General features: G+C 53.8%; 106 protein-coding genes, 1 tRNA gene, 1 other RNA gene, 1 pseudogene and 1 other annotated feature (1 of these 110 cut by a window edge). Of the genes and pseudogenes, 49 read left to right on the forward strand and 60 right to left on the reverse strand.

Translation table 11 applies throughout. From position 1 onward, the window contains the following. Positions 1-59 precede the first annotated feature (59 nt). Entirely contained in the window at positions 60-995 is a 936-nt protein-coding gene (locus tag AC2FCQ_RS08895) for a LysR family transcriptional regulator (RefSeq protein WP_490308064.1), read from the forward strand. On the opposite strand, the gene AC2FCQ_RS08900 is transcribed toward AC2FCQ_RS08895, so the two are convergent. After that, positions 980-2,524: a glycosyltransferase family 39 protein gene (locus AC2FCQ_RS08900; RefSeq protein WP_490308065.1), complete on the reverse strand. Its 1,545-nt coding sequence runs from the start codon at positions 2,522-2,524 to the stop codon at positions 980-982. The genes AC2FCQ_RS08895 and AC2FCQ_RS08900 overlap by 16 nt on opposite strands. Before the next feature lie 289 nt (positions 2,525-2,813). Here AC2FCQ_RS08900 and AC2FCQ_RS08905 point away from each other — a divergent pair, with 289 nt between their 5' ends. Beyond that, a complete protein-coding gene (locus AC2FCQ_RS08905; protein ID WP_490308066.1) occupies positions 2,814-3,503 on the forward strand; it encodes a VIT1/CCC1 transporter family protein in 690 nt (229 codons plus the stop codon). 215 nt (positions 3,504-3,718) lie between these two features. On the opposite strand, the gene AC2FCQ_RS08910 is transcribed toward AC2FCQ_RS08905, so the two are convergent. Beyond that, the gene (locus AC2FCQ_RS08910) at positions 3,719-4,072 is read right to left on the reverse strand and encodes a hypothetical protein (RefSeq protein WP_400768370.1); all 354 of its coding nucleotides are present in this window, start codon (positions 4,070-4,072) and stop codon (positions 3,719-3,721) included. Positions 4,073-4,308: 236 nt separating this feature from the next. Between AC2FCQ_RS08910 and AC2FCQ_RS08915 the strand changes: the two are divergent. Then, positions 4,309-4,473, forward strand: a pseudogene (locus AC2FCQ_RS08915) (P-loop NTPase family protein); the annotation flags it as partial. Positions 4,474-4,510: 37 nt separating this feature from the next. Here AC2FCQ_RS08915 and AC2FCQ_RS08920 read toward each other — a convergent pair. The 3 genes from AC2FCQ_RS08920 to AC2FCQ_RS08930 form a co-directional block, all read right to left on the reverse strand. After that, positions 4,511-4,587: transfer RNA gene (locus AC2FCQ_RS08920), tRNA-Arg, on the reverse strand. A gap of 146 nt (positions 4,588-4,733) precedes the next feature. Next, on the reverse strand, positions 4,734-5,000 hold the full coding sequence (locus tag AC2FCQ_RS08925; RefSeq protein ID WP_245209922.1) for a hypothetical protein: 267 nt from the start codon (positions 4,998-5,000) through the stop codon (positions 4,734-4,736). Positions 5,001-5,023: 23 nt separating this feature from the next. Continuing rightward, positions 5,024-5,233 (reverse strand): hypothetical protein, encoded by a 210-nt coding sequence (locus AC2FCQ_RS08930; protein ID WP_209636423.1) that lies wholly within the window; start codon positions 5,231-5,233, stop codon positions 5,024-5,026. A 209-nt stretch (positions 5,234-5,442) separates the two neighbouring features. On the opposite strand from AC2FCQ_RS08930, the gene folD reads away from it, so the two are divergent. After that, positions 5,443-6,309, forward strand: coding sequence for a bifunctional methylenetetrahydrofolate dehydrogenase/methenyltetrahydrofolate cyclohydrolase FolD (gene folD / locus AC2FCQ_RS08935; protein WP_209636425.1), 867 nt, complete (start codon positions 5,443-5,445; stop codon positions 6,307-6,309). Between the two features lie 10 nt (positions 6,310-6,319). Beyond that, a complete protein-coding gene (gene ybcJ, locus AC2FCQ_RS08940; RefSeq protein WP_037417915.1) occupies positions 6,320-6,532 on the forward strand; it encodes a ribosome-associated protein YbcJ in 213 nt (70 codons plus the stop codon). 68 nt (positions 6,533-6,600) lie between these two features. Here ybcJ and cysS read toward each other — a convergent pair whose 3' ends face one another. Further along, positions 6,601-7,986, reverse strand: coding sequence for a cysteine--tRNA ligase (gene cysS / locus AC2FCQ_RS08945; RefSeq protein ID WP_209636428.1), 1,386 nt, complete (start codon positions 7,984-7,986; stop codon positions 6,601-6,603). 300 nt (positions 7,987-8,286) lie between these two features. Here cysS and ppiB point away from each other — a divergent pair, with 300 nt between their 5' ends. The 4 genes from ppiB to purK all read left to right on the forward strand — a co-directional run bounded on the left by ppiB (position 8,287) and on the right by purK (position 11,268). Then, positions 8,287-8,781, forward strand: a complete 495-nt coding sequence (gene ppiB, locus AC2FCQ_RS08950) for a peptidylprolyl isomerase B (protein ID WP_209636430.1) — start codon at positions 8,287-8,289, stop codon at positions 8,779-8,781. Positions 8,782-8,791: 10 nt separating this feature from the next. After that, the gene (locus AC2FCQ_RS08955; protein ID WP_490308067.1) at positions 8,792-9,514 is read left to right on the forward strand and encodes a UDP-2,3-diacylglucosamine diphosphatase; all 723 of its coding nucleotides are present in this window, start codon (positions 8,792-8,794) and stop codon (positions 9,512-9,514) included. A 165-nt stretch (positions 9,515-9,679) separates the two neighbouring features. Then, positions 9,680-10,204, forward strand: a complete 525-nt coding sequence (gene purE, locus AC2FCQ_RS08960; protein ID WP_490308068.1) for a 5-(carboxyamino)imidazole ribonucleotide mutase — start codon at positions 9,680-9,682, stop codon at positions 10,202-10,204. Continuing rightward, complete coding sequence (gene purK, locus AC2FCQ_RS08965; protein WP_490308069.1) at positions 10,201-11,268, forward strand: 5-(carboxyamino)imidazole ribonucleotide synthase; 1,068 nt, start codon at positions 10,201-10,203, stop codon at positions 11,266-11,268. Before purE ends, purK begins: the two co-directional genes overlap by 4 nt. 187 nt (positions 11,269-11,455) lie before the next feature. Here purK and galE read toward each other — a convergent pair whose 3' ends face one another. The 4 genes from galE to ybbA all read right to left on the reverse strand — a co-directional run bounded on the left by galE (position 11,456) and on the right by ybbA (position 17,479). After that, positions 11,456-12,478 carry a UDP-glucose 4-epimerase GalE gene (gene galE / locus AC2FCQ_RS08970; protein WP_490308070.1) on the reverse strand — a complete coding sequence of 341 codons (1,023 nt, stop codon included), beginning with the start codon at positions 12,476-12,478 and terminating at the stop codon, positions 11,456-11,458. A 61-nt stretch (positions 12,479-12,539) separates the two neighbouring features. Continuing rightward, the gene (locus AC2FCQ_RS08975; protein WP_490308071.1) at positions 12,540-13,946 is read right to left on the reverse strand and encodes a sugar porter family MFS transporter; all 1,407 of its coding nucleotides are present in this window, start codon (positions 13,944-13,946) and stop codon (positions 12,540-12,542) included. Between the two features lie 417 nt (positions 13,947-14,363). Then, on the reverse strand, positions 14,364-16,796 hold the full coding sequence (gene ybbP / locus AC2FCQ_RS08980; protein ID WP_400768390.1) for a putative ABC transporter permease subunit YbbP: 2,433 nt from the start codon (positions 16,794-16,796) through the stop codon (positions 14,364-14,366). Next, positions 16,793-17,479 carry a putative ABC transporter ATP-binding protein YbbA gene (gene ybbA / locus AC2FCQ_RS08985; protein WP_265554526.1) on the reverse strand — a complete coding sequence of 229 codons (687 nt, stop codon included), beginning with the start codon at positions 17,477-17,479 and terminating at the stop codon, positions 16,793-16,795. Before ybbA ends, ybbP begins: the two co-directional genes overlap by 4 nt. On the opposite strand from ybbA, the gene tesA reads away from it, so the two are divergent. The 3 genes from tesA to AC2FCQ_RS09000 all read left to right on the forward strand — a co-directional run bounded on the left by tesA (position 17,450) and on the right by AC2FCQ_RS09000 (position 19,824). Then, complete coding sequence (gene tesA, locus AC2FCQ_RS08990; RefSeq protein WP_265554879.1) at positions 17,450-18,088, forward strand: multifunctional acyl-CoA thioesterase I/protease I/lysophospholipase L1; 639 nt, start codon at positions 17,450-17,452, stop codon at positions 18,086-18,088. The genes ybbA and tesA overlap by 30 nt on opposite strands. 25 nt (positions 18,089-18,113) lie before the next feature. Beyond that, positions 18,114-18,890: an SDR family oxidoreductase gene (locus AC2FCQ_RS08995; RefSeq protein ID WP_209636446.1), complete on the forward strand. Its 777-nt coding sequence runs from the start codon at positions 18,114-18,116 to the stop codon at positions 18,888-18,890. 79 nt (positions 18,891-18,969) lie between these two features. Beyond that, positions 18,970-19,824: a co-chaperone YbbN gene (locus AC2FCQ_RS09000; RefSeq protein ID WP_490308072.1), complete on the forward strand. Its 855-nt coding sequence runs from the start codon at positions 18,970-18,972 to the stop codon at positions 19,822-19,824. A 271-nt stretch (positions 19,825-20,095) separates the two neighbouring features. Here the strand turns inward: AC2FCQ_RS09000 and cfa are convergent, their stop codons facing one another. After that, the gene (cfa, locus tag AC2FCQ_RS09005) at positions 20,096-21,247 is read right to left on the reverse strand and encodes a cyclopropane fatty acyl phospholipid synthase (RefSeq protein WP_400768401.1); all 1,152 of its coding nucleotides are present in this window, start codon (positions 21,245-21,247) and stop codon (positions 20,096-20,098) included. Positions 21,248-21,487: 240 nt separating this feature from the next. Here cfa and AC2FCQ_RS09010 point away from each other — a divergent pair, with 240 nt between their 5' ends. Both AC2FCQ_RS09010 and AC2FCQ_RS09015 read left to right on the forward strand, forming a co-directional pair. Beyond that, positions 21,488-22,393 carry an SPFH domain-containing protein gene (locus AC2FCQ_RS09010; RefSeq protein ID WP_037417867.1) on the forward strand — a complete coding sequence of 302 codons (906 nt, stop codon included), beginning with the start codon at positions 21,488-21,490 and terminating at the stop codon, positions 22,391-22,393. Between the two features lie 2 nt (positions 22,394-22,395). Then, positions 22,396-22,866, forward strand: a complete 471-nt coding sequence (locus AC2FCQ_RS09015) for an NfeD family protein (protein WP_490308073.1) — start codon at positions 22,396-22,398, stop codon at positions 22,864-22,866. A 32-nt stretch (positions 22,867-22,898) separates the two neighbouring features. On the opposite strand, the gene AC2FCQ_RS09020 is transcribed toward AC2FCQ_RS09015, so the two are convergent. Both AC2FCQ_RS09020 and cueR read right to left on the reverse strand, forming a co-directional pair. Continuing rightward, positions 22,899-24,659 carry a hypothetical protein gene (locus AC2FCQ_RS09020; RefSeq protein WP_490308074.1) on the reverse strand — a complete coding sequence of 587 codons (1,761 nt, stop codon included), beginning with the start codon at positions 24,657-24,659 and terminating at the stop codon, positions 22,899-22,901. Positions 24,660-24,799: 140 nt separating this feature from the next. Continuing rightward, positions 24,800-25,207 (reverse strand): Cu(I)-responsive transcriptional regulator, encoded by a 408-nt coding sequence (gene cueR, locus AC2FCQ_RS09025; protein WP_490308075.1) that lies wholly within the window; start codon positions 25,205-25,207, stop codon positions 24,800-24,802. A gap of 108 nt (positions 25,208-25,315) precedes the next feature. Between cueR and copA the strand changes: the two genes are divergently transcribed. The 3 genes from copA to ybaK all read left to right on the forward strand — a co-directional run bounded on the left by copA (position 25,316) and on the right by ybaK (position 29,694). Then, positions 25,316-28,036 carry a copper-exporting P-type ATPase CopA gene (gene copA, locus AC2FCQ_RS09030; RefSeq protein WP_490308076.1) on the forward strand — a complete coding sequence of 907 codons (2,721 nt, stop codon included), beginning with the start codon at positions 25,316-25,318 and terminating at the stop codon, positions 28,034-28,036. A 149-nt stretch (positions 28,037-28,185) separates the two neighbouring features. Further along, complete coding sequence (locus AC2FCQ_RS09035) at positions 28,186-28,989, forward strand: TraB/GumN family protein (protein WP_265554539.1); 804 nt, start codon at positions 28,186-28,188, stop codon at positions 28,987-28,989. Positions 28,990-29,214: 225 nt separating this feature from the next. Continuing rightward, the gene (gene ybaK, locus AC2FCQ_RS09040) at positions 29,215-29,694 is read left to right on the forward strand and encodes a Cys-tRNA(Pro)/Cys-tRNA(Cys) deacylase YbaK (protein WP_209636462.1); all 480 of its coding nucleotides are present in this window, start codon (positions 29,215-29,217) and stop codon (positions 29,692-29,694) included. Between the two features lie 121 nt (positions 29,695-29,815). On the opposite strand, the gene ushA is transcribed toward ybaK, so the two are convergent. Next, positions 29,816-31,471 carry a bifunctional UDP-sugar hydrolase/5'-nucleotidase UshA gene (gene ushA, locus AC2FCQ_RS09045; protein WP_265554543.1) on the reverse strand — a complete coding sequence of 552 codons (1,656 nt, stop codon included), beginning with the start codon at positions 31,469-31,471 and terminating at the stop codon, positions 29,816-29,818. Between the two features lie 180 nt (positions 31,472-31,651). Between ushA and AC2FCQ_RS09050 the strand changes: the two genes are divergently transcribed. Together AC2FCQ_RS09050 and ybaL are read left to right on the forward strand one after the other, a co-directional pair. Then, the gene (locus AC2FCQ_RS09050) at positions 31,652-32,872 is read left to right on the forward strand and encodes an MFS transporter (RefSeq protein ID WP_209636466.1); all 1,221 of its coding nucleotides are present in this window, start codon (positions 31,652-31,654) and stop codon (positions 32,870-32,872) included. Between the two features lie 245 nt (positions 32,873-33,117). Further along, positions 33,118-34,809, forward strand: a complete 1,692-nt coding sequence (ybaL, locus tag AC2FCQ_RS09055; protein WP_209636468.1) for a YbaL family putative K(+) efflux transporter — start codon at positions 33,118-33,120, stop codon at positions 34,807-34,809. A 52-nt stretch (positions 34,810-34,861) separates the two neighbouring features. Here ybaL and AC2FCQ_RS09060 read toward each other — a convergent pair whose 3' ends face one another. The 12 genes from AC2FCQ_RS09060 to AC2FCQ_RS09115 form a co-directional block, all read right to left on the reverse strand. Beyond that, the gene (locus AC2FCQ_RS09060) at positions 34,862-36,166 is read right to left on the reverse strand and encodes an inosine/guanosine kinase (RefSeq protein WP_209636470.1); all 1,305 of its coding nucleotides are present in this window, start codon (positions 36,164-36,166) and stop codon (positions 34,862-34,864) included. 91 nt (positions 36,167-36,257) lie between these two features. Further along, complete coding sequence (hemH, locus tag AC2FCQ_RS09065; protein ID WP_209636472.1) at positions 36,258-37,220, reverse strand: ferrochelatase; 963 nt, start codon at positions 37,218-37,220, stop codon at positions 36,258-36,260. Between the two features lie 146 nt (positions 37,221-37,366). Beyond that, positions 37,367-38,515, reverse strand: a complete 1,149-nt coding sequence (locus AC2FCQ_RS09070) for a glycerate kinase (protein WP_490308077.1) — start codon at positions 38,513-38,515, stop codon at positions 37,367-37,369. A 9-nt stretch (positions 38,516-38,524) separates the two neighbouring features. Next, on the reverse strand, positions 38,525-39,790 hold the full coding sequence (locus tag AC2FCQ_RS09075) for a GntP family permease (RefSeq protein ID WP_209636477.1): 1,266 nt from the start codon (positions 39,788-39,790) through the stop codon (positions 38,525-38,527). A gap of 118 nt (positions 39,791-39,908) precedes the next feature. Further along, a complete protein-coding gene (locus AC2FCQ_RS09080; protein WP_209636479.1) occupies positions 39,909-41,042 on the reverse strand; it encodes a sugar diacid recognition domain-containing protein in 1,134 nt (377 codons plus the stop codon). Between the two features lie 163 nt (positions 41,043-41,205). Further along, complete coding sequence (gene adk / locus AC2FCQ_RS09085; RefSeq protein WP_209636911.1) at positions 41,206-41,850, reverse strand: adenylate kinase; 645 nt, start codon at positions 41,848-41,850, stop codon at positions 41,206-41,208. Between the two features lie 327 nt (positions 41,851-42,177). Next, on the reverse strand, positions 42,178-44,043 hold the full coding sequence (gene htpG / locus AC2FCQ_RS09090) for a molecular chaperone HtpG (protein ID WP_400768424.1): 1,866 nt from the start codon (positions 44,041-44,043) through the stop codon (positions 42,178-42,180). A 212-nt stretch (positions 44,044-44,255) separates the two neighbouring features. Next, entirely contained in the window at positions 44,256-44,861 is a 606-nt protein-coding gene (gene recR / locus AC2FCQ_RS09095) for a recombination mediator RecR (RefSeq protein ID WP_209636481.1), read from the reverse strand. Further along, a complete protein-coding gene (locus AC2FCQ_RS09100; RefSeq protein ID WP_012005575.1) occupies positions 44,861-45,190 on the reverse strand; it encodes a YbaB/EbfC family nucleoid-associated protein in 330 nt (109 codons plus the stop codon). Before AC2FCQ_RS09100 ends, recR begins: the two co-directional genes overlap by 1 nt. 41 nt (positions 45,191-45,231) lie before the next feature. Further along, entirely contained in the window at positions 45,232-47,184 is a 1,953-nt protein-coding gene (gene dnaX / locus AC2FCQ_RS09105) for a DNA polymerase III subunit gamma/tau (RefSeq protein ID WP_490308078.1), read from the reverse strand. Next, positions 45,835-45,899: a sequence feature (DnaX frameshifting element), on the reverse strand. Its footprint overlaps the gene before it by 65 nt. Positions 47,185-47,390: 206 nt before the next feature. After that, on the reverse strand, positions 47,391-47,942 hold the full coding sequence (apt, locus tag AC2FCQ_RS09110) for an adenine phosphoribosyltransferase (RefSeq protein ID WP_037425226.1): 552 nt from the start codon (positions 47,940-47,942) through the stop codon (positions 47,391-47,393). A gap of 192 nt (positions 47,943-48,134) precedes the next feature. After that, positions 48,135-48,515 (reverse strand): DUF454 family protein, encoded by a 381-nt coding sequence (locus AC2FCQ_RS09115; protein ID WP_490308079.1) that lies wholly within the window; start codon positions 48,513-48,515, stop codon positions 48,135-48,137. Positions 48,516-48,666: 151 nt separating this feature from the next. Between AC2FCQ_RS09115 and priC the strand changes: the two genes are divergently transcribed. Together priC and rsmS are read left to right on the forward strand one after the other, a co-directional pair. After that, positions 48,667-49,203, forward strand: coding sequence for a primosomal replication protein PriC (priC, locus tag AC2FCQ_RS09120; protein ID WP_209636488.1), 537 nt, complete (start codon positions 48,667-48,669; stop codon positions 49,201-49,203). A 105-nt stretch (positions 49,204-49,308) separates the two neighbouring features. Further along, the gene (gene rsmS / locus AC2FCQ_RS09125; protein WP_020825528.1) at positions 49,309-49,488 is read left to right on the forward strand and encodes a pleiotropic regulatory protein RsmS; all 180 of its coding nucleotides are present in this window, start codon (positions 49,309-49,311) and stop codon (positions 49,486-49,488) included. Positions 49,489-49,528: 40 nt separating this feature from the next. On the opposite strand, the gene mscK is transcribed toward rsmS, so the two are convergent. From mscK to acrR, 3 genes are all read right to left on the reverse strand, one after another. Further along, on the reverse strand, positions 49,529-52,921 hold the full coding sequence (gene mscK / locus AC2FCQ_RS09130; RefSeq protein WP_490308080.1) for a mechanosensitive channel MscK: 3,393 nt from the start codon (positions 52,919-52,921) through the stop codon (positions 49,529-49,531). Between the two features lie 100 nt (positions 52,922-53,021). Next, positions 53,022-53,375 (reverse strand): DsrE/DsrF/TusD sulfur relay family protein, encoded by a 354-nt coding sequence (locus tag AC2FCQ_RS09135; protein WP_209636492.1) that lies wholly within the window; start codon positions 53,373-53,375, stop codon positions 53,022-53,024. Positions 53,376-53,386: 11 nt separating this feature from the next. Next, positions 53,387-54,070, reverse strand: coding sequence for a multidrug efflux transporter transcriptional repressor AcrR (gene acrR / locus AC2FCQ_RS09140; RefSeq protein WP_209636494.1), 684 nt, complete (start codon positions 54,068-54,070; stop codon positions 53,387-53,389). A 142-nt stretch (positions 54,071-54,212) separates the two neighbouring features. Between acrR and sdeX the strand changes: the two genes are divergently transcribed. The 4 genes from sdeX (at position 54,213) to ykgO (ending at position 59,158) form a co-directional block, all read left to right on the forward strand. Beyond that, complete coding sequence (gene sdeX, locus AC2FCQ_RS09145) at positions 54,213-55,400, forward strand: multidrug efflux RND transporter periplasmic adaptor subunit SdeX (protein ID WP_209636496.1); 1,188 nt, start codon at positions 54,213-54,215, stop codon at positions 55,398-55,400. Positions 55,401-55,417: 17 nt separating this feature from the next. Next, a complete protein-coding gene (gene sdeY / locus AC2FCQ_RS09150) occupies positions 55,418-58,564 on the forward strand; it encodes a multidrug efflux RND transporter permease subunit SdeY (protein WP_209636498.1) in 3,147 nt (1,048 codons plus the stop codon). A gap of 180 nt (positions 58,565-58,744) precedes the next feature. Further along, a complete protein-coding gene (locus AC2FCQ_RS09155) occupies positions 58,745-59,002 on the forward strand; it encodes a type B 50S ribosomal protein L31 (RefSeq protein WP_037425248.1) in 258 nt (85 codons plus the stop codon). Positions 59,003-59,014: 12 nt separating this feature from the next. After that, positions 59,015-59,158, forward strand: coding sequence for a type B 50S ribosomal protein L36 (ykgO, locus tag AC2FCQ_RS09160; RefSeq protein ID WP_037425251.1), 144 nt, complete (start codon positions 59,015-59,017; stop codon positions 59,156-59,158). Positions 59,159-59,267: 109 nt separating this feature from the next. Here ykgO and AC2FCQ_RS09165 read toward each other — a convergent pair whose 3' ends face one another. From AC2FCQ_RS09165 to AC2FCQ_RS09180, 4 genes are read right to left on the reverse strand one after another with little or no spacing between them, the layout of a single operon-like run. Continuing rightward, positions 59,268-60,146, reverse strand: coding sequence for a metal ABC transporter solute-binding protein, Zn/Mn family (locus tag AC2FCQ_RS09165; protein WP_490308081.1), 879 nt, complete (start codon positions 60,144-60,146; stop codon positions 59,268-59,270). Between the two features lie 25 nt (positions 60,147-60,171). After that, positions 60,172-61,029 (reverse strand): metal ABC transporter permease, encoded by an 858-nt coding sequence (locus tag AC2FCQ_RS09170; RefSeq protein WP_265554563.1) that lies wholly within the window; start codon positions 61,027-61,029, stop codon positions 60,172-60,174. Then, the gene (locus AC2FCQ_RS09175) at positions 61,026-61,739 is read right to left on the reverse strand and encodes a metal ABC transporter ATP-binding protein (protein ID WP_209636504.1); all 714 of its coding nucleotides are present in this window, start codon (positions 61,737-61,739) and stop codon (positions 61,026-61,028) included. The genes AC2FCQ_RS09170 and AC2FCQ_RS09175 overlap by 4 nt, the downstream gene beginning before the upstream one ends. Further along, positions 61,736-61,921 (reverse strand): hypothetical protein, encoded by a 186-nt coding sequence (locus AC2FCQ_RS09180; protein ID WP_490308082.1) that lies wholly within the window; start codon positions 61,919-61,921, stop codon positions 61,736-61,738. Before AC2FCQ_RS09180 ends, AC2FCQ_RS09175 begins: the two co-directional genes overlap by 4 nt. A 291-nt stretch (positions 61,922-62,212) precedes the next feature. Between AC2FCQ_RS09180 and AC2FCQ_RS09185 the strand changes: the two genes are divergently transcribed. The 3 genes from AC2FCQ_RS09185 to hha all read left to right on the forward strand — a co-directional run bounded on the left by AC2FCQ_RS09185 (position 62,213) and on the right by hha (position 63,329). Further along, positions 62,213-62,539, forward strand: a complete 327-nt coding sequence (locus AC2FCQ_RS09185) for a hypothetical protein (RefSeq protein WP_265554883.1) — start codon at positions 62,213-62,215, stop codon at positions 62,537-62,539. Positions 62,540-62,701: 162 nt separating this feature from the next. Next, positions 62,702-63,070 carry an Hha toxicity modulator TomB gene (gene tomB, locus AC2FCQ_RS09190; protein WP_004940312.1) on the forward strand — a complete coding sequence of 123 codons (369 nt, stop codon included), beginning with the start codon at positions 62,702-62,704 and terminating at the stop codon, positions 63,068-63,070. A gap of 55 nt (positions 63,071-63,125) precedes the next feature. Then, positions 63,126-63,329, forward strand: a complete 204-nt coding sequence (gene hha, locus AC2FCQ_RS09195) for a hemolysin expression-modulating protein Hha (RefSeq protein WP_044548719.1) — start codon at positions 63,126-63,128, stop codon at positions 63,327-63,329. 79 nt (positions 63,330-63,408) lie between these two features. On the opposite strand, the gene AC2FCQ_RS09200 is transcribed toward hha, so the two are convergent. After that, positions 63,409-64,338 (reverse strand): LysR family transcriptional regulator, encoded by a 930-nt coding sequence (locus AC2FCQ_RS09200; protein WP_209636506.1) that lies wholly within the window; start codon positions 64,336-64,338, stop codon positions 63,409-63,411. Positions 64,339-64,476: 138 nt separating this feature from the next. Here AC2FCQ_RS09200 and AC2FCQ_RS09205 point away from each other — a divergent pair, with 138 nt between their 5' ends. Both AC2FCQ_RS09205 and AC2FCQ_RS09210 read left to right on the forward strand, forming a co-directional pair. Further along, positions 64,477-66,264, forward strand: a complete 1,788-nt coding sequence (locus tag AC2FCQ_RS09205; protein WP_490308083.1) for an adenine deaminase — start codon at positions 64,477-64,479, stop codon at positions 66,262-66,264. Positions 66,265-66,361: 97 nt separating this feature from the next. Further along, entirely contained in the window at positions 66,362-67,705 is a 1,344-nt protein-coding gene (locus AC2FCQ_RS09210) for an NCS2 family permease (protein WP_209636510.1), read from the forward strand. Between the two features lie 123 nt (positions 67,706-67,828). Here the strand turns inward: AC2FCQ_RS09210 and ffs are convergent. Further along, positions 67,829-67,925, reverse strand: an RNA gene (gene ffs, locus AC2FCQ_RS09215) — signal recognition particle sRNA small type. 155 nt (positions 67,926-68,080) lie between these two features. On the opposite strand from ffs, the gene AC2FCQ_RS09220 reads away from it, so the two are divergent. Further along, positions 68,081-68,395, forward strand: coding sequence for an MGMT family protein (locus AC2FCQ_RS09220; protein WP_245209923.1), 315 nt, complete (start codon positions 68,081-68,083; stop codon positions 68,393-68,395). Positions 68,396-68,460: 65 nt separating this feature from the next. On the opposite strand, the gene AC2FCQ_RS09225 is transcribed toward AC2FCQ_RS09220, so the two are convergent. Then, a complete protein-coding gene (locus tag AC2FCQ_RS09225) occupies positions 68,461-68,952 on the reverse strand; it encodes a YbaY family lipoprotein (RefSeq protein ID WP_209636512.1) in 492 nt (163 codons plus the stop codon). Between the two features lie 229 nt (positions 68,953-69,181). Here AC2FCQ_RS09225 and tesB point away from each other — a divergent pair, with 229 nt between their 5' ends. Then, a complete protein-coding gene (gene tesB, locus AC2FCQ_RS09230; protein ID WP_209636514.1) occupies positions 69,182-70,045 on the forward strand; it encodes an acyl-CoA thioesterase II in 864 nt (287 codons plus the stop codon). Positions 70,046-70,138: 93 nt separating this feature from the next. Here the strand turns inward: tesB and amtB are convergent, their stop codons facing one another. The 5 genes from amtB to AC2FCQ_RS09255 form a co-directional block, all read right to left on the reverse strand. Further along, positions 70,139-71,425, reverse strand: coding sequence for an ammonium transporter AmtB (amtB, locus tag AC2FCQ_RS09235; protein WP_209636515.1), 1,287 nt, complete (start codon positions 71,423-71,425; stop codon positions 70,139-70,141). Between the two features lie 36 nt (positions 71,426-71,461). After that, positions 71,462-71,800, reverse strand: a complete 339-nt coding sequence (glnK, locus tag AC2FCQ_RS09240; RefSeq protein WP_012005549.1) for a P-II family nitrogen regulator — start codon at positions 71,798-71,800, stop codon at positions 71,462-71,464. 297 nt (positions 71,801-72,097) lie between these two features. Then, positions 72,098-73,876: a SmdB family multidrug efflux ABC transporter permease/ATP-binding protein gene (locus tag AC2FCQ_RS09245; protein ID WP_209636516.1), complete on the reverse strand. Its 1,779-nt coding sequence runs from the start codon at positions 73,874-73,876 to the stop codon at positions 72,098-72,100. Continuing rightward, positions 73,869-75,644 (reverse strand): SmdA family multidrug ABC transporter permease/ATP-binding protein, encoded by a 1,776-nt coding sequence (locus tag AC2FCQ_RS09250; protein WP_209636518.1) that lies wholly within the window; start codon positions 75,642-75,644, stop codon positions 73,869-73,871. Before AC2FCQ_RS09250 ends, AC2FCQ_RS09245 begins: the two co-directional genes overlap by 8 nt. Before the next feature lie 97 nt (positions 75,645-75,741). After that, positions 75,742-76,203, reverse strand: coding sequence for an Lrp/AsnC family transcriptional regulator (locus tag AC2FCQ_RS09255; RefSeq protein WP_061806800.1), 462 nt, complete (start codon positions 76,201-76,203; stop codon positions 75,742-75,744). Between the two features lie 123 nt (positions 76,204-76,326). On the opposite strand from AC2FCQ_RS09255, the gene AC2FCQ_RS09260 reads away from it, so the two are divergent. Then, positions 76,327-77,367 carry a PLP-dependent cysteine synthase family protein gene (locus AC2FCQ_RS09260; protein WP_209636920.1) on the forward strand — a complete coding sequence of 347 codons (1,041 nt, stop codon included), beginning with the start codon at positions 76,327-76,329 and terminating at the stop codon, positions 77,365-77,367. A gap of 112 nt (positions 77,368-77,479) precedes the next feature. On the opposite strand, the gene cof is transcribed toward AC2FCQ_RS09260, so the two are convergent. Continuing rightward, positions 77,480-78,304, reverse strand: coding sequence for an HMP-PP phosphatase (cof, locus tag AC2FCQ_RS09265; protein WP_490308084.1), 825 nt, complete (start codon positions 78,302-78,304; stop codon positions 77,480-77,482). A gap of 104 nt (positions 78,305-78,408) precedes the next feature. Between cof and AC2FCQ_RS09270 the strand changes: the two genes are divergently transcribed. Together AC2FCQ_RS09270 and queC are read left to right on the forward strand one after the other, a co-directional pair. Further along, positions 78,409-80,136 (forward strand): SgrR family transcriptional regulator, encoded by a 1,728-nt coding sequence (locus AC2FCQ_RS09270; protein WP_490308085.1) that lies wholly within the window; start codon positions 78,409-78,411, stop codon positions 80,134-80,136. A 116-nt stretch (positions 80,137-80,252) separates the two neighbouring features. After that, the gene (gene queC / locus AC2FCQ_RS09275) at positions 80,253-80,951 is read left to right on the forward strand and encodes a 7-cyano-7-deazaguanine synthase QueC (protein WP_265554573.1); all 699 of its coding nucleotides are present in this window, start codon (positions 80,253-80,255) and stop codon (positions 80,949-80,951) included. A gap of 114 nt (positions 80,952-81,065) precedes the next feature. On the opposite strand, the gene AC2FCQ_RS09280 is transcribed toward queC, so the two are convergent. The 9 genes from AC2FCQ_RS09280 to bolA form a co-directional block, all read right to left on the reverse strand. Then, entirely contained in the window at positions 81,066-81,482 is a 417-nt protein-coding gene (locus AC2FCQ_RS09280; RefSeq protein WP_265554575.1) for an acyl-CoA thioesterase, read from the reverse strand. A 156-nt stretch (positions 81,483-81,638) separates the two neighbouring features. Beyond that, a complete protein-coding gene (locus AC2FCQ_RS09285; protein ID WP_209636529.1) occupies positions 81,639-82,028 on the reverse strand; it encodes a ComEA family DNA-binding protein in 390 nt (129 codons plus the stop codon). A gap of 139 nt (positions 82,029-82,167) precedes the next feature. Next, positions 82,168-84,054: a peptidylprolyl isomerase gene (ppiD, locus tag AC2FCQ_RS09290; protein WP_490308086.1), complete on the reverse strand. Its 1,887-nt coding sequence runs from the start codon at positions 84,052-84,054 to the stop codon at positions 82,168-82,170. Between the two features lie 182 nt (positions 84,055-84,236). Next, positions 84,237-84,509: a nucleoid-associated protein HU-beta gene (hupB, locus tag AC2FCQ_RS09295; protein ID WP_006319790.1), complete on the reverse strand. Its 273-nt coding sequence runs from the start codon at positions 84,507-84,509 to the stop codon at positions 84,237-84,239. 216 nt (positions 84,510-84,725) lie between these two features. Beyond that, a complete protein-coding gene (gene lon / locus AC2FCQ_RS09300) occupies positions 84,726-87,080 on the reverse strand; it encodes an endopeptidase La (RefSeq protein WP_490308087.1) in 2,355 nt (784 codons plus the stop codon). A 194-nt stretch (positions 87,081-87,274) separates the two neighbouring features. Beyond that, the gene (clpX, locus tag AC2FCQ_RS09305; RefSeq protein ID WP_182821771.1) at positions 87,275-88,546 is read right to left on the reverse strand and encodes an ATP-dependent protease ATP-binding subunit ClpX; all 1,272 of its coding nucleotides are present in this window, start codon (positions 88,544-88,546) and stop codon (positions 87,275-87,277) included. Positions 88,547-88,708: 162 nt separating this feature from the next. Further along, positions 88,709-89,332 carry an ATP-dependent Clp endopeptidase proteolytic subunit ClpP gene (clpP, locus tag AC2FCQ_RS09310; RefSeq protein WP_020825491.1) on the reverse strand — a complete coding sequence of 208 codons (624 nt, stop codon included), beginning with the start codon at positions 89,330-89,332 and terminating at the stop codon, positions 88,709-88,711. A 562-nt stretch (positions 89,333-89,894) separates the two neighbouring features. Continuing rightward, positions 89,895-91,199 (reverse strand): trigger factor, encoded by a 1,305-nt coding sequence (gene tig / locus AC2FCQ_RS09315; protein ID WP_044548696.1) that lies wholly within the window; start codon positions 91,197-91,199, stop codon positions 89,895-89,897. Positions 91,200-91,565: 366 nt separating this feature from the next. Then, the gene (gene bolA, locus AC2FCQ_RS09320; RefSeq protein ID WP_004940361.1) at positions 91,566-91,880 is read right to left on the reverse strand and encodes a transcriptional regulator BolA; all 315 of its coding nucleotides are present in this window, start codon (positions 91,878-91,880) and stop codon (positions 91,566-91,568) included. A 365-nt stretch (positions 91,881-92,245) separates the two neighbouring features. Between bolA and AC2FCQ_RS09325 the strand changes: the two genes are divergently transcribed. The 8 genes from AC2FCQ_RS09325 to AC2FCQ_RS09360 all read left to right on the forward strand — a co-directional run bounded on the left by AC2FCQ_RS09325 (position 92,246) and on the right by AC2FCQ_RS09360 (position 101,272). Beyond that, positions 92,246-92,824 (forward strand): lipoprotein, encoded by a 579-nt coding sequence (locus AC2FCQ_RS09325; RefSeq protein WP_209636535.1) that lies wholly within the window; start codon positions 92,246-92,248, stop codon positions 92,822-92,824. A 53-nt stretch (positions 92,825-92,877) separates the two neighbouring features. Next, positions 92,878-94,356, forward strand: a complete 1,479-nt coding sequence (gene ampG, locus AC2FCQ_RS09330) for a muropeptide MFS transporter AmpG (protein ID WP_400768503.1) — start codon at positions 92,878-92,880, stop codon at positions 94,354-94,356. Between the two features lie 439 nt (positions 94,357-94,795). Beyond that, positions 94,796-95,743, forward strand: a complete 948-nt coding sequence (cyoA, locus tag AC2FCQ_RS09335; protein WP_209636540.1) for a cytochrome o ubiquinol oxidase subunit II — start codon at positions 94,796-94,798, stop codon at positions 95,741-95,743. Positions 95,744-95,748: 5 nt separating this feature from the next. Then, positions 95,749-97,740, forward strand: a complete 1,992-nt coding sequence (gene cyoB / locus AC2FCQ_RS09340; protein WP_209636542.1) for a cytochrome o ubiquinol oxidase subunit I — start codon at positions 95,749-95,751, stop codon at positions 97,738-97,740. After that, positions 97,730-98,347 (forward strand): cytochrome o ubiquinol oxidase subunit III, encoded by a 618-nt coding sequence (locus AC2FCQ_RS09345; RefSeq protein WP_209636543.1) that lies wholly within the window; start codon positions 97,730-97,732, stop codon positions 98,345-98,347. Before cyoB ends, AC2FCQ_RS09345 begins: the two co-directional genes overlap by 11 nt. After that, entirely contained in the window at positions 98,344-98,682 is a 339-nt protein-coding gene (locus AC2FCQ_RS09350) for a cytochrome o ubiquinol oxidase subunit IV (protein WP_012005527.1), read from the forward strand. The genes AC2FCQ_RS09345 and AC2FCQ_RS09350 overlap by 4 nt, the downstream gene beginning before the upstream one ends. A 17-nt stretch (positions 98,683-98,699) precedes the next feature. Then, on the forward strand, positions 98,700-99,590 hold the full coding sequence (cyoE, locus tag AC2FCQ_RS09355; protein ID WP_012005526.1) for a heme o synthase: 891 nt from the start codon (positions 98,700-98,702) through the stop codon (positions 99,588-99,590). A gap of 317 nt (positions 99,591-99,907) precedes the next feature. Next, positions 99,908-101,272 carry an MFS transporter gene (locus AC2FCQ_RS09360; protein ID WP_490308088.1) on the forward strand — a complete coding sequence of 455 codons (1,365 nt, stop codon included), beginning with the start codon at positions 99,908-99,910 and terminating at the stop codon, positions 101,270-101,272. Between the two features lie 51 nt (positions 101,273-101,323). Here the strand turns inward: AC2FCQ_RS09360 and AC2FCQ_RS09365 are convergent, their stop codons facing one another. Continuing rightward, positions 101,324-101,815 (reverse strand): YajQ family cyclic di-GMP-binding protein, encoded by a 492-nt coding sequence (locus tag AC2FCQ_RS09365; protein ID WP_209636547.1) that lies wholly within the window; start codon positions 101,813-101,815, stop codon positions 101,324-101,326. 182 nt (positions 101,816-101,997) lie between these two features. Here AC2FCQ_RS09365 and panE point away from each other — a divergent pair, with 182 nt between their 5' ends. Both panE and yajL read left to right on the forward strand, forming a co-directional pair. Beyond that, complete coding sequence (gene panE, locus AC2FCQ_RS09370) at positions 101,998-102,909, forward strand: 2-dehydropantoate 2-reductase (RefSeq protein ID WP_209636549.1); 912 nt, start codon at positions 101,998-102,000, stop codon at positions 102,907-102,909. Further along, the gene (yajL, locus tag AC2FCQ_RS09375) at positions 102,872-103,462 is read left to right on the forward strand and encodes a protein deglycase YajL (RefSeq protein ID WP_265554600.1); all 591 of its coding nucleotides are present in this window, start codon (positions 102,872-102,874) and stop codon (positions 103,460-103,462) included. The genes panE and yajL overlap by 38 nt, the downstream gene beginning before the upstream one ends. Before the next feature lie 155 nt (positions 103,463-103,617). On the opposite strand, the gene thiI is transcribed toward yajL, so the two are convergent. Beyond that, entirely contained in the window at positions 103,618-105,066 is a 1,449-nt protein-coding gene (gene thiI / locus AC2FCQ_RS09380) for a tRNA uracil 4-sulfurtransferase ThiI (protein ID WP_209636554.1), read from the reverse strand. Positions 105,067-105,298: 232 nt separating this feature from the next. Between thiI and xseB the strand changes: the two genes are divergently transcribed. The 3 genes from xseB to dxs all read left to right on the forward strand — a co-directional run bounded on the left by xseB (position 105,299) and on the right by dxs (position 108,512). Next, a complete protein-coding gene (gene xseB, locus AC2FCQ_RS09385; RefSeq protein WP_209636557.1) occupies positions 105,299-105,562 on the forward strand; it encodes an exodeoxyribonuclease VII small subunit in 264 nt (87 codons plus the stop codon). A gap of 5 nt (positions 105,563-105,567) precedes the next feature. Further along, entirely contained in the window at positions 105,568-106,488 is a 921-nt protein-coding gene (ispA, locus tag AC2FCQ_RS09390) for a (2E,6E)-farnesyl diphosphate synthase (protein ID WP_490308089.1), read from the forward strand. Between the two features lie 158 nt (positions 106,489-106,646). Further along, entirely contained in the window at positions 106,647-108,512 is a 1,866-nt protein-coding gene (gene dxs / locus AC2FCQ_RS09395; RefSeq protein WP_265554605.1) for a 1-deoxy-D-xylulose-5-phosphate synthase, read from the forward strand. A 194-nt stretch (positions 108,513-108,706) separates the two neighbouring features. On the opposite strand, the gene pgpA is transcribed toward dxs, so the two are convergent. From pgpA to nrdR, 6 genes are all read right to left on the reverse strand, one after another. Beyond that, a complete protein-coding gene (pgpA, locus tag AC2FCQ_RS09400) occupies positions 108,707-109,237 on the reverse strand; it encodes a phosphatidylglycerophosphatase A (RefSeq protein ID WP_209636560.1) in 531 nt (176 codons plus the stop codon). Further along, entirely contained in the window at positions 109,203-110,186 is a 984-nt protein-coding gene (thiL, locus tag AC2FCQ_RS09405; protein WP_209636562.1) for a thiamine-phosphate kinase, read from the reverse strand. Before thiL ends, pgpA begins: the two co-directional genes overlap by 35 nt. Positions 110,187-110,362: 176 nt before the next feature. Further along, the gene (nusB, locus tag AC2FCQ_RS09410) at positions 110,363-110,779 is read right to left on the reverse strand and encodes a transcription antitermination factor NusB (protein ID WP_061806788.1); all 417 of its coding nucleotides are present in this window, start codon (positions 110,777-110,779) and stop codon (positions 110,363-110,365) included. A gap of 20 nt (positions 110,780-110,799) precedes the next feature. After that, complete coding sequence (gene ribH, locus AC2FCQ_RS09415) at positions 110,800-111,270, reverse strand: 6,7-dimethyl-8-ribityllumazine synthase (protein ID WP_037424293.1); 471 nt, start codon at positions 111,268-111,270, stop codon at positions 110,800-110,802. 243 nt (positions 111,271-111,513) lie between these two features. Beyond that, a complete protein-coding gene (ribD, locus tag AC2FCQ_RS09420) occupies positions 111,514-112,623 on the reverse strand; it encodes a bifunctional diaminohydroxyphosphoribosylaminopyrimidine deaminase/5-amino-6-(5-phosphoribosylamino)uracil reductase RibD (protein WP_209636564.1) in 1,110 nt (369 codons plus the stop codon). A gap of 10 nt (positions 112,624-112,633) precedes the next feature. Further along, complete coding sequence (gene nrdR, locus AC2FCQ_RS09425; protein WP_037424287.1) at positions 112,634-113,083, reverse strand: transcriptional regulator NrdR; 450 nt, start codon at positions 113,081-113,083, stop codon at positions 112,634-112,636. A 186-nt stretch (positions 113,084-113,269) separates the two neighbouring features. Between nrdR and AC2FCQ_RS09430 the strand changes: the two genes are divergently transcribed. Continuing rightward, a complete protein-coding gene (locus AC2FCQ_RS09430) occupies positions 113,270-113,824 on the forward strand; it encodes a SadB/YajI family lipoprotein (protein WP_490308090.1) in 555 nt (184 codons plus the stop codon). A 39-nt stretch (positions 113,825-113,863) separates the two neighbouring features. Here the strand turns inward: AC2FCQ_RS09430 and ttrA are convergent, their stop codons facing one another. After that, positions 113,864-115,053, reverse strand: the final stretch of a protein-coding gene (gene ttrA, locus AC2FCQ_RS09435; protein WP_490308092.1) for a tetrathionate reductase subunit TtrA. 1,894 nt of this gene lie beyond the right edge of the window; only the last 1,190 of its 3,084 coding nucleotides appear in the window; the start codon falls outside the window, past its right edge; the stop codon is at positions 113,864-113,866.

The following is a 115,053-nucleotide window of genomic DNA, read 5'->3' on the forward strand; positions in this document are numbered from 1 at the left end:
AACGCTGACGGAGATTATGGTAGCGGCAGTTAACATCATTCAAATTGATTGGAATGATTATGAACATCAGAGAAAATGATTTTAGTCGTATCGACCTGAACCTACTGACGGTACTGATGGTACTGTTTCGTGAACGCAGCGTGTCGCGGGCAGCAGAAAAGCTGTATCTGGGGCAACCGGCCGTCAGCGGTGCACTGGCACGTCTGCGTGACATGTTCAATGACCCACTGTTTATCCGTACCGCTCAGGGTATGGAACCCACCCCAAGGGCGCAAACGCTGGTGCTGGCATTGACACCCCTGCTGGAAGAGATGCAGCAGGTGCTATTCCAGCCACCCAATTTCGTTGCCGCCACGGCGCAATACAGCTTCCGGATAGGCATGGCCGATTGGGTCGAAATGTGGCTGATGCCCGCGCTAATGGCTGACCTGAAACAGCAGGCACCCGGTATCACTCTAAACGTGGTGGCCACCGATCCATTCCAGGACAGTGATGCACTGGAACAGGATCGTATTGACCTGGCCATTTCCGTCGCACCATCCGGGCCTAAATGGCTGCGGCGAGAAGTGTTGACCAAGATGCGCTTCTGCACTCTGTGGCATCCGGGACAGCTAAACCTGCCTACCCCGCTGCCGCTGGCGAATTACATTGCTAACGACCACTTGTTGGTTTCCTACCGTGGCGCAAACACCAGCGCTATCGATGAACAACTGACCCTTCATGGGCTGCAGCGTATGGTGCGTTACACCAGCCCGCACTTCGCCACACTGCCGCTGATCCTGCAGCGCAGCCCGGCACTGGCCACCGTACCTGAAGGGCTGGGCAAAATCTGGAGTCAGGATTACGGCCTGAAGCACAGCGAGCTACCGCTAGATCTCTCACCTTTCGAAGTGGCCATGCTGTGGCATCACAAGCGCAGTCAGGACCCCGCGTTACTGTGGCTGATGGAGCGGATACGTGCGCTGGTGGCATCCACTTATTATCTGGCGGAGTGAACCACAAACAGCCGTGACTCGAATCCGCCGCTTTTAAAGGTGCTTGTATTGACCCACCCCGGCTGCGTGCGACCAAAATCCTGATTGAAATCACCGCCGCTGACCAACCAAACCCGACGATGGGTCGCAGACAAGGACTTCAGATTATCGACGTAAGTTTGCGCCGCCCGATCGTGGAAAAAGGTACCGAACCCGTAGGCATTGGGTTTACCGGAAAGCCCATTGGGCTTGGCCGGCGTATACAACAATGCACGATAATCTTTTTTGTTGTAATACACGTAGCTCAGGTAATTAAACATATTACTGACAACAACGGCATCCCCAGGCTGGTAGCCGTTGTTGATATAGTGCACCATCCCCTTAAACTGATCTTTGTCTGACGAATAATCATTCTGTAGCCCACTACCGAACAACAAACCGACCAGCAACAGTAATGAGATCCTATAGGCTTTATTTTCGCTTTCCGTAATTAAAATGGCCAGGATGATCGGAATACCTAATGAGGCGAAAAACAAATAACGGTCGACGAACAAGGGTGTACGCAATGAAATGATAAACAGCAGGGTCACCGGAAGAAATACGCTGCACAGCAACAGCAAAGGATATTTCCTGTCGCTTTGCCGCCCCCGCAGCCACAAATACGACAACCCGGCGAAGCACAGCGGCAATAGCCAAAAAATTATCCCAGGATAGCCTCGGCCATCATTACCGGCGAAAAAGCGCCAATACATAGCGGGTAAGTCGCTCCACTCAACCTGAGGTATCCACCCCACATCCCCGCCAACTCTCAGTTCTGCAATATGAGTCAACAAATCGAACAGCACTAACAGCCATGGGATATAGGCCAACCCTATCGCCAGGTTGGCCAACCACCAGGCCGGTTGTTTGAGATAATTCACTGGCTCATCACGCTGGAACGATAAAGCCAGCAATACTATCCAATGACTGAATAAAGCAAAAATGGTGAAGTAATGGGTATAAAAACTCAGCGTCATCAGCAACGCATAGGCGAACAAATAGCGCCGGTTGTCCGGTTTTTTCAGCCACATCATCAACGCCATGGTGGCTGCAATCGTCAACATGCCCATCAGCGCATACATTCGCGCTTCCTGGCTGTAGCGCACTGCCATCGGCATGATCGCGACTAACCAACCCGCCAGTAGCGCTGCCCGTTTGCCGGCAATCCAGCGGGTCAGTTTGATTGTCAATGCGACCGTAATGACGCCAAATACCAAACTGAGCGAACGGACCGCCAGGATACTGTCACCGAACAGGGACATCCAACCATGCAGTAACAGATAATAAAGCGGGGGATGAACGTCAAAAGAAGCGTGGTACAACAATGCCCCCACGTCATAACGACTGGTCAGAACGCTGGATGCCTCGTCACACCAAAAATATTTGTCGGTTAAAGAAATAAACCGAATAACCGCCGCGAATATCACGATCAGATACGCATAATGCCTATAGCCGATGCCCTTCACCCTGTTGTTCATCAAGGAAGTATTTGATATTTGTTGCAGTGACATAGCCACATTCCACCGAGTTGTTCCACACAATGTGGAGACGCGGTGTCATCATTGCCGAGAAGAGGTAAATGGCGACTCAATCATCGCGAAAAAGTCCGTGAATCTTTTCCGGAAAAATTACATTCTGGGTACTCCGCCCGTGAACCACGGGTTCCCCCTTCAGATACCTGATCCCAGACAGAGAATACTCACGCATTGTCCTGCCGGCAGCCGCCCGAAAAGCCACGCTAAACTAAAGAGGCCGAACACAACCCGCTGACAGGCAGCGCCGTAAAAAGGGAACGCCATCATGCACAGAGAACGACACAGCATAGAGAAGATAGGTTGGCTCAGAGCCGCAGTCCTTGGCGCTAATGATGGGATCGTCTCTACTGCGAGCTTGCTGCTCGGGGTAGCATCGGCCAACGTCACCCACCAAAGTATTCTGCTAACCGGCATTGCCGGTTTGGTTGCCGGGGCGATGTCGATGGCAACCGGTGAATATGTCTCCGTATCCTCTCAGTCAGACACCGAGAAAGCCGCCCTGGCGGAAGAACAGGCCGAGTTGGATGCCGATTTTCAGGGTGAATTTCGCGAGTTAACCTCAATTTATGTCCATCGTGGTCTGGACGTTACGCTGGCAAAACAAGTGGCTGAAAAACTGATGAGCCATGACGCTTTAGCCGCACATGCGCGTGAGGAGTTAGGCATATCGGAAATCACCACCGCCCGCCCCTTGCAGGCGGCTTTGGCCTCTGCAGCGAGTTTCTCGGCTGGGGCAATCTTACCCTTATTGGTCGCCGTGATTGTCACAGGCCCGTGGGCGATCCCAGCAATTGCCCTTTCAGCATTGCTATCTCTGGCCATTCTGGGTGGCGTTGCCGCTAAAGCAGGCGGTGCTCCAATCCTTCCCGGCATGGTCCGCATTACATTCTGGAGTGCCCTGGCAATGGCGATGTCATCGGGCGTGGGGGCGCTTTTTGGTTCGATAGCCGGCTAAATACTGCTCCTCAGCCTCGGCTAATATCCTCATGAAGCCGGTGAGAAATGCATCCATCAAGACTGTGCGGATCTTACCGTCGTAGAAGTAGAAAAGGACCGACCGAATACCAAGGCTGACGTAATCACCATGCCTCCCCCTTGCAGGGTTCATTACCCGATACCGGATAATGAACGTAAAAAATCCCGACATAAGCCGGGATTGATTTACTTTGGTTATGCCGGTTGCGAAACCGGAATGTGTTGGGTAGTTACCTGCTCTGCGTAGCTTTCGAGCAGGATAAATGGATACTTGAATTCCCAGGTGTCTCCTGCGGCTGATACTGTCGGAGCACCTACGCCAGAAAAACAACGCCCATCGACAGAGATAGCCAGCGAGTATGCAGGAACTGTGTTCAGAACCTCATCGAATTCAGTACCTGGTTCCATTGGCACTGACATGCGGCCAAGGTATTTGTTCAGCAATACAGCATTTTCAAACTGGCCTGCGACTTCAACCTTAGTAAGAGTCTTAGCTTGCTCTGGGGTCAAAGTAATGTCGTTGTTTTCGCTAATAATCAGATTTGCCATGTGAGGCTCCTTGTCATTGACACTGTATCCATATACAGCCCATGAACGTTATCTATTAAGAAGCTGAGCATCACTTGGTAATCGTTGTCTCAAAGGTCACACAACCATGAATAGATGAGTGTCCTGAGCCACTAAAATCCACTGTTTAATTTGCACTAACAAACGGCTGCGTCGCTCTAGCAATATCGAGTCTGTCTGGCCGTGCGATAGGGGTCGCTCTCGACGACACCTGACCCCGTGACGTACTGCGATTTCGACTGAACACTGGTGACCATAGCCTGATACTGGTAGATCTGCCAGGTGTAGGTGAGAGTGAGCAACGGGATAAAGAATATGAATATCTATATCGCAATATTCTCTCTGAGCTGGATCTCATCCTGTCGGTTATCAAAGCCGATGATTTAGTGAGGGGCTTTTGCGTAACTGATTGAATCGAAATGGTACGCCCTACAGGGCTCGAACCTGTGACCTACGGCTTAGAAGGCCGTTGCTCTATCCAACTGAGCTAAGGGCGCATGGGGATGCGGCAACCGGAAGTTGCGGAGTGGGATTATACGGTCAGGGGTTACTGAGTCAATGCCTTTTCATAACGTTACGGCGGCAGCCGTGCTTTATGGCGTTTTTTCAACCATTACTGCCCCCGCCCACGGCGTTAACATCATCATTTGTTTTGTATTAAATCCAGCGGCGAGTCAGCGCTGCGTTGAGCCAGGCCGGAATTGGCCGGTTCGATAAGACGTTCTGATTGTTGCTCCGTAGGGCGCTGCAGGCAAATGCGTGCTGAATGCACCATCGCATTGATATTGCCCCAATCAGCATGTTCGGTCGCCAGTAGATTGCAGGCAACCGACAGCGGCGGGCTTAACGCAGCACTCACCGGTGCGGCATTGAGTGAAGCCTGACCCATCGGGGCCCACGCCAGTAGCATAAGCCCCACCCCTCTGATGCTTATCATGCGTGCAACCTCCGGCACAATGCGTTCAGACGCGTTATCCATGAGGACGGTGCTTTGTGTGCAGCACGTTGATGCAGCGCAATCAACTGTGCAACGTCTGCCGGATGTAATGACGAATCGAACACGGTTTCCCCCACGTGTCTTGGTGGATACGCCAGACTATCGATGGGCTGGTGCAAAGAGTGTAACCGAGTGATGACCATCATGATTTCTCCTCCCCTACCGCAATCTCACTGATTGCAGCTTACGTGGCACAAGGTAAAAAAGGCGTAGAGGATCATTCTGTTGGTATAAAAAAAGCGTAAATCACGCCCAGCAAACGCCATCGATCGCGATTCAACGCCTGACAGCGCGCTCCGCTTCTGACAAAATAGCGTCATTCCCCGCTTTTCTTAATTGATGGATTTCCTCACTGATGTCAGCAAAGATTATTGATGGTAAAACGATTGCGCAGCAGGTTAGAAACGAAGTGGCTGAGCAAGTTAAACAACGTCTGGCTGCCGGTAAACGTGCTCCAGGTCTGGCGGTAGTGCTGGTTGGCGAAAATCCAGCCTCACAAATCTACGTCGCCAGCAAGCGTCGCGCCTGTGATGAAGTGGGCTTTATCTCCCGCTCCTACGATCTACCTGCCACCACCAGTGAGGCCGAATTGCTGGCGCTGATCGACAGGCTGAACGCCGACGGCGAGATCGACGGCATTTTAGTGCAGTTGCCGCTGCCCGCTGGCATCGATAACGTCAAAGTGCTGGAACGCATACATCCGGATAAAGACGTCGACGGTTTCCATCCGTACAACGTCGGCCGCCTGTGCCAACGCGCGCCTAAGCTGCGTCCATGTACGCCACGCGGTATCGTGACGTTGTTAGAGCGCTATAACATCGATACCTACGGTCTGAATGCCGTGGTGGTTGGCGCGTCCAACATCGTCGGTCGCCCAATGAGCATGGAGCTGCTGCTGGCGGGTTGCACGACGACGGTGACGCACCGCTTTACCAAAAATCTGCGCCACCACGTTGAAAACGCCGATCTGCTGGTCGTTGCGGTCGGTAAACCGGGCTTTATTCCAGGCGACTGGATTAAACCGGGTGCCATCGTCGTTGATGTCGGCATTAACCGTCTGGAAAGTGGTAAAGTGGTCGGGGACGTAGATTTTGATGCCGCCAGTGAGCGAGCCGCCTATATTACGCCGGTTCCGGGTGGCGTTGGCCCAATGACCGTTGCTACACTGATCCAAAATACCTTGCAGGCCTGCGAGGTTTATCACGACGTTCAACCTAAATAAGTAAGGCAGTATGGAAACTTTTAATCTGGAAAATCACCCGCACGTCGAACTGTGCGATCTGCTCAAGTTCCAGGGCTGGTGCGAAAGCGGCGGTGCCGCCAAAGAAGTCATCGCCGATGGGCAGGTGAAAGTGAACGGTAAAGTTGAAACACGTAAGCGCTGCAAAATCGTTGCCGATCAGGTCGTGGAGTTTAACGGCGGCAAGGTGGTTGTTAAGCCGTAAACCCCGCTCCATAGAAAAAGGCGCTGAGTAAACCCCAGCGCCTTTTTTGTTTGTTAGCCTAACGCGAATTACTTACGGCGCCAGGTCGTCCCCTGCGGGCCATCTTCCAGCACGATGTTCATCTCGTTCAAACGATCGCGCGCAGCATCCGCCAGCGCCCAATCTTTAGCTTTACGGGCATCGTTACGTTGCTTGATTAAGGCTTCAATCTCTGTCACTTCAGCATCGTCAGCTTGTGCACCGCTTTGCAGGAACAATTCTGGTTCTTGCTGCAACAGGCCCAGCACCTTCGCCAGCTTGCGTAATTCAGCTGCCAACCCATTAGCTGCATTCAGGTCTTCGGCCTTCAGGCGGTTAACTTCACGCGCCAAATCAAACAGGGCTGAATACGCTTCCGGCGTATTGAAATCGTCGTCCATCGCCTCGCGGAAACGGCTTTCAAATACTTCACCGCCCGCCGGTTGAGCGTTGGCATCGGTACCGCGCAGCGCGGTGTACAGACGTTCCAATGCCGTACGTGCCTGTTTCAGGTTCTCTTCGCTGTAGTTCAGTTGGCTACGATAATGGCCGGACATCAGGAAGTAACGCACGGTTTCGGCGTCGTAGTAACCCAACACGTCGCGGATGGTGAAGAAATTATCCAATGACTTGGACATTTTCTCTTTGTCGATCATCACCATACCGGAGTGCATCCAGTAGTTCACGTACGGGCCGTCATGCGCACAGCTTGACTGAGCAATCTCGTTCTCGTGGTGCGGGAACATCAGATCGGAACCGCCGCCGTGGATATCAAAGTGGGTACCCAACTGCTTACCATTCATGGCAGAACATTCAATGTGCCAGCCCGGACGGCCTGCGCCCCACGGGGATTCCCAGCTTGGCTCACCCGGCTTGGACATCTTCCACAGCACGAAATCCATTGGGTTGCGCTTCACGTCGTCGATTTCTACGCGTGCACCGGCTTGCAGTTGATCCAGATCCTGGCGTGACAACAAACCGTATTGCGGATCGCTGTCAATGGAGAACATCACGTCGCCGTTGCTGGCCACATACGCATGATCACGGTCGATCAGACGCTGGGTGATCTCAATGATCTCAGCGATATGCTGGGTCGCACGTGGCTCGATGTCCGGGCGTTCGATCAACAGGGAATCAAAGTCGGCATGCATTTCTGCCAGCATACGCGTGGTCAGTTGATCGCAGCTTTCGCCGTTTTCTGTCGCGCGACGGATAATTTTGTCATCAACGTCGGTAACATTACGCACGTAGTTCAGCGAATAGCCGAGATAACGCAAATAACGCGCCACCACGTCGAAAGCAACAAAGGTACGCCCGTGGCCGATATGACACAGGTCATAGATGGTTACCCCGCACACGTACATGCCAACTTTACCGGCATGAATGGGTTTGAATTCCTCTTTTTGACGACTCAGGGTATTAAAAATCTTTAGCATCGGGACATTCCGTGGTGTGCGTGATAACAAAAAGGTCATTAGGGGTTAACCCAGTAGCATATTGAAACCCGAAGCCTGATCTAATGCAAGGTTAAGGCCACGCTTTGCTGAGCTGAACCGTGGAAAACGGCGATAAATCAGGGAATACAACCAATGTTATAATATAACAAAATTACTTTTACCACAGACTGTGCGCGGTTTAGCCGCTGCTGACTCATTAAAGGAGATATGTTATAACGACGGTCTGATTGTTCACTCGCTCTACGTGACATCTCACTTCATCTTGTTAGGACTAAAACTATGGTTACTTTCCACACTAATCACGGCGACATCGTTATCAACACCTTTGCTGACAAAGCGCCGGTTACCGTTGAAAACTTCCTGAACTACTGCCGTGACGGCTTCTACAACAACACCATTTTCCACCGTGTTATCAATGGCTTTATGGTTCAGGGCGGCGGTTTTGAGCCTGGCATGACTCAGAAAGACACCAAGGCTACCATCAAGAACGAAGCCAACAACGGTCTGAAAAACACCATCGGTACCCTGGCAATGGCGCGTACCAACGATCCACACTCCGCGACTGCACAGTTCTTCATCAACGTAGCTGACAACGACTTCCTGAACTTCCGCGGCGAAAACGCGCAAGGCTGGGGTTACTGCGTGTTTGCTGAAGTTGTTGAAGGCATGGACGTGGTTAACAAGATCAAAGGCGTGAAAACTGGTCGCAGCGGCATGCACCAGGACGTGCCGGTAGAAGACGTGATCATCACCAGCGTTACCGTCAGCGAGTAATCGCGGCTGCATGCACCAGCTGTTTATCGCAGATCTGCATTTAAGCGCACAGGAACCGGCAATCACTGCCGGTTTTCTGCGCTTTTTGCGACAAGATGCTATTCACGCCGACGCCTTGTACATTCTTGGCGACCTGTTCGAAGCCTGGATCGGCGATGACGATCCCGAACCGCTGCACGGTGAAATCGCCGCGGCGTTGAAGACGCTGCAACAGGCTGGTGTGCCCTGCTATTTTATCCACGGTAATCGTGACTTTCTGGTTGGCAAACGCTTTGCCCGCGCCAGCGGTATGCAGCTGCTGCCGGAAGAAAAGGTGCTGGACCTGTACGGCCGCAAAATACTGATCCTGCACGGTGACACACTCTGTACCGACGATCATGCATACCAAGAATTCCGCAGCAAAGTGCATAACACCTGGATCCAACGGCTGTTTCTGGCAATGCCGTTGCGCTGGCGTCTTAAGATCGCCGCCAAAATGCGCGCACGTAGCCAACAGAGCAACCAATACAAGTCTGAATCTATTATGGACGTCAACCCGCAAGCGGTTGAACAGGCAATGTTACGCCACAACGTTCACTGGATGATCCACGGTCACACACACCGTCCTGCTGTGCATGATCTGACGCTGAGCAACGGTAAAGCCCACCGCGCAGTACTGGGTGCCTGGCACGTTGAAGGCTCAATGATCAAAGTCAGCGCTGACGCCGTCGAATTGATCCAATTCCCCTTCTAAGTTCCTGACATATTGCGCGAGTAAAAAATTCGCGCTTTTGACGGTGAAAACTGGCGACGCAACCGTTTTCCTTGCCGTGCGCTCATGGTATGCTCTACGCCCTCATTCGGCCTCCCGCCGCAGGCAACCGGCCGTCGTTTGTACAATTACAGGAGCCTTACACCCATGGGAGCCAACGCCGCTTCAGCCACCCACGCTGGGGTTAAAATCGCAATTGTAATGGGATCGAAAAGTGACTGGGCCACCATGCAGTTTGCGGCCGACGTCCTGACCTCGCTCAATGTCCCGTTCCATGTCGAAGTCGTTTCCGCTCATCGTACGCCAGATAAGCTGTTCAGCTTCGCCGAACAGGCAAGTGCCAATGGCTTTGACGTGATCATCGCCGGTGCGGGCGGTGCTGCGCATCTGCCAGGCATGCTGGCCGCGAAAACTCTGGTACCGGTGCTGGGTGTGCCGGTGCAAAGCGCCGCATTGAGTGGCGTAGATAGCCTGTACTCCATCGTACAAATGCCACGTGGTATCCCCGTCGGTACGCTGGCGATCGGCAAAGCCGGCGCCGCTAATGCCGCACTCTTGGCAGCGCAAATTCTGGCACTGCACGACACGCTGCTGGCACAACGCCTGGCAGACTGGCGTCAAGCGCAGACCGACGACGTACTGAACAACCCGGATCCTCGGGAGGAAGCATGAAGCCGGTTTGCGTACTGGGCAATGGTCAGTTGGGGCGCATGCTGCGCCAGGCCGGTGAACCGCTGGGTATCGCCGTCTATCCGGTTGGCCTCGACGCCGAACCGGAAGCTGTGCCTTATCAAAACAGTGTGATCACCGCCGAGATCGAACGCTGGCCGGAAACGGCACTGACGCGCGAATTAGCGACCCATAATAGTTTCGTCAACCGCGATATTTTCCCGCGTTTGGCAGATCGTCTGACGCAAAAACAGTTGCTCGATCAACTGGGTCTGGATACCGCACCTTGGCAGCTGCTGGCCAACGCCGCCGAATGGCCGCAGGTATTTGCCACCCTCGGTGAGCTGGCCATTGTCAAACGCCGTGTGGGCGGATACGACGGTCGCGGCCAATGGCGTTTACGCCCAGGCCAGGAAGCCGAGTTGCCGGCAGATGCCTACGGTGAATGCATCGTCGAACAAGGTATTAACTTCTCTGGCGAGGTGTCTTTGGTTGGTGCGCGTGGGCACGATGGCAAGTCCGTGTTCTATCCGCTGACCCATAACCTGCATGAAGAAGGTATTCTGCGCACCAGCGTCGCATTGCCGCAGCCTAACCCAGCCTTGCAGCATCAGGCCGAGCAGATGCTAACCGCCATCCTTGATGAGCTGAACTACGTCGGTGTGATGGCGATGGAGTGCTTTATCGTTGGCGATCGTCTGTTGATTAATGAACTGGCACCCCGCGTACACAACAGCGGCCACTGGACGCAGAACGGCGCGTCCATCAGCCAGTTCGAACTGCATTTACGTGCCATTCTGGCCCTGCCGTTGCCAAAGCCGGTGGTGAGTACGCCGTCAGTGATGGTTAACCTGATTGGCACCGCAGTGAATCAGCAATGGCTGGCATTACCGCTGGTACATCTGCACTGGTACGAAAAAGAAGTACGTGAAGGTCGCAAGGTCGGGCACCTGAACCTGAACGATCCTGATGCCGTCGCTCTGCAACAGTCATTACTGGCTCTGGCACCGCTGTTGCCAGCCGAATACCAAAGCGGCCTGGCCTGGGCGCAACAAAAGCTGGCTTAAGCGTTACGCCGCACCAAAACAAAGGGTTCAACTCAATGGGTTGAACCCTTTTTTGCTGCCGATGAAAAGCTAATCACGCTGTACCCTAAATAATTGGAGTTGCATCGCGGCGGCAAGCTTGTAAGCCCCTGGAGCATAGATAACTATGTGACTGGGGCACGCAAGCGCAGCCAACAAAGAGGCAGCTTCAAGTATGACGGGTATAGCCCTGCGGATTTTTGCTCTGCCAATTCCAGGTATCACGCATCATCACGTCAAGCCCGCGTTGCACTTGCCAACCTAGCTCCTGTTTTGCCAACCCGGCATCAGCCCAGAAGGCAGGTAAGTCGCCCGCCCGGCGCGGTAAAATCTGATAAGAAATGGTGACACCCGAAGCTTTTTCAAACGCTTTCACCATCTCCAGCACCGAGTAACCGACCCCGGAGCCCAGGTTATACGCTTTGAAACCAGCGATCTGCGGTAAGTGATCCATCGCCGCCAGGTGCCCCTGAGCAACATCCATCACGTGAATGTAGTCACGCACGCCCGTCCCATCTTTAGTGGGATAGTCGCCGCCAAACACGCTCAGCGTTTTCCGCTGACCAATCGCCACCTGGGCAATGTAAGGCAGCAAATTATTAGGGATGCCGCTCGGGTCTTCACCAATCAAGCCGGACTCGTGAGCGCCCACCGGATTGAAGTAGCGCAGAGCGATAATCGAAAATGCCGGCTCCGCCTTGGCAAAATCCTGCAGGATCTGCTCTACCATCCACTTGGACGTACCGTAGGGGCTGGTGGTGCCGCCGATCGGCATATCTTCCCGATAAGGCACCGGTGCATGCTCGCCGTACACCGTGGCGGAGGAGCTAAAGATAAACCGATGAGCACCCGCCTGACGCATAGCTTCCAGTAACACCAGCGTGCCCGCCACGTTGTTTTGATAGTACTCCAGTGGCTTTTGGGTGGACTCCCCCACCGCCTTCAGACCGGCAAAATGGATCACGCAGGCGATCGGCTGCTCCTTAAAGATCCGCTGCAAGCAGTCGGCATCCTGTACATCGCCCTGGTAGAACTTCACGGCTTTGCCCGTCAGCTGTTCCACACGGCGTAAAGACTCTTCAGATGCGTTAATCAAATTGTCCAGCACCACCACATCTTCACCACGTTCCAACAATGTCAGTACGGTGTGCGAACCTATATATCCGGCACCGCCGGTAACCAGAGTCGTCATAATTTTCCCTTAATCTGTGCCTGACGCAAAACTCGTCCTATGGCGAGCCACACGTGAGCGCTTAACGTGAGCCAATGTTACGTAACGGCTTACCGGCCATCAGATTGCGCTCAATATGTTCCAGAGAGATATTCTTCGTTTCTGGAATCAATGCCAGCGTGATGAAAATAAACACGACATTGAGTGCAGCATACACCCAGAAGGTGTGTGCACTGCCCAGCGAATTCAGCATGGTCAGGAATGTCGCACCGACGATCATGTTGGCGATCCAGTTGGTTGCTGTGGAACAGGTGATACCAAAATCGCGGCCTTTCAGTGGCTGAATCTCTGAGCACAGTACCCAGATCAGTGGGCCGGCACTCATGGCAAACCCGACAATAAACATCAGCAACATGATAATGGCGAAGTATTGTTCCGTCGGTGAACTCATCCCCACATTCATCATCGTCCCCAGCGCCCCCATGCCCACGGCCATGACGATAAAGCCCAGCGTCAGCGTCGGTTTGCGTCCCCAGCGATCAACCAAACCAATGGCAATAAAGGTGGCCAACACGTTAACCAAGCCAACAATAACCGTGCCCCACATCTGCTGCGCAGTACTGGCAAAACCCGCCAGACCAAAAATCTTCGGCGCGTAATACATGATGACGTTCATCCCGGTGAACTGCTGCATTACCTGTAGCAGAACGCCGAGGAAAACGGCACGTCGGAAATTTTTATTGTCCTTAAACAACGTCCAGCCACTTTGTTTCAGCTTAAGGCTCTCACGGATTTCGTTCAGTTCGTGCTGTGCCTGGGCACTGCTGTCGCGCAGTTTTTCCAATACCTGGCGCGCCTGCTCATGACGATTACGTGACGCCAGCCAGCGTGGGCTATCCGGCAAGAAAAATACCCCAATCAGCAGCAATACGGCAGGAATCGTGATCACCCCCAGCATCCAGCGCCAGGCACCGGTATAACTGAATGCAGTATCCGACAGGTAAGCGGCCAGGATACCGATAGTAATCATCAGCTGGTACATGGAAATCATACTGCCACGGATTTTTTCTGGTGCGATTTCAGACAGATAAATAGGGGCGGTGTAGGATGCAACGCCCACCGCCAGCCCAAGCAGCACGCGAGAAATCAACAAGATCTCCACGTTGGGTGCCGCAGCTGAGCACAGCGAACCCACGACAAACAAGACTGCGCCAATCATCAGGCTGTATTTACGCCCGATGCGGAAGTTCATCCAACCACTGCCCACGGCACCGACAGCGGCCCCAAACATCATTGAGCTAACCACCCACTCCTGCTGGGAGCTCGTGATATGGAACGAATCCGTAATAAATGGCAGGGCACCCGCAATGACGCCGATATCCAGACCAAACAGCAACCCGGCCAGCGCAGCCAAAAAACAGACGAAAAAAGTCATACCTGCATTGTTTTGGCTTTTATCCGCCGCTGCAACGTTGACGGTAGTAATCATACTGCCTCCGATGAATAACGTTCTTAAGTTGTCGTTATGATAGGAGGCAATCCATCCAAGAGAAGTGAGTGTGATCACATTAGTGGAAACGATTACATTATTTTATTTACGATACACAAAAGCAAGCCAGCCTGTAAATCCACTAAATAGCATTGATTTTCATGAACAATGATGGCATTCACTCTTTTACCATGACGAGACAGGTAACATCTCCTTACCCTAATGCGCGGTGTGCATTTTAATAATCCGAACCATAAATGTAATCGATTTCACAATAAATCTATCAAGCGCCAGAACCCATTGGCAAGGAACGGAAATGACATACGGGAGGTTTTTGACACGCGAGGGGCATGGTGGCAGGAGCAATATTTTGTTCAGGCGGCCCCGGAATCAGGGCCGCCTGATAATGAGGGCGAGTTACCCGTCGTAACTGCGGAACAGTGCCTGACCGCGCAACAACCTCACGCCCAGCCAACCACCACATAGCGATAGCAGCAGCGCACTGAGTAACGGCAGCGCCCACCACAGCACAGGCGTTGGCGCCCAGGGGAAGTCAAACACCTGGCTTTGCAACAGCCACAAGGCAGCTTCCGCGCCCACCGCAGCAGCAATGCCCGCGACCAGCCCCAGTAAGGCAAACTCACACCATAACGTGCTGCGTAACAGGCGTTTGCCGGCTCCTAACGTGCGATACACCACCAGTTCCTGACGCCGTTGGCGCATGCCTACCTGCACCTGGGCCATCAATAGCAAACCACCACAAAGCACCACCAGCACCACCATCACTTCCAGTGCGCGGCTCACCTGCTGCAGCACACCGCCAACCTGTTTGAGGATCGAACCTATATCCAACAGGCTGAGCGTCGGGAACTGGCGATTAAGCTGGGTCAACATCTGGCCGTCCCCGTCGTAGCGGAAACTGGTGAGCCAGGTTTGTGGCTGACCGTCCAGCGCACCCGGCGGGAAGATGAAGTAAAAGTTCGGTTTCAGGCTTTCCCAATCCACCTGCCGCAGGCTGGTGACTTTCGCGCTGAAAGACTGGGTATCACCGCTAAAGGTCAGGGTATCGCCCAGCTTGACGTTGAGCCGCCCGGCAATGCCTTGATCCATCGAGACCTCCCCAGTCTTCGGCGGCCAGTTGCCTGCCAGCAAAGGATTGTGCGCGGGCAGATCAGCCAGCCAGGTCAGGTTCAGCTCACGATTCACTGCCTCACCGCCCGGATCGTCCTCATGCACCCGTTCGGTCGCCACCTGCTTGTTAATCTCGGTCAAACGTACGCGGACAATCGGGTAGTAAGTCTCCGGGTTAATTTGATGTTGCTGCAGGAAGGTTTTCACCTGCGGCACCTGCGCTTCTGTCAGGTTCAGCAGGAAGTAGTTCGGGCTATCCGGCGGCAATTGCTGCTGCCAGCGGTCGAGCAAATCACCGCGTAGAACCAGTAGTAATGCCAACAACATGAACGACAAAGAGAAGGCTGCCAGCTGGCTGACCGTGACCCAGGGTTGATGCAGCAGCCGATTAACCGCCAACCGCAGTGCAAGATTTTTCAGCGTAATCCGGCGTAGCAATAACAAACTGCCCCAACCAATACCGCCCAACAATAAGGCCAGCACCAAAATACCGGCGAGGATAGACCACAACAGCGTGCTGGCCCCCATCAGCGCGGTCAATAACACCACGACAATCAACGCCGTCGCTGGCAGGAAATAGCGCAGTGGCCAGACAGTGGCCACTACATCGCGCCGCAATACCCGGAGCGGTTGAGTCGCCAGTAACTGACGGTACGGGCGTAACCCCACCAGCAACGAAATCATCAGCAACGCGCCGATTGCCCACAGCCACGGCCAGGTACCCGCCGCGGGCAGTTCAGCTGGCAGAACGGGGGCCAGCAACCGAATTAACACGGCCTCAAACCCCAGCCCGATAAGCCCTCCACAGGCGGCGGCCAGCAGGATCACGGCCAGCCACTGGCCAACAATCAACTTACGCAACGCGCTACGGCCCGCGCCCAGCGTTTTTAACACAGCGATCAGATCGTAACGGCTACGGCAATAGTGGCTCATCGCCACCGCCACGGCGGCAATCGACAGCAGCAGCGTCAGCAACGCCGACAGCAACAGGAACTGCTGCGAACGCTGTAGTGATTTGCCCAACGCACTGCCAGACTCCTGCGGCCCAAACCAGCGCTGATCGGGTGTAAGTTGTGACGTCAGGCGATCCTCGTAACGCTGGACATCTTGCGGGGCGCCGGCAAACATATACCTATAGGTCAGCCGACTGCCGGGCTGCACCGCCCCGGTTTTATCCACGTCCGCCAGATTGATCATGATGCGTGGCGCGGTCTGGAACGGGTTGAAGCCAGAATCGGGTTCCTGAAGGATTTCACCGACGATACGCAAGCGGGTATCGCCAACATCCAGCGTATCCCCCACCTTCACGTTCAACAGCGCCAGCAAGCGCGGGGCGACCAATACACTCCCCGGCGTCAACTTGACGTTGGCAGGACGCGTTTCCAGTTTGCCGTACAGCGGATAGGCCAGATCGGTGGCCTTCACGTCTGCCAACTGCGGCCTGTCCCCGGCATAGGTCATGGTGGTAAACGACAGCTGCCGGCTGACTTTCAGCCCTTGTTGCTGCGCATCCAGCAACCAGCCATCCGGTACCGGTCGGGCGCTGCGCAATACCCGGTCGCCCGCGATAAAGTCACGACTCTGCTGGCTCAGGCCCTTATCCATACGATCACTGATGCTACCCAGAGCCAGCACACAGGCCATCGACAGCGTGAGCGCTAACCAGACGATCAGCAGTGACGGCGATCGCCACTCTCGCCAAAACCAACGCCAGATCATACTTCCTCCCACAGCTTGCCTTCGCGCAGGCGCAACCGACGTTGGCATCGCGCCGCCAACGTTTCATCATGGGTCACCAGGATTAGCGTGGTGGAAAAATCGCGGTTGAGGGAAAACAGTAAATCGGCAATGCGTTCACCCGTCTGGCGATCAAGGTTGCCGGTCGGTTCATCAGCAAACAGCACCCGCGGCCTACCGCTGAACGCCCGCGCCAGCGCGACACGCTGCTGCTCGCCACCGGAAAGCTGCGCCGGCAGGTGAGTAAGGCGTTTGCCCAGCCCAAGCTGTTCCAACAACTGCACCGCCTGGTCTCTGCTTTGGCGATCGCTTTCACCACGCAATAACGCCGGTAACTGCACGTTTTCCAGCGCATTGAGCGTGGGTACCAACATAAATGACTGAAACACAAAGCCGACATTCTTAGCACGCAGCGCGGCCCGGCCCTCTTCATCCAACGCGGTCAGCGACTCGCCCAACAAATGCACGTCCCCCTCACTGCCGTCATCCAACCCGGCGAGGATCCCCAGCAACGTTGATTTCCCCGAGCCGGACTCGCCAATCAAGGCAATTGTCTGTGCGGGTTTGACAACCAGCTCGACTCCGGTAAGGATGGAGAGCTGATGCTCACCCTGACCAACGTGTTTACTAAGATGATGAACTTCAAGAACGTTTTCCGCTGGCATCTTCCCTTCCTTTTGCTGTTGGGATTATTCAGTTTACGCGCTATCGCCGCCGATACATTATTGATTTTAGGCGACAGTTTAAGCGCCGGTTACCGCTTGCCGGTGGCGCAGGCCTGGCCGACGTTGCTGGCCGAGCAGTGGCAGAAAAAACCGGGTGATCCGCAACTGGTCAATGCCAGTATCAGCGGCGACACCGCCGCACAGGGGTTGGCACGTCTGCCCGAGTTATTGAAACAACACCAGCCACGCTGGGTGCTGATCGAACTGGGTGCCAACGACGGTCTGCGTGGTTTCCCAGCGCAGGACCTGCAGCGCGATCTCAGCCAGATTATCACTTTGGTGCAGAAAGCCGGCGCACAGCCATTGCTGATGCAGATCCGTATTCCCCCTAACTATGGCCGCCGTTATACCGAAGCCTTTAGCGCCATTTACCCAGCGCTGGCTAAACAGTTCAACATCCCGCTTCTGCCGTTCTACATGGAACAGGTGGTGATTAAAGCGGAATGGATGCAGGATGACGGATTGCATCCCAATAAGGATGCCCAACCGTTTATCGCCACCTGGATGGCGGAACGCCTGGAACCTCTAGTAAAACATGAGTCTAATTAAATAGGGCTGCACACTAGGTAAAGTTATGCAAAAAGCAGTGTTGATAACCGGCTGTTCCAGCGGGATTGGATTAATTGCAGCGCAGGATCTGCGTAATCGTGGTTACCGGGTGCTGGCCGCCTGTCGTAAACCACAAGACGTGGAGAATATGCGTCAGCTTGGGCTCGAAGGCGTTGAGTTGGATCTGGACGATAGCGATAGCGTCGAACGCGCCGCTGCGCAGGTGATCGAACTGACCGGTGGTCGGTTGTATGGCTTGTTCAATAACGGTGGATTTGGCGTTTACGGCCCGTTGAGCAGTATTTCCCGCCAGCAGTTGGAACGGCAGTTCGCCACCAACCTGTTTGGTACCCATCAGTTGACCCAGCTGCTGTTGCCGGCGATGCTGCCGCACGGCGAAGGCCGCATTATTCAGACCAGTTCGGTGATGGGTCTGGTTTCCAGCGCCGGGCGAGGAGCATATGCCGCCAGCAAGTTTGCGCTGGAAGCCTGGTCTGACGCACTGCGAATGGAATTGCATGGCACGGGCATTCAGGTCAGCCTGATTGAACCCGGCCCAATTTCCACCCACTTTACCCAAAACGTCAATCAGGCGCAGAGTGATAAGCCGGTGCATAACCCCGGCATTGCCAAGCGTCTGACGCTGCCGCCAGAGGCCATTTTACCCAAATTGCGCCATGCGTTGGAAAGCCCAAGGGCCAAACTGCGTTATCCGGTCACCCTGCTGGCGCACGCACTCAGCGTATTGCGTCGGATCCTGCCAGGCCGTTGTCTGGACTGGGTGTTACGCAGCAACGGTTAATTTGGCTGGCGGGGTTGAAGAATGCCGCTCCGCCCCCATTTAAAAGCCAATGGCTCCGAAAGATCAGAGAGAAAATTACATGCTAGCTCAAGCTGTTGTTGATATTAACGAAACTAACTTGCACCAGACGCTGGAACAGTCAATGTCCATGCCGGTGGTGTTCTACTTCTGGTCGGATCGCAGCCAACACTGCCTGCAACTCACCCCGATATTGGATAAGCTGGCGGCGGAATATGCCGGTCAGTTTTTACTGGCAAAGGTAGATTGTGACACCGAACAAGCCATCGCCGCCCAGTTCGGGTTGCGCTCGCTCCCAACCGTGTATTTGTTTAAAGAGGGCCAGCCGGTCGATGGTTTCCAGGGGCCACAGCCGGAAGAGATGATCCGTGAGTTCCTGCAGCGTTTCCTGCCAAAGGAAGAGGACTTGAAGCTGGCGCAAGCGACAGAATTGCTGGCTGAAGGCAATGCGGCAGAAGCACTGCCGCTGTTGAAAGACGCCTGGCAAGCGAGCCAACAACGCAGTGATATTGGCCTGACGCTGGCGGAAACCCAGATCGCACTCAACCGCTCTGAAGATGCCGAAGCGGTGCTGGCAACCATTCCGCTGCAAGATCGAGATACCCGTTATCAGGGTCTGATCGCACAGATTGAGCTGCTGAAGCAAGCCGCCGACACGCCGGAAATTCAACTGTTGCAACAGCAGGTCGAGCAGCAACCAGAGAACGTCGATTTAGCCGTGCAATTAGCATTGCAACTGCATCAGGTTGGGCGCAATGAAGAGGCGCTGGAACTGTTGATGGGGCATCTGAAGAAAGATCTCGCGGCCGCCAACGGTAATGCGCGTAAAACGCTGATGGATATTTTGGCTGCATTGGGTACCGGCGACGCATTGGCGGGCAAGTACCGTCGTCAGCTCTACTCACTACTCTACTAAATACCCGTCATACTTGAAGCTGCATCTGTGTTGGCTGCGTTTGCTCACCCCAGTCACTTACTTAAGTAAGCTCCTGGGGACTCACAAACTTGCCGCCTTGATGCAACGCCAATTATTTAGGGTATACCCTTCGTTATTTGGGGCAAATCCCCTATGGATTTCCCGTCACATCTAGGCGGCAAACGCGAGAATCCCTGGGAGCTTAGATAACTAAGTGACCAGGGTTCGAACGTGCAGCCAACAACGATGTGGCTGGAAAGACGAAGGGGATTTAGCGGTAAACCCGCACGCCGCCGTCGATCCCTTTCGGACTGAACAACACCTGCCATAACTGAATATCACGCGAACGGAAAGCGCCCGCGCAGGCATTCAGATAATAGGTGAACATCCGTTCGAAACGTTCGGAATAGCCCTCGGACAGCATCGGCCAGGCCTGTTTAAAATTCTCATACCACGCCATCAGCGTGCGATCGTAGTCAGCACCGATGTTGTGCCAATCTTCCATCACAAAACGCCCTTCGCTGGCTTCGGCAATATGGCGCACCGAAGGCAGGCAGCCATTGGGGAAGATATACTTGTCTATCCAGGCGTCAACGTGGAGATTAGTTTGATTGGCGCCAATGGTGTGGAGCAGGAACAAGCCGTCGGGTTTGAGATTACGCGCCGCAACGCGGAAATAAGTGTCGTAGTTTTTCGGGCCCACGTGTTCAAACATGCCGACAGAAACAATGCGATCAAACTGACGGTTCAAGTCCCGGTAATCCTGCAACAGTATTTCGACCTCCAGGCCTGCGCAACGGTCTTGCGCCAATTTTTGCTGTTCGGCCGAAATGGTCACGCCGTGCACGGATACGCCGTAATTTTCAGCCGCATACTGCGCCAGCCCACCCCAACCGCAGCCGATGTCCAGCAGTGACATCCCCGGCTTCAATTGCAGCTTTTCGCAGATCATTTTCAGCTTGGCCAACTGTGCCTGTTCCAGCGTATCGGCGTCTTTCCAGTAACCGCAGGAATATTGCATATAGGGATCGAGCATCGCACGGAACAAGTCATTGCCGATGTCATAATGTTCTTTACCCACTTGCCAGGCCCGTTTCCGAGACTGGCGGTTGAATAATCGGGCATAGGCGATGCGCGCAATATCACTCAGGTTTTTCGGCAACCGCTCATCAACACCGGCTTGCAGAATGCGGGTAAACAGCGCATCCAACCGCTCGCAATCCCACCAGCCGTCCATATAACTTTCGCCAAACCCGAGCGACCCTTCCTGCAAAATACGTTTAAACAAGGCGGGGTTGTGCACCTTGATATCGCAGGCACGGCTGCCGTTGATAGTAATGCCAGCTGCGGACAGTAATTCTTCCACAATGCGATACCAACGATCTTTTTTCGGGGCAAGTTCATCAACACTGATTGAGTCCATAACAATCCTTGGCAAGATGTCATTTCAAAAAGCATAGTCGCAAATAAAAATGACAAATATTCGAAGTGAAAAGCGACAATGCTTTTTACTGTAGCCAAGGCAGACAACATCATGAAATGAATTAAAATTATTACAAACATGCCTATTTGGAATGTTAATTGTTCAGTACCACTGATTTATTAGTCTTTACACTGCAGCTGGCGTAATATCTGTTTACATATGTCTGACAGGAGGTTTGCCATGTTTACCCTTATCCCCATCGTGATTGTCGTCGCGCTAATCATCGTATTCGCCGGCGTCAAAATTGTTCCGCAAGGGTTCCAATGGACGGTGGAACGTTTCGGTCGATACACTAAAACGCTGATGCCCGGTTTGAACCTTGTGGTGCCGTTTATGGATCGCATCGGCAGAAAAATTAATATGATGGAACAGGTGCTGGACATTCCTTCACAGGAAATCATTTCGCGCGATAACGCCAACGTCGCCATCGATGCAGTGTGTTTTATTCAGGTCGTCGATCCAGCGCGTGCCGCCTATGAAGTCAGCAATTTGGAACTGGCGATCGTCAACCTGACCATGACCAACTTCCGTACCGTACTCGGCTCCATGGAGCTGGACGAAATCCTCTCGCAACGTGACAGCATCAACAGCCGTTTACTGCACATCGTCGACGAAGCCACCAATCCGTGGGGCATTAAAATCACCCGTATCGAGATCCGCGATGTCCGCCCACCGGCGGAACTGATTGCGTCAATGAACGCCCAGATGAAAGCCGAGCGCACCAAGCGTGCAGACATTCTGGAAGCCGAAGGCGTGCGTCAGGCCGCGATCCTGCGCGCAGAAGGTGACAAACAGTCCCAAATTCTGAAAGCGGAAGGCGAACGTCAATCGGCATTCTTGCAGGCGGAAGCGCGTGAACGTGCCGCAGAAGCCGAGGCTCGCGCTACGCAACTGGTTTCCGACGCGATCGCCAGCGGTAATATCCAGGCGGTAAACTACTTTGTGGCGCAGAAATACACCGATGCGTTGCAGAAAATCGGCTCCGCTAACAACAGTAAGGTCGTCATGATGCCGCTGGATGCCAGCAGCCTGCTTGGTTCAATAGGTGGCATTGCCGAACTGTTGAAAGAGACCAAAGGCAAGTAATCATGCTTGAGCAAATTGCAGCAAACCCGCATTGGTTCTGGCTTTCCCTCGGTGGGCTGCTGCTGGCGGCAGAAATGCTTGGTGCCAGTGGTTACCTGTTATGGAGCGGTGTGTCTGCGGTAGTGGTCGGTGCAATCGTCTGGCTGTTACCGCAGTTGGCCTGGGAGTGGCAGGGGGTGATTTTTTCGGTGCTGACGGTGGTCGTGGCCTACCTGTGGTGGTACTGGCTGCGTCAACGCCCAGCGGCGCCCTCTAGCGGTTCACAGGTGCTAAACCAGCGTAACCGTCAGTTGATTGGCACCCGCGCCACGCTGACAGAACCGATGCACAATGGTATGGGTCGCATTAACATCGGCGACAGCAGTTGGCGCGCACAAGCCAGTGAAGACCTGGCCGTAGGCACCGAGGTAGAAGTGATCGCCGTCGAAGGCATCACTCTGGTGATCCGTGCACTGCCCCAACAATCTCGTTAACGAACAAGCCGGGTAACCCCGGCTTGCTTTGTCTATGACACCAAAGTGGTATTAACAACAGTGACGCTCGAATCTGCAGGATACTCCACGAACCATGGCAAGCTGCCATCTGCATAGCGTTCAATAATTAAATGCACTTTCTTTCCACGAACAGCGGGTTTGACCTGTGGATTACCCATGATTTTCCAATCATTAACTCGTGAAAAACCCATGCCAAATAGTTTAATTGCGGAGTCGATAGCATCCGCCGTTTGTTGAATAACGAGATTTTGTGGCAGTAAGGTAACGTCGGCTGTGGTTTGCAAACAAACAGCCTTGCTGTTATTTACTATAAGGTTATCAATATTGGCATTAGACTCCATGATCACAACAGGAAGTGTATTCGTTGCCAATTGACTGTTGAAAATTAAACTGCCAATCGTAACAGGCTGTCTGATAACACAAAGCCGTTCAGCATTAGCATAATTACTGGCATATTCATTAACTCTAATCTCATCGATCACCAGACCATTCATCGCAATGTAGAGTGCCTGATTACCCGCAAGGCGTTCAAACTTTAACTTACCAATACGGCAATCTAACTGTATACCTGATGCGCTCAACCCCGGATGTATTTGGCATGACTTGATTGAAACGTCATCGATAACAGTACCCTTAGATCCATCGTGTAATTCAACACCTCTCAGGCATTTTCCTGCAGTAACATTTCGAACTCTATGTCCGCTGCCATCGGTATATACTGCCGGAGCTCCATTTAATATGGCGGAAGAATTAGGATTGTTAAGATAGTAGCAGTCGCCAATGCTAATATTTTCGCATAGATTGTTTTCCCCTGAAACAATAACACCACCCCCACCCCAGCTATTACAAGTGACATCAATAATATAACAGTCAGAAGTTGCAGCGCCATCTTGCCCAACGGCAAAAACAGACCCAGATAGATAACCAGGCTCGAACGTGCTTGCGGGTATACCTGCGCCAGCGATGCTAACTTTGGCTACAATATTTTTAGTCCCCTTCATTAAGAACCCATCACCCAGGCAATAGCCGCCAATGATATTACTCACAACATTATCTGAGTTATTAACCGTGAATAAATTATCCCTGCACTCATCTATATTCACATCAAAAGCGACGGAGTTGCCCATCAATACCATACCGTCACAGAATCCCCGCACAGTCATATGGTAAAAATAACTTTTATCCCCAGCAACAAAGCCGTTATGTGCAGACACCTGATGATAAACACTTTCACGCTTTACCCAGCCATATAACATACCGCCAAACATTTCCACGCCATGTAAATAATCATAGGCTTCAAGTGTAGAGGTTTGGTTGGCAAAAAATGGTTTCAGATGACCGGGTTTAGCCTTAATGGTTGCCCCATTAAGATTAATAACTTTCTTATTAGGCGTCCCATTTTTAATCCGCACGGTGTCGGACGTCATGTAGGTCGCACCCTGTTGGCAAACGGTGTCATACGCCGTCAAAAAAGCCGCGGTTAACGCACGGGTATCATCTGCAATACCATTCCCTCGCGCACCAAACATATTTGGTGATACCAGAGAGTGGCTGTTCAATACACGAATCCATGTCCACTGTGAATTAGGCTTTATATAAATACCTGCATCATCAATAAGGCCGGGATCATTAGATGCAATGAAAACCCCACCGCCAGATTGTAACTTATCTTCTCCGTGCCAATCAGGATAGTAAGAGACAACCTCGATGGACTCCCCAGCAGTGGCCGGGATAAGGGTTCGTAATGTTGCGATATCAGGGCAAGTATTCATAACAGAAAGCCTCTTAGTGAGTGAAGTCCTCATGGACATAGCAACAATAAGAGGTGTTTCAGCAGGGAAGAATGTAGATAGGTTGTATGACTGTTCAGCGGACAAAATCTCAGTAATCTAGCTGATAGTCACTGTTTCTTTTACCTTTTCTCTGTATGGCAGCACCCCGCCAGATTATTAATGATTGGGCAGTCTGCTCCGTCATCGCCTGGGCATTGATCCGCCAGCGCCAATAAACGCTGGCGCATCTCACCCAATTCGGCAATGTGCTTTTCAATATCCGCCACCTTTTGCAACGTGCGCGCTTTCACATCGGCGCTGTGACGGCCCGGATCGTTGAACAACCCGACCAGTTCGCCGCACTCGTCCAGGTTAAACCCCACCTGCCGCGCCTGGCGTAGCAACGTCAGCTCTTCGATGTGCTTCGGGCTGTAGCTGCGATACCCGTTATCGGTTCGGATTGGTGCAGTCACCAGGCCTTTTTCTTCATAAAAGCGAATTGCCTTGCTGGTTAAGCCGGTTTTATTTGCCACGTCGCTGATATTCATTCTTCCCCCTTGACCTTCCCCTTGCTGGAAGGTTTAAGCTTCATTCTTAGTGAAAACAGGTCAAGCGGTCAACCTTTAAACACCGCACTTGAGCGAGGGAATCGAATCATGTCACAAACTACCGTGCTGGCATTGCAGGGGCTAACCTGCATGAATTGCGCACAACGGGTGAAAAAAGCCCTGGAAAGCCGCAACGATGTTGAACAGGCAGAGGTTAATGTCCATTACGCCAAGGTCACTGGCGATGCGCCAAGTCAGGCACTGATTGATAGCGTGATTGCCGCCGGCTATCAGGCCGCTGTGGCGCAACAGGCAGATACCGAACTGCAGTTGAATGGCCTGAGCTGCATGCACTGCGCCGCCAGCACGCGCAAAGCGCTGGAAGCCGTGCCGGGTGTGATCGCCGCCGACGTCAGCATTGATAGCGCTAAGGTTTATGGCAATGCCGCTCCCGAGGCGCTGATCGCCGCGGTTGAGGACGCCGGATATCATGCCAGCGTTACCGGAGCCATCATCCCCCCAAAATCTGAGCCGTTGACTGAAACAGCGCCAACTTTGCCGGAAACCCAGGCAGCGGCCCCGCATTCCCTTCCGGTAACCCACAATGATGATGATGACAGCGTGCAGCTGCTGCTCAGCGGCATGAGCTGCGCCAGCTGCGTCAGTAAAGTTCAAAATGCGCTGCAGAACGTACCGGGCGTAGCGCAAGCACGCGTTAACTTGGCAGAGCGCAGTGCGTTAATCACTGGCAGTGCCGATCCGCAAACACTGGTCGCCGCAGTCGAAAAAGCCGGCTACGGCGCAGAAATGATCCAGGACGAAACCGAACGCCGCGAACGCCAACAGCAGACTGCGCAGGCTAACATGAAGCGCTTCCGTTGGCAGGCCGCGCTGGGGCTGGCGCTGGGTATTCCGTTGATGGCATGGGGGGTGTTCGGTGGCAGCATGTCGCTGACGCCGGAAACACAGCGCCCATGGTTGCTGGTCGGCCTCATAACCCTGGCCGTCATGGTGTTTGCCGGCGGGCACTTCTACCGTAATGCCTGGCGCGCGTTGATGAACGGCAGCGCGACCATGGACACGCTGGTGGCGCTGGGTACCGGTGCGGCCTGGTTATATTCGATCAGCGTAAACCTGTGGCCAGATTTCTTCCCAATGGCGGCGCGGCATCTGTATTACGAAGCCAGCGCCATGATCATCGGTTTGATTAATCTGGGTCATGCGCTGGAACAGCGCGCTCGCCAGCGTTCATCACAGGCGTTGGAACGGCTGTTGGATCTGACACCGCCGACGGCACGACAGGTAACCGAAGAGGGTGAGAAGAGTATTCCGTTAGCGCAAGTGCAGCTTGGTATGACATTGCGGCTGACTACCGGTGATCGTGTCCCGGTTGACGGTGAGATCATTCAAGGTGAAGTCTGGCTGGACGAAGCGATGCTGACCGGCGAGGCAGTCCCCCAGCAGAAAAGCATTGGCGACACCGTTCATGCCGGTACGGTAGTCGATGATGGCACCGTCTTGTTTCGAGCAGGCGCTATCGGCAGCAAAACCACACTGGCGCGCATCATTAAGTTGGTACGTCAGGCGCAAAGCAGCAAGCCAGAGATTGGCCAACTGGCGGACCGTATTTCTGCGGTATTCGTCCCCGCAGTCGTCGCCATCGCACTGTTGAGCGCCGCAATTTGGTACATCTTTGGCCCGCAGCCGCAATTGGTTTACACGCTGGTGATCGCCACCACGGTACTGATTATTGCCTGCCCTTGTGCGCTAGGGCTGGCAACGCCGATGTCGATTATCTCTGGCGTAGGACGCGCTGCGGAATTTGGCGTTCTGGTACGCGATGCCGATGCATTGCAGCAAGCCAGCCAGTTGGACACATTGGTCTTCGATAAGACCGGTACTCTGACAGAAGGCCAGCCACGCGTGGTGGAGATCCTCACCTTTGCCCCGATAAGCGAGCAACAGGCGGTGTCTTGGGCTGCCGCGTTGGAACAAGGTGCCAGCCACCCTTTGGCACGGGCCATTGTGGATCATGCCGGTGAACAAGCGTTGCCGCAGGTTGAGAAGTTCCGCACCCTGCGCGGCGCCGGCGTCAGTGGCGAAGTGGACGGCGTGAAGCTCCTGCTAGGCAATACGGCACTGCTGCAACAGCATCAGGTTGCGATCACCGCGGAGCTGGATACTCAGATGCAGCAACAAGCGGAACGCGGTATTACGCCAGTATTGCTGGCTGTCGACGGTAAACCCGCTGCGCTGATTGCCATCCGTGATCCCCTGCGTAACGACAGCGTTGAGGCGCTGCAGCGCTTGCATCGTCAGGGCTATCAACTGGTGATGCTGACCGGTGATAACCCGGTGACGGCTAACGCCATTGCCAAAGAGGCCGGTATCGACCAGGTCATTGCCGGTGTGCTTCCTGACGGTAAAGCCGAGGCCATTAAACGGTTGCAGGTACAGGGCCACCGGGTAGCCATGATCGGCGACGGCATCAACGATGCCCCGGCGCTGGCGCAGGCCGATGTCGGCATCGCAATGGGCAGTGGCAGCGATATCGCGATTGAAACCGCCGCCATCACCCTGATGCGTCACAGCCTGAACGGCGTTGCCGATGCGCTGGAACTGTCTAAAGCCACGCTGCGGAATATGAAGCAAAACCTGCTCGGGGCCTTTGTTTACAACACGCTCGGCATTCCTATTGCCGCCGGTGTCCTGTATCCGTTGACAGGTACCCTGCTCAGCCCGGTGGTCGCGGGTGCCGCGATGGCGTTGTCTTCTATCACCGTCGTCAGTAACGCCAACCGGTTGCTGCGTTTTAAACCCAAACGCTGAATGCCGACAGGGCGCAAATCACTGCGCCCCGTTTCCTTTGAGATAATTCCTTCACTCTTCAGGCTTTCTTGTATGCCGGTTAGCGTTTAGCATGGGGAAAATTCCCTTTCAAGCTGAAAGGCGAACAAGTTCTCCAGGAGTCACGTTGTATGGGTCAACTGTTACGTCGTATCGCTGCCTTTTTCGGTCTGATTTCCCCCATGACCTACGCTTACCCGGCACTCGACATCCGCTTGCCTGGCGATCGCCAGTTCCATTTGGTCGGCAGTATTCATATGGGCACGGTGGATATGGCCCCGCTGCCCGCTAAACTGGCCGCGCGCCTCAAGCAAGCAGATGCCTTGATTGTTGAAGCCGATATCACCGACTCCGCCTCTCCTTTTGACCACGTTGAACGGCAACCGGAACTTGAACAAAGACTCTCCGAACCCGAGTTCCAGCAGTTATTAACGCTATGCCAGGAATTGGGCACGGATGCAGAAGCATTCTCTACTCTGCCCGGCTGGCAAGTGGCGCTGATGATGCAGGCACGACAGGCTCAGCGGCTTGGCCTGCGTGCCGAGTACGGGGTGGATTATCAGTTATTGCAGGCCGCCAGGGCGCAGCATAAAAAGGTGATCGAGTTAGAAGGTGCACAGCAACAGTTGGCGATGCTGGAACAGTTACCGGAAGGCGGCATGGCGTTGTTGCGCGATACGTTGGAACACTGGCACACCAACGCCCGCCTGCTGCAAACCATGGTGAGTTGGTGGTTGGATGCAAAACCCAGAGGCGCACTGGAAACCCTGCCCGCTACGTTCAGCGCGGGTTTGTATGATGTGTTGATGCATCAGCGCAATCGCGACTGGCGACAAAAACTGGAGAGATTGCCGGCGGGTAATTACGTGGTAGCGGTAGGTGCGCTGCATTTGTACGGCGAAGATAACCTGCCAGCGATGCTGCAAGCAGAGTAAAAAAGTGGCCAATATCGCTACTGGCCAGTCAAAGAGGAATTTCTTGTATTTTAGTTATACGCATAGCAACCGTGTTAACGGTTACAATAGACAGGGTAGCAACCTAGTGAACATATTGGCAACCCGCTTTACGTAACAGTCTCTCAGGTTGCTGTTACCGTTATATTTTTGTAATTTTATTGCCTCGCCTTACAACTTCCCCTCAGGGGGAAAGAGGAAAATACCATGACGCCCGCAGTGATCCTGCTTGAGAAACAAAAGGTCGCATTTACCCTTCATCCGTACCATCACGACAGTGCAGAAACCCATTTCGGCGATGAAGCAGTACAGAAGCTTGGGCTGGATGCCGACCGCGTCTATAAAACGCTGCTGGTAGCACTGAATGGCGATGCCAAGCACCTGGCCGTCGCGGTTACCCCGGTCGCCACTCAATTAGATCTGAAAAAGGTCGCCCGTGCGCTGGGTGCGAAGAAAGCTGAAATGGCCGATCCGCTGTTGGCTCAGCGTGTTACAGGTTATTTGGTGGGGGGCATCAGCCCACTGGGGCAGAAAAAACGGCTGCCGACGGTAATCGACAGCCCTGCGCAGCAGTTCGCCACCATTTACGTCTCTGGCGGCAAACGCGGGTTGGATATCGAGCTAGCCGCAGAAGACCTGTGCCGATTACTTTCAGGTAGCTTCGCCGATATCGCCAAACGCGACTGAACAGCCGGGAACATCTGCCCCCAGCCCCCCGTGTAAGTCCCCCGTCTCATAGATATAACGATGAGACGGGGCGAGCGGGCACAGCCACCGAAAAGACAACGTTGACGATGAAGGGTAAAACTTACTGATAGACGATCTCACCCTTCGGCTCATACGCCGCCGCATCCAGCGGTGAGTGCTTCTCGATATATTGCTTCAGCACTTCAGCATCGATAAAACCGGTATTAACATAGCTCGGCAGGGTATCCAGCTTCGGATAGCCATCACCGCCCAACGCATTGAAGTTCAGGGTCGCCATGCGGTACGTTTTATCAGCCTGTAGCGGCTCACCGTTGATTTTGACATTGCTGACGCCCTGTTGGCCGTCCGCCGTCAAGCTGACATTGGCAAACTGCGCGTAGGCCCCGGAATCCACTTTCATATTGGCCACTACCGCCAGGTATTTTTCTACGTCGCTGCCTTTCATCTCGACGTAGACCAACGTATTGCCAAATGGCTGTACCTTAAGCACGTTCTTGTAGGTAATGTCGCCCCCCTCAATCGAGTCACGTACACCACCCCCACTCATCACCGCAAAGTCAGCTTCGGCACGTTCCATTTGCGCAGCCAGCAGCACGCGCGCCAGATTGGTCTGTACGAAACGCACCTTGCTGCGATCGCCCTCCAACTTGCCGTTCACGCTGCCAATTTTCACGTCCAGTTGTGCCTTGCCCTTCTCCTGGAACGGCGTCAGCAGCTTCATCATCGACGGATCTTCTGCGATCTGCTGGGTGTAATACACGCGTTCACTGGTACCGTCGGCTTTCTCTACCTTTTTCTTCAGGTTGACCGGGATCAGTTGATAATGCATCAGCTTCAGCTCGCCGTTACGGAACTGGAAATCGGCGCGGCCCACATACTTACCCCACTCATGCGCCTGCACGATCCAGGTGCCGTTCTGACGATCCGGCGAGCACGACGTGCCCGGCACATAATCCACCTGCTTGTGGTTCTCACTGGCCATGCAGACAGGATCCTGCGAGTGACCACCGACAATCATGTCCAGATAGCCGGCAGGCAGGCTGCGCGCCATTTCCACGTCGCCAGGTGCGTTGGAACCATGCTGACCGTCATCATAATGACCCATATGGGTCGCAGCGATAATCACGTCCGGCTTTTCGTCCTTACGCAATTGCTCGACCACCTGTTTGGCTTCCTGCGCTGGCACGCGGAACTCGATGTCGGTGAAATATTCCGGGTTACCAATCTTGGCTGTATCATCGGTCGTCAGGCCGATAACTGCGATCTTGATGCCCTGCTTATCAAATAAGGCATAGGGTTTAAATAAGCGTTGCTGGGTGCTTTTCTGATAAATGTTGGCCGACAACAGCGGGAAGGTCGCCCATTTTTCTTGTTGGCGCAATACGCTGAGTGGATTGTCGAATTCATGGTTGCCAATCGCCATCGCATCGTAGCCCACCAGATTCATGCCGCGAAAGTCCGGCTCGGCATCTTGCAGGTCTGACTCAGGTACACCGGTATTGATATCACCGCCCGACAGCAGTAGTAGACTCCCGCCTTTGGCTGCAACATCCTGGCGAATGCTGTCGACCAACGTCTTCTGCGCGCCCAAGCCATACTCACCGTGATCGTTCTGCCAAAAATGACCGTGGTGATCGTTGGTGTGCAAAATGGTGATGTCGTAGGTCTTATCCTTTTCCCAGGCGCTGGCGGCTCCCGACAGGAAAGTCAGGGACACAGCCAAGGCGCATGCGGTGGTCTTGAACGAAAAGCGCATGGCGGAACTCCATATGATTATTAACTGTTTTTTTGAGATGGACGAAAGTGTAGCGCGAAACGAAGGCAACTAATTTCAATTTTTTGCGATGTGCGTCAAATTATGTCGGATATGGCAAATATTGACCAACTTGCTAAGATATCTGCTCTGTCCTCTAAAACTTACCAGGCTAATAATAAAATGACCGACCGTAGCGATACTGCCATGCCACCGGCCAAAGGCAGCGCGGTTAAAGGGACTGCATTCTCGATTCTTGGTGCCATCAGCGTCTCTCACCTGCTTAACGATATGATTCAATCGCTGATCCTGGCGATTTACCCGATTCTACAAGCCGACTTCAGCCTCAGTTTCGTACAGATAGGTATGATTACACTGACCTATCAGCTAACGGCGTCTTTATTGCAACCCCTGATTGGCTACTACACGGATAAGCATCCGCAGCCGTATTCGCTGCCGATCGGCATGGGCTTTACCCTGTGCGGGTTACTGTTGCTGTCTGTCGCCAATACCTTCCCGCTGGTTCTGCTGGCAGCGGCACTGGTTGGCACCGGCTCTTCGGTGTTCCACCCGGAGTCCTCTCGCGTAGCACGCATGGCTTCCGGTGGTCGACATGGCCTGGCGCAGTCGCTGTTCCAGGTTGGCGGTAACTTTGGCAGTTCCCTTGGGCCACTGCTGGCAGCGTTGATTATCGCGCCTTATGGCAAGGGTAACGTCGCCTGGTTTTCATTAGCGGCACTGTTGGCTATCGTCGTGTTATTGCAGGTCAGCAAATGGTACCAGCTGCAGCATCGGGCAACAAAAGGTCAGCCTAAAACGGCCTCTTCAGTGAAACAGCTGCCAAAACGTACCGTTACCTATGCCATTGGCATTCTGCTGATACTTATTTTCTCCAAATACTTCTACCTGGCGAGCATAAGCAGCTATTACACCTTTTATTTGATGCATAAGTTCGGTGTTTCAGTGCAAAATGCCCAGTTCCATTTATTTGCATTCCTCTTCGCCGTGGCGGCAGGAACCATTATTGGCGGCCCTATAGGTGACAAGATAGGAAGAAAACGGGTCATTTGGGGCTCAATCCTCGGTGCAGCCCCCTTCACACTTGTTTTACCCTACGCATCACTCTATTGGACCGGCATTTTGACGGTGTTTATAGGAGTAATCCTCGCGTCAGCGTTCTCCGCCATTCTGGTTTATGCCCAAGAGCTTATTCCGGGTAAAGTCGGCATGGTTTCCGGTTTATTCTTCGGCTTTGCCTTTGGTATGGGCGGGTTAGGTGCGGCAGTTCTTGGTTATGTCGCAGATTTGACCAGCATCGAGTTAGTCTATCAAATATGTGCTTTCCTGCCGTTAATCGGCATTATCACTGCGTTACTGCCCAATATCGACCATAACTCGCAATAACCCTGCTTTAACACCGGTTGAATGCTGCCATTCAACCGGGTCTTCCTCAACACAAATCCATGTTATTTGACTTATTAAGTGTTAAATCCCCTCATTGGCTAGTAAAAGACGGAATCCTCTGCTTTTTCACAAAATAGCTCAATTTAGCTAAGCGCAACGCGAACAAATGCAATAAACTAAATGTATCTTTTCGTAACTTTGTTGCGTTTCCCCTCTGCTGCCATGCATAGCTAGAAGGAGTCTGGATGCATAATTCAACACCGTTAATCACCACCATTGTCGGAGGGTTAGTACTCGCCTTCCTCCTCGGTATGCTGGCGAATCGCCTGCGCATCTCCCCGCTGGTGGGGTACCTTGCCGCAGGTGTGCTCGCTGGCCCTTTTACCCCCGGTTTTGTTGCCGACACCTCGCTGGCACCGGAACTCGCGGAAATCGGCGTGATTCTGTTGATGTTCGGTGTTGGCCTCCATTTCTCTCTTAAAGACCTCCTCGCAGTAAAACATATTGCCATTCCCGGTGCGGTGGCACAGATTGCCGTCGCCACCTTGCTGGGTATGGGATTGTCGAAGCTGTTGGGCTGGGATTTGATTTCCGGTCTGGTGTTTGGTCTCTGTCTGTCCACAGCCAGTACCGTGGTGCTACTGCGGGCACTGGAGGAACGCCAGTTGATCGATAGCCAACGCGGGCAAATCGCCATCGGCTGGCTGATCGTCGAAGATCTGGCGATGGTGCTGACGCTGGTGTTACTGCCCGCGTTCGGCAATATGCTGGGCAATAACAACGCCAGCAGCGGCCAGTTGCTGATTGAACTGGCAATGACCATTGGTAAAGTTATCGCCTTTATCGCGCTGATGATTGTGGTTGGCCGTCGCCTGGTGCCGTGGATCCTGGCGAAAACCGCCAGTACTGGCTCCCGCGAGCTGTTTACCCTGGCCGTATTGGCGTTGGCACTCGGCATTGCCTATGGCGCAGTGAAACTGTTCGACGTTTCATTTGCACTGGGGGCATTCTTTGCCGGTATGGTGCTGAATGAGTCGGAGCTGAGCCATCGAGCGGCCCACGACACCTTACCGCTGCGCGATGCCTTTGCCGTCCTGTTCTTTGTGTCGGTCGGCATGCTGTTTGATCCAATGATTTTGATCAACGAGCCTCTGGCGGTATTGGCAACGCTGGCGATTATCGTGTTCGGTAAATCGCTAGCAGCCTTCCTGCTGGTGAAAATGTTCGGTCACTCCAAACGCACCGCGCTGACCATTTCTGCCAGCCTCGCACAAATCGGTGAGTTCGCCTTCATTCTGGCTGGCCTTGGGATCACGCTGGGCATGATGTCAGAACACGGTCGTAATTTGGTGCTGGCCGGGGCCATCTTGTCGATTATGTTGAATCCGTTACTGTTCACGCTACTCGAGCGTTATCTGGCCAAAACCGAAACCATTGAAGATCAGATACTGGAAGAAGCGGTAGAAGAAGAGAAGCAGATCCCGGTGGATATGTGCAACCACGCGCTAGTGGTGGGCTATGGCCGTGTTGGCAGCCTGCTGGGGGCCAAATTAGCCGAAGCGGGCATTCCGCTGGTGGTGATCGAAAATTCGCGCCCACGGGTTGAGGCACTCCGTGAACAAGGCATCAAAACGGTGCTGGGTAATGCCGCCAATCCAGAAATTATGGATCTGGCACGGCTCGACTGCGCACGTTGGTTATTGCTGACCATACCTAATGGTTACGAGGCCGGTGAAATCGTGGCCTCTGCGCGGACCAAACGGCCAAACATCGAAATTATCGCCCGTGCGCACTACGATGATGAAGTCGCGTATATCTCCGATCGCGGCGCAAATCAGGTGGTGATGGGTGAGCGGGAAATTGCCAACAGCATGCTGAATATCCTCAAGTTGGATACACTGACCGAAGAAGAGAAAATGGGCGGCTGTCCGATCTGATGTGACGGGTCATCGAGATAAAAAAGGTCCGGCATGCCGGACCTTTTGCTTTTTACCGTTCCCAGTAAGACTCTTCCAGGCTATCTTCCCGCTCTGGCAAGCCGCGCGTCAAACGTGGTGAGTGCTGGTTCAGCACCTGATAACTGACACGGTTAGCGTATTTACACACCTGCGCCAACGAAGAGTAGGTCAGATAACTGCGAACGTGCTTGCTGGAGTTAGGCACGTTATTACGGTGGTAACCGTTGGCCGCGATATCATGCAGCAGTGCCGACAAGGCCCCATCACCGGCACCGTTGGTGTTCATGATTTTCTCAGGCCCGCCCATGTATGGCGCGATATGCGAATAGATGCGGAACGGATTTTCACAGCTTTCCCGGCGCATGGCACGGCTGAACTCATAGCGGTTGAATTCGGCAATATGCCCCGGCAACAGCGGATGCTGGGTCTCCCGCTTATTGGACTCTTCGGTGTAACCCGCCATATACAAGCCATTTGGCCCCGCGGTGCACAGCACCAGATCCACCCATTCAAGCGCCATGTCAGAAGCGGTGAGTGGATCGCTCAACCCGGTCAACTCCAACGCTTCATCTTCGTTCATCGCCAGAATTGAGACGTGTTCTTTTAGGAAATCACGCCACCACTGTGGATTGTCGGCAATGACATACTTGGTTCCCAGCGTCAGTACGACAGGTACATCGTGCTTTTTGGCAAATTCGATCGCCTGCATGGTGGCAGCCGGCATCGGCTCACCTTCCTTGCAACGCACCAGGTAAGATGTCAGCACTAGCGCAGAAGCGCCGGCAATCACCTCTTCCTTCACGCTTTCCGGTCGCAGTTGGTTCATCTGCCCAGGGCTGATAGCAAAGGTACGCTCACCGCTTTCGCTAATCAGCGTAAAACAGCGGCCAATGGCACCGTCAACCGCCTGCAGGTGGTTAAGATCGGTACGGCTGGAGGTGTTGCACAGATAGCGATAGGCATAGCTGCCGATCTTGATGTTGCTGCACATCACGCCGAGCAGGACCGAACGGTCATCTGCCAGTACCGAATAGTTGTGCAGCGTATTGCCGATGGTGCCGCCGGCAAATTGATGGGTGATCAGATTGTTGTCGAGCAATTCCTGATACAGCGCTTCGGCGACGTCATCCTCAATCACCAGAGAGTGCCCCAGGCTCAGGCCATAGCGCTGGACGAAAGTGTCATCCACTTTTGCCTCAATATCCACCAGCGTCTGGTCGATACCGACGACATAAGAGGTGCTGATTTCATTTTCAGGTTGAACCTGCTGTAAAAGCGGATCGCGTGCGTTCACCGGAAAATAGTGTTTGGACTTACGTTTACCAGGAAATTTCATTTAATTGGCGGCAGTGGCAGTTAACAGGCAGAGAATGTTAGCACATTCCTGCCCGATTGATGATGGCTGTCACCATTTTGCGCATTGAGGATCAGAAGCGCTGTGCCACCAGTTGCTGCATCATATCAATATGCGCCGGATCGTCGTTCAGCGCAGAGATATACTCGAACTTCTCACCGCCGGCATGAAGGAAGATCTCGCGGTTTTGTTCCTTGATCTCCTCCAGCGTTTCCAGACAGTCCGCCGAGAAACCGGGGCAGATAAGCTGAATATGCTTAACGCCCTGCGCGGGTAAGCTCTTGAGCGTTTCATCGGTATAAGGCGTCAACCAGGGCTCGCGACCAAAGCGCGACTGGTAGGTCATCATTACCCGATCCGGCGCCAGCGGTAAGGTGGCCGTCAGCGCGCGCAAAGTGTCTTCGCAACGCTGCGGGTAATCGTCGCCCAGGCGCGCATAGCGCTTGGGAATACCGTGAAACGACAACACTAAACGATCCGGTTGACCATGCTCGGCGAACGAGCGTTCGACGCTTTCACGCAAAGCAGAAATGTAGGCCGGGTGTTCGGCATAGTCGCGGATAAAGCTGATCGACGGCAGGCGACGGTACCCCTTCAATATGCGGGCCACGCCGTCCCATACCGCTGCACTGGTGGAACAGGAGTATTGCGGGTATAACGGCAGCACCACCAGATTGGTTACCCCCTGCGCCAACAGCTTGTCTATCGACTCCCCAAGGCTCGGTGAGCCGTAGCTCATGCCCAATTCAACCGGCGTATTTGGCATACGAGCGGCCAGCGCACGCTGCTGACGACGGCTGTAGACCAGCAATGGTGAGCCTTCGTCCATCCAGACCGACTTATACAGCTTTGCCACCCGCGGCGAACGGATTGGCAGGATCGCACCGTTGAGGATCGGCCACCAGATCAGTGGGGCGGTATCCACAACGCGGTCGTCACTGAGGAATTCCTTCAGATAGCGTTTTACCGCCGACGAGGTCGGAGCATCCGGCGTGCCCAGGTTCACCAGCAATACCCCGTGTTTCTCTTGCTTCATCTCAGTTCCCCTTGATTCCTTGCAAGCTAACCCCCCGTTCTGGGTCAGGGGGTTAACGTCGATTAATGGCGCCTATTGTAACGGAAAAGCGCCTCGTCGGAACCGATATCAGCAACAGGCGTTGCCCATGATAAAGGGAATAGCAGTTAGCCCTGTGCCAAGCGCCAGACGGCGGCTACATTACGCGCAGTGACTTCCAGGTTATTGGCCGCCTCCGCCAATGCGTCCTCTAACGAGACGACACGATCGAGCACCGAAAAGGCCGCGTCAATGCCATGTTGGTGCACCACCTGATAATCTTTCGACAGGCTGCCGGCAATGCCGATCACCGGCAAACCATAACGCTTGGCTACCCTCGCAACGCCAATCGGCGTTTTACCGTGGATTGATTGGCTATCGAGCCGCCCTTCGCCGGTGATCACCAGATCGGCATCGCGCAATGCCTCGTCCAGCCCCAAGGTTTCAATCACGATCTCGATGCCCGGTCGCAGCCTGGCGTTGAGCATACCAAGCAATGCGGCCCCCATGCCGCCCGCCGCACCGGCCCCCGGCATATTGATCACCTCACGGCCGGTTGCTTGCTCCAGCAAGGTGCCGTAATGACGCAGCGCCGCGTCCAACTGCGCAACCATTTCTGGTGTTGCCCCCTTTTGCGGGCCAAACACTGCAGAGGCCCCATGCGCACCACACAGCGGATTATCTACATCACAGGCCGCGGTCACACTGACCTGCTGCAAACGTGGATCCATGGCTGAAAGATCGATATGCGCCAGCTGCGCCAGTGCCGCGCCGCCCGGTAGCAATAGATTTTGTTGATCATCCAGCAGCTTGGCACCCAGCGCCTGCATCATACCGGCGCCACCGTCGTTAGTGGCACTGCCGCCGATGCCAAGAATAATCGACTTCACACCGCGTTCTAGCGCTGCCAGTATCAGTTCACCGGTACCGTAGCTGGTGGTGATCCGTGGATCACGCTGCGCTTTGGGTGCCAGGTGCAGGCCAGAGGCCGCAGCCATCTCAATAACGGCGGTTTCCCCATCCCCCAGCAACCCGTAAAAAGCCTGTACCGGTTGGCCCAACGGACCCGTAACCTCAACCCTGACGATTTCCCCACCGGTAGCGGCGACCATTGAATCCACCGTACCTTCACCGCCGTCTGCCATCGGCAGCTTTACATACTGCACGTGAGGGTAGACTTGGCGGAACCCGCGCTCAATCGCCTCGGCCACCTCCAGCGCGCTCAGGCTCTCTTTAAACGAGTCCGGGGCAATAACCACTTTTTTCAGCGTTTTCATCAGTATTCCTTATCCCGCCAGATTAAATACGCCAAACATCAACGCCGAGACGGTTGCAATAGTGAAGCCGATCAAGGTTTCATACGGCAACAATTTCAACCGCTGATGCACCGCCATATTGACGCTGCCACCTGTGGCGTGGAAGAAACTGCCGTGTGGCAGATGGTCCAGCACTGTCGCACCGGCATGGATCATCGCCGCCCCAGCCAGACCACTGACGCCCAGTTCCAGTAATGTGCTGCTGAATACGCCAGATGCCACCGCGGTACCCGCCGTCGTCGACGCAGTCGCCATCGACATCAGTGCCCCCGACAGCGGCGCAAGCAGCCAGGCCGGCATACCGGTGTGGGTCAGCCCGTTAATCAATGCATCCTTCAGCGCCGAGTTGGCGATAATACCGGCCAGCGTGCCGGTACCGAGCAGCATAATTGCCACTGGAGCCATACGGGACAGCCCAGAAACCATAAACTGATTGCACTGGCGGATTCGCCCCATCAGCAATGCCCCCACCAGCCCCCCGGCCGGCAGCGCAATCAGCGGATCAATGGCGATGCCCGCAATGGGACGTAACGACAGCAATACAATGGCAACCAACGGCGCACTGATCGCCGCCGCAAAGCCCGGGCGAGACCCTTCGGCATGTTGAGTCAACTCCTCCGCCATCACCTTGTCACCCTTGTTACTCAAACGCCGGGCAAGCAGATAAGCCACCACCAACCCGCACAGGCCAGGCACGATACCGGCCATCATCACAGAGGTCAGCGGTACGTGGAAGTTGTCGGCAGCCGCAATGGTGTTTGGGTTTGGCGACATCACGTTACCGGCCTTACCCCCCCCGATCATCGCCAGCAAAATGGCGGCGCGTGATATCCCGGCCTTTTGAGCGATTGAAAGTGCGATGGGTGCCACAGTGATCACCGCTACGTCGATAAATACGCCGACCGCAGTCAGGATCAGTGTAGCCACCGCCAGGGCCAGCAGCGCACGGGTTTCTCCGACTTTACGAACGATAGTTTCAGCAATCGTGTGTGCAGCACCGGACTCAATCAGCACCCCGGCCAGCACACCGGCCGCCAGAATGCGCATCACGGCATTGGTGATGCCCTGAGCACCGGTAATCATCAGTGTCACGGTCTGCACCAGATCGGCGCCGCCGCATAACCCACCGGCCAATGCACCGGCAATCATGCCGTAGGCAGGTGGGACCTTGCGTAGAATCAGGACAATAGCGACGATCAATGCGACCAGTGCCCCAAGCGTGGATACCGTTGTCATTATTATTTTCCCCGTTGTTGGTGTGGGGAAAACATATCCTGAGCCTCAGGCATTAGCGTGAGAGAAAGCCACAAAAACGTGCGCGGCTGTCCGCCACAAAGTTGTGGCTTTACACAATTCAGTCGTGCATCAACATGCCGATATACAACTGCAACGCATCAGTTAACTGATTGATTTTTAGCCCCGTAATAGCCTCAATGCGCTGCAAGCGGTAGCGGAGTGTATTGACGTGAATATGAAGTTCGGCGGCGGTTTGCGTCTGATCACAATTCCGCGAAAAATAGTGCCGCAGGGTGCTACGCAATACCCCTTTTTCATCGCTGGCACCTAATACCTGCCAAGGCCGAGAAAGCTCTTGGGCACGCCAATCCTCACCTAAGTCACACAGTAATGAGGGCAACGGAAAATCTTGATAGAACAGCGTTTTATGGCGCAACTTCAGTCGCTGCGCCATCGCCTGCGTAGCGCGTGCCGTCAGATTTGAACGATGCAGCCCCGATTCACCGTTAAAAAAACCGCCGATGATCAGGCGCAGGTTAAAGCGCGATTGAAGCTGTGCCTGCAACTGCTGAGCCTGCTTGCGCTCCTGTTTCAAACTCCATTTGCCTTGCACCAGGCAGGCAGGCCGCAGCAGGATCATTTCATTGAAGCCCGTCATTGCGATCAGTGCTTCACGTTGGGTGTGTTCCAACTCTGTCAGCAGTTCACGCAGAAAATGCGGCTGGGGATCCTGCAATTCAACTATCCAGACAATACGCGGTTGTTGCAGATCCAACCCCAAATAGGCAGCCATCGCCTCCAGTGAGGCCGATGCCGGTTGCGGTTGCAGTAACTGATTCGCCAGTTCCTCGCGGTAGCGTTTTTCCCACTGGTTTTGATCCAGCAAAGCCGCCTGCTCCACCATCAGCTCCGCCGCCATTTTCACCAACTCGGCATAGGCACGCACCTGTGCCGGCTCACCGGAAATGCCGATCACTCCCACCTGCTGGCGACGAAAACTGAATGGCAGGTTGATGCCGGGCCGAACACCTTTCAAATGCGTAGCGGTCACCGCATCGATTTCCACCACGCGATCCTCTGTCAGTGCCAACACTGCGCCTTCATGGCGTTGAAACAGTCGTGAGGGATTGCCGGAAGCAATGATGACACCATTGCTGTCCATCACGTTGACGGAATGATTGATGATGCCCATCGCCCGCTGCACGATCTGGCGTGCGGTGGATTCTGCCAGCAAATTAGTGGGTCTGTGCATACCGGCTCCTGCTATGCATGGAAATGCTGGCAGTTATACGCCATTTTCCCGGCGTTATTAAAGATCGGTGCCGCAACAAGCCGTAGCGATCACACTTCGGCGGCAAAAGACAAAAAAAACGCCAGGCCTAAGGCCTGGCGTTACGCACAGCAATAAAAACCGATCAGCCGAGGATGGTCGCCAGTTCTGCGCTCACTTCGGTCACTTTACGGGTGCCGTCGATTTTACGGTATTGGGTGTTACCTGCTGCAGCTTCTTTGCTGTAATAGGAAATCAGCGGTGCAGTCATCTGATGATATTCCACCAGACGTTTACGTACGGTTTCTTCCTGATCGTCTTTACGTGTCGTCAGCTCTTCACCGGTCACGTCATCTTTACCTTCCACCTGCGGCGGATTGAATTTAACGTGATACACGCGGCCAGAAGGCGCATGTACGCGACGACCCACGATACGATCAACGATCAGTTCGTCTGGCACGTCAAATTCCAGCACGTAATCCACGTTGATACCGGCTTCTTTCATCGCGTCAGCCTGTGGAATAGTGCGTGGGAAACCGTCAAGCAGGAAGCCATTACGGCAATCTTCCTGGGTGATGCGTTCTTTAACCAGTGCAATTACCAGTTCATCGGTCACCAGCTTGCCGGCGTCCATGATCTCTTTCGCCTGCTTGCCCAGTTCACTGCCGGCCTTCACGGCTGCGCGCAACATATCACCAGTAGAGATTTGCGGAATACCGTATTTCTCCATGATGAATTGAGCCTGAGTACCTTTACCAGCGCCCGGAGCGCCCAGCAGAATGATACGCATTGCGTAAATCCCCTTGCTATTATTCCCTTCGTCTTTCAAACCGCAGCGTTGTTGGCTGCACACACTCATCCCAGCCACTTACCAAAGTAAGCTCCCGGGTCTCACGCGCTTGCCGCCTGGCCGCAAATTGAAATCTTTTGGGTATTAAGTTTTTATAAAATTGCGAAAACGCTCAACCATACCATTTCAGGGGGGGCTGGCTCAAGATACGCGAGGAAATCGATTGCGGAACACAGGGCGTAAAACAGAGGATAAAACGCGGAAAATCAGTGATAAAACAAAAAAATACGCCCCTAACACGCAGGTCAGGGGCGTATACAATCGGAATTATGCGGACAACAGCTTATTCATGCGGCGAATAAACTGGTTTGGATCTTCCAGTGTGCCACGTTCAGCCAGCAGCGCCTGATCCAGTAACAGGTCAATCCATTCAGCGAATTGTTCGTTATCACCCACGTCGGATGCGCGTTTGACCAGTGCATGCTCCGGATTCAGTTCGAAAATGTATTTCACGGCCGGTGCTTCCTGGCCGGCAGCGGCAAACAGTTTCGCCATCTGGGTGCTCATTTCGTCGGCATCGGTGATCACGATAGCCGGCGTATCCGTCAGGCGGTGCGTCAGGCGCACATCCTTCACACGATCCCCCAGCAGCGTTTTCACGCGATCAACAAACGGCTCCAACTGCTTCTCCGCGGCCTTCTGCTCTTCGGTTTCATCCGCCAGCTTGTCCAACGCCTCGTCCGCCTTGCTGACCGACTGGAACGGCTTACCGTCAAACTCGGTCAGGTAGCTCATCATCCATTCGTCAATGCGATCGGACAGCAGCAGCACTTCGATGCCTTTCTTACGGAACAGCTCCAGGTGCGGGCTGCTCTTGGCGGCAGCATAGCTGTCAGCAGTGATGTAATAGATCTTCTCCTGCCCTTCCGCCATCCGGCCAACGTATTCCTCCAGCGAAACGGTTTGCGCCGAGCTGTCGCCGTGAGTGGAGGCAAAACGCAGCAGTTTGGCAATGGCTTCTTTGTTGCCGCCATCTTCCGCTGGACCTTCTTTCAACACCAGACCGAACTGCTGCCAGAATTTTTGGTAGCCTTCGGCATCGTCTTTAGCCAGCTTTTCCAACATCTGTAATACGCGCTTGGTCAACGCACCGCGCAGGTTTTGCGTCACGCGGCTGTCTTGCAGAATTTCACGCGAAACGTTCAGCGGCAGATCGTTGGAATCTATCAAACCACGCACAAAACGCAGGTAATTCGGCATGAACTGCTCGGCGTCATCCATGATGAATACGCGCTGCACATACAGCTTCAAACCGTGCTTGTGATCGCGGTTCCACATATCCCAAGGTGCCTGTGCCGGGATATACAGCAGGCTGGTGTATTCCTGCTTACCTTCAACCCGGTTATGGCTCCAGCTCAGCGGATCGGTAAAGTCGTGCGCGATATGCTTGTAGAATTCTTTGTATTCTTCGTCGGTAACGTCAGCCTTGCTGCGGGTCCACAAAGCCTGCGCTTTGTTGATTTTTTCCCAGGTAACGGTGCCGTCTTCTTCGTTTTTGGTTTCAATCTCAACAGGCAGTGCGATGTGATCAGAGTATTTGCCGATCACCGAACGCAGACGCCAGGCATCGAGATATTCATCTTCGCCTTCGCGCAGATGCAGGGTGATCTCAGTTCCGCGATCTTCTTTGCTAATGTCAGCGATGGTGTAATCACCTTCACCAACGGACTCCCAGAACACGCCCTGATCGGCCGCGGCGCCGGCAGCGCGGGTGCGCACGGTCACTTTATCCGCCACGATGAACGCGGAGTAGAAGCCCACGCCGAACTGACCGATCAGTTGGCTGTCTTTAGCCTGATCAGAGCCGATAGACTCCAGGAAGGCCTTGGTACCTGATTTGGCAATAGTGCCGAGGTTCTCAATCACTTCTTCACGGCTCATACCAATGCCGTTATCAGCAATGGTCAGCGTACGCTTGTCTTTATCGAAGGACAGACGTACGCGCAGCTCGCCGTCACCTTCATACAGCTCAGGCGTAGACAACGCGCGGAAACGCAGTTTGTCGGCGGCGTCTGAGGCATTGGAGATCAGCTCGCGCAGGAAAATTTCTTTATTGGAGTACAGCGAATGAATCATCAAATGAAGCAGTTGTTTTACTTCAGACTGGAAACCACGGGTTTCTTGACCTTTCATACTCATTGATTACCTCAAAGACAATTTACCCGTCGCCTTTCAAGCCACAGCGTTGCTACCTGCACTCGCTGCAATTTGAAATTCATAGGGTATAACTAATAAAAGCGGACAATGAGGATCAAGTGGGGATAAGGGTGTTGTTTTTCAAGCGACTGGCGGGAAATTTTTGCAGAATAACTGGCGGGGCCGGATAGCCCCGTCAGAGGAAAACATCAATACTTAATGACGTGGCGACCTGCCAATGAATGTGACAGCGTGGTGCCGTCAACCATCTCAAGTTCGCCACCCACCGGCACGCCGTGGGCTATGCGGCTGGCAACCACACCATACTGACCACACATTTCGGCAATATAGTTGGCGGTCGCCTCGCCCTCCACCGTCGGGTTGGTGGCCAGGATCACTTCGGTAATGCTTTCTTTTTCCAGCCGTTGCTCCAGCCTGTCCAAACCAATATCGCCAGGCCCAATGCCGTCCATCGGCGACAAATGGCCCATCAGCACAAAGTAGCGGCCGGCGAACTGGCCGGTCTGCTCAATGGCGTGAATATCAGCCGGGCTTTCCACCACACAGATCTGGCCGTTTTGTTGACGGCGCGGATTGGCGCAGATGGTGCAAATATCTTGCTCGGTGAACGTGCGGCAATCGGCACAATGGCCAATTTCCGACATGGCACGGGTCAGCGCCTGCGCCAGGCGCATTCCGCCGCTGCGATCGCGCTGCAACAGCTGGAATGCCATACGCTGCGCCGATTTAGGGCCTACGCCCGGCAGGCAACGCAACGCCTCCATCAGTGTTTCAAGGAGCGGGCTGGTTTGCATCAGAACGGCATCTTAAAGCCAGGCGGCAGTTGCATGCCATTGGACACAGATGCCATCTTCTCTTTCTGGGTTTCGTCGATACGGCGTGCCGCATCGTTGATTGCCGCCGCGATCAGATCTTCCAGCATATCTTTGTCGTCTTCCATCAGGCTCGGATCGATCTCCACACGACGGCAGTTGTGCGCGCCATTGATGGTGACTTTCACCAGGCCAGCACCAGATTCACCCGTCACTTCCAATTTGGCGACTTCTTCCTGCATCTGCTGCATTTTTTCTTGCATTTGCTGGGCTTGCTTCATCAGGTTGCCCAGACCGCCTTTACCAAACATAGTCGTCTCTCGTCGCTAGGGCCGCGCACTTTACGCGGCGTTTAAATGGGGCGAATACTCTCTTCATCCAGATCCGCGTCAAAAAAACGACGCAGCGTCTGGATATTGGTATCCGCAACGATCGACTGACGCGCCTGCGCCAGTTTTTCTTCATAAATGGCTTGTCGCCACTCCAGCGGAGTCCGCTCCGCCGGATTATCGTCTTCCACCACGGTCAACTCAACCGGGCTGCCATACAGCTCGCTGAGCGCATCCGCCAGCACCTTCTGCGCCGAAGGCGAGTTCAGATGACGCTGTGACGACCGCAGATGGAGACAAATCTTACCCGGTTCCAGCCGTTGTTTAACCGCGTTTAATGCCAGTTGCTGTACCAGTTTCGGAATTTTTAGCTTATCGATTTCCGCTGCCCAGGCATCGCGCTCCAGCGACTCAACCACCAGCTTAGCTGACAGTTCGGGCGTTTTCTCATGCTCAAGCGCGGTGCGCAGCGCTTTTGGCGTCGCCAGCGGCTCAGGTTCGGCCTCCGGCTCGGTCAGTGCGCGCCAGCGATAAGCTTCCGGCTTGGCCGGTTTTTCATTTACGAGCTTTTCCGCCTGGCGCTGCTGGCTGCGCTCAGTCACGGAAGCTAACCGCTCCAGTGCTGAGTTTGCCGGCCGCGCTTTTCCTGGCGCTGCCGGCTCACTCTTTTTTGGTGTGGATGCTCCCTGCTGCCGTAACAGTTGGGTTCGCGCCTTTAATAATTGCGCGGTGGCATCCGGTAGATTTGCCGATTGATTGGTCTGTGGTGCAGCCTGCCCTAACGGCGGCGGCGCATCCTGAAACTGTGGTGCCTGAGCCAGTTGAGACTGCGGTTGTGCCATTTGCACGGGCGCCGTCTGCACCATTGCCACCGGCTCTGGAATCACCGCTTTCGGGTGAAACGCCAGCGCACGCAGTAAGGTCATTTCAACCCCCATACGGCGATCCGGTGCAAAAGCCAGCTCTTTACGCCCGACCAGCAGCGTTTGGTAATAAAGTTGCACGTCAGTCGGCGGCAAAGTACGCGCTAACTCACGCAGCCGCTGTTCGATAGCGGCGTAATGGTTGTCCAGCACTGATGGCAGCAGTTGCACCATCGCGATACGGTGCAGCAACACCAGGGTTTCGACGAGCAAATTCTCCCAATCGACCCCGCGCGAAGCGGCCTGCGCGACTTGTGCCATCACCTTTTCACCATCGGCGCTCACCAACGCTTCGAGAATAGCCAGTGGCTGTTCGTCGTCGAGTGTGCCAAGCATCTGGCTGACCGTGGCGGTGGTTACCTGCCCCTGCCCCATGGCAATCGCCTGGTCAGTGAGGCTCAATGCATCGCGCATGCTGCCGTCAGCGGCGCGCGCTAAAAGCTGCAATGCACGCTGATCGCTGGTGATATGTTCTGCCTGCAGTACCGTTTCCAACTGGCTGCGGATCTGATCGACATCCAACGCCTTGAGATGGAATTGCAGGCAACGTGACAGAATGGTCACCGGCAATTTTTGCGGATCTGTGGTTGCCAGCAGGAATTTGACATGCGCAGGCGGCTCTTCCAGCGTTTTCAACAGCGCATTAAAGCTGTGGCGCGAGAGCATGTGCACTTCGTCAATCAGGTAAACCTTGAAGCGACCACGAGCGGGTGCATACTGGACGTTATCGAGCAGATCGCGGGTATCTTCCACCTTGGTTCTGGACGCGGCATCAATCTCGATCAGATCGACAAAACGCCCCTGCTCAATCTCGCGGCAGTTATCGCATTGGCCGCACGGCGTGGCGGTGATGCCGGTTTCACAGTTCAGGCCTTTGGCCAGCAGGCGCGCAATGGTGGTTTTACCCACGCCACGCGTTCCCGAGAACAGATAGGCGTGATGAATCCGCCCCAGCGAGAGGCCGTTAGCCAGCGCAGTCAGGACGTGTTCCTGTCCGACAACATCTGCAAACGTTTGAGGGCGCCACTTACGGGCAAGAACCTGATAGCTCATTAATACCGGAAAAGTCGAGTAATCTGGAGGGTCATGCTAACACAGGCCCGCGCCGATCCGCGAGACCGTTTATCCCCTTCATCTTTCGTGCCATCGCGTTGTTAGCTTCAGGCCTCACTCCAGTCGCTTACTTGAGTAAGCGCTTGGAACTCACGCGCTTGCCGCCTGACGGTGACACGAAATCTTTCGGGGATATCAATTTTAGATCAGTGGCCGGCGAAATTGACCAGGCTGTAGCATTCAATACCCAAGCCATTCAAACGCGCTTCACCGCCAAGATCCGGCAGGTTGATAATGAATGCTGCGTCTTTAACTTCACCGCCCAGGCGGCGGATCAGTTTTGCCGTTGCCTCAATGGTGCCACCCGTCGCCAGCAGATCGTCAACCACCAGCACTTTATCACCTGCGTTGATAGCATCGGTGTGGATTTCCAGCTTGTCAGTACCGTATTCCAGCTCATAGCTTTCGCTGAGGGTCGCACGCGGTAGCTTGCCTGGTTTGCGTACGGGCACAAACCCCACGCCCAGCGCCAACGCAACAGGAGCGCCAAACAGGAAGCCACGCGCTTCGGTACCCACCACTTTGGTGACGCCCGCTTCGCGGAAGCGCTCAACCAGTAATTCAATACTGGCAGCATAGGCCAGCGGGTTTTCCAGCAGGCTGGTGACGTCACGGAACAGTATGCCCGGCTTAGGGTAATCCGGGATGGTTTTGATACTGTCTTTAATAAACTGAAGCTGCTGCGCAGTAGCGGTCATAATTATTGCCTGATAAAACTGCCTAATGACTTGCGCGCAGGTCGTCTTAAACCCAATCCCGCGATAAACAGGAAAAGGGGAGCACCCCGCGCACGAAAACGCCCAAATCTATGCAAACTGGCGGACAAATGCAACTGTCGCCTGCATCTTTCAAGCTGCAGCCGAAAAGCTACTGGCCATCATAAGCCATAATCAGCGCTGTTTTTGTTGCGACAGGTCAACAACAGGTAGACGCAGCATAAAGGCCAGCAGAATGGCCAACATCAATAACAATAATCCACGAACCCACCAGATTTTAACCAACCACAGCGAAACCGAAAAAGTCAGCACAATCACCAACACGGCCTTCCATTTCGCCCCCGGCGGCAATGCGCGATGCTGCTGCCAATGACGCAGGTAAGGCCCGAACCATGAACGGTACAGCAACCAAGAATGGAATCGCGGCGACGAACGTGCAAAACACCAAGCGGCCAGCAACAGGAACGGCGTCGTCGGTAACAACGGCAATACCAAGCCCAGCGTTGCCAACACCACCGCCAGCCAACCGAGGACAATCAATAACCAACGCGTCATGCCACCCCTTAGTGCTTCATCCTGTTGCCGCCTACTTTACCACCGGCATCTGCCGCATCGCCAGCCACTGCAGCCGGAATATGCGCGTGACGCTTGTTTCACGGCGTGATCGCGGGCAAGCTGAACCCAATCTCATTGTCATGGAGCCAACGTGAGCACTCAGCGTCTTTTACAGGTGTTAGAACAACAGATCACCGTACTCGCCGGTGAAATCACACCGCGCGGTGATGCCCCCATTCCGCAGGCACGCTTTGACACAGCGCTGTTTGCCAATCGCGGCACGCGTCTGCGCGATTACCTGACGGAAGTGCAAAAGAATTTTACGCAATTGCAGACCGCAGCCAACGACAATCGCACGACGCAGGTTGCCTTCTTGGCCGAGCGGCTGGTGGCGCAGATCACCGCTCTACAGCGTGAGCTGGCGACTCAGGCACTGCGCCGCAAGAATCAACCCAAGGAAGTGGCGGCAGTCGATTTGTACCACAAGCTGGCTGAGCATCAGGATTATGAGCGCCGAATCATTGCAATGATTCAAGATCGGGAAAGTCTTTTAGGAAGACAAACGACGTTGGCCGCACAGCAAAAATTACAGCATGAACTCGCGGCGCTGGAAGGTCGCTTGATGCGTTGTCGCCAAGCGTTGGCACGCATTGAACGCAGTATTGAGCGCAAAGAAAACGGTTTTTGAAGATTTATCACAATATTTTAATGATTATTCCCCTCTGAGGATCTTGTTCACTATACTCAGCCGAAGCGAAGCATCACTCATTCATCTCAATTAAACGTGGGTTTTATGTCTCTAGAAAATGCCTCTCCAGAACTGCAACTGGCGGTAGACCTGATTTACCTGTTGGAATGCAATGAAATCGATCCAGCCACCGCACTGGCGGCGTTGGATATCGTCAAACGGGATTACCAGGAAAAGCTGCAACGCAATGGCGTGACCTCTCCCTACCTGCCCGTCGGGCAGTAAAAAGGGTTCAGCCTGCGCTGAACCCTTGATTCTCATCCCACTACCCTGCCGATACTCCACCTTCCCCCGGTGATAGCGTCCGTTTGACCTCCTGCACTTCATTGCCCTGCTGATTGTGCAAGTACACCTCAAGCTGGTTGAAGGCAATATTGATGTCGTTCTCACGACATAGGCGTTCGATCGAACGGTTCAGTTCATCAACGGTATAGCTGCGGTCACGCAATTCCCGCACATAAAGGCGCAGTTCATGATCCAGCGTGCTGGCGCCAAAATTAAGGAAGAACACCTGCGGTTCTGGATCGGTCATTACCCGTGGATTGTCATGCGCCGCTTTTAACAGCACAGCTTTCACCTTATCCAGATCTGAACCATAGGCCACACCCACTTTGATCAATACGCGGGTGATGGTGTCTGACAGTGACCAGTTGATTAACCGCTCGGTCACAAAGGCTTTGTTCGGGATGATCACCTCCTTGCGGTCAAAGTCGGTGATGGTTGTGGCGCGAATGCGAATTTTGCTGACCGAGCCTGAGAAACTCCCGATAGTAATGGTATCGCCGATGCGGATCGGCCGTTCGAACAGGATGATCAAACCAGAGACAAAGTTGGCGAAAATCTCCTGCAGACCGAACCCTAACCCCACCGTTAAGCCCGCAGCCAACCATTGCAACTTATCCCAAGAGACACCCAGCGATCCGAGTGCGGTCACGGCACCCACGGTGGTAATCAGATAAGTCAGTATGGTGGTAACAGCGTAAGACGTCCCCTGCCGCAACTGCAACCGCGACAACACCACTACCTCCAGTAAGCCAGGTAAGTTGCGGGTCATGACGTAGGCGACGATCACCGCAGCTATCGCGACCATCATGTTGCCCAGCGTCACCGCCTGCGCCACGCTGCTGCCGGCAACAGTCGCGGTATAATGCCAGAGCGTGATGCTGTCCAGATACGATATTACCGTCACCAGATCCGACCAAATACCGTACAAGGCGCTGGCGAAGATAATAAATAGCGCCATTGTGGTCAGACGCAACGACTGTTCGTTGATCTGATCCAGCGCCAAAGGCGGCTCTTCGACCGGCTCGACCCCTTCGGCCCCCTCTTTCTCCTTCGCCAAACTCTGGCGTCGAGCCAACGCACGCCGGTATGCCAACCGTCGCGCCGCAACGCTCAAACCGCGAATAGCGGTCAGATAAACAATGTTCCACAGGAAGAATAAGTAGAGGCTGTCGATCCAGCGGCCAGCCAGACGCAGTGTGGTGTAGAAGTAACCGGCGAACATCAACCCGAGCAAGATTAGCGGCGTCGCTGCAATAGCGGTGACGATCACCAACCGCACCGCATGTGAGCCTTTCTCACGCCAACTGTCGCGACACATTGGGAACACCAGCACGGCTAACAGCGCCAATGTCAGCATCACCACGACCTGGCCAATAACATCTTCCACCAGCCGTAACGGGGCTTTCTCACCCAGCACTGACCAGAAGATCAGCGGCAGCAGTGCCAAGCCCAAACGCACCGTCTGACGCCGGTAGTGTGCACAGAGTTCAACAGAAAAGTTGAAATGCCGCTCGCTAATGCCGCCACGTGCCAATAAGCGGTAGGTAAAACCGAACACCAGCCAGAACATTGCTAGCTGCTGCGACAACGCCCAAATAAAGTCGCTGAGGCCAATATCCGCGCGGTAACACCAAAAACCAGCGCCGAGCAGTAACGCCGACCCCGGCAATACCTTCAGCAGGGTCAAAATAATGGCTTTTGGCGTATGCAATTGGCTGTCGCGCTTTAACTGTCCGACATCATTCGCCAGCTTCTGCAAATGGTTGTCGATCAGCTTATAGCGCCAGCGTAACAGACCCAGTAACAGCAGCAGCGGAATAAGGATGACTAATGAATTCAACCCACCCTGCAGCATTTTGCGGAGGTCTATTTTGAAATCGAGCGCGGCGATTTGATCTTTGACCGCTCCCGGCAATGCTTTCAACCACGCCAAATCGACCGGCTTGTTGCTGTTAACCCAGAAAATCTGCTGGGTTAGCGTATCTCGCAGCGAAGTGTTTACGCTGGTCAACTGTTGCTGATTGATCTGCAAGCTGATCGACTGCGCCAACTGATTACTGAGCTGTTTATTCAACTGATCCAACAGCTCACGCCGCATATCGACGATTTCATTCAAGGCATCAAGCACGTCCGCACTGGCTTTTTCTTTGCTGTCGGCCACCAACTTATTGATGTAGTCATCACCCTTGAACAGATCGTCGCGCTGCTGGTTGATATCAAATTGCTCCAGGCGAAGATCGGCAATGCGTGTCCCCATATCAGCCACCAGCGTTCCTTGCGGCAAACTCTGTTGCTGCTGATACAAAATACGCGACAGCACCAAACTGCCTTTGAGCACCTGGATTTGCTCCTTCAGATTGCGCTCTGCCTGCAAGCCGCGATCGAGCCAGTTCTTTACCCGAATATTCTGTTGGAACAGTACGTTGCTCTCTTCAGTCGCGGCGATTAACCGCTGACTGAGCTGACGGTTAACGTCCAGCTCTTTGCTGACCAATTGATTGTGCTGAATGTCTGTGGCATCTTCCGGGTTCTGTGCTTCTTTTGCGGTTTTTTCCGATAACGTCAACCGCTTACTGTTGACCACTTCTTGCAGGAGTTGCACGTTGTGGTCCAGAGCATCAATATGGGCGGTGGTGTAGTCACGCTGCTTCTGCAACAGATCCTGCAAGGTGGTGTTGGCTTCCAGACTTTTCCGTTGCAGATCAATTTGCGCGTTGAGCAAGGTCTGTTCAGTGGCCAGCATCACCAACTGACTGTCGCGCAATGAGCTCTGACCCGGCGTCTGATCGTTGATTTGATTGCGGATTTCCTGCAGGCGTTGCGAAGCGGTATACATACTGCTTTGTACCCGCTCTGGCTGGGTCTGCAATGAAACGAGTTGGCTGTTATATGTCGACAGGTTTTCCTGCGCTGCCTGCAAGTCGTCGAGCGTCTGATAGAGGCGGGTTTCTAACTGTCGCAGGGAAAGCGGCAGCAGTTCAGCTCTGGCAGCCGCACTGTCTACCGGCGCTTTCAGCGCCTCCAGATCGGTAGTGACCTGCCGCAATTTACCCGGTGCCAATTGCAGCTGCTGTTTAAGCTGAGCCCCATCTTGTTTGCTGCGTTCAATAGCCTCCAGCAGTTCAAGCGTGCGGGTCAAATCCTGCTGGGTCAGTTTATTCACCGGCGTCAGCGTTTTTTGCTTATTCAACGCATCCAGTTGGCTTTGAATTTCGCTGCGTGACGGCAGATCGCCATTCAGTGTGGCATAGGCCGTGGGCTGGCAGACCGCGCAAACCGCGATCAGCAAAAATAGGGCAAGAGTGCGGTAGAGATCCACACCCAGGAACGGGGGTAACGCTGAAAAAAGGCGTTTAACTAACCTGCGATGCATGATTTAGCTTCGAATCAATAAAGAAGCAGAAAGATTATCACGATCGCAGATAGCCAAAGAATAAGAAAAGCATTGCTGGTGATGTACAGATGTACCGGGATCAGAACGTCAGCACTTTCTCGGCCGCCAGCGTCCATTGCGCCAACTCAACCAACGTGCCAATCTCTACGCCATCTGCCAACGGCAGCCGGCTGACACCGCGCGCATCCGCGCAGGTTTTACACAGCTTCACCGGCACCTGCTGCGCAGTGAGAATTTCCAGCATCTGCTGCAAATGGTAGCCTTCATGCGGCTGTTGCCCGGCGAGGCCCGCCACTACCGCATCGGACATCAGGAACAGTTTCAGATTGAGGTCGGTTTGCTGTTCTTTCAGCGCAATCGCCAGGCGTAATGCATTAAATAACGATTCGTGGCCATAGGCGGCGCCATTGGCGATCAACACAACAGATGACATAGTGCTTCTCCTTATAAAGGATGACTTTCGACGCTGCACGGCAGTGCCGCCAGCTCTTCCGGCTTGATACGCAAGGTGGGGCTAAACTGAGCCATTTCGAGGAAAGAATCGATCAGCATCGTGGCTTCTGCTTTCAAGTCAAAGCTCTCCGGCATAAACAGCCAATTTTCCATTAGGCCGGTAATATAGGCGTGCAGGATGATCGCCGCACGGCGGGTATGTAAATCAGCAGGCAGTTGGCCATGGCTCATGCAGTCACGCAGTACCGACTCGATGCGTTCGTAACCAGCCAGGTACAGCACTTTACGCGCTTCCTGCAACGGCATCATTTCACCCACGAACTCGCACTTGTGGAAAACGATTTCCATCAGGGCTCTGCGGCGGCTGTCATCGACCGTAGCCGTCAGAATGTAAATCAGAATTTCTCGTAAAATACGCAGTGGATTCTCGGGGAACTTTGCCTGATACTCTAGTTCGAGATCGCCTATTTTCGACTCTGATAATTCCCAAACTTCGTTAAACAGGTCTACCTTGTTCTTGAAGTGCCAATAAATTGCACCACGCGTAACCCCAGCAGCGGTGGCAATATCTGTCAGTGACGTTGCAGAAACGCCACGTTCAGAGAATTCTTGCACTGCAGCATCAAGTATGTGCTGCCGAGTTTCTAGCGCCTGCTGTTTGGTTTTTCGTGCCATGACGTTGTTTTTTAGGGGGAGTGTGATTTACATACATTCGCGTATGTATGTACCATAGCACGCACATATAATTAACGCAGCAATGGGTTTTAAAGCTTGTGATCCATTGATCATTTTGAAATCGGACACTTGAGGTTTTTCTATGAACAAAAACAGAGGGTTAACGCCTCTGGCGGCAGTTCTGATGCTTTCAGGCAGCTTAATGCTTACAGGATGTAACGATAAAGAAACCCAACAGCAAGGCGCCCAACCACCGGCTCCCGAAGTGGGTGTAGTGACGTTGAAGGCAGAGCCTCTCAACATTACTACCGATCTTCCTGGCCGTACCGCTGCGTATCGTATCGCCGAAGTTCGCCCTCAGGTTAGCGGTATTATCCTGAAACGCAACTTCGTTGAAGGCAGTGATATCAAAGCAGGGTCTTCCCTGTATCAGATCGATCCTGCTACCTATCAGGCAAGCTATGACAGTGCCAAAGGCGATTTGGCCAAAGCACAGGCCAGCGCATCGATCGCGCGCGTCACGGTAAACCGCTATAAACCATTGCTGGGTACCAGTTACATCAGTAAGCAGGATTACGATACCGCTGTCTCCACACTGCAGCAGGCAGAGGCCGCAGTGGTCGCTGCAAAAGCCGCAGTGGAAACCGCACGCATCAATCTTGCTTACACCAAAGTGACTTCACCGATCTCCGGGCGTATCGGCAAATCTGCCGTAACTGAAGGTGCGCTGGTGACTAACGGCCAGACCACTGCCCTGTCCACCGTGCAGCAACTTGATCCGATGTACGTTGACGTCACGCAGTCGAGCAACGACTTCCTGCGCCTGAAGCAAGAACTGGCCAGCGGTGCGCTGAAACAGGAAAACGGTAAAGCCAAGGTGAAACTGCTGCTGGAAAACGGCGTGCAGTACGAGCAGGAAGGCACGCTGGAATTCTCTGACGTCACCGTTGATGAAACCACGGGCTCCATCACTATTCGAGCCATGTTCCCGAACCCGAACGATATCCTGTTGCCGGGCATGTTCGTTCGCGCCCGTCTGGATGAAGGCGTGCGTAGCGATGCGTTGCTGGTTCCACAACAGGGTGTGACACGTAATCCACGTGGCGAAGCGACGGCTCTGGTCGTGGGCGCTGACGACAAAGTCGAAATGCGCACGCTGAAAGCGGATCAGGCGATTGGCGACAAATGGCTGGTTACCGACGGTTTGAAAGCCGGCGACCGCGTGATCGTCACTGGCCAAATGAAAGCCCGCCCAGGCGCTCAGGTAAAAGTGCAGGAAGTTGACACTCAGGCGCAAAAGCAGCCGCAGTCTGAAGCGCAGAAGTCATAAAAAGGAGCCGGTAAGACATGGCTAAGTTCTTTATAGATCGCCCGATTTTCGCCTGGGTAATCGCCATCATCGTCATGTTGGCGGGGGTGCTTGCAATAATGAAACTGCCTATAGCGCAGTATCCAACTATTGCACCACCTGCGGTCAGTATTTCCGCAAACTATCCGGGCGCGGATGCAAAAACGGTTCAGGATACCGTCACTCAGATTATCGAACAGAATATGAACGGTATCGATAATCTGATGTACATGTCCTCCACCAGTGACTCCTCTGGTAGCGTCACCATTACATTGACATTTAACTCTGGCACCGACCCTGATATCGCACAGGTTCAGGTTCAGAACAAACTGTCACTGGCTACACCGCTGCTGCCACAAGAAGTACAGCAGCAGGGCCTGAAAGTTGAAAAATCGAGCAGCAGCTTCCTGATGGTTGCCGGCTTCATTTCCGACGATCCGAGCATGACTCAGGACGATATCGCGGACTATGTGGCCTCTAACATCAAAGACCCTATCAGCCGTTCATCCGGCGTAGGTGAAGTGCAACTGTTTGGTGCCCAGTATGCCATGCGTATCTGGTTGGATCCGAACAAGCTGAACAATTTCCAACTGACCACGACGGATGTGACGTCCGCCATCACCGAGCAGAACAACCAGATCGCCGCAGGGCAGCTGGGTGGGATGCCACCGGTGCCAGGTCAACAACTTAACGCCTCCATCATTGCGCAGACCCGTCTGACCTCTCCAGAAGAGTTCGGTAAAATTCTGCTGAAGGTGAATGCTGACGGTTCTCAGGTTCGCTTGAGCGATGTAGCGCACATTGAACGCGGTGCGGAAAGCTATGCCGTTACGGCGCGTTACAACGGTAAACCTGCTGCAGGCTTGGGTATCAAACTGGCCACGGGTGCCAACGCCCTGAACACCGCGAAAGCGGTTAAAGACGCGTTAACCAAGATGCAACCTTTCTTCCCTCAAGGGATGAAAGTGGTTTACCCGTACGACACGACCCCGTTCGTTAAAATCTCCATTAACGAAGTGGTAAAAACGCTGATCGAAGCCATCATCCTGGTGTTCCTGGTGATGTATTTGTTCCTGCAGAACTTCCGCGCAACGTTGATCCCAACGATTGCGGTACCGGTGGTATTGCTGGGGACCTTCGCTATTCTCGCGGCGTTTGGCTTCTCGATAAACACCCTGACGATGTTCGGCATGGTGCTAGCGATAGGCTTGTTGGTGGATGACGCCATCGTGGTGGTAGAGAACGTCGAGCGTGTGATGTCCGAAGAGGGACTCCCGCCGAAAGAAGCCACCAAGAAATCGATGGAACAGATCCAGGGCGCGTTGGTCGGTATTGCTATGGTGCTGTCAGCGGTATTCGTACCAATGGCATTCTTTGGCGGCTCAACGGGTGCCATTTACCGTCAGTTCTCCATCACTATCGTTTCTGCGATGGCACTGTCAGTCCTGGTTGCGTTGATCCTGACACCCGCGCTGTGCGCCACCATGCTCAAACCGGTGCCGAAGGGCGATCACGGGGTTAAAACCGGCTTCTTCGGTTGGTTTAACCGCATGTTCGAAAAGAGCACCCACCACTACACCGACAGCATCGCGGGCATTCTGCGCAGCACAGGTCGTTATCTGGTGATCTACCTGCTGATCGTCGTCGGTATGGGGCTGTTGTTCCTGCGTCTGCCTTCTTCGTTCCTGCCAGAAGAAGACCAGGGTATTTTGTTAACCATGGTGCAGTTGCCAGCGGGTGCGACCGAAGCACGTACCTCTAAGGTACTGGAAGAAGTCACAGACTACTTCCTGACCAAAGAAAAAGATAACGTGGTTTCTGTGTTTACCGTAGCGGGCTTCGGCTTTAACGGTAATGGTCAGAACAACGGTCTGTCGTTCGTCAGTTTGAAAGACTGGTCCGAGCGTAAAGGTGAGCAAAATAAAGTGCCCGCGATTGCAGGCCGCGCCATGGGTGCGTTCTCGCAAATCAAAGACGGCTTGGTATTCCCGTTCAACTTGCCAGCGATTATCGAACTGGGTACCGCGACCGGTTTCGACTTCCAGCTGATTGATCAGGGTGGCCTGGGCCACGAAAAACTGACTGAAGCACGTAACCAGCTGTTGGGCATGGCAGCCAAGCATCCCGACTTGCTGGTGGGCATGCGTCCAAACGGCCTGGAAGATACGCCGCAGTTCAAGCTGATTATCGACCAAGAGAAAGCCAAGGCGCTGGGTGTCAGCATCACCACCATTAACAGCACGCTGACAACGGCACTGGGTGGTTCGTACGTTAACGACTTCATCGACCGCGGTCGTGTGAAGAAAGTATACGTACAGGCTGACGCACCGTTCCGTATGTTGCCAGAAGACATCAATAAATGGTTTGTTCGTGGCACCAGCGGCCAGATGGTTCCGTTCTCCGCCTTTGCTTCCGCGAAGTGGGAATACGGCTCACCGCGTCTGGAACGTTATAACGGCCTGCCTTCCATGGAGATTCTGGGTCAGGCTGCACCGGGTAAGAGTACCGGTGAAGCAATGAACATGATGGAAGAGTTGTCTTCGAAACTGCCGAGCGGCATTGGTTACGACTGGACCGGTATGTCTTATCAGGAACGTCTGTCCGGTAATCAGGCCCCAGCGCTGTACGCCATCTCGATTTTGGTGGTGTTCCTGTGTCTGGCAGCGTTGTATGAGAGCTGGTCAATTCCGTTCTCGGTTATGCTGGTTCTGCCACTGGGGGTTATCGGTGCGCTGTTGGCAGCGACGATGCGCGGTCTGAACAACGACGTGTACTTCCAGGTGGGGCTGTTGACCACTATAGGTCTGTCGGCGAAGAACGCCATATTGATTGTGGAATTCGCCAAGGATCTGATGGATAAAGAAGGTAAAGGTCTGATAGAAGCCACGTTGGAAGCGGTGCGTATGCGTCTTCGTCCAATTCTGATGACTTCACTGGCCTTCATCCTCGGGGTACTGCCGCTGGTTATCAGTAGCGGTGCAGGCTCCGGTGCACAGAACGCAGTAGGTACCGGCGTGATGGGCGGGATGATTACCGCAACCGTCTTGGCCATCTTCTTTGTTCCGGTCTTCTTCGTGGTGGTTCGTCGCCGCTTCAGCAAGAAGTCTGAGGATGTGGAACACAGCCATCCGGTCGAGCATCACTGATAACACGGTGAGTGCTTACCTCTGAATACAAAGGCCGCTTATGCGGCCTTTTCCTTTTGCTTCATCCGCTTAATGCAAATCACTCTCATTAATTTATCTACAAATGCATTTTGTACTTGATCCGTGATGCCGTGCAGCGCATAATTATTGTTATAGTATAACATTACATTGGAGCGCATCATGAAAGCAGGCATCCACCCAAACTATCGCACCGTCGTGTTCCACGACCTCAGTGCCGATACCTACTTTAAGGTGGGTTCGACGATTAAGACCGACCGCACCATTGAGCTTGAAGGTGAGAGCTGGCCGTACGTCACTCTCGACATCTCTTCCGCTTCTCATCCGTATTACACGGGCAAGCAGAAAGAGTTCTCGAAAGAAGGCAGCACCGCACGCTTCCAGCAGCGTTTTGGCCGCTTCTTTACTGGCAGCAAGTAAAAGGGAATCAATATGCAGGTTTTGAGCTCGTTACGTTCTGCGAAAAATCGCCATCCAGATTGCAAAGTCGTGCGTCGTAAAGGTCGTATCTATGTGATTTGTAAAAGTAACCCACGCTTCAAAGCGGTACAGGGACGTAAGAAAAAACGTAAGTAATGCAGTACCCGCTGTCTGTCGCAAAGCCCCGTTGCTGCTCAACGGGGCTTTTTTTATGGAGAAAGCTGAAACAGCAAAAATGCCCTGCCTGACAGACAGGGCAAATCCGTTATTTCATACTGCCGAGCAGAGTATCGACATTGTGCTTGAACGCCTGCACGTAAGTGGCTGCTGGCCCGTTGGCGTTGGATAAGGCCTCTGGATACAGTTCGCCCCCTGCTTTGGCCCCCGTGGCAGCGGCAATTTGCTTCACCAGGCGTGGATCGGTCTGGTTTTCAATAAAGTAAGCATTAACCTTTTCTTGTTTGATTTGCTTGATCAAACCGGCCACGTCGCTGGCGCTGGCTTCTGCCTCGGTAGAGAAACCGACCGGGGCAAGGAAGGTGACGCCATATTCTTGCCCAAAATAGCCAAAAGCATCATGACTGGTCAGCACCTTACGCTTTTGCTGAGGCACCGCGGCAAATTCTGTTTTTGCCCACAGATCCATCTTTTGCAACTGCTGGATATACTCCGCGCCTCGCTGGCGGAAATAGTTGGCATCTTCAGGGTCTGCCGCAATCAGTGCATTCATCACGTTAGTCGCATACAGCACGCCATTCTTCATACTGTTCCAGGCGTGGGGATCGGTGATTTCCTTACCATCTTCATTCGTCTTCCGCGAATTAACCCCCTGCGATGCCGTAACCACCTGCCCTTTGTACCCTGATGCGCTGACCAGGCGATCGATCCACCCTTCCAAGCCCAGGCCACTGACAAACACCACATCCGCTTGTGAAAGCAGCTTGCTGTCTTTCGGTGACGGCTCAAAACTGTGTGGGTCGCCGTCCGGGCCTACCAATGTAGAGACACTGACATGCTCTCCCCCCACCTGCTTGACGATATCACCGAGGATAGAAAAACTGGCAACGGCGTCAACGGTCTTCGCCATAGCCAATGGGCTGGACAGCAGAGCAGCCACTGCCAGCGATATAGGTAAACGTTTCATACTTTCTCCTTGCACATAGCACTTCTCAACGGCGCGCGAGAGAGTAGATTCCCCCACGCGTCCCAAACAGAATCGAAGCAAAAAAGATTACGCTGGCACTCAGCACGATTGCAGGACCGGCGGGCAATGACGCGTAGTACGACCATTCAAGCCCAATAAAGCTCGAAAGCATGCCGATCCCCATAGCAACCGCCAACATGTGCGGCAGATTGCGCGCCCAAAAACGGGCGCTGGCAGCGGGCAACATCATCAACCCAACCGACATCAGGGTACCGAGGATCTGGAAACCGGCGACCAGGTTGATGACCACCAAAGCCAGAAACATCCCGTGTATCAGCGCCAACCAACGGGGTGCGCTGACGCGTAAAAAGGTGGCGTCAAAAGATTCAATCACCAGCGCACGGTACAATGCGGCTAACACCAGCAGAGAGAAGCTGGTTATCGCCCCCACCATTAAAATGGCATGCGTGTCCACCGCCAGGATCGAACCGAACAACACGTGCAGTAAATCAACGCTGGACCCCCGTAGCGAAACTAAAGTCACCCCCAGAGCCAGAGATCCCAGATAGAAACCTGCAAAACTGGCGTCTTCTTTCAGCAACGTCCGGCGACTGACCAATCCGGACAGCATCGCTACCGCCAACCCGGCAATAAACCCACCGACGCCCATTGCGACCAGCGACATGCCGGAAATCAGATAGCCGATCGCGGCCCCTGGCAGCACCGCGTGAGATAACGCATCACCAACCAGACTCATGCGCCGCAGCAACAGGAAAACCCCTAGCGGTGCGGCGCTCAGCGACAACGCAAAGCAGGCAACCAACGCACGACGCATAAAGCCGAATGAAGCAAAGGGATCAATAAGTGAATCAAGTAACATCATTGCGCCACCGCCATACGACATACCGGTGGGCTGGCGACATTCAACGCGGGGATATGCTCCAACACTCGACCGGCTGCTCCCCAATGGCAGCATTCTGGTGTCAGTAATAACGCTTGAGGGAAATGGTTAGCCACCATCGACATGTCATGCAGTACCGCAATGACGGTTCGCCCTTGTTGATGCAACTGCGCGATCACCTGCAACAACAATTGCGTCGTTGCGCTGTCGATGCCGGTAAAAGGTTCATCCAGTAAAATCAGCGGCGCCTGCTGGACCAGCAGACGTGCGAACAAGACTCGCTGTAGTTGGCCCCCAGAAAGCTCGCCAACCGGGCTATGTGCCATCGCCGTCATACCCACGGTCTCTAACGCTTCAGCAATTTGCAGTACAACGCGTTTGCGCAATCCACCAAACATGCCGCTCTGCGGCCAGCTTCCCATCGCCACCAGATCGCTCACCACGATCGGAAACTGGCGGTCCAATTCAGCCTGTTGCGGCAAATACGCCATCCGCGGTAATGAATGGCCGCTGAAGGACAGACTGCCGTTCTGTAGCGGCAAAAGCCCAGCCAACGTTTTCAGCAACGTGGACTTTCCGGCCCCGTTTACCCCGACAACGGCGGTCAGAGACCCCGTAGCAAAGTGACCACTGAGCGGTGGGAACAGAGGTGCACCACCGTAACCGATCACGGCCTCTTGTAACGTTATCATGGCAATGCCACCGCCCAGAGTATGCCTAGCCAGAGTAAAACCAACAGCAATGCGGCAATGCCACAGCGCAACCCTGCAGAGTCCGTGAACAGTGAATGTAATGACGGCGTAGCGTCATCGTGTGATGTGGATGTCAGTTTCATGGTCAGACGACAGGAAATTAAATTGTTATAGTATAACATCACAAACACTTCAACAGCTCAAGCGCCGACCCGGTGATTAGTGCAACCGAACGTAACAATAAAGTGAGTAACCTGCCGACATGTGACACTTTTTCGAAAACGAGAGCGACTCTTTAGAGGTATGCTGGGTAGCGTCAGGGTTATTAACTGATAAGCAACGTTGGGTTAGTGTAAAAAAGCCTTTAGTTAACGAAAAGTTTACCGACGAAGTGTCCAAAAAGGAGTAAGATAATTAGACGGGAACGCCATAAGGTCAGGCATTAAATGGATCTAATTCTCCACTGTCGAACAATGACGGAAGCACTTTCTGTTAAAAAACTAAAGAAAGCGATCCTCGATAAAATGTCAGAGTTGGAACCGGCATTGACCAGCGGCTTGAGTTTTTATTCAGAAAGTGCGCATTATGCTGAGGGTTCATTAGAGATACTTGATATTCAAGCACTGAGCAACGATAAGTATTCAATGAGTTACCGCTATAAATGGACAATTTTCAATGCCTGTCTGGATATCAACGCCGAGGAATACATCAGCGATAGTGTCACTTTTCGCGTTGCCGAACAGGGACTCATCTTTGACATCATTGATAACTCTCGGCCATCTACAGCAGATGAATTGTAAGTTTACGTAATAACAGCAGGCCAGATGCGAAGAAATGATTTATATTCATTATACGGAAAGTTTATTCTGTCACCTTCATTAAGCTGTCTCCGTCTATGATGTAAATCAGCTTACTCACAGAGTGTTATCAACACCGAAATTAAGACTTACGGAGGGGATGATATGGATGAGTATTCGCCTAAAAGGCACGATATTGCTCAGCTAAAATTCTTGTGCGAAAACCTGTATGATGAAGGCATTGCCACGCTGGGCGACAGCCATCACGGCTGGGTGAACGATCCGACATCTTCCGTCAACCTTCAGCTTAATGAGTTGATAGAACATATTGCTTCGTTTGTGATGAGTTATAAAATTAAATACATGGACGAAAGTGATTTATCGGAGTTAGTCGAAGAGTATCTCGATGATACCTACACGCTGTTCAGCAGTTACGGTATAAATGATTCCGATTTGCGTCGTTGGCAAAAAACCAAGGCGCGATTATTCAGAATGTTCTCAGGAGAGGACATCTGTACGACAATGAAAACTTAGGGGATAATTATCCCCAAATTATTCTTCTCTACGGTTTATAACACCAAAGGTTATCATGACTAAAATTGATTATCTGATGCGTTTACGTAAATGCACCACAATTGACACACTGGAACGCGTCATTGAAAAAAACAAATATGAGCTTTCAGATGATGAGCTTGAGTTGTTTTACTCTGCAGCCGACCATCGCTTGGCTGAGCTCACCATGAATAAACTGTACGATAAAATCCCAACGGCCGTTTGGAAGTTCGTACGATAGTCCCAGCGTAAAATGCGTTGAGCCGATACATTCATCGGCTTCAATGTTCCCCTGCTAGCGTATTTATCTCATTGACTTCCTAGACTTTCATTCGCTTTTGGAATTCTTGCAATAACAATTGGAAACAATCATCAATTAATACCGGATGGTTTCGGTGTGCGCTGCGCATTAACGCCACGGTGCGGCTGAGCATTGGCTGCTGTAGCTGAACCACGGTTAATTCTTCATCATTCAAATGCGTGGTGTAAAGTTGCGGTAAAATTGCCACGGCTAATTTTGAACGCACTAAACCATATAACGTCTCTAAAAAATCCACCTGGTAACGTGCGGTTAAATTCAAACGGTGGCTTTCCGCCAATGCCAACACCAATCTGCTGATATTCCCTTTAGAAAAAACGGCGATATCCCGCCGGGTTAATTGCCGCCACGGTAGGTGATGTGATTCCGCCAGAGGATCGTCACATCGCATGACGACCACAAAGGGGTCTTCCTGCAACGGATATATCTCCAGCGATTCTGGCACCGAGCTATCCAGTGCACCAATACCAAAATCGATTAACCCGTTATCTAACTGTAATAACAGCGAGTCATTTGTTTGATCATGAAACTCGATACGCAGACGGGGAAAGTGCGTCGCCAGCAATTGCGGCACCGCCGGAAATAATAACCCGCTGACTGAAGGCACCAGCCCGATACGCACAGTCCCGTCGCCACCTGCCAACATAATACGCTGCATATCGTCAAACGCGGCCTGCGCCACATTCAGCAGCCGTTCAGCATGTGGCAAGATAGCCGCGCCCTGTTCAGTTAAGGTCACCGCCGAGGCGGTGCGATTCACCAACTTGCCCCCTAACACCAACTCTATCTGCCGCAGCGCACTGCTCAATGCCGGCTGACTGATAGCCAGTCGGTTTGCCGTATCGGTAAAATGCCGCAACCTCGCCAAAGTAACGAAATATTGGATCTGTTTCAGAGAAAGCGCGGGCAACCGGCGCCAGGGTTCAGACATGTCAGGTTTCCGTCAGCCAACAAAGTAAACGTTTGCGACAGCATAAACGTTTCTTATCAGGCGATAAATTAAATCATCTGTGCAAAGCCCGTACGCCCGCCTAGAGTAACAACCCTGTCATTATGCCGGGTAATCACCATGACCACTCATTGCACCAGCACGGGCGAACGCCAGCGTGCGGTGAAAGCCGCACTAGGCCAACATCCTTTTGATTTACTGCTGACAAACGCTGCACTCATTGACATGGCAACCGGTGAGGTTCGCCACGTTGATGTCGGCATCGTTGGCTCGCTGATTGCCAGCGTTCACCCTTGCACCACAATGACTGACGCCTTGCTGACACAGGATTTGGCTGGTGCGTATCTGAGCCCTGGGTTGATCGATACCCATGTGCATGTTGAGAGCTCGCACTTGCCACCAGAACGCTATGCTGAGATCGTCGTCGCCCAGGGGACCACAACGATCTTCTGGGATCCGCACGAACTGGCCAACGTGCTCGGCGTTGCTGGCGTGCGTTATGCCGTTGATGCCAGCCGAGGCTTACCGCTCCGGGTGATTTGCGCTGCGCCCTCAAGCGTACCTTCCACACCAGGATTAGAAATGTCCGGGGCCGACTTTGGCGGCCAGGAGATGGAAACCATGCTGGCATGGCCGGAGGTCGGCGGCGTTGCCGAAGTCATGGATATGCATGGCGTACTCAACGGCAGCGACCGTATGCTCGAGATCCTTAATGCCGGGTTAAACAGCGGTAAGTTGATTGAAGGACATGCACGTGGATTGAGCGGTGCTCAACTACAAGCTTACCTGGCCGCAGGTGTTACTTCTGACCACGAACTGACCTCAGGGGCAGATGCGCTGGAAAAATTACGCGCAGGTCTGACGTTAGAAATAAGAGGCTCTCACCCTTACCTGCTGCCGGAGATCGTCGCAGCACTGAAAACGCTCCCGCATCTGTCCTCACAAGTCACAGTGTGCACCGACGATGTACCACCCGATATGCTGTTGGAAAAAGGCGGCATCGTGGCATTGCTTAATATGTTGATCGAACAAGGGTTACCGGCGACTGATGTGTTACGCATGGCTACGCTCAATGCCGCCATCCGCTTGCAGCGTAACGATCTTGGGCTGATTGCCGCAGGCCGTATCGCAGATCTGGTGGTATTCGATTCGCTGGAACACCTTCATGCCCGGCAGGTTTACGTCGCAGGAAAGCTGATGGCACAAGACGGCAAAATGCTGGCTCCCCTCAACGCTAACCCGGATGTCACGGCTCCGCGTAACACCTTGCAGCTGCAACCGCGAGTTGCAGACGATTTCATCCTGAAGGTTCCTGCGATCCGCCATGGCCAAGCGACTCTGCGCCACATCAAGGGTGCCCGTTTTACCCAGTGGGGAGAAAAAACGGTCGAAGTACGTGACGGTAACGTACAGATTCCAGAGGGTTTTAGCCTGATTTGGGTTCAGCATCGTCATGGACGTCACCAAGCCACGCCACAACTGGCGCTACTGGAAGGTTGGGGTGAACTGCGTGGCGCTATCGCCACCAGCTATTCGCATGATTCACACAATCTCGTGGTGCTGGGCCGCGATCCTGCCGACATGGCACTGGCCGCCAATACCCTCATCACCACGGGCGGCGGCATGGCCTTAAGTCAAAACGGCAAGATCCTGGCACAGGTGGCGATGCCGATTGCCGGAATGCTTTCGGATCTACCTGCCAGCGAATTGGCACAACAGTTTAAAAACCTGCGCGCCATGAGCGCACTGATAGCTGACTGGGAGCCGCCTTACCGGGTTTTCAAAGCAATAGAAGGCACCTGTCTGGCATGCAACGCCGGACCACACCTGACCGATCTCGGCCTGACTGACGGCACAACGCGCCAGATTGTCGATCCACTGATCGCCTGCTGGGAAACACCAGCATAAACACAAACATAATAACAACAGATAACCTATAGATTTCAAGCTACGGCCAGCCGTTCAACATGAAATACGATAGGTATAGCGACGGGAGATTGCCATTATGGCAGAAAATTCAGTACCTGCTCCAACACCAGGGAGCTGGCTGCAGCGGCGTTTTCAACTGCACGCGCGGCAAAGTAATGTCAAAACCGAATGCCTGGCCGGGATCACCGGTTTTCTGGCTGCGGCCTATCTGCTGGTCGTGATCCCCGGGTTACTGGCTGTCGGAGGCATGGATAAAGGCGCCGTCACCACAGGCACCATTCTGGTGTTCGTGCTGGGTACCTTGCTGATGGCATTTTACGGCAATCTGCCGTTTATTGTTGGGCCGGGTATCGGTGGTTCGGTGCTGGTCGGTGTGACATTGGCAGGCAGTGAAGGCATTAGTTGGCAAATTGGTCTGGGTATCGCTTGTTGGTCCGGCATTTTATTTTTTGTCCTGACCCGGCTAGGGCTACGTGAAGTGGTCACCCGTTCGGTACCACAGTCGATCAAGCTTGGGCTAACGGCCTCGATCGGGCTGTTTGTTGCAATACTGGGGTTCCGCAACGCCGGGCTGGTACTGGCCAACGCAAAATCCAACGCGCTAATGCTGGGGGACTTCACTGCGCCCGGTGCATTGATTGCGCTGTGTGGCCTGTTTTTAGCGATTGCTCTGCAGGCCCGCCGCATCCCCGGCGCTATTCTCTGGGCGATCCTGGTCGCTACTCTGGTCGGCATCCCATTCGGCGTCACGCATTTGCCAACCAGCCTGATGGCCATGCCGCATTCATTGGCTCCGGTACTCGGCCATGTCGATCTGGTCGGCGCATTGAATATTGCCTTCTTACCCTATCTGTTCGTGTTTTTCGCTTCGGAGTTTTTCTCAACCATGGGCACGACGCTGGCTGTGGGGGGTGAGGCCGGATTGTTGGACGAGCACGGCAATATGCCGCACATCAACCGACCATTCATGGTGGACTCTATTGCCGCAGCCCTCGGTCCCTGTGTCGGTATTCCTGCTGCCACAGCGCTGATCGAGTCCTCTGCAGCGGCTGAAGCCGGCGGAAAAACCGGGCTAACCGCACTGGCGGCGGCAGTGATGTTTTTACTGATGCTGCTGTTCACACCGGTTGCCCTGATGATCCCGAAAGAAGCCACTGCACCAGCGCTGATTTTGATCGGCCTGAATATGTTCAGCGGGCTGCGCAAAGTCGACTTAGCCAACTTTACCGACGGCTTGCCGGTACTGATGATGGTAATGATCACATTGATCGCCAACAGCTTTGGCACAGGCATCGCAGGTGGGTTGTTGTTTTATATTATTATCAAGGTGATTGCCGGTAAGTGGCGTGAAGTACCTGTAGGTCTTTATCTGCTGGCGATCCCACTGGCGTACTACTTCGCCACGCTGGTTAGGCACTGATGTGGAAAAGCTGGCGAGCAGTCGGCGCCGGCAGTATTCCTGCTGCGACATTATTAGCCTGGCAATGGCAAACGAGCGGGATGAAGGTTAAAGAGGCTGGCGTGACGCTGAAATTGGTGGAGGCCCTGCCAGCTACATCCCGGCACACACGTCACCTGCTACGGCTGCTTCCTTCCGGATCTGACCGAGTTCACAAGTTAGTGTTGCGGGAGAACCAACAGGGCCCCCATTGACGGCTTCTGTACTCTGAAGCGGTGGGCATTATCGGCTATGCCCCGCCAAATAGCAAGCCAACCCCGGCCAACCGCTGTTTTCTTACCCACCTCGCCTGTGGCACACTCTTCGCTTGGGATTTTACTCGCGCAGGAAGACACTATGGAACCAGAAGACGCCTCCTTCAGCCAACGCGTATTCCACGTGGTGGCCGCCATCCCCTATGGTAAGGTCACGACCTATGGAGAAGTCGCACAGCTGGCCGGCTCACCGCGTGCAGCTCGGCAAGTCGGCGGCGTACTCAGACGTTTGCCTGAAGGCAGCAGCCTCCCTTGGCACCGGGTCATTAACCGGCACGGGCAAATATCGCAGCAGGGAGAGGATTTCCAACGCCAGCGGCAGGCATTGCTTGAGGAGGGGATTATCTTCGGCAAACACAGCACGATTGATCTGCAGGTGTACGGCTGGCGCTGGTAGTAACAAAACAGCCTTTGGCCAGAGCGCAAAGGCTGTTCATCGTTTACTGCTTCAGACTTGCCGGGTTATGGCATCGTTGTCGGGGCAGCCTGTGCGGCCATGCCCTGCACCGGAACCATCACCAAGTCAGCACGGGTGCCGTTACGATTCACCACTTCCTGAATGGTGTCGGTAATGAACATCATCCGACCATTTAAGGTAATTGCCGCACTCAGGATAATGCGCGCATTAGGCTGTATATCGGACGGATTGTACGGCAGTACAAAATTAAACGGAGCCTGTTTGCCCTCGGTGCGAACGGCACGCTGGGCAATCACTTTAGATGGCGCATCCGCCAGTGAGGCATCAGAGAGCGTAACGGTCAGTACCGCATCCGGCGGCAGCGCTATGCGCTGGCGAATGTTAACCGAACCAGTCACCGCCGGGCCCTGAATCTGCGTTTGCGCAATCGCTGCGTTTCCCGCGGTCGGTGTGGGCACTTTCGCGCTCTTTTGGGCACAGCCCGCCAGGGCGATCGTTAATGCTGTTGCTCCACCTACGATTTGCCAGAGTTTCATGGATCGGTCTCCTTTTTTATTATCAACATGTTGGTGGCTTTCACCACCGCACTCATTAAACTTAGCACAAAATACTGAAAAATCCATTTAGTCCTGCCTATTAATCATTTAGCCCTCTAATAACGCTCAGTATTCAGTCCATTTTCCCTGCGCTTTAACGCAATATATTGACGTCTTGCCGTGATATTCCGCACACTGCTCAAAATGATTATAAAAGGGTAGTAACTTTATGAGCCAGGCACTGCAAAACCTCCTTGATCTGCTGGATCTGGAGAAAATTGAAGAAGGGTTGTTCCGTGGTCAAAGCGAAGACCTGGGACTACGTCAGGTATTCGGTGGCCAAGTCGTTGGCCAGGCACTGTATGCTGCCAAGCAAACCGTGCCGGCTGAGCGCAGCGTGCATTCATTCCACAGCTATTTCCTGCGCCCCGGCGACAGCAGTAAGCCGATTATTTATGACGTGGAAATCCTGCGTGACGGCAACAGCTTTAGCGCCCGCCGCGTCAGCGCTATCCAGCACGGCAAACCGATCTTCTATATGACGGCCTCTTTCCAAAGCCCAGAAGAAGGGTTTGAGCACCAGAACACCATGCCAGATGTGCCGCCTCCGGAAGGATTGATGTCTGAATCGGAGATTGCCCAGAAGCTGTCGCACATGTTGCCGGATAAAGTGCGCGAGAAGTTTATCGGCCAGAAACCGATTGAAATGCGCCCGGTCAAATTCCATAACCCATTGAAAGGCAGCGTGGAAGAACCGCACCGCTACGTGTGGTTCCGCGCCAATGGCACCATGCCGGACGATCTGCGTATCCATCAGTATTTGCTCGGCTATGCGTCTGACTTCAACTTCCTGCCAACCGCGCTACAGCCGCACGGCGTCGGGTTCCTGGAACCGGGCATGCAGGTCGCGACGATCGACCACTCAATGTGGTTCCACCGTCCATTCCGCATGGATGACTGGTTGCTGTACGTGGTGGAAAGCCCTTCTGCTTCCGGCGCCCGTGGCTTTGTACGCGGCCAATTCTATACCCGTGATGGCCAGTTGGTTGCGACGACGGTTCAGGAAGGCGTGATCCGCCAACGCGAAGCCTAATCGCCCACCAAAGAAAAAGGGCGATGTCACCATCGCCCTTTTTGCATCATCATTATTTTTCGAGTTATTTAGCGCACTGCCCTTCTTCAAGGCTTATTGGTTGTAGGCACTCTCGCCATGGCTGTTGACGTCCAGACCTTCGCGCTCCTGCTCTTCCGGCACGCGCAGACCGACAATAGCCCCTGCCACTTTGAAAGCGATAAAGGCAGCCACTCCAGACCAGACCAGGGTTATCACGACACTCAACAACTGGATCCACACCTGATGGCCCATAGTAACGCCTTCTGCGTAGCCCGTACCGCCCAGCGAAGCAGAGGTGAACACACCTGTCAGCAGACAGCCGACGATGCCACACACGCCATGCACGCCGAACACGTCACAGGTATCATCAACTTTCAGCCATTTTTTCAGCGTGACCACACCCCACAGACCGGCAATGCCGCCGACCAGGCCGATAATCAACGCCCCGCCAACACCCACGGTGCCCGCAGCCGGTGTTATCGCAACCAGCCCGGCGATCATGCCGGAACAAGCACCCAACAGTGAAGGTTTGCCACGCACAATCCACTCAGCGAAGGTCCATGAGAGAATCGCGCCCGCAGTAGCCACCACGGTATTCAGGAACGCCAGGGCCGCAACACCGTTAGCCGCGCTGGCAGAACCGGCGTTAAAGCCAAACCAACCGATGTACAGGATGGACGCACCGGTAAACACCATTGGCAAGTTGTGCGGCTTGAAGGCTTCTTTACCGAAACCCGCGCGCTTGCCCAGCAGGTAAGCGCCAATCAGGCCAGCACTGGCCGCGTTGATGTGCACGACGGTACCACCGGCAAAGTCCAGTGCACCATCTGTAGCGAGCAAACCACCGCCCCACACCATATGGGCAATTGGCAGGTAAGAAATGGTGAACCAAATTGCCGCGAAGATCACTACCGCAGAGAAACGGATTCGTTCGGCAAAGCCCCCCACAACCAGCGCAACGGTAATACAGGCAAATGAGCACTGGAATGCCACGTGGATCATTTGGTTAAAGGTGCCGGTAACGCTGTCGATGCCAATGCCCTTAAGCATCGCCGTCTGGAAGCCACCGAAGAACGCATTGCCTTCGCTGAAAGCCAGACTGTAGCCATAAAGCACCCATAACACGCACACCAATGCGAAGGTGACTGTCACTTGGGTCAACATGGAAAGCACGTTCTTGGAACGCAGCAAACCGCCGTAAAACAACGCGACGCCCGGCAAGGTCATGAACAGCACCAAAGCGGTGCAAATCATCATGAAGGCGTTGTCAGCCTTGTCTGCGACCGCCGGAGCGGCCAGGGCCAAAGAAGGAACCATGGTTACCGTACTCAGGCCCAACATGGATAAAAGTTTTTTCATTATCAATCCATCCCCATTACTTTACTGAGCCTGTGATTACAGTGCTGCTTCATCTGTTTCGCCGGTGCGAATGCGAATGACACGTTGCAATTCGGCAACGAAAATTTTGCCGTCACCTATTTTGCCGGTGTAGGCCGCTTTACTAATGACATCAACCACTTCATCTAACTGGTCGTCAGCGATAGCAATGTCGATTTTTACTTTGGGTAAGAAGTTGACGCTGTACTCGGCTCCGCGATACAGCTCAGCATGCCCTTTCTGACGACCAAAGCCTTTCACTTCGCTTACGGTCAGCCCCTGAATACCTACAGAGGATAGGGCTTCACGCACGTCCTCCAGCTTGAATGGTTTAATCACCACGGTCACCAGCTTCATATTGCCTCTCCACGAATTAAGCCCAAACTCACCCCGGGTACGAGTCTTATAAAGCAAAGGCTATGCCACAAATGATTTTGTACGCTAATTCAGCAAATTAACCGGCAGGACGGCGATCCGTTGCACTGCAGGTCGCCGCCAATGCGCCAGCGCACAGAAGATTGATTAAATATTGCGCACTATTTTGGTGCGTGACGCGTCGAAAAAGTGCAGAGAAAGGGATTTAAAAAGCCGTGATGCCTGTTTGTGGTGCGTAGGCGTGGGAAAAGTAAGAGGCCGCCAAAGCGGCCCCAGGCATTACGCCGTTTGTGTTTCTTCGCGGTTAGCGGCGGCCAGTTCTTCCCCCACCAATTGCAGCTGATACATCTGGTAGTAACGTCCCTGCTGCGCCAGCAGTTGCTGATGATTGCCCTGCTCGACGGCCTGGCCACGGTGCAGCACCAGAATAGTATCCGCATCCACAATGGTCGACAGACGATGAGCGATCACCACCAGCGTGGTATGTTCGCGAATCAAACGCAGTGCGCGCTGAATCGCCTGTTCCGTTCCCGAATCAATGTTGGCTGTCGCCTCATCCAGGATCAAGATTTGCGGTGCCTGCACCAACACCCTGGCCATCGCCAGCAGCTGTTTCTGGCCCACAGAAAGATTGTTACCTTGCTCACCCAGGCGCGTATGAATACCCTGCGGGAAGCCGCGCACCAGCTCAGCCAGTTGAACCCTTTCCAGCGCTTGCCAGACGGCTTCCTCACTGATATTGCGCCCCAGGGTAACGTTAGCCAGCACTGACTCGGCAATCACTACCGGATCCTGCTGCACCATCGCCACGCCCTGACGCAACGTACGGTGTGACAGACTGGCCAGCGGACGCCCATCGAGACGCACCTCTCCCTGGTTAACGGGGTAGTAGCCCATTAACAGATTGGCCAACGTACTCTTACCGCTGCCGGTATGGCCGACCAGCGCCACAAAACCACGCGACGGCACCGACAGCGAAATATGCTGCAGCACCTTTTTGTCATCACGGTAGGCAAAGCTCAGATCGTCTATATCTATGCGCCCGCTTTCCAGCGGGCGTTCATCCGTGCCGTAACTCTGCTGCTGACGATCCATCAATTCGAAAATACGCTCGCCGGCGACAACTGCCTGCTGCAAGATAGATTGCTGCGCCGTCAGCTCTATCAGCGGCTCATTCAGACGCCCCAGATAGTTGATAAAGGCATACAACACCCCAACGCCGATCGCTCCCTCACCACTGAAGCCGAACAGCATCAACAGGCCGCACAGCACGAGCGCCGAAAACAGGCTGAGCAGTGGACGCAAAAGAAAACCATCCAACCGCAAGGTTTGCATGCGGGCGGTATAATGAGAACGACTGGCGGCGCTCATGCGTTCGCCAAAGCGAAGCTGCTGACGGAACTGCTGAATGACCCCCATACCGTTGATCACTTCGTTAAAGCCATCGTTAATGTCTGCCAGATAACTACGTACTCGCCGCACAATCGGTATGCTGTAATATTGATAAATCCCCATCACCACAAACACCGCAGGAAAGATGCAGATCGCCACCAGTGCCATACGCCAGTCGAGGCTAAACATCGCCACCAGCATGGCGCCAATCAGCGCAGCACTTTTCAATACGGTGGACACGACCATCACGTACAGATCTTTGATCACTTCCGTGTCGTTGGTTACCCGCGAGATTAACTGCCCGACCGGCTGCGTATCAAAGGCACTCAGCGGCTGGCGTAACGCGGCATCCATCACGTCCGTACGCAGGCGTTGAACCACCCCGACTGCCGCCTGGTTGAACAGCAACGCCTGAAAATAGTGTAGCGCTGCTGCGAGCAGTTCCAACAGAATATAGGCGGCTGCCAGCCCACAGACGATCATCAACGGCAGCTGGCCCTTGGCAACATAGTTATCGATAAAGTAGCTGACCAGAATGGGTCCGGCGACTTCCGCCGCTGCTGCGACCCACAGCATTAACACCGCCAACCCCAGCGGTTTCCGGTACGGCGATCCATAAGCCAGCAACCGTTTCAGCGTCGGCCACAGCTTTTGCACCTTATTCATTGGGTAACATCTCCTCACCGCTTTCAGGAGCCTCATCGAGTGCCGCTTCCAGTTGCTGATAACGATACATATCGCGATACCAACCGGGTTGAGCCGCCAGCGACGCATGCTGGCCACGTTGCGCCACGCTACCGTGCTGTATCACCAGAATTTCACTGGCTTCGGTCAACGCCGAGAGCCGGTGTGCGCTGATAATCACCGTCCGGTTTTGTCCCCAGCTACGCAGGTTATGCAGAATTTGATGTTCAGTACGGCCATCCACTGCCGACAGCGCATCATCAAGGATCAGGATTTCCGCATCCAGCAACAGGGCTCGGGCAATAGAAATACGCTGTTTCTGCCCGCCGGACAGCATCACGCCACGCTCGCCCACTTCGGTTTCATACCCCTGCGGCAGACGCAAAATATCCTCATGTACGCTGGCCAGCCGAGCTGCTCGCTCAATTTGTTCCTGCGTCGCACCCGGATTCCCCAGTGCAATGTTATTTGCCACGCTGTCAGAAAACAAGAACGGCGTCTGGCTAACCACAGACAAGCGTGAACGCCAATCGTCGAGCTTCACCTGCGTCAACGGCAACCCCTGATAGCTGATTTGGCCATCATCAATATCAAACTGACGCTGGATCAACGACAGCAACGTCGATTTACCGGCACCGGTCGGCCCACACAGCCCAAGCATTTGTCCTGGCTCCAGTTTCAATACCACATTGTGCAGTGCCGAATGCGTATTGCCCGGGTAGTGGAAAGCCCGGATATCGACAGCCAGACTGCCTCGCCCTGCTGGCAACCTATGCTCGCCATCGGTTACCGCGGGTGCTTCGTCCAGCAGACTGCGAATACGGCTATAGGCCGCGCTGCCGCGCTCGACAATGTTAAACATCCAGGCCAGCGCCAACATGGGCCAAATCATCAGGCCAAGATACATGACGAAACTGGTCAGTTGCCCCAGCGTCATAGAACCGTTTACCACCATCCAACTGCCGCCGCCGATCGCCAACAGATTGGCGGTACCGATGGCGATATAAATCGTCGGGTCAAAACGGGCATCCACCCGCGCCACATGCATATTTTTGGCGCCAGTTTGGGCTGCCACTTCAGCAAACTGATTGGACTGATGATCTTCCAGGCCAAACGCCTTGATCATCCGAATACTGGTCATGCTTTCCTGCGCCTGATCGTTCAGGCTGGAGAACGCGGCCTGCGCTGATTTAAAGCGTTGGTGCAACTGATCGCCATAATACTTGATAACGATCGCCATGATCGGCATGGGAATGAGCGATATCAGGGTGAGCTGCCAGCTAATTTGGGTGCTCATTACCACCAATACAGCCAACCCCATCACCAGCGAATCCACCAGTGTTAATACACCTTCACCGGCAGCGAACACCACCCGATCGACGTCGTTGGTGGCACGCGCCATCAGATCGCCCGTACGGTGACGCAGATAGAAGGCCGGGTTCTGACGGCTAAGTTGACGATAAAAGTTTTCACGCAGTTCAACGGCGAGCTGATAGGACGCGCCAAACAGCAATACCCGCCACACATAGCGCAACAGGTAAACAACCACCGCGGTGCCGAGCATTAGCCCCAGCCATGCCATCAGCACCCCACCGGACATCTGTTTTTCGGTGATGCCATCCACAATGATCCCCACCAGCTTGGGCGGCAACAATTGCAGTATGGCAATGATGATCAGCAGCACCACCGCCCCTAAGTAGCGGCGCCACTCGCGGCGGAAATACCAGCCGATTTGAGCAAATAGTCTCACGCAGTTTTATTCCAAGATGTAGATGTAATCGTTTTTTCTCTCGATCTGCCTCAGCAGAGTAGGATACCACCGTTACTTCGCCGATTTGGTGAACTTTTCACTCAGGAACCGGCAGTGCAGTGGTGTATTTGATCTTTTCCATCGCGAAGCTGGAAGTCACGTCGATCAGCCCCGGCACACCGTTCACCAGGCGCTTGTAAAAGCTGTCGTAGCTCTTCATATCCGCCACTTCTACCTGCATCAGGTAATCGTATTCTCCCGCCATGCGGTAAAACGCCAGCACCTCCGGCATCTGCTTGGTCAGTTGCACAAACTGTTGATACCACTCGCTGCTGTGCTGCTGCGTTTTGATCAGTACAAATGCCGTCAGACCCAAACCGAGCTTTTCGTTATCGAGTAGCGCAACCCGTCCACGGATATAGCCCTCCTCTTCCAACCGCTTGAGCCTTTTCCAGCAGGGTGTCGACGTCAGATTGACCGCATCCGCCAGTGCCTGTAACGGCTGCGTGCAATCCTGCTGCAGCATGCAAAGTAATTTACGGTCTGTTTTATCTAACATATCGACAACCAGGAGAATAATTTTCTCCCATTAGGCGATTAAACAGGAAAAATGGCAATCCTTTTTTCTCAGCGGCGGGCTATATTATGCGGTAAATAAGCTCCCCTATTCTGAGGCCAGATGATGACAAATTCTTGGGTAAAATATGCTATCGGTGAAATAGAAGCGGATTTTCAACGCTCCGCCGACACGCACCTGATCCGCCTGAACCTGCCTGAATTTCCTGGTATCTGCCTGTACCTGAAAGACGAAAGTACGCACCCGACCGGCAGCCTGAAGCACCGCCTGGCGCGCTCGCTGTTCCTGTACGGCCTGTGCAACGGCTGGATCACCGAAAACACCACCATAATCGAGGCATCATCCGGCAGTACAGCGGTGTCAGAAGCCTACTTCGCCAGATTAATTGGCTTGCCTTTTATTGCTGTGATGCCTTCCTGTACCGCGCGCCGCAAAGTTGAGCAGATTGCCTTCTATGGTGGCCGATGTCACTTCGTCGATCATGCAGCGCAGATTTACGCCGTCTCCGAGCAACTGGCGAAAGAACTTAACGGCCACTACATGGATCAGTTCACTTACGCAGAACGTGCTACCGACTGGCGTGGCAACAACAACATCGCCGACAGTATTTTCCGCCAAATGGCTCGCGAACCTTTCCCGGTCCCTAAACACATCGTCATGAGCGCCGGCACCGGCGGTACCTCCGCAACGCTGGGCCGCTACATCCGCTATCAGGGGCACGACACAAGCCTGATGGTAGTCGATCCGGAAAACTCGGTGTTCTATGATTGTTTCCACCAGCGTGACCGTACCCTGATTGGCAGTTGCGGCAGCCGAATTGAAGGCATTGGCCGCCCTCGCGCCGAGCCATCATTTATCCCTTCCGTGGTCGATAGCATGTTGCGCGTGCCTGATGCCGCCAGTGTTGCGACTATCCATTGGCTGGAGACGGTCTTGGGACGCAAAGTGGGCGCATCCACCGGCACTAACGTCTGGGGCGCATTACAGCTGGCAAAACAGATGCGGGAAAACGGCGAGCAGGGTTCCATCGTCACCTTACTGTGCGACAGTGGCGAACGTTATTTGGATACCTACTACAACGAAGAATGGGTCAGCAACAATATCGGCGATCTGACCCCCTATCTGGCGCAGTTGGCAGATTTGTAATCAGCAATAATCCCCAATGGCTTTCGAGTTGCAGCCAACAACGCTGCGGCTTGAAAGATGCCGGGTATAAAAAAAGCCGGGTAAGTCTTACCCGGCGGCCGCCAATAAAACCTCATAATTCGGGGGAATAGGTGAGGCAAGGTGAACGCAGCCAATGTTGCAAATAGTGAGCCACTGCCTGCTGTTCGCAGTGGCCGATAACCTGTAGCTGTGGCAATAACGACTTCAACTGTGGCAACGCGTTGCCCATCACCACCCCGTGCCCTACTGCCGCCAGCATCTCCTTGTCGTTCATCGCATCACCAAACGCCATGCAGTCCGCCATTTTCAGCCCCAGATGACGGCTTAAGGTGTCCAGTGCTGAGCCCTTATTGCAGCCCAACGGCAAAACCTCCAGGCATTCATACGCGGAGAAGCAAAGATCAACGCGGGCAGCAAAATGTTGCCGCAGTTGTACCTGAAGCTTCAGCAGTTCTTCATGCGGCCCAACAAAGCAGACCTTGCTGTTGCCAAACGCCGGCAAGCGCCGCACTTCGGTAAGTTGGTAATGGAAACCACTCAAGTGGTGCGCCCGGAGCATCTCCTCCGGCACCGCGAACTCCGTCATCCAGCCTTCGTCACGAAATACGTGCATACTGGCTTCGGTGCACCAATGGGTATGCAAGACCTCTTCAGCAATATCGGCAGGCAAATCGGTGGCGTGCAGCTGCTGCCCCTGATTATCATAGACCCGTGTACCGTTGCCCGTAATCAGATACCCTTGCAGACCCAGCTGCGCCATGATCGGCTGTGCATCCAGGTAGTGACGCCCAGTCGCGAAAGTGACGAACATCTCTCGCTCAACAAGCTGCTTTAGCACCGCCAGAGTTTCCGACCCAACCCGGTGATCCGGTGTCAACAAAGTGCCATCCATATCAAAAGCCGCCAGGCGATACATAAAGACCTCGTGAATGTGAACGCGATTACAGTCCCTGCAGTATGAGATGGTATTTGCGGAAGTAATAGTGAACAATTCTGGAAAACTGTTCCGGATTTCCCCTTATGCGCCTGACCCACCGCCTCAGCCAATATCAACGCCTGTACCAGCAACTTGGCGGTACGCCAGTCGCCATCACCATCAGCGAACTGGCGGCCATGTTCTATTGCAGTGAGCGCCATGCCCGCACGCTGGTGCAACAGTTGCAGGATCAAGGCTGGCTAAGTTGGCAGTCGCAGCCTGGGCGGGGAAAACGTGCACGGCTGCATTGCCTGAAAACACCTGATGAACTCCGCGCCGCCCACCTGCAAAGGCTATTACAGGACGGCGATCATCAGGGTGCATTGGAAATGGCGCAGCTGGACCCACAACATTTGCAGGAATTACTCAATCCACACCTCGGCGGCCACTGGCAGGCAGGTAGCCCAACGTTGCGTATCCCCTACTACCGTACGCTGGAGTCTCTGGATCCGCTGACGCTCACTGGCCGTGCCGAACAGCATTTGGTTGCCACTCTGCATGCCGGCCTGACGCGCTTTATTACCGGTAATACCGAACCGCAATCAGATCTGGCTCATCACTGGCAAACCAGCCATGACGGTTTACGTTGGCAGTTCTTTCTGCGCAGCCAATTGCGCTGGCACAACGGCGAACCCTTGACCGGGCAACAACTGTTACAAACACTGGAAAAACTGCTGAAGCATCCGCGTAGCCAACCCAGTCTGGCCAACGTCGCCACGCTCAGTCTGCCGCATGCGCTGTGTCTGCAGTTTGATTTACACTCCCCAGATTACTGGTTGGCGCACCGACTGGCAGAGCTGCCTTGCCTGCTCACCCACCCCGATACGCCGAGCATGGGCGCAGGCCCATTTAAGCTAACGCTCAACGAGCCTCATTTGGTGAGGTTGGAACAACACCCGTTTTACCATTTGCAGCATCCTTATCTGGAAAGCATTGAGTATTGGATCACACCGGAACTGCAAAACGGCGATGCATATACCAGTTGCCAACACCCCGTACGTATTACCATTGGCCAGCAGGAGGACTTGGCGCTGGCGCGGCCGGTACAGCGCAGTATGAGCCTGGGTTGGTGCTATCTGGCGGTGAATTTAAAACATGGCGAGCTCAGTGAGGCGCAAGGGAAAAAGCTGCTGATGTTGATCCAAAAATCCGGCTTACTGGCCAATCTGCCGGTTCCAAACAGTGTCATCACCCCCAGCCACGAAATGCTTCCCGGTTGGGCGATCCCACAACATCACGTTGAGGAGGGTATTACCCTGCCGGCCAAACTGAAGCTGCTGTACCGGCCCCCTGTGGAGCTGGAAACGGTCACCGTTGCGTTACAACAGCTGTTGGCACGACACGGTTGCGAACTGGAGGTGTGTTACTACGCGGGCAAACGCTGGCAAAGCGCCGAGCAAATCGAGCAGGCCGACATGCTGCTTGCGGACAACTTAATTGGGGAGTCGCCGGAGGCAACGTTAGAAAGCTGGCTACGGCAAGATACGCTGTGGCGCGGTATCCTGCCCGACTCTCGCTGGCAACATCAGCAACAGACGCTGCAACAGATCCAACAACGACCAGCACAACAACAACGTCATGAGCAGTTAAAAGATTACTATCGGCAACTGATGACAGCGGCGATCATCACTCCCCTGTTCCACTACCAATATCAGATCAGCGCGCCACCGCGTATCCATGGCGTCACATTGACCGCCCACGGTTGGTTCGACTTCTGCCAAGCCTGGTTACCACCACCGGTGGAGGATACAGAGCCGCCCTCAGCAGACTGAGCATGGGTGCGGCCCTGCGGTATCCAGCTATTTCTGCTACCATTGCTGCCGCAACGCATTTTTATCCTGCCGCCCGATTGTGTGTCGGGAAAGGCCAAATCCAATAAGGTGATTTTATGAAGCGCGCGGTTGTCGTTTTTAGCGGTGGACAAGATTCCACGACCTGCTTGATCCAGGCATTACAACAGTATGACGAAGTTCACTGCGTTACCTTCGATTACGGCCAGCGCCATCGCGCTGAGATTGAGGTGGCTCAGGCGTTGTCGGTAGCTCTGGGAGCCAAAGCGCACAAACTGCTGGATGTCGGCCTTCTCAACGAATTGGCGATCAGTAGCCTGACCCGTGACAATATCCCGGTACCCGCCTACAACCCAGATGAAAAGAATGCGCTACCGAGTACCTTTGTGCCGGGCCGCAACATTTTGTTCCTGACGCTAGCGGCTATCTATGCTTATCAGGTTGAAGCCGAAGCCGTGATCACTGGCGTGTGTGAAACCGATTTTTCCGGCTACCCGGACTGCCGCGACGAATTTGTCAAAGCATTGAATCACGCGATAGTGCTGGGTATCGCGCGTGATATCCGTTTTGAAACACCGCTGATGTGGTTGAACAAGGCAGAAACCTGGGCGCTGGCGGATTACTACCATCAATTGGCGTTGGTGCAGCAAGAAACGCTGACCTGCTACAACGGCATTAAAGGCAACGGCTGTGGCGAATGTGCCGCCTGCCATCTGCGCGCTAACGGCCTGCAGCAGTACCAAATCAACAAAGCCGAAGTCATGGCAAGTCTGAAACAGAAGACCGGCCTGGTCTGAAGGAAGATAACCTGAATAGGTGAGTTGCATCGAGGCGGCTAGCAAGCCGTCGCTACTATGGAAGCAACTTGCCGCATGATGGGTAGAACGGCGGCAGCATTGCCGCCCGTTATTTTACTGATCCTCTTCCGGCTGCGTGAATACCTGCAAGTGTTCGCGCAGTTGCCCTTCAATAGGCAGCGCCCGCTGAGTTTTTAGATCCACACAAACAAAGGTCAGCATTGCGTCTGCAACCGGCGAGCCTGTAGCATCTTGTATCACCTTCTGGCTCAGCACACCGCTTTTGCTGTTTAGCTGCACCATCTGGCTGTCGATACGCAGTTTGTCTCCTAACAACGCCGGCGTGCGGTAGTTTATATTGATGTTCACCACGATAAAGGCAATGTTGTTTTGCGTCATCCAACGGAAGCCTTCCTGATTCTCCAGCCAATCCCAGCGCGCCTCTTCCAAAAACTCCAGATAGCGGGCGTTATTAACATGCTGATAAAAATCAAGATGATAACCACGGACTTTGATAAAGGTATGGTGCATAGTGTACGGCCGCTCCTGCCTGGTGATTACAGTAAAGAAGGAGCCGCTGGCGGCTCCTTTACGCGTTTGGTCAACTCGCCAAACTGGTAAGACCTGTAAAATGTAGCAGAGGAAAAAGAGCTGTATGGGCACTTTGCCACTCAGCTGTGAGTAACATCACATTTTGAGCCGTGCACGATTCATTTCAAATAAGGCAGGCCCAATGCCCGGCACTTCCTGGAGCTGTTCAATCTGTGTAAAGGGGCCATGCTGTTCACGATAGCGCACTATGCTCTCCGCTTTCTTCAGCCCCACGCCCTTCAGCACGCTCGCCAGTTGTTCGGCATCCCCCTGATTAATACTGACCGACGCCTCTTTATTGGCAGTCACACCGGGCTCGGTGCTTTGCCCTACTTTAACCGGCTGTGTTGATAACACCGGTTGCCCGGTAGCCGCTTTCTCTTCCGCCGCCAGTGTCGGCCCTGCAAGGCAGATCAGCGCTGCCATCAACAACGCTTTAATGCTCAAGCCACGGCCATTAGCCGCTTTTATTTCTGTAAGTTGCATGCTGTATCCTCCTTGTGTTTAACAGCAAGCTCACCTTGCCGCAACGGACGATCTTCAGCAATTCACGGATTCCAGATGTGGAAAAGGCCGCGAAAGCGGCCTTTGAGGATTACATTGCGTTGCAGAAAATTGCGGTACTTTACTGAGGTTGCTGCTGCTCAGAGGCACCCATGGTGATTTTGGCTTCTTTACGCAAGCTGGCCAGCAGAGAGTCAAAGGACACGCCGGTCGCACCTTCTTCCATTTTGCTGACGAAGGTTTTCATTTCTTCCGCTGGCAAGGTGCCAGGATTCACAGCATCGAGTGCAATAAGCACCACGTTGCCCTGATTATCCTGCGACATGCCGTAAACGGGTTTACCTTCCTGCGGATGCGCCAGCGCGAATACACTCTGCACCAGTTGGCTATCTTCCGGCGCACGTGCCATCTTCTGCACGCTACCAAAGCTCAGACCCGCCGCTTTCATTGCTTCGTCGCCTTTGCCTTGTTTCAGCTCCACCAGCAGTTTCTCGCCCTGCAGTTTCGCTTCCTGTTCCGCTTTGTTGCGTTTAACCAATTCAGCTACGCGATCTTTCACCTGGTCGAAGGGTTCAATGCCTTCTGGTTTATGGCCAGAAACACGGATCACGAAGGCGCGGTCACCATCAACGGTGATCACATCAGAGTTGCTGCCCGGAGCACCCGCTTCGCCAATCAGTGAACCGTCAAAAATCGACTGAATCACAGGTTTGAAGTTCAGTGCTGCCGGGATGTTATCGCGAGTAAACCAGTCAGTGTGTGCCGCTTTCACGCCCGCGGCCTCTTCTGCTGATGCCAGGGACTCGTTATCGCTGGTGGCAGCTTCGCTGACCTTCTGCTGCAGCGCGTAATACGCATCTACGGCTTTTTCCTGCTTAACCTGCTTGGCGATAGCGTCATGCACTTCGCTCAAAGGTTTCACTTTCTCAGGTTCGATGTCGTTCAGACGCACGACCAGATAACCTACGGAAGACTTCACCGCGCCAGACAGCTGGCCTTTTTCGGTCAGGTTAGCTTGTTTCAATTCGTCTGCTGTGGTTTCCGGTTCCAACCAACCCAACTCACCACCGGTACGGCGTGAAATGATGTCGGTGGATTTTTCTTTCGCCAGAGTGGCGAAATCGCCGCCTTTTTTCAGTTCATCCAGCACTGCATTGGCTTCCGCCTCAGTTTTCAGCTGGATAACGCTGTAGTTCTTGCGTTCAGGTTGGCCGTAGCTGCTTTTGTGCTGGTCGTAATAGGCGCTGATATCCGCGTCGGTTACCGTCACCTTGTCCTGCATAGAGGCCGCATCCATCGGGATATAGCTTACTTTGACCTGCTCCGGCGCAATGAAGCTGTTCTTGTTCTGGTTGTAGAACTCTTTCAGCTCGTCGTCAGTCACGGTTTGCTTGGCCTGCAACGCTTTCAGATCCAGCGTAGCCAGGCGCACATCGCGTTCTTGCAATACCAGTGCTGTCATGCCTTGCGCTTCAGCGGGCAAAATGAAGCCGGAGCTACCAAAGGCTTGGATCACTTGCTGATTAACCAATTGCTGGCGCATTGATTGCGCAAAGTTATCGGCGGTGTAACCCATACGGCTAATCAGATCGAGATATTTAGCGTTATCGAACTGGCCGTTAGTTTGGAAATAAGGCGCCTTGCGGATGGCGTCCTTCACCTGATCGTCGCTGACGCTCAGGCCTAATTTCTTGGCGTATTGATCCAACAGCATGTTGTCGATCAACTGTGACAACGCCTGATGGCGCATCTGCTGCATGTAGCCTTCATTGCCCGCCAGCGCGGAGAACTGGTCACCCAGCTGTTGCTGCATACGGCTGCGTTCGCTTTGGAAAGCCTGTTCCAGCTGAGCGCGCTCGATCACCTGACCATTTACTTTCGCTGCATAATCGCCGGAACCGCCGATCAGGTAGTTACCCACCCCGGTCAAAATAAATGACAAGATGATCAGGGCCAGGATGATTTTGAGCACGACGTTATTAGCAGCCGCGCGTAAATTGTCCATCATAGTGTGACAACACTCCGCTGTGATGTGGATTAAAAACACCCTTGCGCAGGCGCGTTCCCTGCGACAAAAATAAAAAAAGCGCATCAATCTGATGCGCCTTATATCTTACCTTACCAGCACCGTTGCGTCAGGTGATTGTTTATTACAAAACCCTGTAACGCTAAACGGTTAGACGCAAACAATCAGTTTACTGCGTCTTTCAGCGCTTTCCCTGCACGGAAGGCCGGAACTTTGGCTGCCGCGATTTTGATCTCTTTACCGGTTTGTGGATTACGGCCAGTACGGGCTGAACGCTCACGCACTGTAAAAGAACCGAAACCAACCAGAGCCACGTCATCCCCTTCCTTCAAGGATTCGGTAACAGATGCAATGACTGCATCTAAAGCACGTCCAGCTGCCGCTTTGGAAATATCAGCACCTGCGGCAATTTTGTCGATCAGTTGTGACTTATTCACTCTATCATCCCCTCTAGAATTCAATCGTCGCACCGAAAAATCCCTACGGTTGCGACAGCGCAGCTGTTATATCAATCCCATCGAACCTTGGCAAGCCACCGAAAGCATGACAAAACGCGGGCCGATAGCTTTCTAACTTAGCGGTACAAAAAAAGACTGGCAAGTCCGAAATGACTTGCCAGCATAAGTTTTATCAATGGTTTTTGCGATTCGTCACTATTTTGCCGCTACCGGCAGTGCACCGAAGGCCGGGTTTTGCAACGCAAGGTTCAAAACTTCATCGATTCGCTGCACCGGATGAATATCCAGATCGGCGATAACGTTGTCCGGAATCTCTTCCAGATCGCGCTTGTTCTCAAAAGGAATCAGCACGGTTTTGATACCGCCGCGATGCGCCGCCAGCAGTTTCTCTTTCAGACCACCAATAGGTAACACCTGACCACGCAACGTGATCTCACCGGTCATTGCCACATCTGCGCGAACCGGGTTGCCTGTCAGGCAGGAAACCAGTGCTGTGCACATCGCAATACCGGCACTTGGGCCATCTTTCGGTGTAGCGCCTTCCGGCACGTGCACGTGGATGTCACGCTTCTCGTAAAAATCAGGATTAATCCCCAATTTGTCCGCGCGCGCACGCACCACGGTCAGTGCAGCCTGAATCGATTCCTGCATCACTTCACCCAGAGAACCGGTGTAGGTCAGCTTGCCCTTGCCCGGTACGCAGGCGGTTTCAATGGTCAGCAGATCGCCACCCACTTCCGTCCACGCCAGGCCAGTAACTTCGCCCACACGGTTTTCGGTATCCGCACGACCATAATCGACGCGCTGCACACCCAGGTAATCCTTCAGGTTCTCGCCGTTGATCTCAATATGCTTGGTCTTCTTGTCCATCAGCAGCGTTTTCACCGCTTTACGACACAGCTTGGAAATTTCACGCTCCAGGCTACGCACCCCAGCTTCACGGGTGTAGAAACGGATAATGCCGACAATGGCGCTGTCGTCTACCGTCAGTTCACCTTTCTTCAGGGCATTGCGCTCAAGCTGCTTCGGCAACAGGTGTTGCTTGGCAATATTAAGCTTCTCATCTTCGGTATAGCCTGACAGGCGGATCACTTCCATACGATCCAGCAACGGCGCAGGAATGTTCATCGAGTTTGAGGTGGCAACAAACATCACGTCGGACAGATCGTAATCGACTTCCAGGTAGTGATCGTTAAACGCCACGTTCTGTTCCGGATCCAGCACCTCAAGCAGTGCAGAAGCAGGATCGCCACGCATGTCCGAAGACATTTTGTCGATCTCATCGAGCAGGAACAGCGGGTTTTTCACCCCCACCTTGGCCATTTTTTGGATCAGCTTGCCCGGCATTGAGCCGATATAGGTGCGTCGATGCCCGCGGATTTCCGCTTCATCACGCACGCCGCCCAGTGCCATACGCACGTACTGGCGGCCGGTCGCCTTGGCGATCGACTGCCCCAGCGAGGTTTTACCCACGCCTGGAGGCCCTACCAGGCACAAGATCGGCCCTTTGATTTTGCTAACGCGGCTCTGCACTGCGAGATACTCAAGGATACGATCCTTGACGCGTTCCAGGCCGTAGTGATCGATATCGAGCACTTCCTGCGCCTTAACCAGGTCTTTTTTCACCTTGCTGCGCGCATTCCACGGTACCTGCAACATCCAATCGATGTAGCCGCGTACCACGGTCGCTTCCGCAGACATCGGTGACATCATTTTCAGCTTTTGCAGTTCCGCTTCGGTTTTTTCGCGCGCTTCTTTCGGCATTTTGGCCGCTTCAATCTTGCGCTTCAGCGCTTCATGCTCGTCCGGCGCGTCGTCCATTTCACCCAGTTCTTTCTGAATCGCCTTCATCTGCTCATTCAGATAGTACTCGCGCTGGCTTTTTTCCATCTGTTTTTTGACGCGGTTACGGATACGTTTCTCAACCTGCAGCAGGTCGATTTCCGATTCCATCATCGCCATCAGGTACTCCAGACGTTCAGTAATATCGAACATCTCCAGTACCGACTGCTTGTCGCTGAGTTTCAGCGGCATATGCGCAGCGATGGTATCCGCCAGGCGTGCAGCATCGTCGATGCTGTTCAATGACGTCAGCACCTCCGGTGGAATTTTCTTGTTCAGTTTGATGTAGCCTTCAAACTGATTGATGGCGGTACGCACCAGGACTTCTTGCTCACGCTCATCAATTGCCGGCGACTCAAGATATTCTGCCTGGGCAGCAAAATGCTCACCGCTGTCGGAAAGCGTAGTAATACGTGCCCGTTGCAGACCTTCTACCAGCACTTTTACCGTGCCATCGGGCAATTTCAGCATCTGCAGGATCGACGCTACGGTGCCGACAGAGAACAAATCATTAATGCCAGGTTCATCCGTTGAGGCCTCTTTCTGTGCCACCAGCATGATCTTCTTATCATGATCCATTGCTGCTTCGAGGCACCGAATCGATTTTTCCCGGCCAACAAATAACGGGATCACCATGTGCGGATAAACCACCACGTCGCGCAACGGCAAGACGGGGATTTCAATGCGTTCGGAACGCTCAGGGTTCATAGAGCTCTCTCTTAAGTTTAACTTCCGCCAGGTTGAGGGGAATCTCATGAGACGCAAGCATCAAACGTTTCATAAAATCTGGTTAATGAGTATATGGGGATGAATCTCTTACATTCAACGGCAAGAATGCAGGAAAAAGAAATGGGGGATAAAATCCCCCATTTTGGTATTAACTTTCTGGTTTGACTGGCGAATTATTCGCCTGAAGCCTGCGCTTCCGGCTTGCCGTAAATCAGTAACGGTTTGGACTGACCGGCAATGACCGACTCGTCGATCACCACTTTGTCGACGCTGTCCATAGAGGGCAGGTCATACATGGTATCCAGCAGCGCGCCTTCTACGATAGAACGCAGGCCACGTGCACCGGTTTTACGTGTCATGGCTTTCTTGGCGATAGCATTCAACGCTTCTTCACGGAATTCGAGCTCGACACCTTCCAGATTGAACAACGCCTGATACTGTTTGGTCAGGGCATTTTTCGGCTCTTTCAGGATCTGAATCAGCGCATCTTCGCTCAGCTCGCTGAGCGTAGCGACCACCGGCAGACGACCAATGAACTCTGGGATCAAACCAAACTTGATCAGATCTTCCGGTTCAGCCTGCAGCAGCAATTCGCCTTCCGTTGCTTTCTCTGCTTCACCCTTCACGGTTGCGCCGAAGCCGATACCGGAACCGGTATTGACGCGCTGACCGATCACCTTATCCAGGCCGGCAAATGCGCCACCACAGATAAACAGGATTTTCGAGGTATCAACCTGCAGGAATTCCTGCTGCGGATGCTTACGACCCCCTTGCGGTGGAACGGCAGCAATAGTGCCTTCGATCAGCTTCAACAGTGCCTGCTGCACGCCTTCACCCGAAACATCACGGGTAATAGACGGATTGTCTGACTTACGAGAAATCTTATCGATTTCATCGATGTAGACAATGCCACGCTGTGCTTTCTGCACATCGTAGTCACATTTCTGCAGCAGTTTCTGGATAATATTTTCCACGTCCTCACCCACATAACCGGCTTCGGTCAGCGTGGTGGCATCGGCCATGGTGAAAGGGACATCCAGGAAGCGCGCCAGCGTTTCCGCCAGCAAGGTTTTACCGCTACCGGTCGGGCCAATCAGCAGAATGTTGCTTTTGCCCAACTCAATACCGTTACTGGTATCGCCGTTGCGCAAGCGTTTGTAGTGGTTATACACCGCAACAGCCAGCACTTTCTTCGCCTGCTCCTGACCAATGACGTAGTCATCCAGGTGGTGGCGGATCTCGTGCGGCGTCGGTAGCGCACTGCGCTCACGGTGCGGGGCAACTTCTTTAATCTCTTCGCGAATAATGTCGTTACACAGGTCAACACATTCATCGCAGATATACACTGACGGACCGGCAATCAGCTTACGCACTTCATGCTGGCTTTTGCCGCAGAAAGAGCAGTACAGCAGCTTTCCTGAACCGTCTTTGCGCTTATCTGTCATCAGTAAACCTCTTCTTTAGTCTTTGTTCCGCAGGAAAATCACGGCGATCGTGCGCCCCAATTCATACCGGGAATGCCGATAATGCTCACCAGAGCGAGCCGCGCCCGCTCTGATTACTATAGTCTATCGGCTCGCACATATTACCTCGCCAGCCGCGTGGTCTTACTTGCGGTGCGTCAGAATGCCGTCAACCAGACCATATTCTACTGCTTCTTCCGCGGTCATAAAGCGATCACGCTCGGTATCGCGCTCGATCTGCTCCAATGACTGGCCGGTATGTTCTGCCATCAGTTCATTCATGCGAGCCTTCACCTTCAGGATTTCACGCGCATGGATTTCGATATCCGTCGCCTGGCCCTGATAGCCGCCCAGCGGCTGGTGGATCATCACACGTGAATTTGGCAGGCAGAAGCGTTTGCCTTTAGCACCGGCAGTCAGCAGGAACGAGCCCATCGAGCATGCCTGGCCCATACAAATGGTGCTGACATCCGGTTTGATGAACTTCATGGTGTCATAGATTGACATGCCAGCAGTGATCACGCCACCCGGGGAGTTAATGTACAGGTAAATGTCTTTTTCCGGGCTTTCTGCCTCGAGGAACAGCATCTGTGCCACAATCAGGTTGGCCATGTGATCTTCGACCTGGCCGGTCAGGAAAATAATGCGCTCTTTCAGCAGGCGGGAATAGATGTCGTAAGAACGCTCCCCGCGTGAAGTCTGCTCTACCACCATCGGCACCAGGGCCATGTTAGGTGCAAATTGATCTCGTTCGCCACTGTATGACATTACCGTCTCCTAATAGAAATTGCCTTGGCGGCCAGGGTTACACCCTATTACACCGATTCTACTTGAGAACGGTCATGATGACTATGCTCAAGCATTCGACCCACGCCACACGTACCCGACGGTTTTTCTTATCCCGCGCACTCTGGCAAACAGCCTTTCCCCGTCATCTTTCAAGTCACAGCGTTGTTACCTGCACTTGCTCATCCCCAGTTACTTACTCGAGTAAGCGCCTGGGGATGAGCGAGTTGGGCGCCTAGCTGCAACTTGAAAGCTATAGGGTATACATATACTTTTTACAGATTGGGGCCGCTGAGAGATTTTCAAGCCCGGCAACGTATTTTTAGCGGTTACCCTGTGCACCCACGAACTGGCAGTAAACATCATGCCAGACTGTTCCAAGAACAACAGTGTAAATATAGTGCATATTGTCACGCTTAACCTGAGATTAATCAGCAACGTGGCCAAAAGAAAAGCCCGCAACCGAAGGTTACGGGCTTTTTTAACGCCGGGACTCAGCAAGCCGTTCTCAAGGGCGCAACCTGTGCGCCCCGACGTACAGACATTACGCCTGTTGAGTCTGGTTCATCAGCTCGCTGAAGGTAGTGGCTTTCTCAGTCACTTTCGCTTTTGCCAGCAGGGCTTCAACCGCTTGTTCTTCCAGAGCAACGTTGCGCATATTGTTCATCAGCTCTTTGTTTTTGCTGTAGAACTCAACAACTTCACTTGGGTCTTCGTAAGCAGAAGCCATTTCTTCGATCAGCGTTTTAACGCGATCTTCGTCAGCTTTCAGATCGTTGGTGCTGATCACTTCGCCCAGCAGCAGGCCAACAACAACGCGACGCTTAGCCTGTTCTTCGAACAGTTCACGTGGCAGTTCCAGCGCTTGCTTCTCGTTGCCACCGAAACGCTGTGCAGCCTGACGGCGCAGAACGTCAACTTCGCCGTCGATCAGCGCAGCTGGAACGTCGATTTCGTTAGCACTGACCAGACCGTCGATTGCCTGAGTCTTGATGCGGTTACGCACTGCACCTTTCAGCTCGCGCTCCATGTTTTTACGCACTTCAGCACGCAGCCCTTCGATAGAACCATCAGCCACGCCGAAACGTTTGATGAACTCTTCAGTCAGCTCTGGCAGCTCACGCTCTTCTACTTTCTTCAGAACGATAGCGAACTTAGCCGCTTTGCCCTTCAGGTTTTCAGCGTGGTAATCTTCTGGGAAGTTAACGTCGATGGTGAATTCTTCACCGGCTTTATGACCGACCAGACCTTCTTCGAAGCCTGGGATCATGCGGCCCTGGCCCATAGCCAGTACGAAGTCAGAGGCTTTGCCGCCTTCAAACTCTTCACCGTCGATAGAACCAGAGAAGTCAACAGTCACACGGTCTTCAGCTTGCGCTGCGCGATCGCTGTCTTTCCAGGTCGCCTGCTGTTTACGCAGAGTGTCCAGCATAGTGTCAACGTCAGCGTCGTTAACTTCGACAACTGGCTTCTCAACTTCGATGCCATCCAGGCCTTTCAGCTCAACTTCTGGATACACTTCAAACTCAACGGCGAAGGTGAAGTCTTCACCTTCTTTGTACTCGCCCGGCACATAGTTTGGTGCGCCAGCCGGATTGATCTTTTCTTTGATGATCGCATCAACAAAGCTGCGTTGCATCGCTTCGCCCAGCACGTCTTGGCGAACGGAAGCGCCATAACGCTGCTCAACGATGTTCATCGGTACATGGCCTTTACGGAAGCCATCGATACGAACGCTTTTTGCCGCGTTGATCAGCTCTTTTTTGATAGCCTGCTTGATTGTATCAGCGGGTACAGTAATAGAGAGACGGCGCCCAAGGCCTTGAGTGGTTTCTACTGAAACTTGCATCTTGTTACCTCAAAAAAATCACAGTGCTCGGTCAACTCCGTTCCAAGAACCAGGACGGCTACATTACAGAACCGAGTTTCCTGATGACAGAAGCGTCCCGAAACCATTCCGGAAAAATAAGACGCGACATTATAGCGGCGCATGCGGAGCGAGTCGAGGAAAGCAAGGCGGCGGCGGCGCGCTAAAACTCACACTTTTGTCGATTTGATCGCCAAAAGGCCGCCGAAACCGACCCGGCCTTAGCTGCATGGCGCATCGGCTGTGTCGTCGTCAAAAACAGAAACGGCCCGCAGGCCGTTCCAAAATTCGTCTGTAGTAATACCCCAATTCGTGGTCAAAGTTCCACTGATACCGCAAATTTAGCCATCAGGCTAGGGTACCGGCCCCACGACATGGGGGTGATGCTGGCACGGTATCTTGCAAACCTTCCCACTCTTTCAGGGTATAGGTGTGCAATGCCAACGCATGGACGCCATCTGCCAACTCTTCAGACAGCACGCCGTAAATTGAACGATGCCGAGTCAGAAAACGTTCGCCGACGAAGCGATCGCTGACCAATACGACTTTAAAATGGCTTTCTGAACCCGCCGGAACGTTGTGACGATAACTTTCATCAACGACTTCCAGATACGCGGGCTCAAACGCCGCCCTTAACTTTGCTTCTATTTGCTCGCGAATCATAGGATCTCCTTTACTACACCGGCAGAGGACCGCCCCATCTATTTCAATATTAGCCGCTTTCCCCCCTTTTAGACCATTCCTCAGGTAAATTTCTCTTTTCTGCGGGCAAAAAATGGTCAACATCCGCCGCCGCTTGAGGTTTATCTGATTGAGGCGGTCAAAAAAGCATGTTTTTATCAACGGCAGGTAAAAATTTGTCACTCCGGTGCGTTCTGCGCTTCCTCCGGCTGGCGGCGATGCTATGATGTCGACAATTTGTTGTTGGCTATCCCGCTCTGATTATTACAGAAAGCGTGCTCAAACCCGCCGCTCAGCCTTTGGCGGTTTGCAGCAGCTTAAAATCCATCGAGAATGAGACAGTAACTATGTTGAAAAAACTTTGCCTTCCACTGTTGGCCGCACTGATGCTGGCTGGCTGTGCTACCAGCAGCAACACCTTGAACGTGACGCCAAAAATTGTGCTGCCGCAGCAAGATCCTACGCTGCAAGGCGTAACCATCAGCATTAACGGTGCGGATCAGCGTAAAGATCAGGCGCTGGCAAAAGTGAACCGCGACGGCCAGCTCGTGACGCTGACGCCATCACGTGATCTGCGCTTCCTGCTGCAAGAAGTGCTGGAGAAACAAATGGGCGCTCGCGGTTACATGATTGGCGCAGACGGTGCGGTCGACCTGCAAATCGTCGTCAATAACCTGTATGCGGACGTCTCTGAAGGCAACCTCCGCTACAACATCACCACCAAGGCGGATATTTCGATCATCGCTCAGGCGAAGAACGGCAGCAAGCAGGTGAAGAACTATCGCTCCACGTATAACGTCCAAGGCGCCTTCACCGCAACCAACGAGAAAATCACCAACGCGGTTAATAGCGTGCTGGGTGACGTTATTGCCGACATGGCGCAAGACACCAGCGTCAACGACTTTATCAAGCAAAACGCGCGTTAAGCCGCGCTCGCCTTGTGCCGCCCGGATCATCGGGCGGTGCAGACAGGGAACTCATGTCGAAACAGTATCTGAATATCTTCACCCAGCGTAATTCTGCCATCCTCCTGCTGCTGGGCTTTGCGTCGGGTCTGCCACTGGCACTGACCTCCGGCACGCTACAAGCCTGGATGACCGTCGAAAACATCGATCTGAAAACCATTGGTATTTTCTCTCTGGTTGGCCAGGCCTATGTGTTCAAATTCCTGTGGTCCCCCTTTATGGACCGCTATACCCCGCCATTCCTTGGGCGGCGGCGTGGCTGGTTGCTGATCAGCCAATTACTGCTGGTCGCGTCGATTGTTGCGATGGGCTTTATGCAGCCGGCGCAAGACTTGTGGTGGCTGGCGGCGTTGGCGGTACTGGTCGCCTTCTGTTCTGCATCGCAGGATATCGTTTTTGACGCCTATAAAACTGACCTGCTGAGCGCCGAAGAACGCGGTGCCGGCGCCGCTATCTCGGTTCTGGGTTATCGCCTGGCGATGTTGGTCTCCGGTGGGTTAGCGCTGTGGCTGGCCGATCGCTATTTTGGCTGGCAGTCAACCTATTGGTTGATGGCTGGGCTGATGCTGATTGGTATTGCCGCCACCTTGATGGCTCCCGAACCGGACGACAGCATTCCTGCGCCACGCACCATGGAACAAGCGGTGGTTGCCCCGTTGCGTGATTTCTTTGCGCGTAACAACGCCTGGCTGATTTTACTGTTGATCGTGATGTACAAGATGGGGGATGCCTTTGCCGGCAGCCTGAGCACCACCTTCCTGATCCGCGGCGTTGGCTTCGATGCCGGGGAAGTCGGTCTGGTGAATAAAACGCTGGGCCTGTTCGCCACCATCGTCGGCGCCCTGTTTGGCGGCGTGCTGATGCAGCGCCTGAGTTTGTTCCGCGCGCTGATGCTGTTCGGTATCCTGCAGGCGGTTTCCAATCTCGGTTATTGGATCCTTGCCGTTACCGATAAAAACCTTATGACCATGGGCAGCGCCATTTTCCTGGAAAATCTGTGCGGAGGAATGGGGACCGCAGCCTTCGTCGCATTACTGATGACGCTGTGCAACAAGTCATTTTCCGCCACCCAGTTTGCACTTTTGTCTGCACTGTCCGCCGTTGGGCGCGTTTATGTTGGCCCGATTGCCGGCTGGTTTGTCGAAGCACACGGCTGGCCGCTGTTTTATTTATTCTCAATCGCCGCTGCCCTGCCGGGCCTGTTGCTGCTGCGCCTGTGCCGTCAGACGCTGGAATATACCCAACGTACCGATAATTTCATGCCGCGCACCGAGTTCCGCCAGTATTACCGTTGGGCATTACGCATGCTGACGCTGGGCTGCTCGTTGTTGGGCCTGTGGCTGGTTCTACTGATCACGAACGCGCTTGACTGGAGTGCCTTGCCAAATCTGGCCGATCGGCTGTTGCAGTTAGGCGCCGCGTTGAGTCTGGTGGGCATTGCAATGGGCAGTGTGCTGGATTATCTGGCGTTACGCCGTACTAAATTGGCGTGATATCGCCGACCGGTCATCGCGCCGGTCGGCAAAAATGCATCAGAGTGATGTATTTATTTAGTTAAAAAATATAATTCCCGTCCAAATTATTTTTTTATCCGAGTGCGGCAGTCAGAAATAAAATTAAATTCACTTTTAAGACACAATAATTTTACATTAAATAAACCTTTCATTCGTATTTCAAAAAAGGGTTTCTACCTGCAAGATTCATCATACCTTTAGTTTTCCTTAACATACGAATTACCCGGCACGATTCAGCGTGCCAACGCGTTGTTGCCATTAGTAAATTGTCACGCAGCGTGACATCTGTGACCCCCTTAACAGAAAGTGTCAACAAGCCGCTGACACTCCCTTAAGCATGTTTACAGTACTGCAACCTTCCCGTAAAATGCCCGCACACATGAAACGACAATAGAGCCTTTGTAATTGAGGTCGTTAGATGAGACTTAAGAAATACAATAAAAGTATTGGGATGTTGGCCTTAATTGCTTCCACTGTAATGCTCAGTGGTTGCAATATGGTATTGATGAATCCCAAAGGAGCAATTGGTGTTGAGCAACGGACACTGATTATCACCGCAATCGCATTAATGTTGATCGTAGTGGTACCAGTTATCTTTATGGCGTTCGCCTTTGCCTGGAAGTATCGTGCTTCCAACAAAGATGCCAAATACAGTCCGAACTGGTCACATTCCAACAAGATCGAAGCGGTCGTCTGGACCATTCCTATCATTATCATCGCCATCCTTGGCACCATTACCTGGAAAACGACGCACGAACTCGACCCGTTCAAGCCGATTGTCACTGACAAAAAGCCAATGACGATCGAAGTCGTGTCGCTTGACTGGAAATGGCTGTTTATCTACCCAGAACAAGGCATCGCAACCGTTAATGAGCTGGCCTTCCCGAAAGATGTTCCAGTCGAATTCAAGATCACCTCTAACTCGGTAATGAACTCGTTCTTTATTCCTCAGTTAGGTGGGCAGATTTATGCGATGGCCGGGATGCAGACCAAACTGCACCTGATCGGCAATGAAGCAGGCAAATACGACGGTATTTCCAGCAGCTTCAGCGGTCGCGGGTTCTCCGGCATGAAATTCACCGCCATTGTCACCCCAACCGAAGGCGACTTCGATCAGTGGGTTGCCAAGGTGAAAGCATCGTCGACTAACCTTAACGCCACCAGCGACTTTAACAAACTGGCAGAGCCGAGTGAAAATAACCCGGTCGAGTACTTCTCCAGTGTCAAACCGAATTTGTTCAAAGAAACTATTGGCAAATTCATGGGCGATATGGACATGCACAAAGGCGCTTCCGCGCACGAAGGTATGGACATGAGCCAGGGTATGGACATGGGTGAACATGCTCACGCCGGAGCCGAGGAATAAAACTGATGTTGGGAAAATTAACGCTTGATGCGGTTCCGTACCACGAACCAATCATCGTAGTCACCGTTGCTGCAATTATTATTGGGGGCTTGGCTCTGCTGGCCCTGATAACCTATTTCGGCAAGTGGAAGTGGCTATGGAAAGACTGGCTGACTTCGGTCGACCATAAAAAAATTGGTATCATGTACATCATCGTGGCAATGGTTATGTTGCTGCGTGGTTTCGCCGATGCCATCATGATGCGTAGCCAGCAGGCGCTTGCGTCCGCCGGCGAGGCCGGATTCCTGCCGCCGCACCACTACGACCAAATCTTTACCGCTCACGGCGTGATCATGATCTTCTTCATGGCGATGCCTTTCGTGGTCGGTCTGATGAACGTGGTCGTACCGTTGCAAATCGGTGCGCGTGACGTTGCCTTCCCGTTCCTGAACTCCCTGAGCTTCTGGTTCTTCGTGGTGGGTGTCGTGCTGATCAACATCTCTCTGGGTGTCGGTGAGTTCGCGCAGACAGGCTGGTTGGCGTATCCGCCGCTGTCGGGCAAGGAATACAGTCCTGGTGTCGGGGTCGATTACTGGATCTGGAGTCTGCAGATTTCTGGTCTGGGTACCTTGTTGACCGGTGTGAACTTCTTCGCAACCATCATGAAGATGCGTGCTCCTGGCATGCCTTTAATGAAGATGCCGGTGTTCACCTGGGCGGCGCTGTGTACTAACGTCCTGATCATCGTTTCTTTCCCAATTCTGACCGTGACTATCGCGTTGCTGACCCTGGATCGCTACCTGGGCTTCCATTTCTTTACCAATGATATGGGCGGCAACATGATGATGTACATCAACCTGATTTGGGCCTGGGGTCACCCAGAGGTGTATATCCTGGTTCTGCCAGTGTTTGGTGTGTTCTCTGAAGTCACCGCGACCTTCTCAAGAAAACGCCTGTTCGGCTATACCTCACTGGTATGGGCAACCATCGCGATTACCGTTCTGTCGTTCATCGTATGGCTGCACCACTTCTTTACCATGGGGTCCGGCGCTAACGTTAACGCCTTCTTCGGTATCGCCACCATGATCATTTCCATCCCTACCGGGGTGAAAATCTTCAACTGGCTGTTCACCATGTACCAAGGCCGCATTCAGCTCAACTCCGCAATGCTGTGGACCATCGGCTTCATCATCACCTTCTCCGTTGGTGGGATGACCGGCGTTCTGCTGGCAGTACCGGGCGCGAACTTCGTGCTGCACAACAGTCTGTTCCTGATTGCCCACTTCCATAACGTGATTATCGGTGGTGTGGTGTTCGGTTGCTTCGCTGGCCTGACCTACTGGTTCCCTAAATCCTTCGGCTTCACGCTGAACGAAAAATGGGGTATCCGTGCGTTCTGGTTCTGGATCATCGGTTTCTTCGTGGCCTTCATGCCGCTGTATGCTCTGGGCTTTATGGGTATGACTCGTCGTATCAGCCAGAACATCAACCCAGAGTTCCACCCACTGCTGCTCGTAGCAGCTGGCGGCGCGGCTCTGATTGCCTGCGGTATCCTGTGCCAACTGATTCAGATCTACGTCAGTGTGCGTGACCGTGAGCAGAACCGTGACCTGACCGGTGACCCATGGGGTGCTCGTACGCTGGAGTGGGCGACCTCGTCTCCACCGCCGTTCTATAACTTTGCCGTAGTGCCACAGATTCATGACCGTGATGAGTTCTGGGACATGAAAGAAAAAGGCGAAGCTTATAAGAAGCCGGCGAAATACGAACCCATTCATATGCCGAAAAATACCGGCGCCGGTGTGATTATTGCTGGCTTCAGCCTGGTATTTGGTTTCGCGATGATCTGGGACATCTGGTGGATGGCGATCGCTGCCTTCGTAGGTATGATCGTGACCTGGATTGCCAAGAGCTTCGATGAAGATGTTGATTACTATGTGCAGGTTGATGAAATCGAGCGCATTGAAAACCAACACTATGAACAAATCAGCAAAGCAGGCGTGAAACATGTCAACTGATACTCTGACTAACCATAACGCAGCCCATGCAGAGCATGGGCACCACGACGCAGGAGAGACCAAAGTCTTCGGATTCTGGATCTACCTGATGAGCGACTGTATTTTGTTTGCGAGCTTGTTCGCGACTTATGCAGTACTGGTGAACGGGACCGCGGGCGGTCCCTCTGGCAAAGACATCTTCGATCTGAAGTTTGTCCTGGTTGAAACCTTCCTGCTGTTGTTCAGCTCCATCACCTACGGTATGGCGATGATCGGCATGAACAAAGGCAAGGTTGGCAGCGTTAATACCTGGCTGTTCCTGACCTTCCTGTTTGGTCTGGGCTTCGTAGCGATGGAAATCTATGAATTCCATCACCTGATTGTTGAAGGTTATGGTCCGGATCGCAGTGCGTTCCTGTCCGGCTTCTTCGCACTGGTTGCTACCCACGGTCTGCACGTGACTACCGGCCTGGTGTGGATTGTCATCATGATGATTCAGGTCAGCAAGCGTGGCCTGACGTCAACCAACAAAACCCGTCTGATGTGCCTGAGCCTGTTCTGGCACTTCCTGGACGTGGTCTGGATCTGCGTATTCACCGTTGTTTACCTGCTGGGGGTTATGTCATGAGTCATTCATCCCATGAAACTTCTCACGGCGGCGCAAGCCACGGTAGCGTCAAGACCTATCTGATCGGCTTTATTCTGTCGATCATCCTGACGGTGATTCCATTTGCGATGGTCATGAGCGGTACAGCCTCTCATTCAACCATTCTGGCGGTTGTCGTTGGCATGGCAGTGATTCAGGTTGTTGTTCACCTGATTTACTTCCTGCACATGAATACCTCATCGGAAGAGCGCTGGAACCTGGTGGCATTGCTGTTCACCGCTATGATCATCGGTATCGTTGTTGTAGGTTCACTCTGGATTATGTACAACCTCAACATCAATATGATGGTCGATTAAGAGCAGAGCTGGACGTGATGATTAAGCAATACCTGCAAGTAACTAAACCAGGAATTATTTTCGGCAATTTAATTTCTGTCGTCGGGGGATTTTTGCTCGCCTCCAAAGGGAGCATCGACTATCCCCTGTTTCTCGCCACCCTCGTGGGTGTCTCGTTGGTTGTCGCTTCGGGCTGTGTGTTTAACAACTACATTGACCGTGACATCGACAAGAAAATGGAGAGAACGAAGAATCGGGTGCTGGTTAAAGGCCTGATCGCGCCGAGTGTAAGCCTGGTTTATGCTACCGCTCTGGGTATTGCGGGCTTTGCGTTGCTGTATATCGGTGCCAACCCGTTAGCCATGTGGCTGGCGGTGATGGGTTTCGTGGTGTATGTCGGCGTCTACAGCCTGTACATGAAGCGTCACTCGGTATACGGCACCTTGATCGGCAGCTTGTCGGGCGCTGCGCCACCGGTTATCGGTTACTGCGCGGTGACCAATGAGTTCGATGCTGGTGCGTTGATCCTGCTGGCTATCTTTAGCCTGTGGCAGATGCCGCATTCCTATGCGATTGCCATCTTCCGCTTTAAAGATTACCAAGCGGCGAACATCCCGGTATTGCCGGTCGTCAAAGGCATTTCGGTGGCGAAGAACCACATCACGGTCTACATTGTGGCGTTTATGATTGCCACCCTGATGTTGACCCTGGGCGGCTACGCTGGCTACAAATACCTGATCGTCGCTGCGGCGGTAAGCGTATGGTGGTTGGGCATGGCACTGCGTGGTTACAAAACCGAAAATGACAGCGTGTGGGCACGTAAGCTATTCGTGTTCTCGATCGTTGCCATCACCTCGTTGAGCGTCATGATGTCTATCGACTTCAGCGCCACCGCGGCGCCGGAAGCCCTGATGACGTACGTCTGGTAAGCCAAATCGTCTGTAAATGGGCCGCGTAAGCGGCCCATTTTATTTGTCAGTTCAGAAATCCGTTTACTCCCGAAATGATCGGAGCTGCAACAAGGCGGCAAGAGTGCGAATCATCAGGAGCTTGGCCAACCAAGTGACCGGGCTAAGTGCTCGCGGCCAACAGCGCTGTAGCTTCAAGGGGAAGCTGTAATATCTGCTAAACAACATTAGATTTACCCCCCCTACCCTTCACACTAAAATGACGCAGTTTTAACAGAAGCTATCCCATCAGGCGTTATCACCGATAACCTGACGGAATGGCTTTTAATGAGGTTTTAATGAACGATAATGCAATGACCCCGCTGGAGCGCCGGGCGACCTGGGGATTAGGAACGGTATTTTCACTGCGCATGCTCGGCATGTTTATGGTGCTGCCGGTACTGACCACCTACGGCATGGCATTGAACGGTGCCAGCGAAACATTGATCGGTATTGCTATCGGCATTTACGGTCTGGCGCAGGCTGTCTTCCAGATCCCCTTTGGTCTGATCTCCGACCGCATCGGCCGCAAACCGCTGATTGTCGGCGGCCTGCTGATCTTTGCTTTGGGCAGCGTGATTGCCGCCGCAACCGACTCTATCTGGGGTGTTATTCTTGGCAGGGCATTACAAGGTTCTGGCGCTATCGCGGCGGCAGTCATGGCGCTGCTGTCAGATCTCACCCGGGAACAAAACCGTACCAAGGCCATGGCGTTTATCGGCGTGAGCTTCGGTATAACTTTCGCTATTGCTATGGTCGTTGGCCCGATTGTCACCCACGCCTTCGGCCTGCATGCGCTGTTTTGGATGATTGCCGTGCTGGCACTGGCCGGTATCGTAATCACTCTGGCGGTCGTGCCTTCCGCAAGCCATCACGTGCTGAACCGTGAATCCAGCATAGTGCGCGGCAGTTTCAGCAAAGTGCTGAGTAACTCCCGCCTGTTAAAACTGAACATCGGCATTATGTGCCTGCATATTCTGCTGATGTCCAGCTTCGTGGCACTCCCATTGGCGATGGAAAAAGCCGGTTTGGCCCCGAGCGAACACTGGATCGTCTACCTGGTCACCATGCTGGTTTCTTTTGCCGCCGTCGTGCCCTTTATCATTTACGCTGAGAAGAAACGCCGAATGAAGCAAGTCTTTATGGGCTGCGTGGCGGTGCTGTTCTGCGCTGAAATACTGTTGTGGCTGTCCGGCGCGCACCTGTGGGGCATCATTGCAGGTGTACAGTTATTCTTTATGGCTTTTAACGTGATGGAAGCAATCCTGCCTTCACTGATCAGTAAAGAATCCCCTGCTGGCTATAAAGGCACGGCGATGGGCGTTTACTCTACCAGCCAATTTATTGGCGTCGCGATAGGTGGCAGTCTGGGCGGTTTCCTGTATGGCCTGCAGGGCGCTGGGCTGGTATTTATCGCCGGCGCGGTGCTGGCGGCCATTTGGTTCTTGGTCAGCAGTACCATGCAAGAACCGCCATACGTCAGTAGCCTACGTATTACATTGTCGGAACTGGCAGTGAAAGATTCAGCCTTGGAAAGCCGCCTGAAAGCCCAGCCGGGCGTGGCGGAGGCAATAGTGGTACCGGAAGAGCGCAGCGCCTATGTAAAGGTCGATACCAAACAAACCAACCGCGGCCAATTGGAAGCGCTGGTGAATTCACTGTAAAGAAAAGGGCCAGCAAGCTGGCCCCTCACGATCTTCGCCTTCGCAAAAACCTTAATCGCGGAAGTTCTTGAACTGGAACGGCTGCCCCAGATCGGCACCGCGTACCAGCGCCATCACGCCTTGCAGATCGTCACGTGACTTACCGGTTACCCGGACTTCTTCACCCTGGATTTGCACCTGAACTTTCAGCTTGCTGTCTTTGATCAACTTGACGATTTTCTTCGCCTGGCTGGCTTCGATACCTTGCTTCAGCTTGGCTTCCACACTGTAGGTTTTGCCGCTGTGGGTCATTTCGTCCGGGATCTCAAGCGCGCTGCCTTCGATACTGCGTTTACTGAGCTTTTCACGCAGAATATCAAGCAACTGCTGCACCTGAAAATCAGATTCGCTGGCAACTTTAATGCTTTCATTTTTTTCGTTCAGCTCGAAGCTGGCCGGCACGTTACGGAAATCCCAACGCGTGCCAAGATCGCGCGTGGCGTTCTCAACGGCGTTACGCACTTCCTGCATATCAATTTCGGAAACAATGTCGAAAGATGGCATACTTCTTCCTCCTGAATGAGAGCCTAATGCGATAGGCGATTTCGATGCCGAGCATGATAACCGCTTTAAGGCCTCAGGCAAAATCTGCCTAACCTGTTGGCGAATAACCCGTCGAACAACGGAAAAGTCTATAATTATACGACAGTAATAGAGCGATATTCCCGTTACCCCAAGGAGTCTGGATGAAAATAACTATTCTTGGTTGCGGTGCGCTCGGACAGCTGTGGCTCTCTCGACTTTATCAGCAGGGCCATGACGTACAGGGATGGTTGCGAGTGCCACAACCCTTCTGCGCAGTGAACGTGATTGAGCCTAATGGCCCCTCGTTCAACCGTAATTTGCCCACCAACGATCCCGAACATTTGGCGCAGAGTGAACTGCTGCTGGTCACCCTGAAAGCCTGGCAGGTATCCGGCGCAGTCAGTGCGCTGTTGCCGAAGTTGAACCCGCGCTGCGCCATCCTGTTACTGCATAACGGCATGGGTACTCAGGATGAACTCCCGGCAAACAACCAGCCGATATTGCAGGGAACCACAACCCATGCAGCACGCCATGACGGCAGCACGATTATCCACGTCGCGGGTGGCACCACGCATATTGGCCCAACCTCCCCGTCGGCAATACCCCTCAGCCATCTGGCAGAGGTGCTGCATCAAGCCCTGCCTGATGTCGCCTGGCACAATAATATTGCCTCTGCGAATTGGCGTAAGTTGGCCGTCAACTGCGTAATCAATCCGCTGACGGCGCTGTATAACTGCCGTAATGGTGATCTTCAGCGCTATCCAGAGCAAATTGAAGTTATCTGCCGCGAGGTCTCCAGTGTGATGGAAATGGAGGGCTACCACACCTCTTGTGAAGGGTTGCTGCAGTACGTCATGGCCGTGATCCAGAGTACCGCAGACAATATCTCTTCGATGCTGCAAGACATCCGTACCCAACGGCACACGGAGATCGACTACATTACCGGCTACCTCCTGCGCCGCGCACGTAGCCACGGCATCACCCTGCCAGAAAATGCGCGGCTGTTTGAATTGATTAAGCGAAAGGAAAATGAATATGAGCGTATCGGCGCTGGTCTGCCTGGCACCTGGTAGCGAAGAAACCGAAGCCGTCACTACCATCGATCTGCTGGTACGAGCGGGCGTTAACGTCACTACGGCCAGTGTGGCCAGTGATGGCGACCTGACCATTGTCTGTTCGCGCGGCGTTAAGCTGTTGGCGGATGCGCCCTTGGTATCGATTGTGGACGAGCCTTTTGATGCCATCGTGCTGCCCGGCGGCTTGAAAGGTGCCGAATGTTTCCGTGACAGCCCGCTGCTGGTGGAGAAAGTGCGTCAAATGCATCTGCAAGGCAATATCGTCGCGGCTATCTGTGCAGCACCTGCACTGGTGTTACAGCACCACGACCTGTTTCCCATCGGGAATATGACCGGGTTCCCAGGATTGAAAGAACAGATCCCTGCGGACAAATGGATGGAGCGCCGTGTGGTCTTTGATGCACGCGTTAACCTGCTCACCAGCCAAGGGCCGGGAACGTCTATGGAGTTTGCGCTGAAGCTGATTGATTTGCTGTTGGGTAAAGCGAAAGCGGCGGAAATCGCGGCGCAATTAGTGCTGATACCGGGGATGTACGACTTCCGCGATTAGCAAGCATCAGTTCTGAGGTTAAAATATATAATCCACAAAATAATTGGAGCTGCAACCCGGCGGCCAGTGCGGGAATCCCCGAGAGCTTACTTGAGTAAGTGACCGGGGTGAGCGCATGCAGCCAACACAGGTGCAGCTTCAAGTATGAAGTGGATTTAAGGACGATAGACTTTGACGTTACTATACCCCTGCTCCAGCAAGTACAGCGCCTGCAGGCGGCTCATCACGCCACGCTCACAGTACAGCAGGTAGGTTTTGCTCTGGTCCAAATCGCCAAACTGGGTACTGAGCTTGTAGAACGGCAGGGATTTTACCTCTACCTGATCCAGCTTCAGCGGTTTATCTTCCTGTTCGTCGTTGGAACGAATATCCAGAATCACCTCGTCAGTGCCAAACGCCGCCACGGTTTCCACTTCGGTAACCTGTTCCTGCGTTTGCTCGGCGATAGTACGAATATCCACGTTCTTGGCTTCGCTCACCACACGATCGAGAATGCTGAAATCAAAGTTAGCTTCTTCTTCTTCGATCTTCGCTTTGATTGCTTTTACCGTCGGGCTTTTCGAGATCACACCGCAGTATTCCGGCATGGTCTTGGCGAAATCCTCGGTGCCAATCTCACGCGCTACTTTAATGATGTGCTCTTTATCGTGGGAGATCAGCGGACGCAGGATCAGCGTATCGGACGCATTGTCGATCAAGCGCAGGTTCGTCAGCGTCTGGCTGGACACCTGGCCCAAGGCCTCACCGGTCACCAGTGCCTGCACGCCATAACGTTCAGCAATCTGCGAAGCAGCACGTACCATCATGCGCTTGAGCACCACGCCCATCTGGCCGTCTTCAACCTTTTCCAGGATCTCGCCAACCACGGGTTCAAAGTCGATAGCGATAAACCGCACCTTGTGCGAACTGGCAAAGCGGTTCCACAGATAGTGAGCCACCTGGCGCACGCCAATTTCATGCGCAGCGCCACCCAGATTGAAGAAGCAATAATGCACGCGGCAACCACGACGCATTAGCATATAGCTGGAAACGCCTGAGTCGAAACCACCAGAAATCAGCGACAGTACGTCTTCCTGTGTCCCCACCGGGTAACCGCCGATGCCTTCACGGCGGGCTTTCACCAACATCAGCTTGTCGTCTTCAATCTCCAGGTTGACCGTCACCTGCGGGTGCGACAACTTAACGCGCGCGCTTTCGATATGCTGGTTCAGACCGCCGCCGACGTAACGCTCCACGTCCTGAGAATTAAAGTCCTGTTTGCCACGGCGTTTAACCCGCACACAGAAGGTTTTACCTTCCAATTGCTCGCGATAGGCTTCCAGCGTCTGCTCGAAAATATGGTGGATGTCGGTATAGTCGCGGTCTTCCACTTCCAAAATATGGTGTATACCGGGAATGCGCGTCAGTGCGTCAGCAATAACCGGACGCTGGTTTTCATCTTTGGCGCGAACTTCGATATGATCCCAGTGACGGACAACCGCCAGTGTTTCATCATACTGCTTCAGGACGTTGCGGATACTGGTCGAGAGGATCTTGATAAAGCGCAAGCGCACAGATTGGCTCTTGATGGTGATTTCCGGGAACAATTTAATGATAAACTTCATGGCGGTCTTTATTGTCAGAATTACGTGGGAAAAGGATTTACAATGTATATGCGATTGATAAAGCCCTCGGGGCTACCGAATGTTTTATCAATCGCATTTGCGGCGCAGAGTATACCATCATCTGGTGGGGCTCGGTGCACAAAACCACACATGCGCGCCATGATTTGCTAATCAAAATCCGCTAGGATAGGCTCTGGCGCTACTGTTCACATGATGATGTAAAAAGAAAACTATGCCGAAAAAACCTGCACAATCAGACAGTACAGAGCAAAGCATCAGCTTTGAAAGCTCACTCAGCGAGCTTGAAAACATCGTAACGCGTCTGGAATCGGGTGAATTGCCGTTGGAAGACGCGCTCAATGAGTTCGAGCGTGGCGTACAGCTCGCGCGTCAGGGCCAGCAGAAGCTTCAGCAGGCGGAACAACGCGTACAAATTCTGCTTAACGACAGTGCCGATGATACTGCGCTGGCACCTTTTACACCGGATGCCGAGTAATCACCATGTCCGAGACCGTCCAACAAACCGCTTTTTCTGACCAGCTGCAGGCGTTGCGCCAGCGGGCCGACCGCACGCTGCTGGATTTTATCGCACCCTTGCCGTTCAACAATGGCAATATGGTGGCGGCAATGCGCCACGGCGCGCTGCTGGGCGGCAAACGCCTGCGTCCGTTCCTGGTGTACACCACTGGGCAGATGTTTGGCGTATCACTGAATAATTTGGATGCGCCCGCAGCTGCGGTAGAATGTATTCACGCCTACTCACTGATCCATGACGATCTGCCGGCCATGGACGACGACGACCTGCGTCGTGGTCAGCCGACTTGCCACATCAAATTTGGTGAGGCCAACGCAATTTTAGCCGGCGATGCCCTGCAAACGCTGGCCTTTTCCATTCTGGCCGATGCCGACATGCCCGATGTGGCGTTGCGCGATCGGTTAGCGATGGTGTCTGAATTGGCAATCGCCAGCGGCGTTGCGGGAATGTGTGGTGGTCAGTCGCTGGATCTCGAAGCCGAAGATCAGCAGGTTGGTCTGGAAGCATTGGAGCAGATCCATCGCCACAAGACCGGCGCATTAATCCGCGCCGCAGTCCGTCTCGGGGCCTTGGCCGCCGGAGAACCTGGTCGTGCCGCGCTGCCACAGCTCGACCGTTACGCAGCTGCAATTGGCCTGGCGTTCCAGGTGCAGGATGATATTTTAGATGTGGTCGGCGAAACCGAAAAAATTGGCAAACGCCAAGGCGCAGACCAGCAACATGGAAAGAGCACCTATCCAGCTTTGCTCGGGCTTGACAGCGCGAAAGCAAAAGCGTGGGATCTCTATCAGGAAGCTTTAGCTGCATTAGATACTTTGGCAGCACAATCTTATAACACAGCGCCATTGCGAGCGTTAGCCAGCTTCATTATTGAACGCGACAATTAACGTGTGACGTAATACCCAATTGACTTCAAGTTGCAGCCAGGCGGCAACTGAGCGAATCCCCCGGAACTGGGCAATCCCAGTGACTGGGGTGAGAGAAGGCGGCCAATACCGCTGCACCTTGAAAGATGAAGGGTAACATCCTCTGATATGAGTATCGAATGAGTCTTGATATAGCCAAATACCCGACCTTGGCGCTAGCGGAAAATCCCGATGAACTCCGCTCGTTGCCGAAAGAGAGCCTGCCGAAACTGTGTGACGAACTTCGGCAATACCTCCTGGACAGCGTCAGTCGCTCCAGCGGCCACTTTGCGTCTGGGCTGGGTACCGTCGAACTGACGGTGGCGTTGCACTATGTGTACCAAACCCCGTTCGATCACCTGGTATGGGACGTGGGCCATCAAGCCTACCCACATAAGATTCTGACCGGTCGCCGTGACAAAATCGCCACTATTCGCCAGAAAAATGGCCTGCATCCTTTCCCGTGGCGTGCGGAAAGCGAATACGATGTGCTGTCAGTTGGCCACTCTTCCACCTCGATCAGCGCCGGGCTCGGCATGGCTGTGGCAGCGGAACGTGAAGGCAAAAATCGCCGCACTGTCTGCGTGATCGGCGATGGCGCAATCACCGCAGGTATGGCGTTTGAAGCCATGAACCACGCCGGCGACATTAATCCAGACATGCTGGTGGTTCTGAACGACAACGAAATGTCGATCTCGGAGAACGTCGGTGCGTTGAATAATCACCTGGCCCAACTGCTGTCCGGCAAGCTCTACTCCACCCTGCGCGAAGGCGGAAAAAAAGTACTGTCTGGCCTGCCGCCAATCAAAGAATTGGTCAAACGCACCGAAGAACACCTGAAAGGCATGGTCGTGCCAGGCACGCTGTTCGAAGAGCTGGGCTTTAACTACATCGGCCCGGTAGACGGTCACGATGTCCAGGGCCTGGTTGCCACGCTGAAAAACATGCGTGACCTGAAAGGCCCGCAGTTGCTGCATATCATGACCAAAAAAGGCCGTGGTTACGCCCCTGCGGAAAAAGACCCGATCAGCTTCCATGCGGTACCCAAATTCGATCCAGCCAGCGGAACTCTGCCAAAAAGCGCGGGGGGCCTGCCAACCTATTCAAAAGTCTTTGGTGATTGGCTATGCGAAACTGCCGCCAAAGACAGCTCGCTGATGGCCATCACTCCCGCAATGCGTGAAGGCTCAGGCATGGTGCAATTCTCCCGTGACTATCCACAGCAATATTTTGATGTGGCTATCGCCGAGCAGCATGCGGTGACCTTCGCCGCTGGCCTGGCGATTGGCGGTTACAAGCCGGTGGTGGCCATTTATTCCACCTTCCTGCAACGTGCTTACGATCAATTGATCCACGACGTTGCCATTCAAAAATTGCCGGTAATGTTTGCTATCGATCGCGGCGGCATTGTCGGCGCCGACGGCCAAACTCACCAAGGTGCATTCGATCTGTCATTCATGCGTTGTATCCCAACCATCGTGATCATGACACCAAGCGATGAGAACGAGTGCCGTCAGATGCTGTACACCGGTTATCACTACAATGAAGGCCCAAGCGCCGTACGCTATCCACGCGGCAACGGCACCGGCGCGCCACTGGAACCGCTCAGCGCGCTACCGATAGGCAAAGGCGTGGTCCGCCGTGAAGGTGAAAAGCTGGCGATCCTGAACTTCGGTACACTGTTGCCGGAAGCGGCACAGGTAGCGGAAACCATGAACGCTACGTTGGTGGACATGCGCTTCGTGAAGCCACTTGACGAACAGCTGATACTGGCGCTGGCAACCAGCCACGACGCACTGATTACGCTGGAAGAAAATGCCATTATGGGCGGTGCTGGCAGCGGTGTGAACGAGTTGCTGATGGCCAAGCGCCGAGTCGTACCTGTGCTGAATATCGGCCTGCCGGACAGTTTTATCTCCCAGGGCAGTCAGGAAGAAGTCCGTGTTGAACTTGGCCTGGACGCTGCAGGCATCCAGCGGCAAATCGAGGTCTGGCTGGCGCAGTAATCCTCACGCCACACTGACAGGCGCCTCCGCTTTGCGGGGGCGTTTGCATTTCTGCCGTCTGAAAATCCGCTATATGTGCTAACGCAGGAAGAAATGCCGAGGGGGGAACGCCCTGTGTGCCGCGTTGCGTGCCAGGATTTGAATAGTCGGGTGAGTGGTGCTCAAGGGCGCAGTATTGCACTGCGCCCTTGTTATCAGAACAACCCAACCGGCCAGTGGTGACCAATCAGGTAGATAATACCGGCGGAAAATACCCCAGCGACGATGTCGTCAACCATGATGCCCATACCACCATGAACGTTGCGATCAAACCAACGAATCGGCCACGGCTTCCAGATATCAAGAATGCGGAAAATCACGAAGCCTGCCGCTACCCACTGCCAATCATTGACCGGCAGCGCCATCAGCGTGATCCACATCCCGACAAACTCGTCCCAGACGATACTGCCATGATCGTGCACCTTCATGTCTTTGGCCGTCTGATGGCACAGATAAACACCGATGCAGATACTGAACATCACTAAGAGTGAATACAGTTGCCAAGGCAGTTGGATCAGCAGCAGCCAAAAAGGAATCGCAGCCAGTGATCCCATCGTCCCAGGCATTACCGGTGACAAGCCGCTGCCGAAGCCGGTTGCCAGCAGGTGCCAAGGATTACTCATCCGCAAGCGGCGTTTAGCGTCATCCATGTTACGCCTGCCCTTCGCTGAAATGGTCGAAGCCATGCCACGGCAATTCCACTGCTTCATCGTTGCGATAGAACTTAATACCTTCGGAGAGCGGGCCAATTTGACCAATGCAGGTGTAATCCGCACCCAGATGGCTCAGCGCCACTTCCAAAGCGCCACGATTGATCTCCGGCACGGTGAAGCACAATTCGTAATCTTCACCACCGGTCAACGCCCAGCGCAATGCTTGCTCAACGTCCACATTGCTGCTTAACGCCTGTGACAACGGCAGCTCATCAAGGTTGATCCGCGCACCGCACTCGGAAGCGCTAAGCACGTGTTTCAGATCCGAAATCAAACCGTCCGAGATATCAATCGCCGAACTGGCCAGATCGCGCAGTGCCTGCCCCTGCAATACCCGCGGTTGCGGCCGCAGGTGACGGCCAACCAGGTAATTACGTGCGTCAACGTCCGCCACCTGCAGACGATCCTGCAGAACAGCCAGGCCGGCGGCGCTGTCACCCAGCGTTCCGGTGGTGTAGATCCAGTCACCAATGCGCGCACCGCTGCGGGTCAACGCACGGCCGGCAGGGATAAGCCCGTGAATGGTTAACGTCATGCTTAATGGGCCGCGTGTGGTATCGCCGCCAATCAACTGCATGCCGTAATAATTAAGTTGTTCGAACAGGCTGTCACTAAACGCCTTTAGCCAAGGCTCATTCACGTCCGGCAGGGTTAATGCCAGTGAAAGCCAAGCGGGATCGGCGCCCATAGCGGCCAAATCGCTCAGATTGACGGCCAGTGCTTTGTAGCCGAGATCGGCCGGATCGATATCCGACAGGAAGTGAACGCCCGAAACCAGCGTGTCGGTACTGACGGCCAAAAGCTGTTTTTCTGCCACTGTCAGAAGTGCGCAGTCATCTCCAATGCCCAACTGTACGTCCCGGCGCAGACTCTTAAACCGGTCAAAATAGCGGGCAATGAGGTCAAATTCGCCGCATGCCATGGTCATATTCCAATATACTCTTCATACTTGAAGCTGCATCTGTGTTGGCTGCAAGCGCTCATCCCAGTCACTTACTTAAGTAAGCTCCGGGGAACTCACGCTTTTACCGCCTTGATCCAACCCCAATTATTTTGTGTATAGATAAAATTAAGGCCGGGGATACCGGCCTTAATGCTTTATTTTTTCTTGCGGATGCTGGGTGCTACTTTATCCAGCACACCATTCACAAACTTGTGGCTGTCCTCAGCGCCGAAGGTTTTCGCCAGCTCGATCGCTTCGTTGATGGCCACTTTGTAAGGGACATCTTCACGCATTTTCAGCTCAAACAGCGCAATGCGCAGAACGGCTCTTTCGACCTGGCCCAGCTCTTCGAGCTGGCGCGACAGGACAGGTGCCATCAGGCTATCCAGCAGACCTGCATTCACCGCCACGCCGGACAGCAGCTCCCGAAAATAGGCGATGTCTACATCTTTGACATCTTGCTCCGACAGGAACTGGTGTTCAACATCGGCAATGTCATTTTTAGACAACTGCCAAGAGTAAAGCGCTTGAACAGCGCACTCACGAGCGCGGCGACGAGCAGCAGGTTTCACGGAATTCCCCTTAACTAAATTCAGGCTTTAATAGCTTTGATAACATTAATCATTTCAAGTGCGGTCAGAGCCGCTTCAGCGCCCTTGTTGCCTGCTTTGGTGCCAGCACGTTCGATAGCCTGTTCGATGCTTTCGGTTGTCAGCACGCCAAAGGCAACCGGGATTTCAGTGTTCATAGAAACGCTGCCCAGGCCAGAGCTGGCTTCGCCCGCGACATATTCAAAGTGCGCGGTGCCCCCACGGATAACGGTGCCCAGTGCGATCACTGCATCATATTTGCCGGTGTTAGCCAGCACGCGTGCAGTCAGTGGCAACTCGTAAGCGCCCGGGACCCAGACAACGGTTATGTTGTCGTCAGCAACCTGACCAATGCGCTTGAGTGCGTCGATGGCACCTTGCAGCAGGCTGTCGTTGATGAAATTGTTAAAACGTGCAATTGCAATCGCCACACGGGCATTTGGAGTAGCAACAACACCTTCGATAACTTTCATGGGCTTTCCTTAAAAATGGGTTCAGTACCCCGCAGGGGGGCGGATTCTATCATATTCTTTATACCCGTCATACTTGAAGCTGCATCTGTGTTGGCGACGCCCGCCGACTCGAGTGGCTTACTTGTGTAAGCTCACCGGGATACGCGCGCTTGCTGCCTTGATGTAACACCAATTATTGACGGGCACCAGACCGTGCTGTCGGTGTTGTAAAAGACCCATCCCCCCGACACACAGACATTAAAATCAGTATTTTGCTTTCAATCGCAGCCGCAAATCGGGCCCGACGTGCCGCACTTCGCTGAAGACAAACTCCGGCGCATCAGCCAAATGTTCCAGGCCCGGTAGGTGGCACAAACCGTGGCCATTATCGCCCAACAATTTTGGCGCGATGTACAAAATGAGCTCATCCACCAACCCGGCCTGCAGTAAAGCCCCTGCCAAGTGCGCGCCAGCCTCGACCCAGATGGAATTCACTTGTCGTTTGGCCAATTGCATCATCATCACGACCAGATCAATCCCGGCGCCATGGGCCGGGAAGGTCAGTTGTTCGACATCCTGCGGCCAAACGTGGTCATCCGGCTGCAAACGCGCCAGCCAGGTTGCCCCCGGCTGTTGCACCACCCGGTGCTGCGGGGTGACACGATTTTGGCTGTCGAGGATAATGCGCAATGGCTGCCGCAGGTTTTCACGTGGATAAATGCGTTGAGTTTCAGCATCCAACTCATCCCAACGCACCGTCAGTGATGGATCGTCAGCCAGTACAGTGGCACTGGTACTGAGAATCGCCGCGCTTTGCGCTCGCAACCGCTGTACGTCCTGGCGCGCCTCGGGCGAGGTGATCCATTGGCTTTCACCGGACGCCATCGCCGTACGGCCATCGAGAGAGGCGCCAAGTTTCAATTGTACATACGGGAAACCGGTACGCATCCGCTTGAGAAAGCCCAAATTCACCGCTTCGGCTTCAGCCAACATCAAACCATGACGCACATCCAGCCCCGCCTGCTGTAATTTGTACAGACCCCGCCCCGCCACTTCCGGATTCGGGTCTTGCATGGCGGCCACGACACGAGCGACCCCGGCGGCAACCAGTGCATCGGCGCAAGGCGGTGTACGACCATGGTGGCTGCAAGGTTCCAGCGTGACATAGGCAGTAGCACCACGTGCTTTTTCGCCCGCCATGCGCAGCGCATGCACTTCCGCATGGGGCTCACCGGCTCGCAGGTGGTACCCTTCACCGACGATTTCGCCATCGCGCACAATAACACAGCCGACATTCGGGTTCGGTGCGGTAGTGAAACGCCCCAGCCGCGCCAATTCGAAAGCGCGTGCCATGTAGAATTCATCGTTATGCATGAGGGGTCCCTTAATCCTGTAGACGGGCGATCTCTTCGCCGAACTCGCGAATATCTTCAAAGCTGCGATACACAGAGGCAAAGCGGATATAGGCGACTTTATCCAACTTCTTCAACGCATCCATCACCAGGTTACCGACCAATTTGGTTGGCACTTCACGCTCGCCGGTGGCACGCAATTGGGATTTAATGTGGTTAATCGCGTTTTCCACGTCGTCAGAACTGACCGGGCGTTTTTCCAACGCCTTCAGCATGCCGCGACGCAGCTTGTCTTCGTTAAATGGCTCGCGCACATCGTCGCTTTTTATCACCCGTGGCATCACCAGTTCAGCCACTTCAAAGGTGGTGAAACGTTCATTACAAACCAAACACTGGCGACGACGGCGCACCTGCGAACCATCACCCACCAAACGGGAATCAATGACTTTGGTATCAACAGCGGCGCAGAAAGGGCAATGCATAACACGTCCTGATAAACGTTTTCATAGTTAAGAGCAGTTTACCCCGAAGTGCGGCCACAACAAAGGCCGTCGGCCATTTGTTGCGAGCCCACCTGCGGAACAACAGGACAAAAACGGACTGGCATGACTTTCCCTGCCAGGCGGGCTAAGCTGATAAAAGGAGATGTTGAATAGGAAATCCCCGCTATGACAACCCATTACCCCAAGATTATCCTGCTGAGCACCCTGGCCCTGCTGGCAGGCTGTGCACAAACTCGCGAGGTGCCGAAATTGCACAATCAGGTGGTTGCGCTGAATCAACAGTTAACCACTCTGACTACCCAGGCTACGGCACTGGAACAGCAAAATCAGCTGAACAAAAACTCCACCAGCGGTGTTTATCTGCTGCCGGCGGCCAATAATGCCGCACGCTTGCAGAGCAGCCTCGGCGAGCTGAGCGTGTCACTGAGCCACGTGAAAGCCGAAGCTAACGGCACCCAAGCCTTATTGCACGTCCGAACGCTTTCACAGGCATCCCTGCCCGCGTTCAACGCATTAGTGGAGTGGGGCCAGTTGGATCCTGTCACCGGTAAACCCCTGGCGGCAGATTCCCTCTCGCAACCTATTGCCAGTGCAGATTCACTGCTGCCTAAAACTGAACATACTTTTGAGCTGCGTTTCAGCGGCCTGACACCTGAACAACTGGGTTTTGTACGGCTGCATAGCGTAGAGCCCGTTAAAGCCGCGCCAGCGCAAAACTAACAGCAAAAAGGCCCAACCTCCGATGGTTGGGCCCTCAGGTTACGCCAAGCGTTGCAGCCTTGCCGGTAATCCCTGACGAACCGCCGCACCGCTGACCCAATCAAGCCAGCTATTACCGATCTCTCTGGTCGGATCCGGCAACCCAAGATCATTCAGATTGATGCCGGCGGCAATGCGTGGATCTGCCGCCATCGGCTGCCCATCCAGCAGGTGTGCACGGGCCCCCATCTCGCGATGGCCATAGCCGTGCTCGATAGCAATAACGCCTGGCATCACGCCATCGAGTAAGCTGACTTGCGCCTCAACGCTGCCGCCCGGGGTCTGCAACCGAACCCGATCGCCATGCTGCAATGCATAGCGCTCAGCGTCGACCGGATTAAGCGCCACCAGATTGACGGGCTTCACCGCACGCAAGCGATCAATGGGCGCTGTTGAACTGCTCATCAGATGTGACTTAAACGACATCAAACGGAACGGCCACTCGTCCGATGGATAGTGTTTCCCCACGTCTGAACCGTCGGCAAAACGCGGTGGGTAATACGTCGGACACCCACTGTAACGCTCTCCTGTCATCGCATGGCGGTGACGTGCCACCTCTTCATTCCAGATATTAAGCCCCTTCTTCCATTGCGGGCCAGTTTCATTGCCTCGCCAGGCTTGCTCATACGGCGCGAAACGTCCACCCCGAGCCAACATATAACCCACCCGCAGCCGCTCATCCGCTTTCAGCACCCTGTCTAGTGCCGGTTGCAGGCGATCAACACCGGTCAACCGTAGCTCGCTTTCTGTCGCCTCAGGCAATGGCTCCCCGGCAAAAGCCACGTTGGCCGCTGCGCGCAGGTAATAATCCTCGGCAGTGTGCAACCCAAAAGCATTGCCTTGCGTATCCTGCAAAGCGGCATCACCAAACCCCGGCAGCGCCATCGCCTTCGACAACGCAATGACGAAGCTTTCCAGTGCCACCGGCTGCCCCTCTGCGGTGCTCAGGGTGCGTGACGGGACGACAGGCCAACGCGCAGTGCTCGATCGCACCATCACGCCGGACCAGGGCGCCGTAAATCCCCAGCTTTCGAAGTTGTGAGTGTCCGGCACGATATAATCTGCCAATGCGCTGGTTTCGTTAATAAAGGCGTCCACTGCAATAAACAGCGGCAGTTGCCGAGGATCTTTAAGTCGGCTTTCGACCACTTCGCGCAGGCCGGCAACACCGTAGAGCGGGTTGCCCATAT

The sequence above is a fragment of the Serratia sp. CoH_134_PS_4 genome (assembly GCF_058190535.1).

Excerpts from the sequence above, each read along its gene's own strand:
- AC2FCQ_RS08895 (WP_490308064.1), top strand. The coding sequence starts at position 60 with ATGAACATCAGAGAAAATGATTTTAGTCGTATCGACCTGAACCTACTG.
- AC2FCQ_RS08900 (WP_490308065.1), bottom strand. The coding sequence starts at position 2,524 with ATGTCACTGCAACAAATATCAAATACTTCCTTGATGAACAACAGGGTG.
- AC2FCQ_RS08905 (WP_490308066.1), top strand. The coding sequence starts at position 2,814 with ATGCACAGAGAACGACACAGCATAGAGAAGATAGGTTGGCTCAGAGCC.
- AC2FCQ_RS08910 (WP_400768370.1), bottom strand. The coding sequence starts at position 4,072 with ATGGCAAATCTGATTATTAGCGAAAACAACGACATTACTTTGACCCCA.
- AC2FCQ_RS08925 (WP_245209922.1), bottom strand. The coding sequence starts at position 5,000 with ATGCTACTGGCGTGGGCCCCGATGGGTCAGGCTTCACTCAATGCCGCA.
- AC2FCQ_RS08930 (WP_209636423.1), bottom strand. The coding sequence starts at position 5,233 with ATGATGGTCATCACTCGGTTACACTCTTTGCACCAGCCCATCGATAGT.
- folD (WP_209636425.1), top strand. The coding sequence starts at position 5,443 with ATGTCAGCAAAGATTATTGATGGTAAAACGATTGCGCAGCAGGTTAGA.
- ybcJ (WP_037417915.1), top strand. The coding sequence starts at position 6,320 with ATGGAAACTTTTAATCTGGAAAATCACCCGCACGTCGAACTGTGCGAT.
- cysS (WP_209636428.1), bottom strand. The coding sequence starts at position 7,986 with ATGCTAAAGATTTTTAATACCCTGAGTCGTCAAAAAGAGGAATTCAAA.
- ppiB (WP_209636430.1), top strand. The coding sequence starts at position 8,287 with ATGGTTACTTTCCACACTAATCACGGCGACATCGTTATCAACACCTTT.
- AC2FCQ_RS08955 (WP_490308067.1), top strand. The coding sequence starts at position 8,792 with ATGCACCAGCTGTTTATCGCAGATCTGCATTTAAGCGCACAGGAACCG.
- purE (WP_490308068.1), top strand. The coding sequence starts at position 9,680 with ATGGGAGCCAACGCCGCTTCAGCCACCCACGCTGGGGTTAAAATCGCA.
- purK (WP_490308069.1), top strand. The coding sequence starts at position 10,201 with ATGAAGCCGGTTTGCGTACTGGGCAATGGTCAGTTGGGGCGCATGCTG.
- galE (WP_490308070.1), bottom strand. The coding sequence starts at position 12,478 with ATGACGACTCTGGTTACCGGCGGTGCCGGATATATAGGTTCGCACACC.
- AC2FCQ_RS08975 (WP_490308071.1), bottom strand. The coding sequence starts at position 13,946 with ATGATTACTACCGTCAACGTTGCAGCGGCGGATAAAAGCCAAAACAAT.
- ybbP (WP_400768390.1), bottom strand. The coding sequence starts at position 16,796 with ATGATCTGGCGTTGGTTTTGGCGAGAGTGGCGATCGCCGTCACTGCTG.
- tesA (WP_265554879.1), top strand. The coding sequence starts at position 17,450 with ATGAACTTCAAGAACGTTTTCCGCTGGCATCTTCCCTTCCTTTTGCTG.
- ybbA (WP_265554526.1), bottom strand. The coding sequence starts at position 17,479 with ATGCCAGCGGAAAACGTTCTTGAAGTTCATCATCTTAGTAAACACGTT.
- AC2FCQ_RS08995 (WP_209636446.1), top strand. The coding sequence starts at position 18,114 with ATGCAAAAAGCAGTGTTGATAACCGGCTGTTCCAGCGGGATTGGATTA.
- AC2FCQ_RS09000 (WP_490308072.1), top strand. The coding sequence starts at position 18,970 with ATGCTAGCTCAAGCTGTTGTTGATATTAACGAAACTAACTTGCACCAG.
- cfa (WP_400768401.1), bottom strand. The coding sequence starts at position 21,247 with ATGGACTCAATCAGTGTTGATGAACTTGCCCCGAAAAAAGATCGTTGG.
- AC2FCQ_RS09010 (WP_037417867.1), top strand. The coding sequence starts at position 21,488 with ATGTTTACCCTTATCCCCATCGTGATTGTCGTCGCGCTAATCATCGTA.
- AC2FCQ_RS09015 (WP_490308073.1), top strand. The coding sequence starts at position 22,396 with ATGCTTGAGCAAATTGCAGCAAACCCGCATTGGTTCTGGCTTTCCCTC.
- AC2FCQ_RS09020 (WP_490308074.1), bottom strand. The coding sequence starts at position 24,659 with ATGAATACTTGCCCTGATATCGCAACATTACGAACCCTTATCCCGGCC.
- cueR (WP_490308075.1), bottom strand. The coding sequence starts at position 25,207 with ATGAATATCAGCGACGTGGCAAATAAAACCGGCTTAACCAGCAAGGCA.
- copA (WP_490308076.1), top strand. The coding sequence starts at position 25,316 with ATGTCACAAACTACCGTGCTGGCATTGCAGGGGCTAACCTGCATGAAT.
- AC2FCQ_RS09035 (WP_265554539.1), top strand. The coding sequence starts at position 28,186 with ATGGGTCAACTGTTACGTCGTATCGCTGCCTTTTTCGGTCTGATTTCC.
- ybaK (WP_209636462.1), top strand. The coding sequence starts at position 29,215 with ATGACGCCCGCAGTGATCCTGCTTGAGAAACAAAAGGTCGCATTTACC.
- ushA (WP_265554543.1), bottom strand. The coding sequence starts at position 31,471 with ATGCGCTTTTCGTTCAAGACCACCGCATGCGCCTTGGCTGTGTCCCTG.
- AC2FCQ_RS09050 (WP_209636466.1), top strand. The coding sequence starts at position 31,652 with ATGACCGACCGTAGCGATACTGCCATGCCACCGGCCAAAGGCAGCGCG.
- ybaL (WP_209636468.1), top strand. The coding sequence starts at position 33,118 with ATGCATAATTCAACACCGTTAATCACCACCATTGTCGGAGGGTTAGTA.
- AC2FCQ_RS09060 (WP_209636470.1), bottom strand. The coding sequence starts at position 36,166 with ATGAAATTTCCTGGTAAACGTAAGTCCAAACACTATTTTCCGGTGAAC.
- hemH (WP_209636472.1), bottom strand. The coding sequence starts at position 37,220 with ATGAAGCAAGAGAAACACGGGGTATTGCTGGTGAACCTGGGCACGCCG.
- AC2FCQ_RS09070 (WP_490308077.1), bottom strand. The coding sequence starts at position 38,515 with ATGAAAACGCTGAAAAAAGTGGTTATTGCCCCGGACTCGTTTAAAGAG.
- AC2FCQ_RS09075 (WP_209636477.1), bottom strand. The coding sequence starts at position 39,790 with ATGACAACGGTATCCACGCTTGGGGCACTGGTCGCATTGATCGTCGCT.
- AC2FCQ_RS09080 (WP_209636479.1), bottom strand. The coding sequence starts at position 41,042 with ATGCACAGACCCACTAATTTGCTGGCAGAATCCACCGCACGCCAGATC.
- adk (WP_209636911.1), bottom strand. The coding sequence starts at position 41,850 with ATGCGTATCATTCTGCTGGGCGCTCCGGGCGCTGGTAAAGGTACTCAG.
- htpG (WP_400768424.1), bottom strand. The coding sequence starts at position 44,043 with ATGAAAGGTCAAGAAACCCGTGGTTTCCAGTCTGAAGTAAAACAACTG.
- recR (WP_209636481.1), bottom strand. The coding sequence starts at position 44,861 with ATGCAAACCAGCCCGCTCCTTGAAACACTGATGGAGGCGTTGCGTTGC.
- AC2FCQ_RS09100 (WP_012005575.1), bottom strand. The coding sequence starts at position 45,190 with ATGTTTGGTAAAGGCGGTCTGGGCAACCTGATGAAGCAAGCCCAGCAA.
- dnaX (WP_490308078.1), bottom strand. The coding sequence starts at position 47,184 with ATGAGCTATCAGGTTCTTGCCCGTAAGTGGCGCCCTCAAACGTTTGCA.
- apt (WP_037425226.1), bottom strand. The coding sequence starts at position 47,942 with ATGACCGCTACTGCGCAGCAGCTTCAGTTTATTAAAGACAGTATCAAA.
- AC2FCQ_RS09115 (WP_490308079.1), bottom strand. The coding sequence starts at position 48,515 with ATGACGCGTTGGTTATTGATTGTCCTCGGTTGGCTGGCGGTGGTGTTG.
- rsmS (WP_020825528.1), top strand. The coding sequence starts at position 49,309 with ATGTCTCTAGAAAATGCCTCTCCAGAACTGCAACTGGCGGTAGACCTG.
- mscK (WP_490308080.1), bottom strand. The coding sequence starts at position 52,921 with ATGCATCGCAGGTTAGTTAAACGCCTTTTTTCAGCGTTACCCCCGTTC.
- AC2FCQ_RS09135 (WP_209636492.1), bottom strand. The coding sequence starts at position 53,375 with ATGTCATCTGTTGTGTTGATCGCCAATGGCGCCGCCTATGGCCACGAA.
- acrR (WP_209636494.1), bottom strand. The coding sequence starts at position 54,070 with ATGGCACGAAAAACCAAACAGCAGGCGCTAGAAACTCGGCAGCACATA.
- sdeX (WP_209636496.1), top strand. The coding sequence starts at position 54,213 with ATGAACAAAAACAGAGGGTTAACGCCTCTGGCGGCAGTTCTGATGCTT.
- sdeY (WP_209636498.1), top strand. The coding sequence starts at position 55,418 with ATGGCTAAGTTCTTTATAGATCGCCCGATTTTCGCCTGGGTAATCGCC.
- AC2FCQ_RS09155 (WP_037425248.1), top strand. The coding sequence starts at position 58,745 with ATGAAAGCAGGCATCCACCCAAACTATCGCACCGTCGTGTTCCACGAC.
- ykgO (WP_037425251.1), top strand. The coding sequence starts at position 59,015 with ATGCAGGTTTTGAGCTCGTTACGTTCTGCGAAAAATCGCCATCCAGAT.
- AC2FCQ_RS09165 (WP_490308081.1), bottom strand. The coding sequence starts at position 60,146 with ATGAAACGTTTACCTATATCGCTGGCAGTGGCTGCTCTGCTGTCCAGC.
- AC2FCQ_RS09170 (WP_265554563.1), bottom strand. The coding sequence starts at position 61,029 with ATGATGTTACTTGATTCACTTATTGATCCCTTTGCTTCATTCGGCTTT.
- AC2FCQ_RS09175 (WP_209636504.1), bottom strand. The coding sequence starts at position 61,739 with ATGATAACGTTACAAGAGGCCGTGATCGGTTACGGTGGTGCACCTCTG.
- AC2FCQ_RS09180 (WP_490308082.1), bottom strand. The coding sequence starts at position 61,921 with ATGTTATACTATAACAATTTAATTTCCTGTCGTCTGACCATGAAACTG.
- AC2FCQ_RS09185 (WP_265554883.1), top strand. The coding sequence starts at position 62,213 with ATGACGGAAGCACTTTCTGTTAAAAAACTAAAGAAAGCGATCCTCGAT.
- tomB (WP_004940312.1), top strand. The coding sequence starts at position 62,702 with ATGGATGAGTATTCGCCTAAAAGGCACGATATTGCTCAGCTAAAATTC.
- hha (WP_044548719.1), top strand. The coding sequence starts at position 63,126 with ATGACTAAAATTGATTATCTGATGCGTTTACGTAAATGCACCACAATT.
- AC2FCQ_RS09200 (WP_209636506.1), bottom strand. The coding sequence starts at position 64,338 with ATGTCTGAACCCTGGCGCCGGTTGCCCGCGCTTTCTCTGAAACAGATC.
- AC2FCQ_RS09205 (WP_490308083.1), top strand. The coding sequence starts at position 64,477 with ATGACCACTCATTGCACCAGCACGGGCGAACGCCAGCGTGCGGTGAAA.
- AC2FCQ_RS09210 (WP_209636510.1), top strand. The coding sequence starts at position 66,362 with ATGGCAGAAAATTCAGTACCTGCTCCAACACCAGGGAGCTGGCTGCAG.
- AC2FCQ_RS09220 (WP_245209923.1), top strand. The coding sequence starts at position 68,081 with ATGGAACCAGAAGACGCCTCCTTCAGCCAACGCGTATTCCACGTGGTG.
- AC2FCQ_RS09225 (WP_209636512.1), bottom strand. The coding sequence starts at position 68,952 with ATGAAACTCTGGCAAATCGTAGGTGGAGCAACAGCATTAACGATCGCC.
- tesB (WP_209636514.1), top strand. The coding sequence starts at position 69,182 with ATGAGCCAGGCACTGCAAAACCTCCTTGATCTGCTGGATCTGGAGAAA.
- amtB (WP_209636515.1), bottom strand. The coding sequence starts at position 71,425 with ATGAAAAAACTTTTATCCATGTTGGGCCTGAGTACGGTAACCATGGTT.
- glnK (WP_012005549.1), bottom strand. The coding sequence starts at position 71,800 with ATGAAGCTGGTGACCGTGGTGATTAAACCATTCAAGCTGGAGGACGTG.
- AC2FCQ_RS09245 (WP_209636516.1), bottom strand. The coding sequence starts at position 73,876 with ATGAATAAGGTGCAAAAGCTGTGGCCGACGCTGAAACGGTTGCTGGCT.
- AC2FCQ_RS09255 (WP_061806800.1), bottom strand. The coding sequence starts at position 76,203 with ATGTTAGATAAAACAGACCGTAAATTACTTTGCATGCTGCAGCAGGAT.
- AC2FCQ_RS09260 (WP_209636920.1), top strand. The coding sequence starts at position 76,327 with ATGACAAATTCTTGGGTAAAATATGCTATCGGTGAAATAGAAGCGGAT.
- cof (WP_490308084.1), bottom strand. The coding sequence starts at position 78,304 with ATGTATCGCCTGGCGGCTTTTGATATGGATGGCACTTTGTTGACACCG.
- AC2FCQ_RS09270 (WP_490308085.1), top strand. The coding sequence starts at position 78,409 with ATGCGCCTGACCCACCGCCTCAGCCAATATCAACGCCTGTACCAGCAA.
- queC (WP_265554573.1), top strand. The coding sequence starts at position 80,253 with ATGAAGCGCGCGGTTGTCGTTTTTAGCGGTGGACAAGATTCCACGACC.
- AC2FCQ_RS09280 (WP_265554575.1), bottom strand. The coding sequence starts at position 81,482 with ATGCACCATACCTTTATCAAAGTCCGTGGTTATCATCTTGATTTTTAT.
- AC2FCQ_RS09285 (WP_209636529.1), bottom strand. The coding sequence starts at position 82,028 with ATGCAACTTACAGAAATAAAAGCGGCTAATGGCCGTGGCTTGAGCATT.
- ppiD (WP_490308086.1), bottom strand. The coding sequence starts at position 84,054 with ATGATGGACAATTTACGCGCGGCTGCTAATAACGTCGTGCTCAAAATC.
- lon (WP_490308087.1), bottom strand. The coding sequence starts at position 87,080 with ATGAACCCTGAGCGTTCCGAACGCATTGAAATCCCCGTCTTGCCGTTG.
- clpX (WP_182821771.1), bottom strand. The coding sequence starts at position 88,546 with ATGACAGATAAGCGCAAAGACGGTTCAGGAAAGCTGCTGTACTGCTCT.
- clpP (WP_020825491.1), bottom strand. The coding sequence starts at position 89,332 with ATGTCATACAGTGGCGAACGAGATCAATTTGCACCTAACATGGCCCTG.
- tig (WP_044548696.1), bottom strand. The coding sequence starts at position 91,199 with ATGCAAGTTTCAGTAGAAACCACTCAAGGCCTTGGGCGCCGTCTCTCT.
- bolA (WP_004940361.1), bottom strand. The coding sequence starts at position 91,880 with ATGATTCGCGAGCAAATAGAAGCAAAGTTAAGGGCGGCGTTTGAGCCC.
- AC2FCQ_RS09325 (WP_209636535.1), top strand. The coding sequence starts at position 92,246 with ATGTTGAAAAAACTTTGCCTTCCACTGTTGGCCGCACTGATGCTGGCT.
- ampG (WP_400768503.1), top strand. The coding sequence starts at position 92,878 with ATGTCGAAACAGTATCTGAATATCTTCACCCAGCGTAATTCTGCCATC.
- cyoA (WP_209636540.1), top strand. The coding sequence starts at position 94,796 with ATGAGACTTAAGAAATACAATAAAAGTATTGGGATGTTGGCCTTAATT.
- cyoB (WP_209636542.1), top strand. The coding sequence starts at position 95,749 with ATGTTGGGAAAATTAACGCTTGATGCGGTTCCGTACCACGAACCAATC.
- AC2FCQ_RS09345 (WP_209636543.1), top strand. The coding sequence starts at position 97,730 with ATGTCAACTGATACTCTGACTAACCATAACGCAGCCCATGCAGAGCAT.
- AC2FCQ_RS09350 (WP_012005527.1), top strand. The coding sequence starts at position 98,344 with ATGAGTCATTCATCCCATGAAACTTCTCACGGCGGCGCAAGCCACGGT.
- cyoE (WP_012005526.1), top strand. The coding sequence starts at position 98,700 with ATGATTAAGCAATACCTGCAAGTAACTAAACCAGGAATTATTTTCGGC.
- AC2FCQ_RS09360 (WP_490308088.1), top strand. The coding sequence starts at position 99,908 with ATGAACGATAATGCAATGACCCCGCTGGAGCGCCGGGCGACCTGGGGA.
- AC2FCQ_RS09365 (WP_209636547.1), bottom strand. The coding sequence starts at position 101,815 with ATGCCATCTTTCGACATTGTTTCCGAAATTGATATGCAGGAAGTGCGT.
- panE (WP_209636549.1), top strand. The coding sequence starts at position 101,998 with ATGAAAATAACTATTCTTGGTTGCGGTGCGCTCGGACAGCTGTGGCTC.
- yajL (WP_265554600.1), top strand. The coding sequence starts at position 102,872 with ATGAGCGTATCGGCGCTGGTCTGCCTGGCACCTGGTAGCGAAGAAACC.
- thiI (WP_209636554.1), bottom strand. The coding sequence starts at position 105,066 with ATGAAGTTTATCATTAAATTGTTCCCGGAAATCACCATCAAGAGCCAA.
- xseB (WP_209636557.1), top strand. The coding sequence starts at position 105,299 with ATGCCGAAAAAACCTGCACAATCAGACAGTACAGAGCAAAGCATCAGC.
- ispA (WP_490308089.1), top strand. The coding sequence starts at position 105,568 with ATGTCCGAGACCGTCCAACAAACCGCTTTTTCTGACCAGCTGCAGGCG.
- dxs (WP_265554605.1), top strand. The coding sequence starts at position 106,647 with ATGAGTCTTGATATAGCCAAATACCCGACCTTGGCGCTAGCGGAAAAT.
- pgpA (WP_209636560.1), bottom strand. The coding sequence starts at position 109,237 with ATGGCTTCGACCATTTCAGCGAAGGGCAGGCGTAACATGGATGACGCT.
- thiL (WP_209636562.1), bottom strand. The coding sequence starts at position 110,186 with ATGGCATGCGGCGAATTTGACCTCATTGCCCGCTATTTTGACCGGTTT.
- ribH (WP_037424293.1), bottom strand. The coding sequence starts at position 111,270 with ATGAAAGTTATCGAAGGTGTTGTTGCTACTCCAAATGCCCGTGTGGCG.
- ribD (WP_209636564.1), bottom strand. The coding sequence starts at position 112,623 with ATGCATAACGATGAATTCTACATGGCACGCGCTTTCGAATTGGCGCGG.
- nrdR (WP_037424287.1), bottom strand. The coding sequence starts at position 113,083 with ATGCATTGCCCTTTCTGCGCCGCTGTTGATACCAAAGTCATTGATTCC.
- AC2FCQ_RS09430 (WP_490308090.1), top strand. The coding sequence starts at position 113,270 with ATGACAACCCATTACCCCAAGATTATCCTGCTGAGCACCCTGGCCCTG.